This is a genomic window from Streptomyces sp. NPDC051578 (assembly GCF_044454045.1).
Taxonomy (GTDB): Bacteria; Actinomycetota; Actinomycetes; order Streptomycetales; family Streptomycetaceae; genus Streptomyces.
Genome location: NZ_JBITDH010000001.1, coordinates 829,259 through 942,046, shown reverse-complemented (window position 1 = coordinate 942,046; position 112,788 = coordinate 829,259). Strand labels below are relative to the sequence as shown.

Sequence of the window (112,788 nt, the reverse complement as noted above, 5' to 3'; positions counted from 1 at the left end):
CCGGAGGTCACAGACCCGGAGGTCACAGGCCCCGCAGAGCGGAGAACAGTCCCGTGGCAGAGCGCAAGCCGATCGAATCCTGGCTCACCGACATGGACGGCGTCCTGATCCACGAGGGAACCCCGATCCCCGGCGCCGACACCTTCATCAAGCGGCTGCGCGAATCCGGCAAGCCCTTCCTGGTCCTGACCAACAACTCCATCTACACCCCGCGCGACCTGCACGCCCGCCTCAACCGGATGGGTCTGCACGTTCCCGTCGAGAACATCTGGACTTCGGCGCTCGCGACCGCCAAGTTCCTCGACGACCAGCGCCCGGGCGGCACGGCGTACGTCATCGGCGAGGCCGGCCTGACGACCGCCTTGCACGACATCGGCTACATCCTCACCGACCACGAGCCCGACTACGTGGTCCTCGGCGAGACCCGCACGTACAGCTTCGAGGCGATGACCAAGGCCGTTCGCCTGATCAACGGCGGCGCCCGCTTCATCTGCACCAACCCGGACGAGACCGGCCCCTCCATCGAGGGCCCGCTGCCCGCCACCGGCGCCGTCGCCGCGCTGATCACCAAGGCGACCGGCAAGCAGCCGTACTTCGCGGGCAAGCCCAACCCGCTGATGATGCGGACCGGCCTGAACGCGATCGGCGCGCACTCCGAGAGCAGCGCGATGATCGGCGACCGGATGGACACCGACGTACTGGCCGGCCTTGAGGCGGGCATGCAGACCTTCCTCGTCCTGACCGGCCTCACCGCGATCGAGGACACCGAGAAGTTCCCCTACCGCCCCACCAAGACGGTCGACTCCATCGCCGACCTGATCGACCTGGTGTAAACCGATCCCGTGCGGTCCGGGGGCGGCTCCGCCGTGCCCTCCCCGGCGGCGGTCCCTTGGTGCGTACGGCTGACTCGTACGGTCCAAGGGTGCGCCGCTCCGGATGCGGAGCGGCGCGCCGCGCGTGAATCTCCTTGTTGAGGAGGTTCACCATGCGCAGTGCTCTGATCGCTCTCCGTGCCGCCGGTGCGGCCGTCGCCCTGACGGCCCTCACCGCCGTGACCGCGCCCGCCGCCGTCGCCGAGGACTGGGGCCGCAGTGGCGTCTCGGTCAGGCCGGACCCCGCCGAGCCCGGCGACCTGGTCAAGCTGGAGGTGCGGGGCTGCGAGGGAGGCTGGGCGTCCGCCAGGTCCTCCGTCTTCGTCTCCGAGGTCCACTTGTCCTCCGGCCACGAGGACCGCCACGCCCTGTGGGGCGACGCGCTCATCGCCCCGCACGCCCAGGCCGGCTCGCACGAGATCAACGTCAAGTGCGACGGGCGGGACGGCCGGGTCAGCGGCTCGATCCGGATCCGCGAGCGGAGCCACCACCCCGACCCGCACCACTCGCCCGTCTGGCCGGTCCACGCGGGCGGCGGCGCGATGGCCGCCGACGTGGCGGCCAGGACGACGGAGCTGGCGGCCGCGCCCGCGAAGAAGGACCACGGCGGCGACGGCCCCGGGCTGCCCCAGACGCTGATCGGCGCCGCCCTCGCCGCCGTGGCCACCCTGGCCGTGGCGGGCAGGGCGCTGGCGCTGCGGCGCCGTCGCAGCGGCGAGTGAGGGCCCGCCGGTGAACGAGGGGCCCAGCGGCTCCGCCGGCTCCCGACTGCTGACGTTCGCCGCGTGGACGGTGCTGGTGCTCGGGCTGTGGCTGTGGGGGCGGGAGATCACCGGAGTCCCCGTACCGCCCGGGGGGCAGGCCGGTGGCGCCGGGGCGGCGGTCCCCGGTCTGCCCCTCGCGCACTCCCCGCTGGCGGCGGCCCCGCCGGCGCGGCTCGACGTACCGTCCCTGGGCATCCAGGCGCCGGTGATCTCGCGCGGCCTCGACCGCGAGGGGGCGATCGAGCCGCCACCGTACGAGAACCCGGGCACGGTCGGCTGGTGGAGCGCCGGCACCCAGCCGGGCCGGCCCGGCACCGCCCTGCTGGTCGGCCACGTGGACACGCGCACGAAGCCGGCCGTGTTCTACGGGCTGAGCACGGTACAGCGGGGCGACAAGGTGGGGGTGGTGCGGGCGGACGGGTCGGTGGCCGAGTTCACGATCGAGGACGTACGGGTCTACGAGCGCGCGGGCTTCGACCCGCAGAAGGCGTACGGCCCCAAGGTGGCGGGCCGCGCCGAGCTGCGGCTGGTGACCTGCGGCGGGACGTACGACAAGAAGGCCAAGGAGTACTCGGCGAACGTGGTGGTCGCCGCCTACCTGACGGGCGTGAAGGCAGGGCCGGGTACGGCCGTGTGAGGGGTGCCGTCCGCGCGAGTCCCGGGGCGCGGCGCGGGTCGGGGCGCCGCGCCGGTGGGGCCGCCGCGCGGGCCGGAACGAAGAAACCCCCGCAGCTTTCGCTGCGGGGGTTTCTCCTGTCTGTGCGCCGCCAGGGACTCGAACCCCGGACCCGCTGATTAAGAGTCAGCTGCTCTAACCAACTGAGCTAGCGGCGCCTGCTGACAGGGAAAACTCTACCCCACCTGCGGGGGTGCTCAGGACCAGCCGCGCCCGTGCTGTCCGATTAACCCATGTTTGGGGGGTTTGTCGTGCACGATATGTCTGGGCCGAGCCGAATCTGATGCCCCGCCAGATGCGTGCCCGGCCGGACGAGTGGACGAGCAAGGGGAGTGGACGGAACGCATGACGACGCAGCCTCCGGTGCATGTGCAGTCGGCGCCACCGATGCCGATGCCGATGCCGGTCTTCGAGGAGTACGAGCCCGCGGGCGACTGCGGCTGCCTGGGCTGCGTGCACCGGCGCCGCACCCTCGCGCGCGGCCGGGCCACAGCCCTGCGGGACGGCGCACCCCCGGGCGCGCGCGGCGCCCGGCGCGCGCTGGTGGTGGCCACCGCGGCGGGTGTGGTGCTGAGCGGTGGCGGCCCTACCGCCCTGGCGGCGGCCCGCCCGGCGCCTAGCCCGGTCCCGGTGGCCCCGACGCCGCCGAGGCCGGTCCCTGCGACGCCGACGCCGCCGAGGCCGTCGGCGGACGGGCCCGGGTCCCCGCAGGGCGGACCGGCGCCGCTGCACGGGCCGAAGGGATCCCCCGCCAAGCCGCCGGGCCGGCCGGGCGCGCCCGCGACGGTGAGGCGGATCGACCGCTCGACGATCATCAACCGGGCGAAGGTGTGGCTGGAGGAGCAGGTCCCGTACAGCATGTCCGACTACTGGTCGGACGGCTACCGGCAGGACTGCTCGGGCTTCGTCTCGATGGCCTGGAACCTCGGCACGAACGAATGGACCGGCAGCCTCGACAAGTTCGCCAAGAAGATCACCAAGGAGGAGCTGCTGCCGGGGGACATGCTCCTCTTCCACAACCCCTCCGACCCCAACAACGGCTCGCACGTCACCCTCTTCGGCGGCTGGGTCGACGAGACGCGCACGAGCTACATCGCCTACGAGCAGACCCGCCCGACGACGCGCAAGCTGGCTACGCCGTACGGGTACTGGAACAACGCGACGAAGTACCTCCCGTACCGCTACACCGGGGTGACCGGCGGACTACTGCCCGACGGGCCGGGGAACGACCCGAAGCCCGCCGCCCCGTCCGCCTTCCCCGGGGCGAAGATGTTCGGGCCGGGCGCGGACAACGAGTACGTGGCGCGGTTGGGCCGGATGCTGATCGACCGGGGCGGGCGGCGGTTCTACCCCAAGGGGCCGAGCACGAAGTGGAGCGAGTCGGACCGGCTGGCCACGCAGGCCTTCCAGAAGGCCCAGGGCTGGACGGGCGCGGAAGCCGACGGCATTCCGGGGGCGCACACGTGGCGGCTGCTGGTGCAGGGCCAGGGCAACGACATCGTCCCGACGCCGGAAGCCGCCCCGGGCCCCGGCGGCCACCCCGCGCACCCGGTGCCGGGGGGCCCGGGGGGCGGTGTGCCCGCTTACCCGGGGCCGGGGGCCTTCCGGCCGGGGCAGTCCGGCCCCGCCGTCGCCGCGCTCGGCCGGCAGCTGATGGCCAAGGGGTTCGGCACGTACTACACGTCCGGCCCGGGCTCCGTATGGGGCGAGGCCGACCGGCGCAACGTAGAGGCGTTCCAGCGCGCGCAGGGCTGGCGCGGGGCGTTGGCCAACGGCTATCCGGGCCCGGAAACCTGGCGCCGGCTGTTCGCATGACGGAGGCAACGATGTACCCCACGCGCACCACGACCACGACGGGCACGTTCCGCGTCCCCGCGGCGAAGCGGCCGCCCGCCGATTCCGGCTGCCCCCCTCGCCCGGGCCGCTGGACCACCCACCGCCCGACGCCGACGGCAGCCCCGGCCCCGGTCGGGGCGGTGCCCCCGACCGCAGCTCCGGTCCCGGTCGGGGCGGCGAACCCGGCGGGAGCTCCGGCCCCGGTGGCTGCTTCGGTCCCGGCCATGGCCGCGGCCCCGGGTGACTGCCCGGCCCCGAGCCCGTCTCTGGCCGGGGCGGCGACCTCGGCGGCTTCGCTGCCGGGCGGGACCCCGAGCGCGATCTCAACCCCGGGCGGATACCCGGGCGTGGGCCCGTCGCCAGCCCGGGCGGCGAACCCGGCGGGAGCTCCGGCCCCGGGCATGGCGGTGGCTCCGACCGGGACCCAGGCCCCGGTTGCGGGCGGGATCACGACGCCGGACGCGGCTGCTGCCCAGCCACTGACGCCGGCCGCGGGGGACTACCCGGGCGTGAGCCCGTCCCCTTCCCGGACGGCGACCTCGGCAGGAGCTTCGGTCCCGGGCGCGGGCTTGACGCCGGGGGTGCACACGACCTCGGCTTGGGCGGCATCTCCGGCCCGGGCGGCCGCTTCGGCGGTGGCTTCGGTCCCGAGCGCGGGGCAGGCCTCGGGCGCGGTCTCGACGGCGACCCCGGCCCGGACGGGAACTTCGGCTCCGCTGTGGCCCGCTCCACCGGCCCGGACCGAGGCGCCGGCTGTGGCACGGACGGAGGAACGGGCCCCGAAGCCGGCTGAAAGCCCGGGCCTGATCCCTGCCCGGGCGACGGCCCCGGCGGGGACTCCGTCTCCGTCCCCGGCCCCGGGCACTGCTTCGGCGCCGATCCCGGCCCGCACGGACGTCCCGACCGTCGCGGACCGGACAGTGACCTCGTCCCCGGCGGTGGTTCCGTCTCGGACCCCGGCCCGTGCGGAGACGCCGGTGGTGGCCCCGGTCCAGGACCTGGGCCCGGCTCCGATCCAGACGGCCTCGGCCCCGATGACTCCGCCCGAGCCCCCGGCCCGTGTGGCGGCCTTGGGCGGGACTGCAGTTCCCGCCCCGGGGTCGGGTGAACGTACGGGCATGAGCTCGGCCCCCGCCGCCGCTCCGGTCTGGCCCGCACCTCCGGCCTGGAGGGAAGCCCCGGACTCGACTCCGGCCGCGGCCCTGAGCGCCTCTTCTGCCGGGGCGACTGCCCCGGCCCCGGCGGTGGCTTCGACGACGACTCCGCCTCAGTTCGCGCCGTCCACCGCTCCGGACCGGATGGGGACACCGGCCTCGGCAGCGGCAGAGCACATGGGCGTGTCCGTGGAGTGGAGCGCGTCCTCTGCCCGGAGGGAGGCGTCGGCCGGGCCCGCGAACTCGGCCCGGGAGCCGGGCTCGTCGTCTGCCGGGGCGCCCGCCTCGGCGGTGGCTCCGGTCCAGTTCTCGTCTGCCGGCGCAGCATCGGCGGCGCCGTCGGCCCCGGCTTCGGCCCCGGCTTCGGCCCCGAGCTGGCCCGCATCTTCGGGCCGGACGGCGCCGTCGGCTGCGGCCGAGCCCGTGCGTCCGTCCGTGGAGCGGAACGCGTCCGCCGCCCAGGGGGCTGGTTCGGGCGGCACGGCGGCGGTTCCGGCGTGGCCCGCATCTGCCCGGAGGGAGGCGTCGGCCGGGCCCGTGAACTCGGCCCGGGAGCCCGGCTCGTCGTCTGTCGGGGCGCCCGCCTCGGCGGTGGGTTCGGCGCAGTTCCCGGCCGCCGCGCCCGCCTCGGCAGCGTCGGCAGCCCGGACGGGGTGGTCCGCTTCTGCGGACCAGGCGACCTCGGCTGCGGCTGCGCCTGTGAGTCCGTCCGTGGAGCGGAGCGCGTCCTCTGCGTCGGGGGCTGGTTCGGGCGGCACGGCGGCGGTTCCGGCGTGGCCCGCCTCTGCCCGGAGGGAGGCGCCGGCCAGGCCCCTGAGCCCGCCTCGGGAGTGGGACGTGTCGCCCGCCGAAGCGGCTGCCCCGACGGTGGCTTCGGCCCGGGCCGAGGCACCGGCCGGGCCCGCATCCCAGGCCCGGGCCGAGGTGTCGGCAGCGGCCTCGGCTTCGCGTCAGGCCCCTGCTCCCGCCCCGGGTCGGCCCGCAACTTCGGGCCGGACGGTGGCACAGGCGGGGGATGCCGCCCTGAGCCCGTCCCAGCCGGGCCCGTCGTCGGGCGGGGCGTCCGGCCCGGCGGTGGCTTCGGCTCAGGTTCCGGCGCCGAGCAGCGCTCCGGCGGTGCCTTCGGGCCGGATGGAGGCGTCGGCCGTGTCCGCCTCTCCGGCTAGGGGGGAAGAGCAGGACGCGGCCTCGGCACCGCACCCCGCCCTGGCCCCGACCGGGGTACCGGTTGGGGAGGCGGCCCCGGCGGTGGTTCCGGCTCGCTCCTCGGCTGGGGAGGTCGCCCCGGCGGTGGCTTCGCCCCACGCCCCGGCGGCGGAGGCGGCCCCGGCGGTGGCGCCGCACCTCGCCCCGGCCTCGACCGGGGTACCGGTTGCGGAGTCGGTCTCGTCGGTGCCTTCGCCCCAGGCCCCCGTTGGGGAGGCGGCCCCGGCGGTGGTTCCGGCTCGCTCCTCGGCTGGGGAGGTCGCCCCGGCGGTGGCTTCGCCCCACGCCCCGGCGGCGGAGGCGGCCCCGGCGGTGGCTTCGGCTCGGGTCTCGGCACCCGCCCCCGCTTCCGGGCAGGACTCGGCGGCTGCGGTGCCTGCCGCAGGGCGGCACGAGGACGCGGCGTCGCAGGCCGATACCGCCCACGAGCGGCACGATCGGTCCGGGGGAGTCGAGGGCGCGCGCGGCCCGGAGGCCGGAGAGGCGAGGGCGCATCCGGAAGGGATTCCCGCCGCGCGGGGACAGGCGGAGGGCAGGGCGTACCGGGCCGCCGGGCAGCGGCAGAGGTCCGTCGTCGACCTCGTGGCCCGGGCCGTCGCGCGGGTGATCGACCCCGGGGTCAAGGAGGCCCGCGACCCCGCCCCCGAGCCCGCCCCCGAGCCCGCCCCCGCCCCCGCCCCAGAACCCGCCCGCGGAACGGCCGTCACCGAGGTCCCCGTACACCTGCCGTTCCTCGGCCACGCCCGCCCCGCCCTCCCGGCCCCGCACCCGCGCCGGCAGCCCCCCGCGCCCCCGGCCGCCAAGCCGGCCCCCGCCGGCCGCCGCGTCCCCCGCGGCGACGACGGCCTCCGCGAGCACCGCGGTCCCGTCCTGCCGGGCTGGTGCGCCGTCGGCATCGGCGCCCTCGCCCTCACCGGCTGCGCTGCCGTGCTCTGGCGGGCCGGCGCCACCCCCGACCTCCTCGCCGTGGCCTTCGGTGTGCCCCCCCGCGCCTACCACGGGCTGCCCGCCACCTCCTGGCCCCCGCTTGCCTTCCTCGGCATCGTGGCCCTGCTCGCCCTCGGCGGACTCGGCCGCGCCAAGGCGGGCCACGCCTGGGTGCTGACCCTCTTCGGCCGCTACCGCGGCACCGTCCGGCGGACCGGCCTCACCTGGGTCAGCCCGCTCCTGCTCCGCCGTCGCGTCGACGTACGGCTGCGCCACTGGCGCAGCGAGCCGATGCCCGCCGTCGACGCCGGCGGCCTCGCCCTCCAGGTCGTCGTCCAGGTGGTCTGGCAGGTCAAGGACACCGCCCGGGCCACCCTCGCCGTGGCGGACCACACTGCGTACCTCGCCGAACAGGTGGAATCGGCCATGGCCCGGGTCCTGTCCCAGCTCCCCGCCGACGCCTTCCACGAGGACGCCCCCACCCTGCGCGACGCCGAGGCGGTCGGCGACGCGCTGACGCGGATGGTGGCGGCCGAGACCGAGGCCGTCGGGATCGAGGTGTTCTCCGCCCAGCCCACCCGCATCGAGTACGCCCCCGAGGTCGCCGAGGCGATGCGCCGCCGCCGTGTCGCGGCGATCGACGCCAAGCACCGGGACACCGTCCTGAGTTCGGTCGTGGACGCCGTCGACGACACCGTGCACCGGCTCACCTCGCGCGGGATCGTCGAGCTGGACGACTACGAGCGCAAGGCCCTCGTGAAGGACCTGACCGTCGCCTTCTACACCGGGCGGTCCGACCAATAGCGACAGGGGACGCCAATGCGGAACGGGTGGCCGGTCACGACCGGACCACCCGTTCCCCCTTTGGTATGGACATGGCCAACTCCCGTCAATAATCTGGAACTTGGTCTAGACCTGCACCCTGCGATCCGATCGGCCCGAACGCGATCCCCACCGCGTGCGCACGCTCTCCCGCCTGACTCCCCCCACGTCCAAGGAGCATCATGCGTCTCCTCCGCATGCCCAAACGGTCCGCCGCCGCGCTCGGTCTCGGCGTCCTGGCCACCGTCACCCTCGCCGGCGCCCCCACCGCCAGCGGTCACGGCTACACCGACACCCCCATCAGCCGCCAGAAGCTGTGCGCCAACAAGGCCGTCCCCGACTGCGGCCCCATCCAGTGGGAGCCGCAGAGCGTCGAGGGCTACAAGGGCTTCCCGGCCGCCGGCCCCGCCGACGGCCAGATCTGCTCCGGCGGCCACAGCGAGTTCGCCCAGCTCGACGACCCGCGCGGCGGCACCTGGCCCGCGACGAACGTGACCAGCGGCCAGAGCTACTCCTTCCGCTGGCAGTTCACCGCCAACCACTCCACCACCGACTTCAAGTACTACGTCACCAAGAACGGCTGGGACCCGAAGAAGCCCCTCACCCGGGCCTCGCTCGACCCCCAGCCCTTCCTCACCGTCGCCTACAACGGCGCCCGCCCCGCCATGACCACCGTCCACCAGGGCACCATGCCGAGCGGGAAGACCGGCCGCCACATGATCCTGGCGGTCTGGACGGTCAACGACACCCCGATGGCCTTCTACGCCTGCTCTGACGTTCAATTCTGACGCAGCGTCAGCTAATCTCCGGCGGCATGCGGACGACACCCGAAACCGTCGCGGAGCTCATAGCGCGCCAATGGGGCGACCACCGGCCCGGGCTGAGGTACGAGAGCACCGTCCTCACCCACCACCAGAGCGCCCAGCAGGCCGCCGCGCGCGCCGCGCTGCTCGTCGACCTCCTGCCGCCGGGGGCGGAGCCGCACATCGGGGTGCTGCTCGACAACACCCCGGAGTTCACCCTCTGGCTCGGCGCGGCGGCCCTCGCGGGGGCCGCCGTCGCCGGGATCAACCCGACCCGGCGGGGCCCCGAGCTGGCCCGCGACATCCTGCACACCGACTGCCGGATCCTGGTCACCGAGCCCGCCCACGTCCCGCTGCTGCGTGGCCTCGACCTGCCCGGCGTACGGATCCTCGTGACCGGGAGCGAGGAGTACGCCGCCCTCCTCGCCCCCTTCGTCGGCGCAACCCCCGGCGAGGCGGTCCTCGGCGGCGGCCCGGGCCCCGGATCCCGCCTCCTCCTCTACTTCACCTCCGGCTCCACCGGCGCCCCCAAGGCGGCCGTGTGCAGCCAGGGCCGCCTGGCCGCCGCCGGAGCCTCCCTGGCCCGCACCTTCCGGGTCACCCCGGACGACGTGCACTACATCTGCATGCCGCTCTTCCACGGCAACGCGGTCATCGCCGACTGGCTGCCCGCCCTCGCCGGCGGTGCCTCGGTCGCGCTGCGCCGCCGGTTTTCGGCCACCGCGTTCCTGGACGACGTACGGGCCCACGGGGCGACGTACTTCACCTACGTCGGCCGGGCCGTCCAGTACCTCCTCGCCACCGAGCCCCGCCCCGACGACCGCGACCACACCCTGCGCCTGGGCTTCGGCACCGAGGCCGGCGCGGTCGACGCGGCCCGCTTCGCCGAGCGGTTCGGGGTCCGGCTGGTGGAGGGCTACGGTGCGACCGAGGGCGGCGCCTCCGTCCAGCGGACCCCCGGCACCCCCGCGGGCGCACTGGGCCGGGCCGCGCCCGGGGACGACCTCGCCGTCATCGACCCGGAGACGGGCAAGGAGTGCCCCCCGGCCCGACTGGACGGGCAGGGCCGCCTCTTGAACGGGGAGGAGGCCATAGGCGAGCTGGTCAACCGGGGCCGCAGCCTCTTCGAGGGCTACTGGCGCAACCCGGAAGCGGAGGCGGCCCGCACCCGCGAAGGCTGGTACTGGACCGGGGACCTCTTCTTCCGTGACCTGCAGGGGTTCCTCTACTTCGCGGGCCGTACCGACGACCGGCTGCGGGTCGACAGCGAGAACCTGGCGGCGGCGGTGATCGAGAACATCCTCGCCCGCTGGTCCGAGGCCTCGGCGGCCGCCGTGTACGCGGTCCCGGACGAGGTGGCGGGGGACCAGGTGATGGCCGCCGTGGCCCTGCGCGAGGGCGCGGCCTTCGACCCGCGCGCGTTCGAGGCCTTCCTCGCCGCCCAGCCCGACCTCGGTACGAAGATGGCCCCGCGGTACGTCCGCGTCCTCGACGCGCTGCCGGTGACGGCGACGAACAAGATCCACCGGGTGGCCCTGCGCCGGGCGGGTTTCCTCGTCCCCGAACCGGTCTGGTGGCGCCCGCCCGGTGCCGAAGGCTACCGTCGCCTGGACGAGAAGGGCCTGCGCACGCTGCTGGCGGCGTACGAGAACCAGGGCCGCCGGGACCTCCTGGACCGCTGAGGCAACCGACCGGGACGGACACCCGTCTTGAACGCCAAAGGGGGCAAGGGGGGTGGTGCGATGAAGGCGAAGACGACGACGGCCGCGGTCGGCCGGACGGTGGCGGCCGGGGCGCTGTGCGCGCTGCTCGCAGCATGCGGCACGCGCGTGGCGGGTACCGCCCCGCCCTCCGCCGCCCCGGCCCCGCCGACCTGCGCGCCGAACCTCCCGACCGAGGAGGAGACGGGGACCACCCCGAACGTCCCGACCGAGGAGGAGACGGGGACCACCCCGAACGTCCCGACCGAAGAGGAGACGGGGACCACCCCGAACGTCCCCACCGAAGAGGAGACGGGCGGTCCGCCGAACCCGCCGACCGACCAGGATGACGGGACCCCCGGGCCGCCCACCGACGGCGGCCCCGCCTGCCAGGTGGTCGACGGCTGGTACGACATGACCCGCGACTTCAACGAGTACTACGCCCGCCACCGCGCCGACGAGGACACCTTCATGCCCGCGGGCAGCGTCAGCCGGGTAAGGATCCGCAAGACGGCCCACAACACCGAGGCCTGGATCACCTTCTCCACCCGGGCGGTCGGCAAGGGCGAGGGCGAGGACGCCCGCAGGGTCGCCGCGGTCTTCGGTGCCTGGCGCCGGGAGGTCTTCGGCGACCGGGGCACGGTCGGGGTGCGGACCGAGCGCGAGGTCAAGGTCACCACGACCTGGTGATCGCCGTCGTGATCACCGCTGTCCTTCTCGGTCAGCCGTGATCACCGGCGGCACCGGTATTGGTTTTGAGCACCCCACGGGACCAGGTAGTATTTTCTCTGTCAGGCGCCGCTAGCTCAGTTGGTTAGAGCAGCTGACTCTTAATCAGCGGGTCCGGGGTTCGAGTCCCTGGCGGCGCACCTGTACTTCGGGCGGTTCCCGGTTCACCGGGAACCGCCCGAAGTGTTTTCCGGCCTCAGGTCCGCCCCTCCCCGGTTCACAGCGTGAGCGACAGCAGCAGCGGCGCGGCCTTCCGGTTCAGCGCGTCCGCTGCGGCCCGCAGCCGGTGCGCGTGCTCGACCGGCATCGACAGGGCCAGGCAGCCGACGGAGGCCCCGGCGGTGATCGGCACCGCCGCGCAGACCGTGCCGACGGCGTACTCCTGGAGGTCGAGCACCGGGACGGTGGCCGGCTGGCTGTCGAGCTTCGAGAACAGGATCCGCTCGTTCACGATCGTCTTCGACGTGAGCCGGGCGATCTTGTGCCGGGCCAGGTGGTCGCGGCGGCCGTTCTGGTCGAGCTGGGTGAGCAGGCACTTGCCGACCGCGCTGGCGTGCGCCGCGGAGCGGAAGTCGACCCACTCGTGCACCTTCGGGGTGCGCGGGCTGTCCGCGAACTGCGTGATGCGGACCTCGCCGTCCACGTACCGGCTGATGTAGACCGCCGCGCCGACCGAGTCCCGCAGCCGGTCCAGGGTCTCTTGGAGCTTCTCCTGCAGCGCCTGTTTCCGGTCGCTCCCCGAGCCGAGCAGGACCAGTGAGTCCCCTATGGCGTAGGCGCCGTCGGACACCTGCAGGACGTATCCCTCCCGGCGCAGCATGAGGAGCATGGGCGCGAGATGGGCCGCGGGCAGGCCGGTCTCACGCCCGATCTGTGCGTCCGTCACGCCACCGGTGTGGCGCGCGATCGTTTCGAGTACGCGAAGCGCGTACTGCACCGAGTGGAACGGCGCGGTCGGCTCGGGCTTCAGCGCCACGGTTTCCCCCTACCAGGTTGTTACCGCTTGCCCTACCACGATAGCCATCAAGCGGCCCATCCGGAGCGCCTGTTGAGGAGATTGATGGCTCAATTAAGTCGCTTGTTCAGCAGGTATCCGAATGGCATATGCCCCTGGCAATGCCATCTTCCCGGTCTGCCGGGAATGCCCGGCCCCGGCCTACGGTTCGAATTCTTCGTACGGACGTGAAGGAGAGCGGCATGGGACGGGAGCGACGATGAGTGACGCCGGGGACGCAGGGGACACCGGGGCGGGCGCGGAGGCGGCCGAGGTCCCGAACGTGAGTACGGGGGCGGAGCTGGGCGCGCGAACGGGCGCAGGAGCGGAAGCCGGCGCAGCGTCCGGCGGGGCCGCCGCGGACTTCATGGCGCCCGCGGACTCCGTGGCGCCCGCGGACCCCGTCCGCGGGACGGCGCGGGGCCGGGCCCCGGTGCCGCTGTCGGTGCTGGACCTCGTCACCGTCGGGTCGGGTGGCAGCGCGCAAGAGTCCCTGCGCACCAGCGTGGCGATCTCCCGGCTGGCGGAGTCCCGCGGCTACCACCGCCACTGGGTCGCCGAGCACCACTCCATGCCCGGGGTGGCCAGCTCCTCGCCGGCGGTCATCCTCGCCCACCTCGCCGCCCACACCTCCCGGATCCGGCTCGGGTCGGGCGGAGTCATGCTGCCCAACCATGCTCCGCTGGCGGTCGCCGAGCAGTTCGGGACCCTGGAGGCCTTCGCCCCGGGCCGGATCGACCTCGGCCTCGGCCGCGCCCCGGGGACCGACCCCGGTACGGCGGCCGCGCTGCGCGGGCCCGCGCGGGCGGAGGAGGCGCACGACGAGTTCCCGCGCCGCCTCGGGGAGCTGATCCGCTTCCTCGACGACAACTTCCCCGACGGGCACCCCTACGCCCGGGTCCATGCCGTCCCCGGTCCCGTCCAGGGTCCCGTCGGGCGGCCCCCGGTGTGGCTGCTCGGCTCGTCCGGGTTCAGCGCGCGCCTCGCCGGCGAGCTGGGCCTGCCCTTCGCGTACGCCCACCACTTCTCGGCGGCCGGGACGCTGCCCGCGCTCGACCTGTACCGGCAGAGCTTCCGCCCCTCGGCGGTGCTGGACGCCCCGTACGCCGTCATCGGGGTCTCCGCGCTGGCCGCCGACACCGAGGAGCAGGCGCGGGCCCAGGTGCTCACGGGCGCACTGGCCATGCTGCGGCTGCGCTCCGGCCGGCCCGGTCTGGTCCCGACGCCGGAGGAGGCGGCCGCGTACCCGTTCTCGCCGCCGGAGCGCGAGTTCGTGGACGGCTGGCTGGCGAACATCGTCCACGGCACGCCCGACGAGGTCCGTTCCGGGCTCGACGCGCTGGTCGCGCGGACGGGGGCGGACGAGCTGATGCTGACGGCCAACGCCCATGGCGGAGCGGCCCGGTTGCGCTCGTACGCCCTCGTAGCAGATGCGTACGGGATGCCCATGGAGGGCTCGCTTCCGGCTTGAGCCGACAAGAACGGGGTTCGGCTGGTTCGTTGCCGAAACCTTGCCGGAGCGTGGCTTAGGGAAGTCTTAAACCGCTCGTCACCGGGGTGGCGGGCGGTTCTTCGTGGGCGCCCAGCTCTCTGACGAGCGGGTTTGGTCGCCAAGTGGTCTAGTCCTTGTTTGGTCCAAACCATTGACTGGGGCGCGGAGTGATCGCTATCACTTCTCTCACCCGAAGCTGACGCATCCCCTCCCACCCCCACGGAGTCAGTTCATGCACATCCGTAAACCCCTCATCGCGGCCGCCGCCACGGCCGCGCTGGCAGCCGGAGCGCTGGCCGCCTTCGCGGGACTCGGCACCGCGCAGGCCGCGGGCACCGCCACCACCACCGCGGCGGCCGCGGGCAACGTCAAGATCGCCTACTACGACCAGTGGAGCGTGTACGGGAACGCCTTCTACCCCAAGCAGCTCGACACCCGCGGCATAGCGGGCAAGTTGGACGTCATCAACTACTCGTTCGGCAACATCCACCCCACCGATCTCACCTGCTTCGAAGCCAACAAGGCGGCGGGCGACGACGGCAACGCCAGTGCCGGCGACGGCGCGGGCGACTCCTACGCCGACTACCAGAAGTCGTTCGGCGCGGCGGACAGCGTCAGCGGGGTCGCCGACAAGTGGGACCAGCCGATCGTGGGCGTCTTCAACCAGTTCAAGCAGCTCAAGGCGAAGTACCCCCACCTCAAGATCAACATCTCGATCGGCGGCTGGACGTACTCGAAGTACTTCAGCGACGCGGCGAAGACCGACGCCTCGCGCAAGAAGCTCGTCTCCTCCTGCATCGACCAGTACATCAAGGGCAACCTGCCGCTCGAAGGCGGTTACGGAGGCCCGGGCAGCGCGGCCGGCATCTTCGACGGCATCGACATCGACTGGGAGTACCCCGGCTCGGCGGGCGGCCACCTCGGCAACCACTACGCCCCCGAGGACAAGCAGAACTTCACCCTGCTGCTCAAGGAGTTCCGTACCCAGCTCGACGCCTACGGCCAGGCCAACGGCGGCAAGAAGTACCTGCTGACCTCGGCGCTCCCGGCAGGCCAGGACAAGATCAAGTACATCGAGACGGACAAGATCGGCGCGTACCTCGACTACGCGAACATCATGACCTACGACATGCACGGCGCCTGGGACGGCGACGGGCCGACGTACCACCAGTCCCCGCTCTACCCCTCGGCGGCCGACCCGACCGACCCGATCGCACCGGGCACCGAGAAGTACAGCATCAAGAACGCCATCGACTCCTGGCTCGACGGCAACCCGGCCTACGGCATCGCGGGCGGGTTCCCCGCCGGCAAGCTGACGCTCGGCTACGAGTTCTACTACCGCGGCTGGAAGGGCGTCCCCGCCGGGACCACCAACGGCCTCGCCCAGACGGCGACCGGTCCGTCCGCCGCCCGGCCCACCAGCCAGCAGGCGGGCATCGCCAACTACAAGGAGCTCGGCGGCATCGTCGACAACCCGGCGGTCACCTTCTGGGACGACCAGGCGAAGGCCTCGTACTTCTACAAGGACGGCGAGTTCTTCACCGGCCTCAACCAGCGGTCCGTACAGGCCCGGGTCGACTACGGCAAGCAGCGCGGCCTGGCCGGCGCGATGATGTACTCGCTGCTCGGCCTGGACGACAAGGCCACGCTGCTGAACCAGATCTCCACCGCCCTCGGCGGCTCCACCCAGCCCCCGACGACTCCGCCCACCACGCCCCCGACCACCCCGCCGACCACTCCGCCCACGACGCCGCCGACCACGGGCTGCGGCTCGACCCCGGCGTACGTCGCGGGCACGGTCTACACCGGTGGTCAGGAGGTCTCCTACAACGGCCGCAAGTACAAGGCCCAGTGGTGGACGCAGAACGAGACCCCGGGCACCACGGGTGAGTGGGGTGTCTGGAAGGACCTCGGCGCCTGCTGATCCCCCCACCCCGCGCCGAGCGGCCCTGCGCCCCGACCCCAGCCAGGGGTGCGGGGCGCAGGCGTGCGCGGGACACTCCTCAGGGCCCGGTTTCCTGCGGGCGGGTGCCGATCATCTCCGCGATGCGTTCCGGGGCCACCGCGCGGGAGTAGAGCCAGCCCTGGCCGGTGTCACAGCCCACGCGGCGCAGCCGGGCCGCCTGGCCGGCCGTCTCCACGCACTCCGCCGTCACCGTCAGGCCCAGCCGGTGCGCCAGCTGCACCAGCGCCTCCACGATGGTCTCGTCGGCCGGGTTGGGGTGGGCGCCCTCCTCGTAGCGGAAGCCGCGCACGAAGGAGCCGTCCAGCTTGAGCACCGACACCGGCAGCCGGCTGAGGTAGGCGAGGTTGGAGTACCCGGTGCCGAAGTCGTCGATGGCGATCCGTACGCCCATGTCGCTCAGCGCCTGGAGGGCCTGCAGGGGCCGTCCCGCCGAACCCATGACCGCCGACTCCGTCAGCTCCAGCTGGAGCAGCTGCGGCGCCAGGCCCGTCTCGGCGAGGATCTCCGCGACGTCACCCACCAGGTCGGAGTCCCACACCTGCCGCACCGCGACGTTGACCGACACGAACACCGGTGCGTCGCTGGGCTGCTCGATCTGCCAGCGCCGCGCCTGCCGGCAGGCGGTCCGCAGCACCCACCGGCCCAGCTGGACGATGGAGCCGTCCTCTTCTGCAATTCCGATGAACCGATTCGGCGTCAACGTCCCGAACTGCGGGTGGTTCCAGCGCACCAGCGCCTCCACCCCGCGCACCGCTCCGCTCTCCAGGTCCACCAGCGGCTGGTACTCCAGCGCGAACTCGCCCCGTTCCACGGCCGGGCGCAGCGTGGACGAGAGTGCCTGCCGGGTCATGCGGTGCGCGTTGCGCTCCGGGTCGAACAGGGTCCAGCGGGCCTTGCCGTCCGCCTTCGCCCAGTACAGGGTCGTGTCCGCGGCCTGCATCAGGCCGGTCGCCGAGGTCCCGGCGGCGGCCCGTTCCACCACGCCGATCGACGCCGACACCGACAGCCGCTGCCCGGCGAGGTCGAACGGCTCCTGTACGGCCGCCAGTACGCTGCGCGCCAGTTCCGATAGCTGCTCGGTGCCGGTGGAGTCCTCGACCAGCAGGGCGAACTCGTCGCCGCCGAGCCGTGCGACCAGGTGCCCGCTGGTGCGCCCGTAGCCGGACTGGTCGGCGCACTGGGTCAGTCGGGCCGCGACCGCGGTCAGCAGCCGGTCGCCGACGCGGTGGCCGAGGGTGTCGTTGACGGCCTTGAAGCCGTCGAGGTCCAGGTAGCACAGGCCGATCCGGCCCGTGCCGCCGTCCTCGTACGAGGCGGCCTCCAGGGCGGCGGAGAGCCGCTCGAAGAACAGCGCCCGGTTGGGCAGCCGGGTCACGGGGTCGTGCATCTGGAGATGGCGCAGCCGGGCCTGGAGGTCGCGCCGGTCGCTGATGTCGGCAACGGACAGCAGGACGTCCCGGGTTCCGGGCACGGGCCCCAGCGTCACCTCGGTCCACAGCGAGTGCCCGTCGGGGTGCTTGAGCCGGCGGGTGCAGCGCAGCCGCGCCTGGCGCCCGCGGAGCACCTCCTGGTAGGCCTGCCAGGTGCGGGCCTCCGCCGCGAGGTCGACCAGTTCCGCCGCGGCCCGCTCGACGAGTTCGTGCGGGTCGGCGCCCAGGAGCGCGGCCAGGGCCTGGTTGGCGGCGACGACGTAGCCCTCGCGGTCGACCACGGCCATCGCGAGGTGGGCCGCGTCGAAGGCGGCCCGGAAGTCGCGTGCTCCCGGCGCGGACCGGGCGGGCGACGTCGGCATCGACGGAACCTCCGGCTCGCTCGACATGCCCGGCAGGGCCGGCACTGCTGGGTGACGCTCCGTAATGGCCGATCGGATGCGGTCGGCCGCCGAACCGGTCCCCTCTGAGGTTCCGCTCACCGTTGGCTCCCGCATTGCTCGTGAGTGTCCCGTGCAGGAAAGTGTGCCGATCATAGAGGCTGCCGGACGGCCCTATCCAGCGGCGTCGCCGGGTGGAGGGACGGACTTCGGCGGGATGACGCCGTGATGACGGTCCGTCGGCCTGACCTCGGTTGATCGTTTCTGCGCAGCTGTGAGCGCGCGGAGCCCGTCATTGATCTCAGGTGACCGCTCGTGACGGTCCGTAGGGAGACACGTGAAGTCCGGGGGTCACCGAGTTGCCCTAGTGCTCACTCATGTGGGGCACCGGAACAGGGCATAAGTAAGACAATCGCCTCAAGGTGGACGAGATGGAATGAATCCACCACCGGAGGTCGATGTGCCGCCCCAGCAGACACCCGGGGGAGTGGACCATCCCGGCATCCGAAGTGCCGCGGCGGTTCTCACCTCCATGGCGGCGGTCGCCGCCATGTCGCTCGTCGCCACCCCGGCGGCAGCCGCGTCCGGCGCCGGCCCCTGCGCCCTGACCCGTACGGCCGCCCACCACTCCCTCGGCCTGGACACCTGGAACCGCGCCTACCCCAAACCGGTGCGCACCCTGAACGCGGTCATGGTCTTCCTCTCCTTCCCCGACCACCGCACCGCCGTCACCCCCGACCAGCTGACCGGCGACTACTTCCCCGCCACCAGCGACTTCTTCGAGCGCGCCTCCTATGGCCGCTTCCGGCTCGTCCCGCACCCGCAGAAGCAGTGGATCGCGATGCCCAGGCCGTCCACCGCGTACGGGATACGGCGCGACTGGGCGCCCGAGGCCCGCGCGGCCTACCTGCGCGACGCGGTCGCCGCCGCCGACCCCGCGGTGGACTTCAGCCGGTACGACGTCGTGTACTTCGTCGCCGACCCCAACGCGCCCGGGGTGGACTCGGACGCCACCAAGGTCGTCAACTTCGACCGGCCCCTCGTCGCCGACGGTACGGAGCTGCGCCGGATCGTCACCGTCTTCGAGCGGCACCCGCCGGACCGCAACGTCCTGGCGCACGAGACCGGACACGTCTTCGACCTGCCCGACCTCTACCACCGGCCGACGGACGGCAAGGGCGACTGGGACACGTACGTCGGGGACTGGGACGTCATGGGCAGCCAGTTCGGGATGGCCCCGGACCTGTTCGCCTGGCACAAGTGGAAGCTGGGCTGGCTCGACGCCTCCCAGGTGGACTGCGTGCCGTCGGGAACCTCCCTGCACACCCTCCAGCCGATCGCCGAGGGCGTCCCGAGGGGCGGCTCCGGCGGGACCCGGCTCGCGGTGGTGCGCACCGGCCCGGGCAGCGCCATCGCCGTCGAGGCCCGCGGCTCCGCCGGCAACGACGGGGACACCTGCACCGAGGGCGTGCTGGTCTACCGCGTCCGCAACGAGGCGGCCTCGGGCGGCGGCCCGATCGAGGTGCTGGACGGCCACCCGCACTCGGAGGCCTGCTGGGACCGCTCGGTCTACCCGCCGTTGGCTGACGCCCCACTGGAAGTGGGCGAGGCGTTCACGGTGCCGGGGGAACGGATCCGGATCGAGGTGGCGGACCGGACCCCCTCGGGCGCCTACACGGTCAAGATCACGACGTAGCGGCACGGGCGTGGCCGTCCGGGCACACGAAGAAGGCCCCCACTCGCGTGGGGGCCTTCTTCCGTCTGTGCGCCGCCAGGGACTCGAACCCCGGACCCGCTGATTAAGAGTCAGCTGCTCTAACCAACTGAGCTAGCGGCGCCTGCTGACGTCGTAGACATTAGCATCCCGATCGGCGGAACGAAAAATCGATACCTGCAGGCGGGCGGCGTGCAGGAACGCCCACAGCAGCGTGTCGGGCCCCGGCAGCCTGGGGCGCCGGGAGTCCGGGGCGACCAGCCAGCGCGAGGGGCCGGGCGCTTCGACGAGCGGCGGGACGGTGACGGCGTCGCCCGGGCCGTGACAGATCGGGGCCGCCGTGTCGGCACCCCACTCTTCCCAGGCGAGCAGGGCGGGCAGCCGATGGGCCGTGCCGGGGGCGGCGAAGAGCAGCAGCCGGCCCCGGTGCACGGCGGCCGGCCCGCAGCCGGGGCCCTCGGCCCAGAGCAGGTCGAGCATCCGCCGGCCGAGCACGAGCGAAACGTTGACGACGTCGAACGCGACCCCGCAGGGCAGCACCGCCGGGGTGGCGGGCCGCTCCTCCCACACCGCGAGCGCCCCGCGCGGGTGGGTGCACGCCGAGGTGAGCCAGGCGGCTCCCTCGTGGGTGACCCGGGTGGCGGGCGCGGGGCGGACTTCGAGGGCGGGGCAGCCGGTCAAGGTCGTCATGACCCAGGTCTACCGCCGGTAGTGGGGCAACTCCCCGGAGTTACCGAAATCCGGGACAGGACAGGGCCGCCCGGAGTATGGTGCGCGCCGCATATGCCAGATGCCCCGGACGGCAGGCCTACGCCTCGTCCGGACCGCCGCCGCGCCGGAGGCTCTCACCGAACTCGATCATCTTGACGGCGTAGTCCTCGGTCCACTCCGCCCGTTCCGCGATCTCGGAGGCGGGCAGCCGGTCGAACCGCCGCGGGTCCGCCAGCTGGGCCGCCGCCAGTGCCTGGAACTCGACGGCCCGGTCCTGGGCCGCCCGGAAGGCCAGCGTCAGCTCGGTGGCGCGGGTCAGCAGCTCCCGCGGGTCCTCTATCGACTCCAGGTCGAAGAAGTGCTCGGGGTCCGAGGCCGCCTCCGAGGGCTCGAAGAGCAGCGGCGCGGGCCGCAGCCTCCGCTCGGTCCGCTCGGGCTCTGCCATGCCTGTCCTCCTGTGTGCTGCGCGCGAATCCTTCCGGGCCACCCTCCATTGTCCAACGTCCCGCAAGGGCGCACTCGCGCCCGCGCGCCTCAGGCGGAGACGGGCTCCGACGCCAGCGCCGCGACCTCGTCCAGCATCCCGGTCAGCTCGTCGGCCAGACCCTCGGGGGCCTGGAAGCCCTCCGGGCCGACCAAGGCGTTGATGCCGGGAACGGCCACCCGGCGCTCGGTGGGGAGCATGCCGAGGCGGGTCAGGACCGGCAGCAGCATCTCGGCGGCCGGGGCGCCGCCCGTGGGGCCGGCGCTGTAGCTGAGCAGGGCGACCGGCTTGCCGCGCCACTCGTCGTAGAGGAAGTCGATGGCGTTCTTGAAGGGCGCGGTGAAGCCGCCGTTGTACATCGGCATGACGAACACGAACGCGTCGGCGGAGCCCACGAGGGCGCTCCACTCCAGGGTGTGCGCGTTGGTGTAGACACCGCTGGAGGCGTACTCGGGCTCGTCGAGGAAGGGCAGGGCGATCTCGGCCAGGTCGACGGAGGTGACCTCGAAGCCGCCGTGTGCGCGGGCCCGTTCACCGACCCACGCGGCGAGCGGGCGGCCCGAGGAGGTGGGGCGGGTGGCGGCGGAGATGACGTGCAGGCGGGTCATGTGCGGTGGACTCCCGTAGGGCGTGGGTGCTGTGTCCGCCCCAGTCTGGTCGTCGCCGCGCCCTGCGGGAAGCCGCACCCGGGCGGTATGTCAACCCCCGCCCCGACAGGGCCCGTCGGGGCCCCGTCCGGGCACGCGGGCAACGGCTCAGGGCCGCCAGGGGATGCGGTGGTCGGACCAGAAGTCCCAGGTGGACATCATCGCCTCCCAGCCGTCGGGGAACTTGACCGTCACGCCCAGCTGGACCGGCTCCGTCGACGGGTGGTCGTCCAGCAGGGCCGCGACGCCCGCGCGGGCCACGATCACGCAGGCGTGCCGGTGCCGGGACGCCAGAACGCACAAGCGGCCCGTCTCCAGGTGGAAGGCCGTGGCGTCGGGGCGGCCCGACAGGGGGTGCAGGACCACGGTCAGGTCGTACTCGCGGCCCTGGAGGCGGTTCGCGGTGTCCACGGTGACGCCCGTGACGCCGAGGCCGGCCAGGGCCGTACGGACGGCGGCCGCCTGGTCACGGTGGGCGGTGCCCACGGCGATCCGGTCCGCCGTCAGCGGGGCCGGGCCGCCGGGGTGCTCGTCCTGCGTCACCGCTCCCCGGTCCAGCGCCCGGCGGACCACCAGCGCCACCGCCGCGACCGCCTCCGGATCCGTGCGCGGGGTGTGGCGCGCGGGCAGCTCCAGCAGGCCCCAGCCCGACTCGGCGGCCTCGTCCAGCACCCGGTCCGGGCCGGACCCGTCGGAGGCGACCCCGTACGACAGCCGCCGCTCGCCCGGGCCCGTACCGCTGCGGAACCGGCTGTACGGGTAGAAGGCGCGCGAGACCAGCGGGGCCGCCGACGCCGGGAGCCGCCACGACACCGGCAGCCGGTGCTGCGGCAGCCCGGGGTTGTGCGCCAGCAGGGTGGACACCGCCGACGCCGAAGGATCGTAGGACAGCCCCGCCCACTGCTCGGCGCCGACCACGCTGAACGGGTCCAACTGCCCCGGGTCGCCCACGAACAGCGCCCGCTCGAACAGCCCGGCCACGGCCAGCAGCGCGTCGGAGCGCATCTGGTAGGCCTCGTCCACGATGGCGTGCTCCCACGGCTCGGCGTCCTTCACGTACGCCCACTTCGCCGCCGTGGAGACGGTGACCGGCAGCTCCGCGAGGTCCCCCGGCTTGGCCGAGAGGGTGACCGAGGGCAGCTCGCGCAGTGCGGGGTCGTAGGCGTCGCCCTCACTGCTGTGCAGCCGGCCGACCTTCAACCCCGGGTCCTTCTCGTGCAGCCGCAGCACCAGGTCGTCCACCTGGGCGTTGGTCTGCGCGACCACCATCAGCCGGCGCCCCGCGGCGGCGAGTTCCCGGGCGGCCCGCACCACCAGCGTGGACTTCCCGGCCCCGGGCGGGGAGTCGACGACGACACCCCGGTCGGGGCCGTGCAGCGTGTCGTGCAGGATGGCGGCGGTCGCCTGGGCGGCCGCGGCCCCCGGGTCGAAGGCTGTCAAAGGATGTCTCCGTCGGTGACGGGGTCGGGGAGGGGCAGCGCGGCGGTCGCCGATCCGGGCGGGCCGCCGTGGGTCCAGGGGGTGTGCTCCGGGTCCGGCAGCTTGGGGCCGCCGCGCGCGTCGTGCTCGAACAGCGTCCAGCAGAGCCGGTCGCCCTTCTCGGGCACCGTGCCCGGCGCCGGTTCCCGGCCCGAGCCCATCTTGTCGAGCAGCCGCAGCATGATCCCCCCGGCCCCTTCGAAGCGTACGAACTCGGCTGCCTGCGGGCGTCCGTCCAGTGACCGGAACACCTTCCCGCCGCCCCCGTCGGCCAGTTGCGGCCGGTCCTCGGTGACCACCGTCACCAGCGGCCTCGGGCGCGGGCGCGCCGATTCGCTCCACTCCATGACCACTTCGGTGACCTCGCCGGCGAACGCCTCGCCCGCCAGGCGCCGCCCCGCCATCACCAGGGGGTCGTCCAGCGCCTCCTGGGCGTCGAGCCGCACCTGCTCCGTCTCCCGCGTGGCCAGCTTCTGCGCGGCCGTCACCGCGTCGTCGCGGCGCGGCTGCGGCGGCTCACCCGCCCGTACGCGGTCGCGGTGGGCGGTGTACGACCAGCGGTCGCGGGTCCAGCGTTCCCCGGTCCGCTCCCCGGCGGGCAGGGCGCGCAGCAGGTCCAGCGAGCGCCACACCGCGTCCCAGGTCGGCCGCAGCTGCCCGCCGACCAGCTCGCGCAGCGTGCGCTCGGCGCGGTCGGCGGCGTCCGGGTCACCGGCGGCGCGCGCGGCGTCGTAGCGGGCCATCGCGGGGGCCAGCAGCTTGTTGTCGAAGGCCGGGTCGGTGGCGGGCCCGGCGGGCGGGACCAGCAGGAGCCCGTCCCGGTCGCGGGCCAGCTCCGCGCGAAGGGCGGCCTCCGCGCCGCTCTCCGGGCCGTCCTCACCGCCCGGAGGGGCGATCCAGGCCAGCAGGGCGCCCAGGTGCTGGTCCTCGACGCTGCTCTGCCCCGTCGCCCAGTGCCGGGCCAGCAGCTCGGTGGCCGACAGCAGGAGGGCGGAGCCCGGCACCCGGGAGCGTTCGGCGAGGTGCGTGAACCAACGCCCCAGCAGCGGCACCTGGGTGGGCACCGGATACGGGTTCTCGGGATCCTCCTCCGCGGTGCGCCGGAACCGCATCGACCGCCCGAGGAGCCGCACGTACTCCACGCCCGCCCGGCTCGGCACGATCAGCTGCGGCGCGTCCACGCACAGCTCGGTCTCCACCTTGACCCGCTTGCCGGTCGCGGGGTCGGTCTCGGTGCGTTCGGCCGGCTCGACGGCATCGGCGTACGCCTCGATGTACGGCATCACCTGCCGCGCGAGTTCCGCCAGGAACTCCCAGCGCAGGTCCCGGTCCCGGGGCTGCGGTATGACCAGCAGGCACGGGTCGTCCCGGTCGGTGCCGACGAGCGCGCCGAGCGGCGCCCCGGCCTCGCCGGAGGTCGTCAGCGGTACGAAGACCAGCGGGCGCCCGCTCAGGTGCCGGTGCCGTACGGTCGCCAGGGCCCGGGCCCGGCCCGAGCGGACGGCCTCCAGCCGGGCGAGGGTGTTCAGCAGGGACATGCGGAGTCCTCCGACGGGGTGCGGGCGGGCGCGAGCGCCAGGGCCTCGGCCCGCAGCCGGGCGGCCTGGCGCAGCGCGGCCGCGGTCGGGTCCTCGGCGGGCCCGGCTCCGGCGGCGGCCGCCAGCGCCTCCCCGACGGTGCCCAGGCCGCCCAGCTCGGCCCGCAGCGACCGGCCCAGCGCCCCCACCTCGTCGGCGGCGCGGGCCCGCTGCCGGCAGTGGAAGGCCAGCTCGCAGGCGGCCAGGCACTCGGGGGCGTAGGCCGCGGGCACCGCCGAGACGGCCCGGTCCAGCTCCTCGGCCGGGCGCGCGGGATCGAAGCTCAGACCCTCGGGCAGCAGGGCGGTCAGTTCCTCGACCCGGGTCAGCCGCTCCAGCTGGCGCCGGGTGACGGAGCGCTCCCGGCGGACGTCGACGGGCGCGGCGGTGGGCAGGTTGGAGAAGTCCTTCGGGCAGACCAGCAGCACCTCGTGGCCCACGGTGGCCCCGGGCAGCTTCCCAGCGGTGTCCTCCAGGGCCAGTACGTACACGGCCGCCTGCCGGGCGGCGGCGCCGACCTTCGCCGGGTCGGCGCTCCCGTCGATCATCGGGAACGACTTGATCTCCACCACCGTCCAGCGGCCGTCGGGGTGTACCACGACGGCGTCCGGCTCCAGGTACGCGGGGGAGCCCGCCACCTCCAGGGCCAGCATCGGGTGGTCCAGCAGCGTCCAGGCGCCGGCGGCGGTCGCCTCGCGCAGCGCGAGGGCGGTGCGGGCGGCGCGTCCCTGCGGTCCGGCGGCGGTGAGGTCGGGGACGGGGGCGGCCGGTCCGGGCGGCTCGGCCCCGGCGCCGAGGTGTTCGTGGACCAGGCGCAGCAGCTCCGCCCCGCCGTCGCCCTTGACCTTGGCCTCGAAGGAGTTGCCCCGGACGATGGCGAACTGCGACTGCCCGAAGGCGGAGGGCGAGCCGAGGGCCGTGGCGAGGGCGGTCTTGTCCACGCCGGCGCCGTCGAGCAGGGCCCGTCTGCCGCAGCCGGGGTTGGCGGCGAGGGCGGCGAGCGCGCGGGCGTCGAGCGGACGGGGCGGCACGGCGGGGCCGCGCAGGTCGGCGAGCCGCTGCCGCAGGGGGGTCATCTGCGGTGTCGTCTGCGGAGGGACGCTGTGCGGGTAGGAGCTCACGGGCGGAAGTGTCCCATCCGCCACTGACAATCGTGGCCCTACGGCAGAAATCCGGCTGCGTCGGTGTGGGCGGGGTGCCGGGATGCGGCCGGTGGGGGCATGGTGCGGCCGGGGTGCCGGGACGCCCGGCGAGGTGGTCCGTCACCGCGTCGGGGATGATGGACGGGCGCGACGGGCGCATCCGTACCGATACGTCCTTGTGTCCATCGGTATGTCCATCCACCCCGACCGGGAGAAACGCACATGGCCCCCCGCATCCTGCTGGCCCGCCACGGCCAGACGGCGTGGTCCCGGCTCGGCAAGCACACCGGACGCACGGACGTGCCGCTGCTGGAGGAGGGCCGGCGGGGCGCGAAGCTGCTCGGCGAGCGGCTGGCCGGGGACCCGTGGTCGGGCCTGCGCGGTCTGGAGGTGCGCACGAGCCCGCTGGTCCGGGCCAGCGAGAGCTGCGACCTCGCGGGCTTCGGGGTGCGGGCCGAGGCGTGGGACACGCTGATGGAGTGGGACTACGGCGACTACGAGGGCATGACCCCGGCCGAGATCCAGGCGGTCCGGCCGGGCTGGCTCATCTGGCGCGACGGGGCGCCGGGCGGCGAATCCGTCGCCGATGTCGCGGCCCGCGCGGACGAGGTCGTCGCCTGGGCCCGGTCGGCCGAGCGGGACGTCCTCGTCTTCGCGCACGGCCACATCCTGCGCACCCTCGCCGCCCGCTGGCTCGGCTTCGAGGCCTCCTTCGGCGCCCGCATCCGCCTCGACCCCACCTCCCTGTCGGTCCTGGGCTGGGCCTACGGCACCCCGGCACTGGAACGCTGGAACGACACGGGGCACCTCGACGGCTGAGCCGCCTCCCCGGCAGGGCGCCGGCAAGTTCCCTGTGTCATACCGCTGTTGCGGGCCGGCTGCGAAGATCGGCGCATGACGATCACTTCCGTGGTGCTGCGGCGCCGAGTGGACGACCTCGAACAGGCCCTGCCCTTCTACGAGAAGCTGACGGGCGAGACGCCGGCCCGGTTCGCCTTCGCCGGGCTGGAGCTGGCGAGCGTCGGACCGTTCCTGCTGTTCGCGGGGCCGCCGGAGGTCGCGGCGCGGTTCGCCGGGGTCTCGGCCACCCTCGCCGTCGCCGACCTCGACGCGGTCGTGGCGGCCGGGGTGGGGGCCGGGGCGGAGCTGATCGGGGCGCCGGCGGACACACCCAACGGGCGCCGGGCCGTCCTGCGCCACCCCGACGGGGAGGTGTACGAGTATGTCGGCGCCTGACCCGGCGCCTGACCCGGCGCCTGACCCGGCGCCTGACCCGGCGCCTGACCCGGCGGCGTCAGAGCGCCGCCCGGCGGGACAGGAAGGCGGCCACGTGCGGGGAGCGCTGGTGGGGGAGCAGGGCGCGGGCCGTCGTCGCGAGCATGGAGCTGATCCGCGTCGACTGCACCGCGGCGAGCAGGTCCAGCACCCGGCCCCCCGCCCAGGCGGCCTCGTCGGGCGCCCCCGCGTTGGCGAGGTCACCGGCGAGTTCGGCGGTGTAGAAGGCCACGTTCCGGGCGAAGTGCGGGTCCTGGAGGTCCGCCGCGCGCCGGGCGTGCCGGGCCGCTCGCGCGTGTTCCCCGAGCGCCGCCCAGCAGCGGGACTCCAGGGACTCCAGTTCGGCCTCGCCGAAGAAGGTCATCCACTCCGGGTCGGCGGCCGCCTCGCCCCGCGCGAACTCGGTGTGCGCCCGTGTCAGCGCCTCCTCGCAGGACTTCCGGTCGCCCAGCCCCGCCCAGCCGCCCGCCTCCCGCAGCGAGAGGAGCGCGAGCAGCCGCGGGGAGCCCAGTGAACGCGCGGCGCGGAAGCCGGCCTGGGCGGCCCGTACCGACTCGCGGGCCCGCCCGCAGTCCCGGGCCAGGAACGCCATGTTGCTGAACGCGTGTGCCTCCAGGGCCGGGTTGCCCGCCACCCGGGCCGTGGCGAGGGCCTCCGCGTAGTGTGAGCGGGCGTCCTCGAAGCGGCCCGAGTCGTGGGCCAGCCAGCCCACCGAGACGGCCAGTTCCCCGGCGCCCGCGTGCAGCCGGTCCTCGGTCGACTGGCGGGTGGCCCCCGCGTCGAGCAACGCGTAGGCGGCGCGCAGCGGTTCGGCCGCCCGCCGGTACAGGGCGTCGGCGCCGTGCCGGTCGTCCAGGAGCCGGATCTGGCGTACGGCGTCCTCGACGGCGGCGGCCTCCGCCGCCCCCGCCCGGGACGGTGGCCGGCGCGAGTCGCCGAGCAGCGGGGTGAGGCCGAGCGTCGCGGCCGCCACGGTCGCGGAGCCGCCGGCCATGAACGCGCGACGCAGCACGTCACTCTCCTTGGAACGGGGGGCGGGGTGGGAGGGGGCGGGCGGCGCGGCCAGGGCGCGCCGCCCCGAACGGCCGCGCACCGACTCGCGCGGGAAGAACCCGAGATCCGCCGTCGTGCGGCCGGGGAACATGTGCAGGAACACCCGCTCGTAGGCGTAGTTGGGGCAGCGGATCTCCCCGGATTCGACCCGGCCGATGTAACGGGCGTCGCAGGAAACCGTTTCGCCGATCTCGCGTGCCGCGCGGCGCACCAATGCCGCGAACTCTGCGGGGGAGTGGGCGCCGCGCAGCCGCCGGAAGGCGGTATTGGGTGAGTGGGGGGACGCCGCCATGGACGTGGCCTCTCTGGACTTCGGGCTTTGTACACACTGGTGCCCGGCGGGCACGAACGTACCGCCGCTGGAAGACCGTTCATGCGATGTTTGCCTACAAAACGGATATCTCACCCGTGATCTGCCATGAACTGCCATCCTTTGCGGCAACGTTGCGCCGCACCCGTTGACGTTCCGCCGCGTTGAACCCATGCGGAGTGGCTCGTACGCGGATCGAGGAGGGGTTCCCTTGATGGAGGGCGGCATGGAGAGCACTGGAACGAACACCGCGCCCCGGCCGGGCGCGTCCCTGACCGCCGGTGCGTTCGCGACCGCGGGCGGACCGGCCGGTGCGCCCGACCTGGTGACCGTACCCACCCGTCAGGGTCTGGAGGCGGTCGACATCATCCGCCGGGCCACCGGCCACGCCGCCCCCGGGGTCGGGCCCGTCCTGCACGACGGCTCCGGCGACACCCTGGGCTTCCTCGTCCCGCCCGGCACCGCCGACGCCTGGGACCTTCCGGGCAGTGCCTGTACGCACACCAACGGGCGCGGCGTGCGCTTCGGTGACCTCGTCGGCGGTGACCTCCCCGGCGACCCCGACGTCGCCCCGCCGGCAGCCGGGGCCACGGCCTGGCTGCTGCCACCGGAGGCGGTGGGGCCGGTCACCGACCCGGTCGTGCTGCGCGCCGCGCTCGGCGAGGCCGCCCGGCTCATCGAGGCGGCGGACAACTGCCGCTGAGGGCCTGACCAGCCAAGACGCCCCCCGGGGCTGGCCCGCCCGGCATACTGGGGCCATGGCTGGCAAGAGCAAGGGCAAACGGCGCGGGGCCGACGAGGCGGTCGTCGGGCAGGTGGACGGCGGCCGCGCGGAGCTGGCACCCGACCGGGAGCGCGCCCGGGCGTGGACCCTGCTGATCGACGGGGCCCCGCAGTCGCACGTCGACCTGGCCGACCCCCTCCACCTCGACTTCGCCTACCAGCGGCGCATCGGCCACCTCATCGACCTCGCCGCACCCGCCCGCCGCCCCCTGAACGTGGTGCACCTGGGCGGCGGGGCCCTGACCCTGGCCCGCTACACCGCCGCGAGCCGCCCCCGCTCCACCCAGCAGGTGGTGGAGATCGACGCCGCCCTGGTGGCCTTCGTACGGGAACACCTGCCGCTGGACCCCCAGACGCGGGTCCGCATCCGGGCGGTGGACGCGCGGGCCGGGCTGGCCAAGGTGCCCGACGGCTGGGCTGACCTGGTCATCGCGGACGTGTTCAGCGGCTCCCGCACCCCCGCGCACCTGACCAGCACCGAGTTCCTGGACGACGTACGCCGGGCCCTGGCGCCCACCGGGTGGTACGTGGCGAACCTGACGGACGGTCCGCCGCTGACCCACCTGCGGGGCCAGATCGCCACCGCCGCCTCCCGCTTCGCCGAACTGGCCGTCGCGGCCGACCCGGTGGTGTGGCGGGGCAAACGTTTCGGCAACGCGGTCCTCGTGGCCGCCGACCGGGAGCTCCCGGTGGCGGAGTTCACTCGCCGGGTCGCGAGCGACCCCCACCCGGGCCGGGTGGAACACGGCCGCCCCCTCGCGGACTTCGCCGGCGGCGCCGCCCCCGTGGCGGACGCCTCGGCCGTCCCCTCCCCGCAGCCCCCGCCGTCGGTGTTCCAGTAGGCCCTGTCGGGCGGCCCGGAGCCCGCGCGGCCCCGGCTCCCCGGCCGGGGCGTCGGCCTGCCGCGGATCAGGGAGCGGCGGCGGCCTCGCGGAGGCGGCCCTTGTCCGGCTTCCCGCGGTCGGTCAGGGGGAGGGCCGTGAGCCAGAAGACGGCCGTGGGGCCGTGGGCGGGGGACAGGGCGGCCGTCGCCAGCGCGCAGGCGGAGGCGGCGGTCTCCTCGCTCGGGGCGTGGCCCGGGGCCGGGACGAGGAAGGCGCAGAGTTGTTCGCCGGTGACCGGGTGCGGGCGGCCGACCACCGCCGCCTCGGACACCGCGGGGTGGCGGGTCAGGGCCGCCTCGACGGGGCCGCAGTAGATGTTCTCCCCGTCCACCATCACCACGTCCTTGACCCGGTCGTCGAGGTACAGGTAGCCGTCCGCGTCGAAGTGGCCGAGGTCGCCCGTGCGCAGCCAGCCGTCGTGCAGTACCCCGGCCGTCAGCCCGGGCTGCTTCCAGTAGCCGGCCATCACCGTGGCGGAGCGCACCCACACCTCGCCGGTGGCCCCGGCCGTCGCGCGGACCTGCACCTCCACCCCGGGCGCGGGCCGCCCGACCGAGCCCAGCAGGGCGGGGCGCCCGGCGCGTGCCGCGTCGTGGTCGGCCTCCGAGAGGCGGCAGACGACCCCGGCCTCGTTCATCCCGTACCCCTGGCGCCAGCGCACGCCCGGACCCCAGCGGGTCAGGGCCTGCCGCAGCCGTTCGGGGGCGATGGGGGAATCCCCGTACGAGACGCGCTCCAGCCCGGGCACGCCGCCCGCGGTCACCGGGTCGTCCAGCAGCCGGTACACCATGGAGGTCGTCAGGTACGTGGACACGGGCCCCAGCCGCCGGCACGCGGCGGCGAACTCCCGCGGGACGAACGGGCCGTCCAGGATCTGCGACCGGCCGCCCGCCCGCAGCTGCTCCAGGCAGCGGCCCCCCGAACGCTGGGCCAGCGAGGTCACCGACAGGTACACCGTCTCCGCGCTGCGGGCGGCGTCGCGGGCCGCCATCGCGGCGAACGTGGACGCGACGCCCTTGGGCCGGCCCGTCGTGCCGCCCGTGTACGTCACCCGGGCCACGTCCCCCTCGCGCGCCTGCACGGGCACCGGCCGCGCCTCGCGGGCGGCGGCCCGCTCCAGCAGCGCCGCCAGGGTGACCCGCGCGGCCCCGGTCTGCGGCACCGGGATGTCGTGGACCACCAGGACGGGCTCGCAGTCCCGCAGGAGGAAGTCCAGGCCGTGGGTGGCGGGACCCACGCTCACCTGCGTCAGCCGCGCCCCCAGCAGGTGTGCGGCCAGCCGCACCAGCAGCGCCTCGTGCCGGTTCCCGGCCGTCACACAGGCCAGTCCGGCCCCGCGCCGCACGCCGAGCCCCTCCAGGGCGCCCGCCAGCCGGTACGTCCACGCAAGCACGTCGTGGTACGTCAGCAGTACCGGACCGGCGCCGATCGCGGGGCCGGCGCCGTGCCGCTCGCACGCCGCCACCAGCTCCGTGACGTACCGCGCTCCAGCGCCCATGCCCAGCTCCCGCCTCGCCCCTGGTGAACGTACCCCTACCGGTCGTCGACCTGCACGCGCGGCGCCTCGTTGTACCAGGTGCAGAACACCGACACCTCGCGGCCGTCCAGGGTGAAGGTGACGCGGATCCAGTAGTCCTGCTTCCACACCTGCATGCGCCAGCCGCCCGCCGGGGTCGCGGAGACCAGCTCGGCCGAGGAGGGGCCGAGGTCGAAGACCACCCGGCCGCCGTCGACCGTGTACCCCTTCACGTCCCCCAGCTCCTCGTCCCCGGCCACCCGGCGGGGCGGCGGCGAGGACTTCGGCTTCCCGGCGGGCGGCGGGGGCGGCACCGGAGCGGACTGCGACGCGGACGCCGATGCGGACGGCGAGGGGGACGCGGGCGCGGGCGTCGCCGTGTCCGGCGGCGGGGCCAAGGACTCCTGCGAACCCTGCGCGGAGGGGCCCGGCGGCAGCGCGGCCAGCGGAACGGCGCGCGGGGGATCGTAGGCCGTTCCGGACATGACGGTGTGGACGCCCCACCACGACAGCGTCACCGCTGCCCCCGTGGCGAGCGTCCAGGCGAACGCGTGCAGAAGTCCCCGGTGCATCGGGGCACATACTGCACCACTCGTCCCAAGCGTGGACCGACACCCCGCCCGGTCGCCCGGATGGACTACGGTGCCGCCATGGCAAGTGTGCTCGTGGTCGAGGACGACCAGTTCGTACGTTCCGCCCTCATCCGGCACCTGAGCGACGCCTCCCACGCCGTGCGCAGCGTCGGCACCGCCCTGGAGGCGCTGCGCGAAGTCGCCCACCACCGCTTCGACGTGGTCATCCTCGACCTGGGCCTGCCCGACCTCGACGGGTCCGAGGCGCTCAAGATGCTGCGCGGCATCACCGACGTACCGGTCATCATCGCGACCGCCCGGGACGACGAGGCGGAGATAGTGCGCCTGCTCAACGACGGCGCCGACGACTACCTCACCAAACCCTTCTCGGTGGAGCACCTCTCCGCCCGGATGGCCGCCGTGCTGCGCCGCTCCCGCGCCGCGGGGGCCGAACCGCCCTCGCGCGTCCTGCGGGTGGGTGGTCTCGCCATCGACCCGCTGCGCCGCCAGGCCGAGCTGGACGGGGCGGTACTGGACCTGACCCGCCGGGAGTTCGACCTGCTGGCCTTCCTCGCCGGACGTCCCGGTGTCGTCGTCGCCCGGCGCGAACTGCTCGCCGAGGTGTGGCAGCAGGCGTACGGGGACGACCAGACCATCGACGTCCACCTGTCCTGGCTGCGCCGCAAGCTGGGCGAGACCGCCGCGAACCCCCGCTACCTGCACACGCTGCGCGGGGTCGGGGTGAAGCTGGAGCCCCCGCGGTGAGGCGGCGGCCGTGAGGTGGGCGCTGGTCAAGGTGTGCCTGGCCGTCACCGCGATGGTGGTCATCGCCTTCGCGGTGCCGCTCGGGCTGGTGGTCCGGGAGATGGCCAGCGACCGGGCGTTCTCCAACGCCGAGCGGCAGGCGGCGAGCATGGCGCCGACCCTGTCCATCACCACCGACCCCGTGCAGCTGCGCAAGGCGGTCGAGTCCACGCAGATGGGCGCCGCCCAGCGGATGGCCGTCCACGTCCCGCAGATCGGCGACCGGCTGGCCGTCGACATCGGCGCGGGATGGGCGGGCCCGCACGCCGTGGAGGAGACCCGGCGGATGGGCCGGGCCACGACCGCCACGGTGCGAGGCGGTGGTTCGGCGCTGCTCCAGCCGACCGCGCTCGGCTCCGGAGACATCGCGGTGATCGAGATCTACGTGCCGGAGCGCGAGGTCAGCAACGGGGTCACCACCGCCTGGCTGGTCCTCGCCGGGGTCGGGCTCGCGCTGATCGTGGGCTCGGTGGCGGTCGCGGACCGGCTCGGCGCCCGCCTGGTCCGGCCGGCGGAGCGGCTCGCGGACGCCGCGCACCGGCTGGGGCAGGGGCGGCTCGGGGTGCGGGTGCCGGAGCAGGGGCCGAAGGAACTGCGGTCGGCGGCCGTCGCGTTCAACGCGATGGCGGACCGCGTGGTGGAACTCCTGGCCAACGAGCGGGAACTGGCCGCCGACCTCTCGCACCGGCTGCGCACCCCGCTGACGGTGCTGCGGCTCAACGCGGCCTCCCTCGGGGACGGCCCGGCCGCCGAGCAGACCCGAGAGGCCGTGGAGCAGCTGGAGCGGGAGGTCGACACGATCATCCGTACCGCCCGTGAGCAGCGCCCCCCGGCCGTCGCCGGCGGCCCGGGCGCGGGCTGCGACGCCTCGGAGGTCATCCGGGACCGGATGGCGTTCTGGTCGGCGCTCGCGGAGGACGAGGGCCGCGAGGTCCGCCTCGCCGGGGTGGACCGGCCGGTACGGATCCCGGTGGCCCGGCCCGAGCTGGCGGCGGCGCTGGACGCGCTGCTGGGCAACGTGTTCCGGCACACCCCCGAGGGCACCCCCTTCGCGGTGGACGTGCACGACGCGGGGGACGCCGTCATCGTCCTGGTCTCGGACGCGGGGTACGGGATCGCCGATCCGGAGGAGGCCCTGCGGCGCGGCAACGACGGCGGCCGGGACGGCTCCACGGGGCTCGGACTGGACATCGTGCGCCGGGTCGCGGAGTCGACGGGCGGTGACGTCCGGCTGGGCCGCTCGGTGCTGGGCGGTACCGAGGTCCGGATGTGGATCGCCCTGGACGGCCGGACGCGGGGCGAGGACCGCCGCAGCCGCCGCAAGGGCCGCAGCACGCGGTAGCGGCACCCGGTGACGGCACCCGGTGACGGCATCCGGTGGTGGCGCCGCCCCGGACGGCGGCGGCCGGGTTGCCGCCCCCACCGGCCGCCCCGAGTGTGGCCGTGAAGGACCGACCAGCCACCACCACCGAAGGGGCCCCGATGCGCGTCATGCTCCGCGCCCACATGGACACCGCCGCCACCAACGAATCGATCAAGAGCGGCGCTCTCCCCCAGGCCATGCGCAAACTGCTGGAGATGCTCAAGCCCGAATCCGCCTACTTCGGCCTCTCCGAGGGCGTCCGCTCGTGCTGGATCGTGTTCGACATGCAGGACAGCTGGCAGCTCCCGGCGATCGGCGACGAGCTGTTCAGCCAGCTGGGCGCCGAGATCGAGGTCTGTCCCGTCATGACCACCGAGGAGCTGACCAAGGGCCTCCAGGCCATCGGGCGCTGAACCCGGGTCCCGCCGCCGCGCACGGGCGGCGGGACGCCCGCCCGCGCCGCACCGTTCAGTCGAGCCGGCCGCTGCGGGCCACACCCGCGTACCAGCGGGCGCTGGAGCGCGGGGTGCGCACCTGGGTCCCGTAGTCGACGTGGACGATGCCGAACCGCTTGCCGTACCCGTAGGCCCACTCGAAGTTGTCCATCAACGACCACAGGAAGTAGCCCTCGACCGGGGCGCCGTCCGCGATGGCCCGGTGGACCGCCGCGAGGTGCTCGCGCACGTACCGGATGCGCTGGGGGTCGTGCAGGTCGGGGGCGTAGGCGGCGCCGTTCTCGGTGACCAGCAGCGGCAGGCCCGGAGCCTCGCGGGCGAAGCGGGTCAGCAGCGCGTGCAGGCCGGTCGGGTCGACGGACCAGCCCATGTCGGTCAGTTCGCCCGGCGGCTGGTGGAAGGCGACCGAGTCCGCCCCCGGCCAGGGGGAGCGGCCGCCGGCGCCGTGGCCGTCCGCGCGGGGGGCGCCCGGGGCGGCGGACGCGGAGACCACCGCCGGGGTGTAGTAGTTGACCCCGAGGAAGCCCAGCGGCTGCCGGATCAGCGCCTCGTCGCCGGGCCGCACGAACGCCCAGTCCGTCACCGCGGCGGTGTCCTCCAGCAGGTCCTGCGGGTAGGCGCCGTGCAGCAGCGGCCCGGTGAAGATCCGGTTCGCCAGGGCGTCGATCCGGCGCGCCGCGTCCGCGTCGGCCGCCGAGCCGGTCAGCGGCCGCACCGCGCTCGGGTTGAGCGCTATGCCGGCTCTCGCGCAGGAGGGCAGGGCGGTCACCGCCAGGCCGTGGGCGAGGTTCAGGTGGTGCGCGGCCCGCAAGGAGTCGGCGGGACAGGTGCGGCCGGGGGCGTGGACCCCGGAGGCGTAGCCCAGGAAGGCGCTGCACCAGGGCTCGTTGAGCGTCGTCCACAGTCCGACCCGGTCCCCCAGCGCCCGCCCGACCTGCTCGGCGTAGGCCGCGAAGGCGTAGGCGGTCCCGCGCTCCGGCCAGCCGCCCGCGTCCTCCAGTTCCTGCGGCAGGTCCCAGTGGTAGAGGGTGGGGCAGGGCTGGATCCCGTGCGAGAGCAGCTCGTCCACGAGCGCGTCGTAGAAGCCGATCCCGCCTGAGCGCACCCGCGGCCACGACACCGAGAACCGGTAGGCGCCGAGGCCCAGTTCGGCCATCAGCGTCACGTCCTCGCGCCACAGCCGCAGGTGGTCCGCCGCCACGTCGCCGGTGTCACCGCCGCGGACCTTGCCCGGCGTGCGGCAGAACGTGTCCCAGATGCAGGGGCCGCGCAGCTCGGCGCCGCCCTCGATCTGGAACGCCGCCGTGGCCGCGCCCCACAAGAACCCCTCGGGGAACTCCATCGTGCTCAACCCTTCACCGCCCCCTGCATGATGCCGCCGACGATCCGGCGGCCGAAGACCAGGAACACCAGCAGCAGCGGGAGCGTGCCCAGCAGCGCACCCGCCATGATCACGGACTGGTCGGGGATGTAGCCGCGGCCCAGTCCCGTCAGCGCCACCTGCACCGTCGGGCTGCCGTTCTGCGTCAGCGCGATGATCGGCCAGAAGAAGTCGTTCCAGGTCATCACGAACGTCAGCATCCCCAGCACCGCCATCGCCGGCCGCGCGGCCGGGAAGACCACGTGCCACACGATCCGCAGCGAACTCGCCCCGTCCGTGCGCGCCGCCTCCACCAGCTCCACCGGCAGCGCCTGCGCCAGGTACTGCCGCATGAAGAACACCCCGAACGCGGACACCAGCGCCGGCAGGACCACCGCCTGCAGCCGGTCCGTCCACGACAGCTTCGCGATCAGCATGTACAGCGGTACGACGCTCAGCTGCGGCGGGATCAGCATCGTCGACACCACCAGCGCCAGCAGGCCCCGGCTGCCCCGGAACCGCAGCCGCGCGAACGCGAAGCCCGCCAGGGTCGACAGCAGCACGGTGCCCGCCGCGACCGTGCCCGCCACCACCAGCGTGTTCAGCAGGGCGGTGCCCATGTGGGCGTCGGTCCAGGCGATCGTCAGGTTGCGGCCCAGGTTCCCGCCGAACCAGAACGGCGGCGGGGTCTGCGCGAGGCGGGTGTTGGTGCGGGAGGCCGCGATCGCGGTCCACACCAGGGGGAAGAGGGAACCGGCGGTGAACAGCGCCAGGACGACGTACGTGGGCTTCCCCGCGCGCAGGACCTTCACCGCGGACCTCCCCGCACCAGCCGGGCCGCGCCCGCGACCAGCAGCAGCATCAGGAACATCGCCCACGCGATCGCCGACGCCCGCCCCAGGTGCAGGTTCACCCAGCCCTGCTCGTACAGGTACAGGCCCAGCGTCTGGAACTGGTGGTCCGATCCCCCCGTGGCGCCCGAACCGCCGTTGAACAGCAGCGGTTCACCGAACAGCTGGGTGGCGCCGATCGTGGACACCACACAGGTGAAGAAGATCGTCGGCCGTAGCGAGGGCACCGTCACGTGCCGGAACTGCTGCCACGGGGAGGCGCCGTCCAGCGCGGCCGACTCGTACAGGTCCCCGGGGACGGCCTGCATGGCGGCGAGGTAGATCAGCGCGTTGTAGCCGGTCCACCGCCACACCACGATCGTGGACACCGCCACCTGGGAGGCCAGCGTGCCGTTCTGCCAGTCGACCGGCCCGAACCCGACCGCGGACAGCGCCCAGTTGACCATGCCGTGGTCCCGGCCGAAGAGCAGCACGAAGACGAGCGTGGCGGCGGCCACCGAGGTCGCGTACGGGGTCAGCACCGCGACCCGGAAGAACGCCGAACCCCGCAGCCGGTGGTTCAGCAGGTGCGCCAGTCCCAGCGCGATCAGCAGTTGGGGCACCGTCGACAGCAGGCCGATGGTGACCGTGTTGCGCAGCGCGTTCCAGAAGAACGCGTCGTCCCACAGCCGGGTGAAGTTCCGCAGGCCCACCCACGTCATCGCGTCCGGGTCGGTCAGCTCCACCCGGTGCAGCGCCGCCCACCCCGTGTACAGCAGCGGGAACAGCCCGAAGGCGGTGAAGAAGAGGAAGAAGGGCGCCACGAAGGCGTAGGGACTCAGGCGCAGGTCCCACCGGTAGCGGCGCGAGCGCCACACCTGGCCGCGGCCGCCCGCGTCCCGCCCTGCGGCGGGGGAGGACGCGGGCGACAGGAGGGCGGTCTCGTCGGTCACCGCCGCCTCACCGGTCCAGGGCGTTGTCGATCGCCGCCACCGCGGCGTCCCAGCCCTCCTGCGCCGACCGGCCCTTCTGGTCGATCTGGAGCATCCCGACGTCCGCCAGGTTCTGCGCGATCACCAGGTCCTTCGGGCCGACCACCGTCACCGGCACGCCCTCGGCCGCCCGGGCGAAGATCTCCCCGATCGGGGCGTCGCCGAAGTACGCGTGGTGCGCGCCCGCCACCGCGGGCAATTTGTACGCGGCGCTGGCGCTCGGGAAACTCCCCCGCTTCTCGAACAGCTTCGCCTGCTGCGCGGGGGCCGTCAGCCAGGCGGCCAGCTTCGCCGCCTCCTGAGCGTGTTTGCCCGCCTTGGGCACCACCAGGAACGAGCCGCCCCAGTTGCTCGGCTTGGGGGCCGCGGCCACGTCCCACTTGTCCTCGGCCGCCGGGCCGGCCTTGTCCTGGATGTAGCCGAGCATCCAGGGCGGGCAGGAGACGGTGGCGAAGCTGGCGTTGGAGAAGCCCTGGTCCCAGGCCGGGGTGAACTGCTGGAGCTTCGCGCTCAGCCCCTCGGAGGCGAACCGGGCCGCCAGGTCGAAGGCCCCGCGCACCGCCGGGTTCGTCTTGTAGACGACCTTGCCCTGGTCGTCGTAGAACCGCTGGGCGTTGCTGCCGGTGACGGCCGCCATCACTCCGGACGCCGAGTCCACGAACGCCTTGCCGTCGCCCGCCTTCGCCTTGTAGGCCTTGCCCGTCTCCAGGTACTTGTTCCAGTCGCCCGCCCAGAGCGCGCCGACCGCCTCCCGGTCGGTGGGCAGGCCGGCCGCCGCGAAGAGGTCCTTGCGGTAGCAGATGCCCTCCGGGCCTATGTCGGTGCCGAGCCCTACGGTCGCGCCGTTCTTCGCGGTGCCCTGCGCCCACTTCCAGGGCAGGTACGCCGCCTCGTCCACGCCCGGCGCCTTGCCGAGGTCGACCAGCTTGTCGGCCTGGGTGGCGGTGATCTCCGCGATGTTGTTGACCTCGACGGCCTGGACGTCGGCCAGGCCGCTGCCCGTGCCCAGGTGGGTCAGCAGCTGCGGGTAGTAGTTCTCGTTGCGCTCGATGGAGGTCTGCTCGATGCGTACGCCGGGGTTCTGCGCCATGTACTCGTCGTACAGGCCGGCCTCCTTGAGCCCGAACGCGCCGAACACCCCGACGGTGAGGGTCGTCGTCGCCTTGCCGGCGGCCGGGGCGCCCTGCCCCGGGGGTTCGGCGGGGTCCTGGGAGCAGCCCGCGAGGAGCAGGGCCGCGGCGGCTGCGACGGCGAGGGCCCCGAGGGGCGCCGGTGGGCGGGGACGGGATCGGGCTCGCATCAGGATCCTCCTGGAAGGACGGGACGTGCCGGGTGTCGTGTGCCACAGTGTGGGAGCGCTCCCACCGCCGTCAAGAGGCGGTCAAGAGGTAGATTCACAGCCGGGAGGAAGCCATGAGCGGGCAAGGGCGCAGCGGGGGACGGCCGACCCTGGAGGAGGTCGCGGTCCGGGCCGGTGTGGGGCGCGGCACCGTCTCCCGGGTGATCAACGGGTCCTCCAAGGTCAGCGACCGCACCAGGGCCGCCGTGGAGGCCGCCGTCGCCGAGCTGGGGTACGTGCCCAACCGTGCCGCCCGGGCGCTGGCCGCCAACCGTACGGACGCCGTGGCCCTCGTCATCCCCGAACCCGAGGCCCGCTTCTTCGCCGAGCCCTACTTCTCCGACGTGGTGCGCGGCGTCGGCGCCACCCTCGCCGAGACCGACGTCCAGCTCGTGCTCACCCTGGCCGGCGGGGAACGGGAGCGCCGACGCCTCGCGCAGTACCTGTCCGGGCACCGCGTCGACGGGGTCCTGCTGGTCTCCGTACACGCCGGGGACCCGCTGCCGGAACTCCTGGCCGAGCTGGGCATACCGACGGTGATCAGCGGGCGCCGCTCGGCCGACGAGGCCCTGCCCTGCGTGGACTCCGACAACCTGGCGGGCGCCGCCGGGGCCGTGCGCCACCTCCTGGAGCGGGGCCGCCGGGCGATCGCCACCATCACCGGGCCGCTGGACGTGTACGGGGCCCAGTGCCGGCTCGACGGCTACCGGCAGGCCCTCGCCGCCGCCGGGCGCCCCGCGGACGAGCAGCTGATCGCCGCCGGCGACTTCACCGAGGAGGGCGGCCGCAGGGCCATGCGGGAGCTGCTGGAGCGGCGCCCCGCCCTGGACGCCGTCTTCGCCGCCTCGGACGTCATGGCGGCGGGCGCCCGCCTGGAGCTGCGTGCGGCGGGCCGCCGGATACCGCAGGACGTGGCGCTGGTGGGCTTCGACGACTCGGTGGTGGCCCGGCACATGGACCCGCCGCTGACCAGCGTGCGCCAGCCGATCGAGGAGATGGGCCGGACCATGGCGCGGGTGCTGCTGGAGCGGATCGCGGGCGGGCCGGCGGACGCCGCCGTCGTACTGCCGACCGAGCTGGTGGTCCGGGAATCCTCCTGAGGGCGCCGGGGCGCGCCCGGCATGCGCAAGGCCCCGGCCGCTTCCGCGTACCGGGGCCTTCCCACAGGGTGAGTGACGGGACTTGAACCCGCGGCCACCTGGACCACAACCAGGTGCTCTACCAACTGAGCTACACCCACCATGTCCGGTCGTGTGAGCGACCGGCCGAAGAAAAGGGTACAGGGTCCGGGAGGGTGCTCGCTCCCCCCTTTCCCCGCGCCCCGCGCGCCGGGCCGCTCGACCGGCTCCTACTCGCCGGCGACCACGTACTTCGCGGCGATGGTGCGCGCCGTGTCCGAGTCGGGCCCGGGCTGCGGGACGAACACCGCCTCGCGGTAGTAGCGCAGCTCGGCGATGGATTCCTTGATGTCCGCCAGCGCCCGGTGGTTGCCGTTCTTCGGCGGGCTGTTGAAGTAGGCCCGCGGGTACCAGCGGCGCGCCAGCTCCTTGACCGAGGACACGTCCACGATCCGGTAGTGCAGGTACGACTCCAGCGCGGCCATGTCCCGCAGCAGGAAGCCGCGGTCGGTGCCGACCGAGTTCCCGCACAGCGGCGCCTTGCCGGGCTCCTTCACGTGCTCCCGTACGTACGCCAGGACCTGCGCCTCGGCGTCCGCGAGGGTGGTCCCGCCCGCCAGCTCGTCGAGCAGGCCGGAGGCGGTGTGCATCTGGCGCACCACGTCGGGCATGGTCTCCAGGGCCGCGTCCGGCGGGCGGATCACGATGTCCACGCCTTCGCCGAGCACGTTCAGCTCCGAGTCGGTGACCAGTGCGGCCACCTCGATAAGTGCGTCGTCCGTCAACGAGAGCCCGGTCATCTCGCAGTCGATCCACACCATGCGATCGTTCATGAACCCCACCTTAGGGGGTCCCGCGACGCAGAGGTCCCCCACATCGGGGACGCCGATGTGGGGGACCTCCGTCACGTGCCGCGCTGCGGGCTACGCGTGCTCGCGCAGGACCCGGCCCGGCGAGTACAGCTCGGTGACCGTCGGACCGGCCGCGGCCAGGGCCGCCGCCGCCCGCTGCGGGGTGCGCTGGTGCGGCACCGGGCCACCGGAGAGCTCGGCCACGTGCGGCACGTCGGCCTGCGGCCGGCGCGCCCGGTAGGCGGAGCGGTAGGCGGCCGGGGAGGACCCCAGCTGGCGCCGGAAGTGACCGCGCAGCGCGACGGGTGAACGGAACCCGCAGCGCCCGGCGACCTCGTCGACCGAGTAGTCGGAGGTCTCCAGCAGCCGCTGCGCCTGGAGCACCCGCTGGGTGATCAGCCACTGGAGCGGCGCGCTGCCGGTGAGCGAGCGGAACCGGCGGTCGAAGGTGCGCCTGCTCATGTAGGCGCGGGCCGCCAGGGTCTCCACGTCGAACTGCTCGTGGAGGTGTTCCAGGGCCCAGGCGACGACCTCGGCCAGCGGGTCGGCGCCGATCTCCTCCGGCAGCGACCGGTCGAGGTAGCGTTCCTGGCCACCGGTGCGGCGCGGCGGGACGACGAGCCGGCGGGCCAGTGCCCCGGCCGCCTCGCTGCCGTGGTCCGTGCGCACGATGTGCAGGCACAGGTCGATTCCGGCCGCGGTGCCCGCGGACGTCAGCACGTCGCCGTCGTCGACGAACAGCTCGCGCGGGTCGACGTGGACGGACGGGTACCGCTTGGCCAGCGTCGGCGCGTACATCCAGTGCGTCGTCGCGGGCCGGCCGTCGAGCAGACCGGCGGCGGCGAGCACGAAGGCTCCCGTGCACAGTCCGACGATCCGGGCCCCCTCCTCGTGCGCCAGACGCAGTGCGTCGAGCGCCTCCGGCGGCGGCGGTGACGTGATGGACCGCCAGGCCGGAACGACGACCGTGCCCGCCCGGGCGATCGCCTCCAGCCCGTACGGCGCGGTCAGTTCGAGTCCGCCGGTGGTCCGCAGCGGACCGTCCTCACCTGCGCACACGAGTAGTCGGTAGCGTGGAACTCCCGCGTCCTGCCGGTCGATGCCGAACACGGAAAGTGGAATTGAACTCTCGAAGATCGGTCCGCCGCTGAACAGCAGCACCGCGACGATCTCCCTGCGGCGACGCCCCGCGAGCTTCCGGCCCGCGTCCGCGACGACTGCGGTGGAATCCTGGCTCATGGCGCTAAGCCCCCCTTGGGTGTCGCGACTCCTTGGTCTGGTCGCACCTGCACGTTTCCCCTCGGCCTTGCACGTGGATCCCCCGCCGTAAATACATGATCGAATCTACTGCGTCCCGTGGTGTCGGCGTGACAAGTTCAGCACGCAGCGCTATGTCGACTTGGCAACTTGGCGAAAAGCATTCGATCAGTAAGGGTTCCACTCCGCTACCCGTTCAGGAAGCGCTCGGTCCGGCCATGGCCAGTACTCATGGGGTCGACGGCGCACCGGCGCTCCGTCGTCGCTGGTGGTAGGGGGGTTGGGGGGACATTCCGGCAAGGAACGGACCCTGCCGGGAAGTTGGCTGAAAACAGCCGGGTGTGTACGTGCGAACCGGTCAGTCGTGCGGGGACAGCGGTCCGGGGGAGTGGCAGCCCCGGTGCGAACCGGCCCCGCTGCGCGAGTGCCGGCCGCGGTGGGCGGATGGGAACGCCTCCTCGGAGCGGATCCGGGCCGCGGCCCGCTCCGCCTTCTCCGAGTGCCGCAGCAGCACCCGGCAGGCGGCGGTGACGGCCGCCAGGCCGAGCGTCGCGACGGCGGCCCCGCCGAAGGACGTCCCGTAGACGACGAGGACCACGGGGACGAGCAGGCAGCTGAACGCGGCCCAGCGCACCACCTCACCCGCCGGGTCGTCGTGCGAGTGCCGCGCGGAGCGCACGGACGGGTGAACGGCGGAGGGGGCGAAACGGTGTCCCGGTCCGGCGGACCGGGCGGACTGCGTCGGCGGAGCGGGCTGGACGGGGTGATCCGGATGGCCGGGCACGGTGTACTCCCTGCGGGCTCTTCCTGGGCGGTCGGACCCGTGTCCAACGGCGGCGGCGGGGCTCGGTCACTGCGCGCACGGGTGGCGCACCGCGCTCTCGTCACTGGCTGTAGGGGACAGTCGCCATTGCCAACGCGCCGCCCCTCGGGCATGCTCCCTGGGACGCTCCTCAAGGGCGGCAAGCCCTGTGCAGGACAAGGGTGTCGCCGTACCCTGAGGGGTAAGGGCTTGGGAAGATGCTTCCCGGACAGAGCTCCGTCACAGTGCGTCGCCGAAATCTCCCCCGTCGCTTCCCCGAGGACCCTTCGCCGAGACACCCATGGCCGGTCACGAATACTCCGAACCCGCGGACCGCAAGCGCAAGCGCCTCGCCGACCCCGCGTCGGCCGACCTGCGCGCGGTGGAACAGACGCGCCTGCCGTGCGACCCTGCCTTCCGGCACGGCGTCGTGGTCGGCTTCGACGGCTCCACATCCAGCGAGCGCGCCCTCGCGTACGCCATCGGGATGGCCCGCCGCTCCGGATCCGGTCTGATCATCGTCCATGTGGCCAACCGGCTGCCCACCACCGTGTGGGCGGGCTGCGAGCCGCCGGTCTTCGTCGATGTCCCGGACCACCGCACGGAAGTGCTCGGGCTGGAACTCGCCTGCGCGGACTACCTGACCGAGGTGCCGTGGATCCTGGTGGAGCGGGGCGGCGACATCTGCCACGAGCTGGAGGAGGTCGGCCGGGAGTACTCGGCGGACGCCATCGTGGTCGGCTCCACGCACGGCATCGTCGGCCGGATCTTCGGCTCGGTGGCGGGGCGCCTGGCCAAGCGGGCACAGCGACCCGTTGTTGTCATTCCGTAACACTCCGTTCGTCGGTTGTGCGGTTGTGAACCCCCTTGTAAGGGGTAGATAAATGCTGCTGGGACGCAGCAAACAACTGCAGATCGAAGGGAGCCCGCCGTGGACAATGGTGTCTCTGCGGGAAGCACGGCCTCGACTTCGACCCTCGGGCACATAGCCCTGGGTCTCACCCTTCTCGCATTCGGTATCGGCCACACCGGCATCATCAGCGGCGTGAGCGCGGCAGACTCCGTATCCCTCGCGATGTACGTGGGCGGTCTCGCCCTCTTCGTCCTCGGACTCCTGGAGTTCCGCGGCGGCAACGGCTTCAACGGGACCGCGTTCGCGGGCCTCGGGGCCTTCTGGTTCACCTGGGCGGGCGGAGCCGACGCCAAGGTGTCGGCGCACGCGGCCGGCCTGTTCCTGGTCCTCTTCGCCCTGCTGGCCCTCACCCTGACGCTGGGGGCGGCCGGCGGACTGTTCGGGCAGGGCGTCTACGGCCTGCTGACCCTCTCCCTGGTGCTCCTCGCGGTGGGCTCCTTCGCGGGCAGCGGCGGACTGGGCAAGGTCGCCGGCTGGGTGGCGGCGGTGGGCGGGCTGCTGGCCTGGTACGGGGCGACGGCCGCCCTGGCCCACTGGCCGATGGCGGTCGGCCGCGGCTCGCGGCGCGGCGCCGTAGCGGCCGGGTAGCGGACGCACGGGAACGGGCCCCGGGGGAAGTCCCCCGGGGCCCGTTTCGTGCGGTGTGCCTACTCGACCGTGACCGACTTCGCCAGGTTGCGCGGCTTGTCGATGTCCCGGCCCAGGGCCAGGGCGGTGTGGTACGCCAGCAGCTGGAGCGGGATGCCCATCAGGATGGGGTCCAGCTCGTCCTCGTTCTTGGGGACGACGATCGTGTGGTCGGCCTTCTCCTGCTCGCGGTGGGCGACCGCGAGGATCCGGCCGCTGCGGGCCTTGATCTCCTCCAGCGCCGCGCGGTTCTTGTCCAGCAGGTCGTCGTCCGGGACGATCGCGACCGTCGGCATCGCCGGCTCGATGAGCGCGAGCGGACCGTGCTTGAGCTCGGAGGCGGGGTAGGCCTCGGCGTGGATGTAGGAGATCTCCTTGAGCTTGAGGGAGGCCTCCAGGGCCACCGGGTAGCCGCGCACCCGGCCGATGAACATCATCGACTTGGCCTCGGCGTACTCGGCCGCCAGCTTCTTGATGTCCTCCTCGCCCTCCAGGATCTCCTGGATCTGGGCGGGGAGCTTGCGCAGGCCCTCGATGATCCGCTTGCCGTCGGTCACCGACAGGTCCCGGATGCGGCCCAGGTGCACGGCGAGCAGCGCGAACGCCACGACCGTGTTGGTGAAGCACTTGGTGGACACGACGCAGACCTCGGGGCCGGCGTGCACGTACACGCCGCCGTCGGCCTCGCGGGCGATGGCGGAGCCGACCACGTTGACCACGCCGAGGACGCGGGCGCCCTTGCGCTTGAGCTCCTGCACGGCCGCGAGGACGTCGTAGGTCTCACCCGACTGCGAGACCGCGATGTAAAGGGTGTCCGGGTCCACGACCGCGTTGCGGTAGCGGAACTCGGAGGCCGGCTCGGCGTCGGCCGGGATGCGCGCCATGCCCTCGATGAGGCCGGCGCCGATCAGGCCCGCGTGGTACGAGGTGCCGCAGCCCAGGATCTTGACCCGGCGGATGCCGCGCGCCTCGCGCGGGTCCAGGTTCAGGCCGCCCAGGTGGACGGTGGAGAAGCGGTCGTCGATGCGGCCGCGCAGCACGCGGTCGACGGCCTCGGCCTGCTCGGAGATCTCCTTGTGCATGTACGTGTCGTGGCCGCCCATGTCGTAGGAGGCGGCCTCCCACTCCACGGTCTCGGGCGTGGCGGTGGTCGTCGTGCCGGAGGTGGTGTACGTGCGGAAGTCGTCGGCCTTGAGGGTGGCCATCTCGCCGTCGTCCAGGGTGACGATCTGGCGGGTGTGGGCGACGAGCGCGGCGACGTCCGAGGCGACGAACATCTCCTTCTCGCCGATGCCGAGGACGACCGGCGAGCCGTTGCGGGCGACGACGATCCGGTCGGGGAAGTCGGCGTGCATGACGGCGATGCCGTAGGTGCCCTCGACGACCTTGAGCGCCTCGCGGACCTTCTCCTCCAGGGAGTCGGCCTGGGAGCGGGCGATCAGGTGGACGAGCACCTCGGTGTCGGTCTCCGAGACGAAGACGACGCCGTCGGCCTCCAGCTTGGCGCGCAGCTCGGAGGCGTTGTCCACGATGCCGTTGTGGACGACCGCGACCTTGTTCTCGGCGTCGAGGTGCGGGTGGGAGTTGATGTCGCTCGGGGCGCCGTGGGTGGCCCAGCGGGTGTGGGCGATGCCGGTGGTGCCGGCGAACCGCTTGGGCACGCGGGATTCGAGCTCACGGACCCGGCCCTTGGCCTTGACGACCTTGAGGGCCGCGGACTTCGGGCTGTTGACGACGATGCCCGCGGAGTCGTAACCGCGGTACTCCAGGCGCTGGAGCCCCTCCAGCAGCAGCGGTGCGACGTCACGCTTGCCGATGTATCCCACAATTCCGCACATACGGTCTTGCCCCTCCTGAAGTTCGGTGGATCGTGCTCCTGCCCGGCCGGCCCCCTGGCCGGCCGCCCGGCCCCGTGGGGCCGTGGTTTCACCCGTAGACGATGCGGCGCAGCTGCCGGAGCGAGAGCTCCGGGGGTGCCACGGCGCGGTGCGGCAGTTCGGCCGCGATGCGTTCGAAGATCTCCGCGTTGACGCAGCCGCCGGACTGCAGTTCGCGGTGGCGGCGACGGACGAACGCCTCGGTCGTCTCGTCGAAGTAGGCGAGCACGTCGAGCACCACCCGGGCGGCTTCGCCTCGCTGCAGCGAGGTGCTGCGCACCAGGTGGTCGACGAGGTCGTCATGCGACGGGCGGCGGTCGAGCACCCGTAGATACTGACGGTCCGCGGGCTGGAACGCAAAGATCCTGCCCGAAAACGGGCAGGATCAGGCTGGTCTGGACCAGGGGAATGTCTACTTCCGGTCAGGCTCGGTCAGAAATGCCCCAAAATGGCGGCTTTTGCGGTCAGGAACTCCTCGGGCGTGAGGACGCCGTCTCTGTGCAGCTCGCCGAGCTCGCGCAGCCGACGCAGGAGCACGTCGTGGTCGGACGAGGAGGCCGAGGCCGGGACGGCCCCGCGCGCTCCGGCCGGGTGGGGCCCGGTCAGGTGCGGCCCGGACGGGCGGGGCCCGGTCAGGTGCGGTCCGGCCGGTCCGTGGTCGGCCGGGCGGTGGCCGGCCGGGTGGGGGAGGCGTACGGTCACGGCCGCCGCGACCAGCGCGGTCAGCAGCTCCTTCTTGCCGAAGCCGAAGAGCTCCGCCGCGTACGGGTCGTACTTGGGCGCCGGCGCCGCCTGCGCACCCGTCAGAGTGAACCGGAGCCAGCCATTCGAGAGGCCCTTCGCCGGGACCCAGTCCACCGCCCGTACGTCCGCCACCCGGAACCGGCTCGGGCCGGCCGAGTGCTTGGCGTCCTCCGCCGTCCAGTTCCAGTCCAGCGTGATCGTGTCGCCGTCGAAGGACACCGTCGAGTCGCCCGCCTCCGCCGTGACCGGCACCGGCGGCCCGCACAGCAGGTACGCGTCCGCCGGGCCGGGATCGACCTGGTCGAGCAGCAGCGCGTGGCGCACCTCGTCCACGAAGTACTCCGCGACCGCGGACCTGGCCGCCTCCACGCTCAGCTTGTACGGGTCGGCGGCGTCGGGCAGCCGGCCGCCCGTGCCCTGCGTCAGCGGGTCGGCGCCGTCCCGGAGCCGAAGACGCAGCCGGCCCGACCTGCGGCCCGGCTCATAGGAGACCCCGGCGATCGCGCGGAGCGGTACCGAAAGTTCCCCGAGGGCCTGGCGCAGCGGGCCGACGTCCTTGTCCCGGCCGGGCACGATGCGCACGGCGTCGCCGTCGAAGGTCCATGTGCCGTCCTTCTGGATGATTTCCGCCATCTTGCGATTCTGCCACCGGTGTTGACGGCCCCGGTGGCCTATACCTGGGCGCATGAGAGTCCTGCGACGCGCGCTCGGTACCCTCCTCGTCCTCGGCGGCGCCGCCCTGTCCTGCGCCGCCGCCCCCGGCGCCGGCGCCGGTCCGGCCGACGGCCGCCCGGCCGCCGCGCTGACCCCCTACGAACGGCTGCTGCCCGCGCCGGCCTCCGTACGGGTGGCGGGCGCCGGCTACCGCTTCGGGGCCGGCACGGTGATCCGTACCTCCGGCCCGTCCGAGGAGGTCCGCCGGGTCGGGGAGCTGCTCGCGGAGCAACTGCGCGGGTCGAGCGGGCTGCGGCTGCCGGTGGTCGACGCGGAGAACGGGGACGGGGTGCGGCTGCGCCTGGACGCGAGGGCGCCCGGACTGGGCGCGGAGGGCTACCGGCTGGAGACCCGGCCGGACGGCGTCACGCTCACCGCCCGGACCCCCGCCGGGCTGTTCCACGCGGGGCAGACGCTGCGGCAGCTGCTGCCGGTGCGCGGAGCGGGGACGGTGCCGGGCGGGACGGTCACGGACGCCCCGCGGTTCGCCTACCGGGGCGCGATGATCGACGTCGCGCGTCACTACTTCACGGTCGAGCAGGTCAAGCGGTACGTGGACCAGCTCGCGCAGTACAAGGTGAACACGCTGCACGTGCACCTCACCGACGACCAGGGGTGGCGGCTGGAGTCCGCGTCCTGGCCCAGGCTGGCGGAGTACGGCGGCGGCAGCGAGGTGGGCGGCGGTCCGGGCGGCCACTGGACGAAGGACGAGTACCGGGACCTGGTGGCTTACGCGGGTGAGCGGTACGTGGACGTGGTGCCGGAGATCGACATGCCGGGCCACGTGAACGCGGCGCTGGCCTCGTACGCGGAACTGAACTGCGACGGCAGGGCGCGGGAGCGGTACACGGGGACGAAGGTCGGGTTCAGCTCGCTGTGCGTCGGCAAGGAGCGGACGTACGAGTTCGTCGACGACGTGCTCGGCGAACTCGCCGAGCTGACGCCCGGCCGCTACCTGCACATCGGCGGCGACGAGGCGCACTCCACCCCGGCGGCGCAGTACGCGCAGTTCATGGACCGGGCCCAGGAGGTGGTGGGCCGCCACGGCAAGACGGTGGTGGCCTGGCACCAGCTGGCGGCGGCCCGGCCGGCGCCGGGGGCGGTGCTCCAGTACTGGGGCCACGGCGGGACCCCGGCCAAGGAGAAGGAGCGCCTCGCGGAGGTGGTGAAGGCGGGCCACCCGCTGATCCTGTCCCCGGCGGACCGGCTGTACCTGGACATGAAGTACGACACCACGACCAAGCCGGGGCTGGCGTGGGCGGGCTACGTCCCGGTGAAGCGGGCTTACGACTGGGACCCGGGGGCCTTCCTCCCCGGCGTCCCGCAGTCCGCGGTGCTGGGCGTCGAGGCCGCGCTGTGGACGGAGACCATCGGGACCCGGGCCGACTGGGAGTTCATGGCCTTCCCGCGGATGCTGGGCCTGGCGGAGCTGGGCTGGTCCCCGGCGGGTGCGCGCAACTGGGCCGGGTACAGCCGCCGCCTGGCGGCGCAGGGCCCGCGCCTGGACGCGCAGGACATCGCCTACTACCGCGCTCCCGACGTCCCCTGGCCGTAGCGGCCACGGCCGGAACGGGGCCGACGGCGGGGGGAAAAGAGACACGAAGCCCGGGGCCGGGTGGGTGTCGAGGGACCGTATCGACATCCACCCGGCCCGGTTCACCGTCGCGCGAAGGGGGCGACGGGGTTCTTGAGGCTGCCGATCAGCTGGAGGGCCGCCGACGGGTCGGCGAGGTCGACCATCTGCCGGTTGTTGCGCAGCTGGAGCCGGTTCAGGCAGGACAGCTGGAACTCCGGCGCGAAGAGGTCGTAGCGGGCGAAGCGGTCCGCCAGCTCCGGCATCGACTCCTGGTAGGCGTGGGCGCAGTCGGCGACCGCCCGCCAGAAGGCCTCCTCCTCGCAGATCCCCTCCGCCGCCAGGATCGGGCCCAGGAAGCGGAAGAAGCAGTCGAAGACGTCCGTGAAGATCGACAGGAGCTTCATGTCCTCCGGGACGTCCGCCCGGATCCGCTCGACCGCCGGCGGCAGGACCGCGTCCGGGTCCATGACCACGATCTCCTCGGCGATGTCCTTGAAGATCGCCCGCTTCACCACGCCGCCTTCGATGACGAGGATGGTGTTCTCGCCGTGCGGCATGTACGCGAGGTCGTACGCGTAGAAGCAGTGCAGGAGCGGGACCAGGTAGGCGCGCAGGTACGAGGCCAGCCACTCCTCGGCCGGCAGCCCCGACTCCTCGATCAGGGCGCCCACGAAGGACCTGCCCTCGGAGTCGAGGTGGAGGAGGGACGCCATCGTGGCCAGGCGCTCGCCCTCCCGCAGCGAGGCGACCGGCGATTCGCGCCACAGCGCCGCCAGCATCTTGCGGTACGGCGAGTACCGGTCCGTCGCGCTCTCGTACTGGCGGTGGTGGTATCCGATCGCCGCCCGCTCGCGGATGATCGAGAAGTCCACCGACCGCAGGACGGCGTCGGCCCCGATCAGCTGGTGGAGCCAGTCGTTGATCGCCGGGGTGGCTTCCATGTACGCCGCCGACAGGCCCCGCATGAAGCCCATGTTGAGTACCGAGACGGCGGTCTTCACGTAGTGCTTCTCGGGGGCGCAGGTGTTGAAGAACGTACGGATCGACTGCTGCGCCAGGTAGTCGTCCGAGCCCTCGCCCAGCAGGACGAGGCGGCGGTTCGCGATCTCCGCCGCGAAGGTGACCGTCGTCTTGTTCCACCACTGCCAGGGGTGGACGGGGAAGAGGTGGTAGTCCGCCGGGTCGAGCCCCAGCGAGACGAGGCGGTCGGCGAAGGCCGCGACGGTCTCCTCGCCCAGCTCCTCGCGCATGAACGAGTCGTGGTCCAGGCCCGCACCGGCGGTGAAGGTGGAGACGTCCTTGCGGGCCGCCACCCACACCAGGCGGACCGGGCTCGCCGCCTCCGGGGCGTACGCGAGGTACTCGTGCACGCCGAAACCGAGGCGGCCGTTGTTCGCCACGAAGCAGGGGTGGCCTTCGGTCATGCCCGTCTCGATGTCCTGGAAGGAGGACGTGGCGAGGACGGCGGAGGAGACCTGCGGCTTGGTGTACTTGAACCCGGAGCCCGCCAGGGTGGAGGAGATCTCCTCCAGGTACACCGGCAGGACCTCCGCGCTCAGGCCGAGGGTCTCGCGCAGCTCGATGTGGAAGTCCAGGGCGTCGAGGGGGAGCTCGGCCCCGTCCCGGTGGCGGGTGATCGAGGACTCGTCGACCGCCCAGTGCTCCAGCGCGTACAGGGCGGCGCGGAACCGGTACTCCACGCTTCCGTCGTCGCTGGAGACCGTGTACCGCTGGTCGCCGAGCGGCTTCGGGGTCAGCAGGCGCTCGTGGGAGAACTCCGCGAGGGCCTTGCGGACCAGGGCGCGGTTGGCGCGCGCCCACAGCTCGGGGGAGAGGTGGGCGACGGCGTCGGCGAGGCTCATATGGACCCCTCCCGGATGGCCGCTTCGAACTGTTCGCGGGTGCAGAAGCTCAGCAGTGCTTCCTTCTCCGGCTTGCGCACCGGGCCTTCCGCCGTGAAGCCGACGGCCTCGTTGAGCGCGTGCACGGCGGTGTTGCGGACGTCCGGCTCGACCACCACGCGCCGGGTGGCCGGGTCCGCGAAGAGGGCCGCCATGACGGTGGTGATGACCGCGCGGGTGAAGCCGTGGACGGGAGTGTCGCTGGGGGCGACCAGGAAGTGCATGCCGACGTCGCCCGGCCGGGCGTCGTACAGGCCGACCAGCTCCAGCCGGCTCGGGTCGTACTTCTCCATCAGGAAGGCGGGGCGGCCGTCGTGGAGGCCGATGAAGGCCTCGTGGTGCTCGGCGGCGGCGATCCGCATGTACTCGCGCTCCACGTCCGGCAGGGAGGCGTCGCCCATCATCCAGAAGGCCGCTTTGGGGTGCGTGACCCAGCCGTGCAGCAGCTGCGCGTCGGAGAACGGGTCCAGGGGGCGCAGGGCGAAATCGCCGAGGGCCGGATCGGTACGGGTGAAGAGGAGTTCGGTGGTGCTCATGCGAGGGTGCCTTCCGGGGCGGCGAACTGCTGGAACGCGATGGACTTCTCGACCTTGTAGTGCTCGCGGCCGAGGAGTTCTCCGATGATGTACGCGTTGCGGTACGCGGCCATGCCCAAGTCGGGCGAGGTGACGGAGTGGTTGTGGACGGTGCCGTTCTGCAGGAAGATCCCGCGGCCCGTCACGTCGATGCTGTAGTTGCGGGCCGCGTCGGGCCGGCCGTGGCCGTCGAAGCGCAGCCGGTCACGTACGGGGGCCAGGAACTCCGGCAGCGTGTAGCGGTAGCCGGTGGCCAGGACCAGGCCCTCGGTGGCGAGGGAGAAGTCACGTTCCTGCTCCTCCTGGCGCAGGCCGAGGGTGTACGTACCGGTCGTGGTGTCGTACGCGGCCGAGTTCAGCGAGGTGTTGGTCAGCAGGGTGGTCGGGACGGGCCCCGGGCTGCTGGCCTTCTTCTGGTAGAGCAGGTCGAAGATGGCGTTGATCAGCTCGCCGTCGATGCCCTTGAACAGGTTCTTCTGCTGCGACTCCAGCCGGTAGCGGGTCTCCTCGGGCAGCGCGTGGAAGTAGTCCACGTACTCGGGGGACGTCATCTCCAGCGTCAGCTTCGTGTACTCCAGCGGGAAGAACCGCGGGGAGCGGGTGACCCAGTTGAGCCGGTAGCCGTGTACGTCGATCTCGCTGAGGAGGTCGTAGTAGATCTCGGCGGCGCTCTGCCCGGAGCCGACCAGGGTGATCGACTCCTTCCGCTGGAGTTGCGCCTTGCGGTCCATGTAGGCGCTGTTGTGGGTGAAGTCCCCGCCGAGGCCCTCGCAGGCGGCCGGGACGAACGGCGGGGTGCCGGTGCCGAGGACCAGGCGGCGGGCGAGGTGGGTTTCGCCGCGGTCGGTGTGGACCTCGTACAGCCCGGCCCGCTCGTCGTAGGTGACCTCGGTGACGGAGGTCGAGTACAGGACGTTGTCGAGGCGGTCGGCGGCCCAGCGGCAGTAGTCGTTGTACTCGGCGCGCAGCGGGTAGAAGTTCTCCCGGATGTAGAAGGAGTACAGCCGGTCCTTGTCCTTGAGGTAGTTCAGGAAGGAGAAGGGCGAGGTCGGGTCGGCGAGGGTGACCAGGTCCGACATGAACGGCGTCTGGAGGTGCGCGCCGTCCAGGAACATCCCGGCGTGCCACTCGAAGTGCGGCTTCGACTCGATGAAGAGACCGTCGAGCTCGTCGATCGGCGCGGTCAGGCAGGCGAGTCCCAGGTTGAACGGACCGAGGCCGATGCCGATGAAGTCACGGGGTTCACGAGTGGACGGCAAGGAATGCTCCCAGGTACTGCTCGGCGTGTACGGCGAGAAGGTCGAGGACGGCAGAGATGTCGGACGTCGTGGTCTGCGGGTTGAGGAGGGTGAACTTGAGGTACTGCCTGCCGTCGACCTTGGTGCTCGCGACGACGGCCTCGCCGGAGGCGAACAGGGCCTTGCGGGCGTGGAGGTTGGCCTCGTCGACCAGGTCCGGGCGCAGGCCGCCCCCGGGGACGTAGCGGAAGACGAGGGTGGAGATCGTGGGGCGCACGACGACCTCGAAGCGGGGGTCGGCGTCGAGGAGCTGCCAGCCGGCCGCCGCCAGGTCGATGACCTCGTCGAAGAGCGAGCCGATGCCGTCGGCGCCCATCACGCGCAGGGTCATCCAGAGCTTGAGGGCGTCGAAGCGGCGCGTGGTCTGGATGGACTTGTCGACCTGGTTCGGGATCCGCTCCTCGGCCATGCGCCGCGGGTTGAGGTAGTCCGCGTGGTAGGTGGCGTGCCGGAGGGTGTCGCGTTCGCGGACCAGTACGGCGCTGGAACTGACGGGCTGGAAGAAGGACTTGTGGTAGTCGACCGTGACCGAGTCGGCGTGCTCGATGCCGTCGAGGAGGTGCCGGCGGGTGGGGGAGACCAGCAGTCCGCAGCCGTACGCGGCGTCCACGTGCATCCAGGTGGAATGCTCGGCGGCCAGGCGGGCGATCTCGGGGAGCGGGTCGACGGACCCGAAGTCGGTGGTGCCGGCGGTGGCGACGACGGCCATCGGTACGAGGCCGTCGCGGGCGCAGCTCTCCAGTTCCAGGGCCAGGGCTGAGGTGTCCATCCGGCGGCTCAGGTCGACCGGGACGGAGATGACGGCCTCGTAGCCCATGCCCAGCATGGCGGCGGACTTGCGGACGCTGAAGTGGCTCGCCTCGGAGGCCAGGATGCGCAGCCGCGGCAGGAGTTCGGCTTTGGTGAGGTCCCGGCCCTCGGCGTGGGCCCGCTGGAGGGCGATGCGGCACGCCTCGTCCCGGGCGAGCAGCAGGGCGTGGAAGTTGGACTGGCTGCCGCCGGAGGTGAACACGCCGTCGGCGCGCGGGCCCAGGCCGATGCGGCCGGCGGTCCAGTCGATCAGGCGGCGCTCGATGAGGGTGCCGCCGATCGACTGGTCCCACGTGTCCAGCGAGGAGTTGACGGCGGAGAGGACCGCTTCGCCGAGCACGGCGGGGATGACGACGGGGCAGTTGAGGTGCCCGAGGTAGCGGGGGTGGTGGAAGTACACCGCGTCCCGCAGGTAGACCTCTTCGAGCTCGTCGAGGGCGGCGGCGGGGTCTTCGAGGGGCTTGTCGAGGTCGATCCCGTTGATGACCGGGGCGAGTTCGTCGACGGAGATACCGGTGTGGGGTCGTTCCGTGGTGGCCAGCTTGGCGGCGACGCGGTCGACGCCTTCGGTCACGGAACGCCGGTAGAGGTCCGCGGTCGTCTCATTGAGCAGATGCGAACGCATCAACTTTCCTCCGGACAGGGGCAGTGGGGGTGGGCGGCAGAGCTCGGAACTGCTTGCTTAGGTTAGCCTAACCTAATTTTTTCACCAAACAGGGAGGGCCCCGGCCGATCGGCCGGGGCCCTCTGAAACGGGTCCTGAATAAGGGGAGTTGAGGCCTACAGCGCCGCGCCGGGGTCCTCGCTGGGCGCCTGGCCCGAAGAGGCCTCCGCGAGGAGCTCCTCCTCGCTCGCGCCCAGCCGCCAGTAGCCGGTGAAACGCACCCGGCGCCGGTCGACCCCTCGCTCCTGCACCAGGAGGCGGCGCACCGCGCGGATCGTGCCGGACTCCCCGGCGATCCAGGCGTACGGGGCCCCGCAGTCGGGCACTTCCCCCGACCGGACGGCCTCCAGCAGGCGCTCGGTCCGCTCCCGGCCGGCGCCCGCGCCGCGTACCACCCAGGTGATGTCCGCGTCCGCGGAGGTGGGCAGGGTGAGGCGGTCGTCCTCATGCGGTACCTCGAACCAGGCCTTGACGCGGCTGCCGGAGTCGAGCCGGTCCAGGATCGCGGCCGCGGCGGGCAGGGCGGTCTCGTCCGCGTACATCAGGACGAGGTCGGTGTCGGCCGGGGGCTGGAACCGTACGGACTTGTTCCGCGCGACGGCCGGCCCGATCACGAGGATCCGGCGGCCGGTGACCGCCCGCCCCGCCCACGCGGAAGCGGGGCTCGTGTCCCCGTGGAGGACGAAGTCGATGTCGACCTCGTCCACGCCCTGCGGTGTGCGCCGCTGCTCGCGCACGGTGTACGAACGCATCACCGGGCGCTCGTCCTCCGGCATGGCGCGCCAGGCGCCGAACCAGGTGTCCTCGTCGGTGGACGGGAGCACGGTGTGTTCCCGGTGCGGGGGCGGCAGGAAGAGCGAGAGGCTCTGGTCGTAGCCGCCCGAGCGGAAGCCGGCGAGGGACTCACCGCCGAAGGTGACCCGCAGGAACGAGTGGCCGAGGCGGCGCGTGCGGAGCACTTCGAGCGCGAAGAAGCGGAAATCCGCGACGGCTCCGGTGGCGTCCGGGCCGGCGTCCGTTCCTCCGGCGGTGGTGGTGGCGGTCATGCGGTGGGTCCCCCAGGGAGTTGGTCTGCGGCGCCGGAACGGAGCGAGGTCAGCTGACCTTCTTGGCGTTCTGGATCGCCTTCGCGAGGTCCTCCAGGATCTTGGCGCACTTGTCGTACGAGTAGATCGGCTCGGTCACGCGCGCGGTGACCTGGCCGGCCTTGACGGCGGGCAGCTCGGCCCAGGTCGGCTTGGCCTTGAGCTCCTCGGGCTGCAGGGTTCCGGTGCGGTTGTCGAGGAGGACGACGTCGGCCTTGTACTTGCCGGCGTTCTCCCAGCTCAGGCTCTCGAAGAAGCCGCCCGCGTCCAGCTTCTCGGGGATGACGAACTCGACGCCGAGGGACTCGAAGTACTTGAGGTCGGCGGAGGTCTTCGGGGTGGAGACGTAGAACAGGTCGGCGGCGCCGGAACCGACGAGCACCTTGATGCCCGGGTTGGCCTTGGTGGCCTCGCGGACCTTGGCGGAGGCGGCCTCGAAGCGGGCCTTCGCGTCGACGGTGGCCTTGGAGTTCATGTCGGCGCCCAGGGACTTGGCGAGGGCGGCGGTGCGCTCCAGCGACTTGTCGAGGGTGGCGTCGCCGCCCACCGAGATCGCGGCGGCCGGGGCCAGCTTGAGGATCTTGTCCTTGGAGGCCTCGGGGACGTACCAGTAGGAGCCGTCCCAGGTGTTGGTGACGAGCAGGTCGGGCCTCAGGGCCGCGTACTTCTCGACGTTGAACTCGTCGTAGACGTTGCCCAGGATCTCGACCTTGGAGATGTCCATCGTGCCGGCCTGGACGTCGGGCTTGCCGTCGGCGGTCTTGGTGGGGCCGAATACGCCCTTCACCTTGACGCCGTAGTCGGACAGCGCGGCCGCGGTGCCGGTGAAGGCGACGATGTTCTTGGGCGTCGACTTGGCGGTGACCTCCTTGCCCAGGTCGTCCTTGAAGCTCCAGGGACCGGAGGCCGCCGCGCCCTTGTCCGGTCCGCCCGCACCGTCCTTGGCCTTGTCGGCGCCGCCGCAGGCGGAGAGTGCCGCGACGAGACCGAGGGCTCCGCCGGCGGCGATCAGGCCGCGGCGGGTGAAGGGGGAGGTCCGGGACTTGGGCATGTCGATGTCCGCTTTCGTGCGTGGAGGCGTGCCGGGCGACCACGGGGGCCGCTCGAAGGAAGGTTAGCCTAACCTCGCTTGAGTGGGTAAGGGGGCCCTGACTTCCGTCGGGGCCCCTCACCTGCACGCCTGCGCGAACGGACCGACCGTCAGCCCGCGAAGCCCAGTTCGCGCGCGATGAGCATGCGCTGCACCTCGCTCGTGCCCTCGCCGATCTCCAGGATCTTGGAGTCCCGCCACATCCGCGCCACCGGGTACTCGTTCATGAACCCGTAGCCGCCGTGGATCTGGGTGGCCTCCCGGGCGTTGTCGACGGCGACGGTGGAGGAGTACAGCTTCGCGATCGCCGCCTCCTTCTTGAACGGCTCGCCCGCCACCAGCCGCGAGGCCGCGTCCCGCCAGCCGACGCGGGCCATGTGGGCGCGCATCTCCATGTCGGCCAGCTTGAACTGGATGGCCTGGTTGTCCCCGATCGGCCGGCCGAAGGACTGCCGCTCCTTCGCGTACTTCACCGACTCGTCCACACAGCCCTGCGCGAGGCCGGTGGCGAGCGCCGAGATGGCGACGCGCCCCTCGTCCAGGATGCGCAGGAACTGGGCGTAGCCGCGGCCCTCCTCGCCCACCAGGTTGGCGAGCGGCACCCGCACGTCGTCGAAGGCCAGCTCGCGGGTGTCCGAGGAGTTCCAGCCCACCTTGGAGTACGGCGCGGCGACGGTGAAGCCCGGCGTGCCGGACGGGACGATGATCGAGGAGATCTCCGGGCGGCCGTCCGCCTTGCGGCCCGTGACGGCGGTGACGGTGACCAGACCCGTGATGTCCGTACCGGAGTTGGTGATGAAGCACTTCGAGCCGTTGATCACCCACTCGTCGCCGTCCTTGACGGCGGTGGTGCGGCTGCCGCCCGCGTCCGAGCCCGCGCCCGGCTCCGTCAGGCCGAAGGCGCCGAGGATCTCACCGGAGCACATCCGCGGCAGCCACTCCCGCTTCTGCTCCTCGGTGCCGAACCGGAAGATGGGCATGGCGCCGAGGGAGACCCCGGCCTCCAGGGTGATGGCGACCGAGGAGTCGACGCGGGCCAGCTCCTCCAGGGCGATGCCGAGGGCGAGGTAGTCGCCGCCCATGCCGCCGTACTCCTCGGGGAAGGGCAGGCCGAACAGGCCCATCCGGCCCATCTCGCGGACGATCTCGTACGGGAACTCGTGCCGCTCGTACAGGTCGCCGATCTTGGGCGCGATGACGTCGTGCGCGAACTCCTCGACGGTGCGGCGGAGTTCCTCGTGCTCGGGGGTGAGCCGGTGGTCGAGGGACATGTCTTCGTTACTCCTTGTGGGAGAGGGCGCGGACGGTACGGGAGGGGCTGGGCCGGCCCAACTGCTCGGCCATCCACACGCTCGTGGCGGTGAGGGCGGCCAGATCGACCCCGGTCTCGATGCCGAGACCGTCGAGCATCCACACCAGGTCCTCGGTGGCGAGGTTTCCGGTGGCGCTCTTCGCGTACGGGCAGCCGCCGAGGCCGCCGGCGGAGGCGTCGACCGTGGTCACGCCGTGCCGGAGCGCGGCGAGGGTGTTGGAGAGGGCCTGGCCGTAGGTGTCGTGGAAGTGCACGCCGATCCGGTCGGTGGCGACGCCTTCCTCGTTGAGGGCGCGCAGCAGCGCCCGGACGTGCCCGGGGGTGGCGACGCCGATCGTGTCGCCGAGGCTGAGCTCGTCGCAGCCGAGGTCGAGCAGCGCCTTGGCGGTGCGGACGACCTGGGGGAGCGGGACCGCGCCCTCCCAGGGGTCGCCGAAGCACATCGACAGATACCCGCGGACGTGGGCCCGCTGCTCCTTGGCACGGGCCACCACCGGCTCGAACATCGCGAGGGACTCGGCGACCGTGCGGTTGAGGTTGCGCGCGGCGAAGGTCTCGGTGGCGGAGCCGAAGACCGCTATCCGGGTGGCACCGAGGGCGAGTGCCCGGTCGAGGCCGCGCTCGTTGGGGACGAGGACGGGGAGGGCCGCGTCGAGGTCGCCGAGGAGCGGGAACAGCTCCTCGGCGTCGGCCAGCTGCGGCACCCACTTGGGGTGGACGAAGCTGGTGGCCTCGATGGTGGTCAGCCCGGCCGCGGCCAGGCGGTGGACGAACTCGGCCTTGACGGCGGTCGGGACGGCGGCCTGCTCGTTCTGCAGGCCGTCGCGGGCGCCGACCTCGTGGATGCGGACGCGGGCCGGAAGGTCCGGGTCCGGAAAGGTCATGGGCAGGCCGTTCATGCGCCCTCCTCCTCGGTGTCCGGGGTGACCACGGCCAGGACCTGGTCCATGGCGACGGTGGTGCCGGGGGTGACGTCGAGTTCGGTGACGGTCCCGGCGTGCGGGGCGGAGATGACGTGCTCCATCTTCATGGCCTCGACGACCAGGAGGCTCTGGCCGGCGGTGACGTGGTCGCCGACGGCCACCTTGACGACGGTGACGGTGCCCGGCATCGGGGCGGCGAGGGTGTCCGCGCCGGCGTGGCCCCGGCCGGTGAGGGCGGCGGTGACGGGGTCGTGGGCCTGGACGTGCCAGGAGTCGCCGTCGCGGCCGAGCCAGACGCCCTCCGGGGAGGCGGCGTGGGCGAAGCGGTGGGTCACGCCGTCGAGTTCGACCGTCAGCCGGTCGGCCGTGCGGCCGACGATCCGGCCGCGGACCGGTGCGCCGGGGCCCTGCGGGGCGTGGTTCACCCCTGCGCCGTCGGGTGCGGCGCCGAGCAGGAGCTCCTGTTCCGTGCCGCGCCGGCGGGTGCGGACCGAGACGGGCTCCTGGCCGGGGAGGCGGAAGTGGTGGACCGTCCAGGCGGGGGTACCGCCCAGCCGCCAGCCGTCGCCCGCGGAGAACGGATCGGCCCAGGCGCCCTCCGGCCCCGCCGGCGTCCGGTGCGCGGGGTCCGCGGCGGAGCCCAGGTTCCCGGAAGGGGCGGGGTGGGGGAGGGACAGCAGGGCCGCGGCTGCGTACACCTCGGGCGGGACGCCCTCGGGGAGCATGGTGGACAGGTCCCGCTCGACCAGGCCCGTGTCCAGGGTGCCGGAGACGACGTCCGGGTGGGCCAGAAGACGCCGCAGGAAACCCGCGTTGGTCTGGACACCGAGGATCACGGTGTCCGCCAGCGCCCCCCGCAGCACCCGCAACGCCGCCGCCCGGTCCGGCCCGTACGCGATCACCTTCGACAGCATCGGGTCGTAGGTGGAGCCGGTGTCCACCCCCGCCGCCAGCCCGGAGTCCGTCCGCACCGGGCCGCCCGAGGGCTCCGACAGCGCCAGCACGGTGCCGCCCGACGGCAGGAACCCCCGCGCCGGGTCCTCCGCGCAGACGCGGGCCTCGATCGCGTGGCCCGTCAGGGTGACGTCGGCCTGGCCGAAGCCGAGCGGCTCGCCGGCGGCGACCCGCAGCTGCTGCTCCACCAGGTCCAGCCCGGTGATGAGCTCCGTCACCGGGTGCTCCACCTGGAGCCGGGTGTTCATCTCCATGAAGTAGTACGAGGACGGGTCCCCGCCCGGCACGATGAACTCCACCGTGCCCGCGCCGACGTACCCGCAGGAGCGGGCCGCCTCCACCGCCGCCGCACCCATCGACGCCCGCAGCTGCGGGGTCAGCAGGACCGAGGGCGCCTCCTCGATGACCTTCTGGTGCCGCCGCTGGAGCGAGCACTCGCGCTCGCCCAGGTGCACCACGTTGCCGTGCGCGTCCGCCAGCACCTGGATTTCGATGTGCCGCGGCCGGTCCACCCACCGCTCCACGAGCAGCGTGTCGTCGCCGAACGAGGACCGTGCCTCGCGGCGGGCCGCCGCGATCTCCTCGCCGAGCAGGTCCGCGTCCCGTACCAGGCGCATGCCCTTGCCGCCGCCGCCCGCCGAGGGCTTGAGCAGCACCGGCATGCCGATCTTCTCGGCGGCGGAGGCCAGTTCGGCGTCGCTCAGGCCGCTCCCGGACGAGCCGGGGACGACCGGGACACCGGCCGCCTTCACCGTCTCCTTCGCCCGGATCTTGTCGCCCATCAGCGAGATCGCGCTCGCGGGCGGGCCGATGAACACCAGGCCCGCCTCCTCGCAGGCCGCCGCGAACCCCGCGTTCTCCGCGAGGAAGCCGTAGCCCGGGTGGACGGCCTCGGCGCCGGTGCGGCGGGCCGCGTCGAGCAGCCGCTGCACCGACAGGTAGCTCTCGGCGGCCGCCGCCGGGCCGATCCGGACGGCCGTGTCGGCCTCCCGGACGTGCCGCGCGTCCGCGTCCGCGTCGCTGAAGACGGCCACGGAACGCACGCCGAGCTCCCGCAGCGTGCGGATGACGCGTACCGCGATCTCGCCCCGGTTGGCGACCAGAACAGTGCTGAACATCAGTGAGGTCCTCACGTCACATACGGAAGATGCCGAAGCCGCGATCGCCCAGCGGAGCGTTCGCGCACGCGGTCAGGGCCAGCCCCAGCACCTGCCGGGTCTCCAGGGGGTCGATGACGCCGTCGTCCCACAGCCGGGCGGTGGCGTAGTAGGCGTTGCCCTGTTCCTCGTACTGCGCGCGGACCGGGGCCTTGAACGCCTCCTCGTCCTCGGCCGGCCACTCCTGGCCCGCGCCCTCGATCTGGTCGCGCTTGACGGTCGCGAGGACGGACGCGGCCTGTTCGCCGCCCATGACGGAGATCTTGGCGTTGGGCCACATCCACAGGAAGCGCGGCGAGTACGCCCGGCCGCACATCGAGTAGTTGCCGGCCCCGTACGAGCCGCCGACGACCACCGTCAGCTTCGGGACGCGGGTGCAGGCGACCGCCGTGACCATCTTCGCGCCGTGCTTGGCGATGCCGCCCGCCTCGTAGTCGCGGCCGACCATGAAGCCCGAGATGTTCTGGAGGAACAGGAGCGGGATGCCGCGCTGGTCGCACAGCTCGATGAAGTGGGCGCCCTTCTGGGCGGATTCGGAGAAGAGGATGCCGTTGTTGGCGACGATGCCCACGGGGTGGCCGTGGATCCGGGCGAAGCCGGTGACCAGCGTCTGCCCGAACTCCGCCTTGAACTCCTGGAAGCGGGAGCCGTCCACGATCCGGGCGATGACCTCGCGGGCGTCGTAGGGAGTGCGGGAGTCGACGGGGACCGCGCCGTACAGGCCGTACGGGTCCACCTTCGGCTCCTGCGGCGCCTCGACCGACCAGGGCAGCGCCCCGCGCGCGGGCAGGGTCGCCACGATGTTGCGCACGATCCGCAGCGCGTGCGCGTCGTCCTCCGCGAGGTGGTCGGTGACGCCGGAGGTCCGGGAGTGGACCTCCCCGCCGCCGAGCTCCTCCGCCGTGACGACCTCGCCCGTGGCGGCCTTCACCAGCGGCGGCCCGCCCAGGAAGATCGTGCCCTGGCCCCGGACGATGACGGCCTCGTCGCTCATGGCCGGTACGTAGGCACCGCCCGCGGTGCAGGAGCCGAGGACGGCGGCGATCTGCGGGATGCCGGCGCCGGACATGCGGGCCTGGTTGTAGAAGATGCGGCCGAAGTGGTCCCGGTCGGGGAAGACCTCGTCCTGCAGGGGAAGGAAGGCGCCGCCCGAGTCGACGAGGTAGAGGCAGGGGAGACGGTTCTCCAGCGCCACCTCCTGCGCGCGCAGGTGCTTCTTGACGGTCATCGGGTAGTACGTGCCGCCCTTGACGGTGGCGTCGTTCGCGACGATGACGCACTCGCGGCCGCTGACCCGGCCGATGCCCGCGATGACCCCGGCGGCGGGGGCCGCGCCCCCGTACATGCCCTCGGCGGCCAGCGGGGCCAGCTCCAGGAAGGGCGAACCCGGGTCGAGGAGGGTGTCCACGCGCTCGCGCGGGAGCAGCTTGCCCCGGGCGGTGTGGCGGGCACGGGCCTTCTCGCCGCCGCCGAGGCGGGCCGCCTCCAGCCGGGCGCGCAGGCCCTCGGCGAGTTCCCGGTGGGCGGCCTCGTTGGTCCGCCAGGCCTCGGACGCCGGGTCCGCGGCGCTCGTCAGCACTGGTGCCTGCTGCATCGGTCGAGCTCCCTTGCTCGGTCCATGGAAACCGGTCACGCTGTTAATGAGCGTTAACGCCTGTGAGGCCTAGGTTAACGAGCGCTAACGGCCCTGTCTAGAATGGATTCCCATGAGCACCAGAGCGGCCGCCCCCACCCGTCGCGAGCAGATCCTCAGTGAGGCCGCCCGCCTCTTCGCCGAGCGCGGTTTCCACGGCGTCGGCGTGGACGAGATAGGGGCCGCGGTGGGCATCAGCGGACCCGGCCTGTACCGCCATTTCGCGGGCAAGGACGCCATGCTCGCCGAGCTGCTCGTCGGGATCAGCGAACGCCTCCTGACCGGGGGCCGGCGCCGGGTGGAGGAGGCGGCCGGGGACCCGGCGGCGGTGCTCGCCTCCCTCGTGGAGGGCCACATCGACTTCGCGCTGGACGACCGCGCGCTGATCACCCTCCACGACCGCGAGCTGGACCGGCTGCGCGACGCCGACCGCAAGCTCGTGCGCCAGCTCCAGCGGCAGTACGTCGAGCTGTGGGTGGAGGTCGTGCGCCGGCTCCACCCGGAGGTGGGCGAGTCGGAGGTACGGGTCTCCGTGCACGCGGTGTTCGGCCTGCTGAACTCCACCCCGCACCTGGCGGCGCTGGGCCGGGAGGCGACCGAGTCGCTGCTGCGGCGGCTGGCCAACGGGGCCTTCGGGGCGCTGTCGGGGTGACGCCCCGTGTCCGCTGGTCGGAATGGAACAGACGCCTCCGGCGGGGCGGCGGCACAATGAGCCATATGCCGAAGCCGATAGAGACGCCCGCCCAGCCCGTGGGGACACCGGACCGCACCGAACTCATCGACCACCTGGTCCGTACGCGGATCGCGGGCGACGTGGCGACGGCGCGCGAGAACAACCTCTCCCACTACCGCAAGCTCGCCAACGGCGACCGGCACTACTGGCTCGGCCTGGAACTCGGCGACCGCTGGACGGACGAACAGGACGTCCTGGCCGTCATGGCGGAGCGGTGCGGGGTCGTGGACGACGCGGAGCACCGGTACGGGCAGGACACCATCGACCCGGAACTGACCGTCGCCGCCCTGGACCGGATGGCGGCGCGGCTGCGCAAGGCGGCGCTGGACCGCCAGCGGGTCCTGCTGGCCACCGGGCACCCGGGCGGCCTCCTGGACGTCCACCGCGCGACGGCGGCCGCCCTGCGCGAGGCCGGCTGCGAGATCGTGGTGATCCCGCCGGGGCTGACCGCCGACGAGGGCTCGGTGTGGCAGTTCGCGGACGTGGCCGTACTGGAGCGCGGCGCCACGCTGTGGCACACCCACTCCCCGGCTCCGATGACGGCCATCCTGGACGGCCTGGAAGCCGCGGGCCGGCCCCTGCCCGACCTGGTCGTGGCCGACCACGGCTGGGCGGGCTGCGCGGCGCAGCGGGGGCTGGACGCGGTGGGCTACGCGGACTGCAACGACCCCGCGCTGTTCCTCGGCGAGGCGGAGGGCACCCTCCAGGTGGCGGTACCCCTGGACGACCACGTCCGCGACCCGCGCTACTACGACCCGGTGGTGGCGTACCTGCTGGCGGCGGCGGGCCTGAGCTGACGGGGCCCCGCCCCCCAGGAGCGACGGCCTAGCCCAGCCAGGCGGTCATCTCGGCCTGGACGGCCGAGCCGTCGAGGTCCGCGAGCTTGGCGGCGACGAAGTCGCGGGCCCAGTCGGAGGTCTGGATACGGAACGGCGTCTTCTCGGCGGTCAGGGCGCCGACGACCGGCGCCGCCGCCTGCTCCGAGGTCTGGGCGGTGTCGCTGCCGAAGGTCTTGAGGGCGTGGTCGACGTAGCCCTGGAGCGCCGGGGCGTACGGCCCCGCCTGCGCGAGCATGGCCGGTACGTCGAGCCGTACGTTGTTCACGAACTCGCTGGTGACGGCGCCGGGTTCGACCACGGCCACCTGGACGCCCGTGCTCGCGGCGACCGGGGCGAGGGACTCCATGAAGCCCTCGACGGCGAACTTGGCCGCGCAGTAGGCCTCGTTGAAGGGCTGGCCGACCACTCCGCCGACGCTGGTCACCGTGATGACCCGGCCGCCCGAGGCGCGCAAGTGGGGGAGTGCGGTGCGGGTGAGCTCGACCACGCCGAAGAAGTTGACCTCCATGACCGACCGGACCTGCTCCATGTCGTGCTGCTCGACGGTGCCGACGAAGCCGGCGCCGGCGTTGTTCACGACCGCGTCGAGGTGCCCGTGCTCGGCGACGACCTCCGCCACGCAGGCGGCCACCGACCCGGCGTCCGTCACGTCCAGCCGCTTGACCTGGACCCGGTCGGCGACACCGGCCTCGCGGGCGGTCTCCAGCAGCGCTTGTGCCCGGCCCGTGTCGCGCATCGTCGCCACGGCGTGCCAGCCGGCCCGGGCGGCGCCGACCGCGGTGGCCAGGCCGATGCCGGAGGACGTGCCGGTGATGAGAACGGTCTTGGTCATGGGTAGCTCCTCGTAGAACCGTAAGTGCGTGTGCACACACATTATCTTTGTGTGCGTGTGCACGCAACCTCCTTCCCGGTAGGCTTGCCCCCATGGCGCAGAACAACCTCACCCCGGGCGAATTCACCCCCCGCGACCACGCCTTCTACGGCCTCGTCTGGGCGGGTTCCACGCTCAGTGCCCGCGTGGACCAGGCGCTCGCGCGCCGCCACGACCTGCCGCTGTCCTGGTTCGAGGTCATGCTGTGGCTGCGCGCGCAGAAGGAACCGGTCGCCGCCTCCGAGCTCGGGGCCGTGACCCTGCTCAGCCGCAGCCAGGTGTCCCGCGTCGCGGACTCCCTCCAGGCCCGCGGCCTGATCCAGCGGATACCGTCCCCGACCGACGCCCGCTCGGTCCGGCTCGCCCTCACCGAAGCGGGCCACCGCGCCTTCGAGGAGGCCGACGCCACCCGCCGCGAGGTCCTCGCCGAGGTCTTCGACGACCTCCTGGACGACGCGGACATCGCCGCACTGGCGGGCATCTGGGCCAAACTCAAGTCCCGCCCGGCCGCCCGCGACCACATCAAGGGCTGACGAGGCAGAACTCGTTGCCCTCCGGGTCGAGCATCGCCTGGAAGGAACCCTGGTCGTCGGTCACCACCGGGCCCAGGCGGCGTGCGCCCAGCCCCACCGCCTCGCCGGCGGCGGCCTCGACGTCGTCGACCGCGATGTCGAGGTGGAGGCGGTTCTTCACGGTCTTCGCCTCGGGAACCGGCTGGAAGGCGAGCCGCACGGACCCGGACAGCTCCACGTGCGACCAGCCGCGCCCGCGGTGGACCGGTTCCCCGCCGAGGAGGCGGGCCCAGAAGCGGACCAGCTCCTTCGGCTCGTGACAGTCCACGACGATCTGCTGCACATGTCCCCGCATGGTGCCCGAGTCTATGGATTCGCCCGTGGAGTCACCTGCTGCCGGCCGGGTCCCGCCGGGGTCGGCGTCGGGTCCAGGTACACGCGGCGGATCGACGGCCAGCGCTCGCGCAGCTGCGACTCCGCGTCCTCGCACGCCGCCTCGACCTGCCGGGCCGAAGCCAGGTCGTGGAAGTCGATCTTCGCCGCGATCAGCACCTCGTCCGGCCCCTGCACCAGCGTGGTCAGCTCCAGCACGCCCTCGATGTGCGGCACCGAGAGCAGTTCCTCCCGCACCTGCGCGCGCGTCGCCGCCGACAGGGGCCGCCCGATCAGGTACTGCGCGTTGGAGCGGCCCAGCTCCCACGCCACCCACACCAGCAGCAGCCCGATCAGCAGCGACGCGACGCCGTCGTACGCCCCCGACCCCGTCAGCTGCGCCCCCAGCAGCCCGCCGGCCGCCAGGACCAGGCCGATCAGCGCGGCCACGTTCTCCAGCAGGACGGCCTTCACCGCGGTGTCCGGGGTGTGCTTCACGTACCGCCCCAGCGGGGCCCGCAGCCGCGCCGCCTCGCCGCGCACCTGGCGCCAGGCCACGAGCAGCGAGTAGCCCTCCAGCAGGAAGGCGACCGCGAGGATGACGTAGGACACCGTCGGGTCGCCCGGGTCCTCGCCGTGCAGCAGCGTGTGGATGCCGTCGTACACCGCGAAGACCGCGCCGCCGACGAAGGTCGCGATCGAGGCGAGCAGCGCCCAGATGTAGCGCTCCGGCCCGTACCCGAGCGGGTGCGCCTCGTCGGCCGGCCGTGCGCTGCGTTTCAGCGCGGCCAGCAGCAGGACCTCGGTGACGGTGTCGGCCACCGAGTGCGCGGCCTCCGACAGCATCGCGCTCGACCCGCTGATGATCCCGCCGACCGCCTTGGCGGCGGCGATGCCGAGGTTGGTGACGACCGCGACGACGACCGTCCCGACGCTCTCGGACTCCGCCGCCCCGCTCGCTCGCGGTGGTCCGGTCGCTTCCGGTGGTCCGGGTGGTCCGGGTGGTTGTGAGGCCATGCAGCGACGGTAGGGGCCGCTATCCGCGCGGGACGCGTACGACACCCTCCTGGATGACCGTCACGGCCAGCCGGCCGTCCTGCGTCCAGATGCGGGCCTGGCCCAGACCCCGCCCGGCCGCCGCCGAGGGCGACTCCTGGTCGTACAGCAGCCACTCGTCGGCGCGGAAGGGCCGGTGGAACCACATCGCGTGGTCGAGGGAGGCGCCGACCACGTCGCCGACGGCCCAGCCGCCCCGGCCGTGCGCGAGCAGCACCGAGTCCAGGAGCGTCATGTCGGAGACGTACGTGGCCAGGCAGGTGTGCAGCAGGGGGTCGTCGGAGTCGAGCTTGTCGGCCGTACGGAACCACACCTGCGAGTGCGGCTCCCGCGGCTGCCCGACCGAGCCCCACGGGGGAGTCGTCGCGTACCGCAGGTCCACCGCGCCGCGGGCGTCGATCAGCCGCTCCACCGTTCCCGGGTCGCGGAAGACCTCCCGGTACAGCGGGAGCGACTCGGCGGCCGTGGGCAGGGTCTCCGGATCGGGCGCGTGCGGCATCACGGCCTGGTGGTCGAGCCCCTCCTCGTAGGTCTGGAAGGACGCGGAGAGGTGGAAGATCGGCTGCCCGTGCTGGACGGCGACGACCCGGCGCGTGGTGAAGGAGCGCCCGTCGCGGATCCGGTCGACCGAGTACACGATGGGCGCGCCGGGATCACCGGCACGCAGGAAGTAGGAGTGCAGGGAGTGCGCGGTGCGGTCCGCGGCCACGGTCCGGCCGGCCGCGACCAGTGCCTGGGCCGCGACCTGTCCGCCGAAGACCCGCGGTACCAGCGACGTACGGCTGGTCCCGCGGAAGATGTCCTCCTCGATCTGCTCCAGGTCGAGCAGATCGAGGAGCGTCGTCAGTGCCTCGTTCATGGGACTGAGACGTGGATTCCCCCGGTTCCCGGATGTTCCTTACAGGCCCATCGACTTCGCGATGATGGACTTCATGACCTCGCTGGTGCCGCCGTAGATGCGGTTCACGCGGTTGTCGGCGTACAGACGGGCGATCGGGTACTCGTTCATGTAGCCGTACCCGCCGTGCAGCTGGAGGCACTTGTCGATGACGCGGTGCGCGACCTCGGTGCAGAACAGCTTCGCGGACGCGGCCTCGGCGGCCGTCAGCTCACCGGCGTCCAGGGCCTCCAGCGCGCGGTCGGCGACGGCCTCCGCCGCGTCGACCTCGGCCTGGCAGGCGGCCAGCTCGAACTTGGTGTTCTGGAAGTGGGCGACCGGCTTGCCGAAGACGGTGCGCTCCGTCACGTACTGCTGGGCGAACCGTATGGCGGCCTTGGCCTGGGCGTACGCGCCGAAGGCGATGCCCCAGCGCTCGGAGGGCAGGTTCGCGCCGAGGTAGTAGAAGCCCTTGTTCTCCTCGCCGAGCAGGTCCTCGGCGGGCACCTTGACGTCGACGAACGCGAGTTCGGCGGTGTCGGAGGTGCGCAGGCCCAGCTTGTCCAGCTTGCGGCCGACGGAGTAGCCCTCGGACTTGGTGTCGACGGCGAAGAGGGAGATGCCGAAGCGGCGGTCGTCCTCGCGCGGGGCGGAGGTACGGGCGCAGACGATCACGCGGTCGGCGTGGACGCCACCGGTGATGAAGGTCTTGGCGCCGTTGAGGACGTAGTGGGTGCCGTCCTCGGAGAGCTTGGCGGTGGTCTTCATGCCCGCGACGTCGGAGCCGGTGCCCGGCTCGGTCATCGCGAGGGCCCACATCTCCTCGCCGGTGACGAACTTCGGCAGGAAGCGCTTCTTCTGCTCGTCGTCGGCCAGCATCTTGATGTAGGGGAGGGCGAGCAGTACGTGCACGCCGGAGCCGCCGAAGTTGACGCCCGCGCGCGAGGTCTCCTCGTAGAGGACGGCCTCGAACTTGTGGGTGTCCAGGCCCGCGCCGCCGAACTCCTCGGGGACGTTGATGCCGAAGATGCCCAGCTCGCCGAGCTTGTAGTAGAACTCGCGGGGCGCCTGGCCGGCGGCGAACCATTCGTCGTAGACGGGGACGACCTCGGCCTCGATGAAGGCGCGGATGGTCTCGCGGAACGCTTCGTGGTCCTCGTTGAAAACGGTACGGCGCACGGCCGGCCTCCCTCTGCGGCTAACCCGCCGCCGCTGTCGCGGAGGTGGTTGCGCGCCGTCGTGGTTGCTCGATTGATGGCAAACGTCTAAGCGCTTGCTCAGATTAAGTTACCGGCGAGTTGTCCCCGCTGTCCAGGGTACGTAGCGCGAACCACAGTTCCATGCGCACGTCCGGGTCATCGAGGTCGCGGCCGAGGAGGGCGGCGCAGCGGGCGATGCGCTGGCGGACCGTGTTGCGGTGGACGCCGAGGGCGGCGGCGCTGCGGTCCCAGCTGCCGTGGTGGGCCAGCCAGCCGCGCAGGGTCGCCGCCCGGGCCGGGCCGAGCGGCGCGAGCAGCGCCTCGGCGTGCGCGCGGGCCTGCGCCGGGTCCACGAGTCCGGGCAGGCCCGCCTCGGAGTGCCGCACCAGCGGGGTGCGCGCCGCCTCGGCCCGCTCCAGGGCGCGGCGGGCCTGGGTGTCGGCCGCCGGCAGGGCCCCGGGGCGGGCGGGCGCGCTGACGCCGAGGCGCCACCCCGGCTGCGGAGCGGGATCCCGGTCGGTCAGGAGGCGCAGCTGCGGGCCGCGCGGGTCCAGGAGTACGGTGCCCAGCGCCCCCGCGAGGGCCCGCGGGTCCCCCGCACCCCGGGCGTGGACCACCCGCCAGGGGCCGGGGGGCAGGGCCTCGGCCGGGTCCCCGTCCAGGAGCAGCCGGGTCAGCGCTGCGGCCTCGGTCCCGGCGGGGCGGTGCGTGGTGAGCAGGCCCAGCAGGACGGCGGCGATGGCGGTGATGGCGTGGTCCCCGGGGGTGCGCTCCGGGACGGCGACGCCGAGGACGGGCGCGGGGAGCGGGGTCGGGGCGGAGCCCGGGCGAGGGACGGCGGCCGTGGCCGGGCCGCCGGGGCCGGGGGCTGCGCCGCTGCTCGGGCCTGGGCTGCCGGGGCCTGGGCTGCTCGGGCCCGCGCCGCCCGGGCCCGGGGCGCCGCCCAGGGCGTACGCCGACAGCTGCCACCCCGCGGCGGAGTCCGTCGCCGTCGCCGGGCCGCCCCGGGCGGCGACCCGCGCGAGCAGCGCCTCCAGCGCGGCTGCCGCCCCCGGCGGGACCTCGCGGCCCGCCTCCCCGGAATCGGCGCCGCCGCCCGGGCCGCCCCGCAGCAGCACGACCCGTCCGCCCAGGCTCGCCGCCAGCCTGCGCAGTACCGCCGGGACCGGATCCGGCCGGGCGGCCGCCGCGGCCAGGGCCTGCTGCGCCTCGGTGACCCGGCGCAGCTCACGCGTCCGGGCCTCCGCCATCAGCCGCCACACCGTACGGGCGACCGCGGTGAACGGGGTCCCCGGCGGGACCTCCAGCAGCGGCAGCCCGTGCCGCGCGCACGCCGCCACCAGCTCCGGCGGAACCTCCTCGTACACGGGCGCCACCCCGAAGCCGAGCGCCGCCGCGCCCGCCGCGACGAGCCGGGCCACGTACCCGTCGGCGTCCGGCCCCAGCTGCGCCCCGGCGGTGAGCAGCAGTTCCCCGCCCAGCAGGTACGGCGACGGGTCGGCCATCTCCGAGGCGTGCACGGCGTGCACGGCGGCGTGCCCCGGGGCGCCCTCGGCCGCGTGCAGTGCGCGCAGGCCCAGCTCCCGGTCGGCGAGCAGGGCGGCGAGGTCGACCCCCGGGGTCGGCGGTTGATCCGGCATGGATACTCCGTACATACGGTGGAGGCGTGGTGGATGAAACGTACACTTCGCCGCGCCCGGGTGTCCCCTTACGCTCGAAGGACCGCACACCCCCTCCGGAAGGCACCCCCATGAGCACGCAGCCGCGCGGACCCGTCGACTCCTCCCGGATCCCGCGCTACGCGGGCCCGGCGACCTTCGCCCGGCTGCCGCGCCTGGACGAGGTCGGCTCCGCCGAGGTGGCCGTCGTCGGCGTCCCGTTCGACTCCGGTGTCTCCTACCGGCCGGGCGCCCGCTTCGGCGGCAACGCCATCCGCGAGGCCTCGCGCCTGCTGCGCCCGTACAACCCCGCGCAGGACGCCTCGCCGTTCGCGCTCGCCCAGGTGGCGGACGCCGGTGACATCGCGGTGAACCCCTTCAACATCAACGAGGCCGTCGAGACGGTCGAGGCCGCCGCCGACGAACTGCTCGGCGCCGGCTCCCGCCTGATGACCCTCGGCGGCGACCACACGATCGCGCTGCCGCTGCTGCGCTCGGTCGCCAAGAAGCACGGCCCGGTCGCGCTGCTGCACTTCGACGCCCACCTGGACACCTGGGACACGTACTTCGGCGCCGAGTACACGCACGGCACCCCGTTCCGCCGCGCCGTGGAGGAGGGCATCCTCGACACCGAGGCGCTCTCCCACGTCGGCACGCGCGGCCCGCTCTACGGCAAGCAGGACCTGGACGACGACGCGAAGATGGGCTTCGGCATCGTCACCTCGGCCGACGTCTACCGGCGCGGCGCCGACGAGGTCGCGGACCAGCTCCGCCAGCGCATCGGCGACCGTCCGCTGTACATCTCCATCGACATCGACGTCCTGGACCCGGCGCACGCGCCCGGCACCGGCACGCCGGAGGCGGGCGGCATGACCTCCCGCGAGCTGCTGGAGATCATCCGCGGCCTGTCGTCCTGCAACCTGGTCTCCGCCGACGTCGTCGAGGTCGCCCCGGCGTACGATCACGCCGAGATCACCTCGGTCGCGGCCTCGCACACCGCGTACGAGCTGACCACGATCATGTCGCGACAGATCGCGCAGGCGAAGGGCAAGTAACCGACGTGACGCACGACCACGACCTGGTACTCCGTCCCACCGAAGCCCAGACGGCGGCCGCCCTCGCGCCGCCGCCCGGGCGGACGGGCGGGGACCTGGTCGTGGAAACGCTGCGCTCCCTCGGCGCCACCACCGTGTTCGGCCTGCCCGGCCAGCACGCCCTGGCCGTCTTCGACGCGGTGGGCCGTTCCGACCTGCGGCTGGTGGCCCTGCGTACGGAGAACAACGCCGGGTTCGCGGCCGACGCCTACGGCCGCCTCACGGGCGAGGCCGTCCCGCTGCTGCTGTCCACCGGCCCGGGCGCGCTGATGGCCCTGCCGGCGCTGGCCGAAGCCGCGGCGGCCTCCGCGCCGGTCCTCGCGATCTCCTCCCAGGTCCCGTCCCCGGGCCTGGGCGGAGGCCGCCGTGGCCACCTGCACGAGCTGCGCGACCAGTCCGCCTCCTTCCGCGAGGTGGTCAAGTCGGTCCACACCGCCCGCACCCCGTCGCAGATCCCGTCCGTCATCGCGCAGGCCTGGGAGTCGGCGCTCACCACTCCGCACGGCCCCGTCTGGGTGGAGATCCCGGAGGACGTCCTGCGGACCGAGACGGTGATCCCGCAGGTCACCGGCATGGACGCGACTCCGCACGAGCTGGCGCCCCGCCCCGAGCTGACGGCCCTGGCCGCCCACTGGCTCTCGAACGCCTCCCGCCCGGTGATCATCGCGGGCGGCGGTGTGATCCGCGCGGACGCCGCCGGCAAGCTCAGGCAGCTCGCGGAACGCCTGGACGCGCCCGTGGTCACCACCTTCGGCGGGAAGGGAGCCTTTCCCTGGACCCATCCGCTGTCCCTCCAGTCCTGGCTGGAGGACCGCCACATGACGGACTTCCTGGAGGACGCGGACGTACTCCTGGTCGTCGGCTCCGGCCTCGGCGAGCTGTCCTCGAACTACCACACGTTCTCCCCCGGGGGCCGGGTCGTCCAGATCGAGGCGGACCTCGGGAAGCTGGAGTCCAACCACCCGGGCCTCGGCATCCACGCGGACGCCCGGCTGGCGCTGCAGGCCCTGCTGGAGACGGTGTCCGAACGCGAGGACCCCTCGGCCCCCGCCCGCGTCCGCACGGTCCTGGACGAGATCGGCGCCCGCCTCGCCGAGCAGGACGTGGCGCTGGAGCAGGAACTGCTGGCCGCTGTCAGGTCGGCCCTGCCGCCGCGCTCCCCGTCGTTCTGGGACATGACGATCCTGTCCTACTGGGCCTGGTCGGCCTTCGACGCGAAGCACCCCAACACCATGCACTCGGCGCAGGGCGCGGGCGGCCTCGGCTACGCCTTCCCGGCGGCCCTCGGCGCGTGCGTCGCGGAACCGGGCACCCCGGTGCTGGCCGTCTCGGGCGACGGCGGCGCGATGTACTCGATCGCCGAACTGGCCACGGCCAAGCAGCACGAGCTGGACGTGACCTGGCTGATCGTGGACGACGGCGGCTACGGCATCCTGCGCGAGTACGGCTGCGCGACGGGCACGGACCTCACCGGCCCCGACTTCGTCGCTCTGGCGGCCTCCTTCGGCGTCCCGGCCGCCACCACCTCGGCCGCCACCCTCCGCGAGGACCTCGCCACGGCCCTCGCCTCCCCGGGCCCCTCGGTCCTGGTCCTCCCGACGACGCTCAAGATGTTCGCCCCGACCCACCTGTGACGGCCCGGGCGCCCTGCTGCGGGGGCTCACCGCGACGCTGCCCCTCCCGCGACGAGGGCCCCACGTCCGCCCACACGGCCTTCCCGACGCCGTGCGGCCTGGGGCGGCATCCCCAGCACTCGACCAACGCCGCAACGATCGCGAGCCCGCGGCCCCGCTCGTCGCAGGCCGTGGTGGCCTGCGGCGCGAGGTCGACGACGGCTCCGGTGTCGGACACCTCGACGCGCACCCCGCCCTCCCGCCGAGCGAGCCGGACGCCGATGTCCCTCCCCTGCGGCGCGCCGGAGTGTCTCAGGGCGTTCGTCACCAGCTCGGAGACCACCAATTACTCCAGCAGGCGGCCCTGCGGCTGACCGCGGACGGCCCGTAGGTGCGGGCCCGGCGAGTTCACCACCCGTTACGCGGACGCCTCCGCCGAACTGGGCGTCGCGCCCCCCAACGGCCCACGCCGCCCGGCGCCCTGGCGCGGAGCCCTGTTCGATTGTTGCAGCGGGATGAAATCCGCCGGTCGGGGCGTTGGCGCTTCCGGCAGGACAGGATCGACGGGGAGGCTCGACGTGGCGGCGGCGGAGACGGAAGCAGGCGGAAAACGGGGCTGGGGCCGACGGCTGGCCGCCTACACCTGGCGGTACAAGGCGAACGTGCTGCTCGCGCTCGGGTCCTCGCTGGCCGGTATGGCCGTCATGGCGCTCGTACCGCTCGTCACCCGCACCATCATCGACGACGTCATCGGCGACGAGAGCAAGCCGATGGGCCCCTGGGCCGCGATGCTCATAGGCGCCGCCCTCCTGGTGTACGTACTCACCTACATACGCAGGTACTACGGCGGGCGCCTCGCCCTCGACGTCCAGCACGACCTGCGCACCGAGATGTACGGCGCCATCACCCGCCTCGACGGCCGCCGCCAGGACGAACTGTCCACCGGCCAGGTCGTCGGCCGGGCCACCAGCGACCTCCAGCTGATCCAGGGCCTGCTCTTCATGCTCCCGATGACCATCGGGAACTTCCTGCTCTTCGGGATATCCCTCGGCATCATGCTGGCGCTGTCCCCGCTGCTGACCCTCGTCGCCCTCCTCATGGCCCCCGCCCTCTGGTACATCGCCAAGCGCAGCCGCAAGAAGCTGTTCCCCGCCACCTGGTACGCGCAGAGCCAGGCCGCCGCCGTCGCCGGTGTCGTCGACGGGGCCGTGACCGGCGTCCGCGTCGTCAAGGGCTTCGGACAGGAGGAGCAGGAGACCGGAAAGCTCCGCGAGGCCGGCCGCCGCCTGTTCGGCGGGCGGATGCGGGCCATCCGGCTCAACTCGAAGTACACCCCCGCGCTCCAGGCCGTACCCGCGCTCGGGCAGGTCGCGATGCTGGCCCTCGGCGGCTGGATGGCCACCCGCGGCCAGGTCACCCTCGGTACCTTCGTCGCCTTCTCCACCTACCTCGCCCAGCTCGTCGGCCCCGTCCGCATGCTGGCCATGGTCCTCACCGTCGGACAGCAGGCCCGCGCCGGCGTCGAGCGCGTATTCGAGTTGATCGACACCGAGCCGGTGATCGAGGAGGGCACGACCGAGCTGCCCGCCGACGCTCCCGCCACCGTCGAGTTCGAGGACGTCCGCTTCGGCTACGACCCCGAGCGGCCCGTCCTCGACGGGTTCTCGCTGCGGATGGCGGAGGGCGAGACCGTCGCGCTCGTCGGCTCCTCCGGCAGCGGCAAGTCGACCGTCTCGCTGCTCCTGCCCCGCTTCTACGACGCCGACCGGGGCGTCGTCCGCGTCGGCGGCCACGACGTGCGCGAGCTGACGTACGCCTCCCTGCGCGGCGCGATCGGCCTGGTGCCCGAGGATTCGTTCCTCTTCTCCGACTCGATCCGCGCCAACATCGCCTACGGGAACCCCGCCGCCGACGAGGAGCAGATACGGGCCGCCGCCCGCGCCGCCCAGGCCGAGGGGTTCATCGAGGCCCTGCCCGCGGGGTACGACACCAAGGTCGGCGAGCAGGGCCTGACCCTCTCCGGCGGCCAGCGCCAGCGCATCGCGCTCGCCCGCGCCCTCCTCACCGACCCCCGGCTGCTCCTCCTGGACGACGCGACCTCCGCCGTCGACGCCCGCGTCGAGCACGAGATCCACGAGGCCCTGCGCGCCGTCATGGCAGGCCGCACCACCCTCCTCATCGCACACCGCCGCTCCACGCTCGCGCTCGCCGACCGGATCGCCGTACTCGACCGCGGGCGGCTCCGCGACATAGGCACCCACGAGGAACTCGAACGCCGCTCGCCCCTCTACCGCAGGCTGCTGACGGACCCCGAAGCCCTCGGCGCCGCCTCGCCGCGCGTCCCCGAGGCCGCCGCGATGGCCGAGTTCGAGCGTGACATCGAACGGGACATCGAGATCGAGGCGGAGATCGACTCCGAGCCGGTCAACGCCAAACGCCGGGTCTCCGGCGGCATCACCCCCGAGCTGTGGCGGCGCGAGGACGAATCGAAGGGCGACCTCCCCGCCCCCGCGGCCGGCAGCCCCGCCACCCCCGAACTGCTCGCGCAGGTCGCCGCCCTGCCGCCCGCCGACGACCTGCCCGACGTCGACGAGGACCGGGCCGCGGCCCCCGAGGAAAGCTACGGCCTGCGCCGGCTGCTCCACGGGTTCTGGGCGCCGCTCGCCATCAGCCTCGGCCTCGTCGCCGTGGACGCGGGCTCCGGGCTGCTGCTGCCGATCCTGATCCGGCACGGCATCGACAAGGGCGTCGAACAGGCCGCGCTCGGAGCGGTCTGGGTGGCCGCCGGGCTGGCCCTGGCCGTCGTCATCGGACAGTGGGCCGCGCAGTTCGCGGAGACCCGGATGACCGGCAGGACCGGCGAGCGCGTGCTGTACGCGCTGCGCGTGAAGATCTTCGCCCAGCTCCAGCGCCTCGGGCTCGACTACTACGAGCGCGAGCTGACCGGCAAGATCATGACCCGGATGACCACCGACGTGGACGCGCTCTCCAGCTTCCTCCAGACCGGTCTGGTCACCGCCGTCGTCTCCGTCTTCACCTTCTTCGGCATCCTGATCGCCCTGCTCGTCCTCGACGTGGAACTGGCGCTGATCGTCTTCGCCACGCTCCCGCTCCTCGTCGTCGCCACCGTCGTCTTCCGCCGCAAGTCGGTCGCCGCGTACGAACTCGCCCGCGACCGGGTCAGCGGCGTCAACGCCGACCTCCAGGAGTCGGTGGCCGGGCTGCGCATCGTCCAGGCCTTCCGCCGCGAGGGCGACGGAGCCGTCCGCTTCGCCGGCCGCAGCGACTCCTACCGCGAGGCCCGGGTCCGCGGCCAGTGGCTGATATCCGTCTACTTCCCCTTCGTGCAGCTGCTGTCCTCGGGCGCCGCGGCCGCCGTGCTGATCGTCGGCGCGAGCCGGGTGGAAGCCATGACGCTCACCACGGGCGCGCTCGTCGCGTACCTGCTCTACATCGACCTGTTCTTCGCACCCGTCCAGCAGCTCTCCCAGGTCTTCGACGGCTACCAGCAGGCCACCGTCTCCCTCGGACGGATCCAGGACCTGCTGCGCGAGCCGACCACCACCCCCCGGCCCGCCGATCCGCGCCCGGTGGCGGAGCTGCGCGGCGAGATCGCCTTCGAGGACGTGCGCTTCGCCTACGGCACCGCCGAGGAGCGCGGCGAGAAGGGCGAGGCGCTGGCCGGGATCAGCCTGCGCATACCGGCCGGGCAGACCGTCGCCTTCGTCGGCGAGACGGGCGCCGGCAAGTCCACGCTGGTCAAGATGGTGGCCCGGTTCTACGACCCGACCTCCGGCCGGGTCACCGCCGACGGCACCGACCTGCGGGAGCTGGACCTGACGGCGTACCGCCACAGGCTGGGCGTCGTCCCCCAGGAGGCCTACCTCTTCCCGGGGACGGTCCGCGACGCCATCGCCTACGGGCGGCCCGAGGCGAGCGACGCCGAAGTGGAGGCCGCCGCCCGCGCGGTCGGCGCCCACGACATGGTCGCCACCCTCGACGGCGGCTACCTGCACACCGTCGCCGAACGGGGGCGCAACCTGTCCGCCGGTCAGCGCCAGCTGATCGCGCTGGCCCGCGCCGAACTCGTGGACCCGGACGTCCTGCTGCTGGACGAGGCGACGGCCGCCCTCGACCTGGCCACCGAGGCGCAGGTCAACCTGGCCACCGACCGGCTCGCGGGCAAGCGCACCACCCTGGTCGTCGCCCACCGCCTGACGACCGCCGCCCGCGCCGACCGCGTGGTGGTCCTCGACCGCGGTGTGGTCGTGGAGGACGGTACGCACGCCGAACTCCTCGCGCGCGGCGGCCGGTACGCCGAGCTGTGGCGGACCTTCGCGGGAGAGGACGAGCGGGCGGCCGCCTGAACCGCGCTTGTGGGGTGCAACCTTCCGCGGGACGGGGCGTCGTAGTCGGTGCCCCGGCGGGCGCGGGCGCGCACCCCGGGGGTGTTCGCGGCGGCTCTGGGGCTCGTCGGCGGCGCACTGCCCACCTCGCCTCCCACCCGGGCGAGCGCCGCCGGATGGCGGTGGGCGTTCAGCCGCGTGGCGGTGTCCCGGTCGCCGATGCGGGGCGCTTCACCCGTTACGCGCGCCCCGTCACCGTCGGCGCGATCAGCCGTTGCGTGTATGCAAGGGGGAACGTAGCGGCCGGATCGGTCGATTCCGGCCGGATCCTGTGCTGACGGCTTCCCCGCGGCCCAACGTGGTCTGTTCAGAGGCGCGTTGGCCCCGCTAGGTTCACCGCGACCGAAGTGAACGCAAGGGGAGGGCGAATGCGCAAGACGCTCGGATGGCTGCTGTCGCTCGTGGTGCTCATCGGCACCACGGGTGCGGCCGCCTCCACGGCACAAGCGGCCGATGCCACGGAACGGGCGGCCACCGCCGCACGGCCGGCCGCCGCCGCGGACATCAAGGACCAGATCCTCGGCATCCCGGGGATGAGTCTGATCGAGGAGAAGCCGTACCCCGGGTACCGCTTCTTCGTTCTCGCCTACGAGCAGCCGATCGACCACCGCCGGCCCTCGAAGGGGACCTTCAAGCAGCGCCTGACCCTGCTCCACAAGGACACCTCGCGGCCCACCGTCTTCTACACCTCCGGCTACAACGTCACCACCAGCCCGCGCCGCAGTGAGCCGACGACCATCGTCGACGGCAACCAGGTGTCCCTGGAGTATCGATTCTTCACGCCGTCCCGGCCCGACCCCGCCAACTGGTCGGACCTGGACATCTGGCAGGCCGCCAGCGACCAGCACCGCCTCTTCACCGCCTTGAAGAAGATCTACAGCAAGAACTGGATCGCCACGGGCGGCAGCAAGGGCGGTATGACGGCGACGTACTACGAGCGCTTCTACCCGCGTGACATGGACGGCGTCGTCGCCTACGTCGCGCCCAACGACGTCAACAACAAGGAGGACTCGGCCTACGACCGGTTCCTCGCCAAGGTCGGCACCAAGGAGTGCCGCGACAAGCTGAACGCCGTCCAGCGCGAGGCGCTCGTCCGCCGCGAGCCGCTGGAGGCCAAGTACGCGGCCGCCGCCGCGGAGAACGGCTGGACCTTCACCACCGTCGGCACCCTCGACAAGGCCTACGAGGCCGTGGTGCTGGACTACACCTGGGCCTTCTGGCAGTACAGCCTGCTCGCCGACTGCGCCGGCATCCCGGCCGCGGCGACCGCCTCCGACCAGGAGATCTGGGACACCGTCGACACCATCTCCGGCTTCTCGGCCTACACCGACCAGGGACTGGAGACGTACACGCCGTACTACTACCAGGCGGGTACGCAGCTCGGCTCGCCCGACATCAAGCAGCCGCACCTCAAGGGGCTGACCCGCTACGGCTACCAGCCGCCGCGCGACTTCGTGCCGCGCGACATCCCGATGACCTTCCAGCCCGGGGTGATGGCCGACGTCGACAACTGGGTGCGCGCTCACGCGGAGCGGATGCTGTTCGTGTACGGGCAGAACGACCCGTGGGGCGCCGAACCGTTCCACCTCGGCTACGGCGTGAAGGACAGCTACGTGATGATCGCCCCGGGCGCCAACCACGGGGCCAACGTCGCCAAGCTCCAGGACGGCGAGCGGACCCTCGCGACGGCGCGGATCCTCCAGTGGGCCGGGGTGGCGCCGGCCGCCGCCCTCACCGACGCGGGACGGGCGACGCCGCTGGCGAAGCCGGACCCGCAGCTCGACCGGCAGGACCTGCCGCGCGAGGCGCAGCTGCGCCCGTAGCCCCCGCCCGGCGGGGCCGCGGGCCCGGCGTGCGCGCTCAGTCGTACGTCAGCCCGTGGCCCAGCGGGTAGCGGCCCGGCACCGGAACCGGGAGGCGGCCCACGGGCCGCCGCGCACCGGTGATCACCCGGGCCGCCGCCCGCATCTCCACGTCCGTCCAGGAGTACGTCGCCAGTTCGGCGGCGCACTCCGGCAGCCGGGCGCCGTCGTACGGGTTGCGGATCGCGACGGCCACCACCGGCACCCCGGTGGCCAGCAGGTCCGCCACCAGTCTCCGCTGCGGGCTGTCGCCCTCGGGGACGTTGTACGTGCACACCACCACCGCCGCGTTGCCGGGCGCCGCCACCACCGCTGCCTCCGCCGCCACGGCGGAGGCCCGGCAGCCCAGGGCCTGCAACTCCCGCGCCAGTACCTCCGTAGGGGGCCCGGTGGTACCGCTGGGGGAGGGCGGGGCGGCGCCCGTCACCAGCACCCGGGGCGCGGCCGCCGCCTGCAGCGGCAACACCCCGGCGGGGTTGGCCAGCAGGGTCGTCGTACCGGCCGCGATCTCGTCGGCGGCCGCCAGGTGCGCGGACGACCCGACCACGTCCGCCGGCTCCGTGCCGGCGGTGTAGGGGGCGGCGAACAGGCCTCGGCGGGCCTTGAGTTCGAGGATCCGCAGCACCGATTCCTCGATCCGGGCCACGGTCAGCTCGCCCGATTCGACGGCCGCCAGCACGCTCCGGTACGCCAGTGCCAGGTCGGGCGGGTTCAGCAGCTGGTCGCAGCCCGCCTTGAGGGCCAGGACGGGTACCCGGTCGTTGCCGTACTTCTGGCGGACCCCGGCCATGTCCAGCGCGTCGGTGACCACCACCCCGCCGAAGCCCAGGCGTTCGCGCAGGATGCCGGTCACGATCGGCCGGGAGAGGGTCGCCGGGTCCCCCGAGGGATCGAGCGCGGGGAAGACGATGTGCGCCGTCATGACCGCGTCCACGCCCGCCGCGACCGCCGCCCGGAACGGCGGTTCGTCCAGCTCCTCCCACTGGGCCCGGGTGTGCCGCATCACCGGGAGCCCCACGTGGCTGTCGGTCTCGGTGTCGCCGTGTCCCGGGAAGTGCTTGGCGGTGGCGGCCACCCCCGCGCCCTGGTAGCCGCGGACTTGGGCGGCGACGAGCGCCGCCACCGCCGTCGGGTCGGCGCCGAAGGAGCGTACGCCGATCACCGGGTTGGCCGGGTTCACGTTCACGTCCGCGACCGGCGCGTAGTCCTGCCGGATGCCCATCGCGGCCAGCTCCGCGCCGGCGATCCGCGCGGCCCGGCGGGCCTCGGCGGTGGAACCCGTGCCGCGGTGGGCGGCGCCGAGCGCCATCGCCCCCGGCAGCAGCGTCGCGGGCTTGCCGATGCGGGCGACGGCGCCGTGTTCCTGGTCCGTGGACAGCAGCAGCGGGATACCGGCGCCCGAGCCGGTCGCCGCCTGCCGGAGGCCCTGCGACAGGGCGGCGATCTGCTGCGGGGTGCGGGTGTTGTGGGCCCACGCGAAGTAGATGACCCCGCCCAGGTGGTAGCGGGCGACGAGCTCGGCGGCGGTGCGCACCCCGAACTGCGCCAGGTTCGCCTCCGCGTCCGCCGCGTCGGGCTCGCTCGCGTGATGACCGTACGCCCGGGACACGAACAGCTGCCCGACCTTCTCGGCGAGGCTCATCCCCTCCAGCAGCCGGCGCAGCTCCGCCCGGTCCGGGTACCGCCCCGGCCGGCCGTCGGGACCGGAGTCCGGGGGGCGCGGGTCGTCGGGGGCGCCGTCGGAGGGGCCCTCAGGAGCGCTGCGGACGTCCGAGGCGGAGGAGGCCGGTGCGGTGGCCGTGACGGCGGCCAGGGCGGCCGCGGTGAGCAGGGTCCGGCGGGAGGCGTGGTTCGGCACGCGCCGGACCCTACTGCCGGGCTACGTCCCCGGAGCCGCGGACACTCGCGCTGTCCCCCGGAAGTGGCCCTTCGGGAGCAGTGGCGGTGCCGGGGGCCGGGCCGTCCAGTGCGCCTGGAGGGTGCGGACGGCCGCGGTGATGGCCGGGCGGCGGGCCGCGCCCGTCCGCCACAGCGCGTACAGCCGCCGCACCGGCCCCGGTTCCAGCGGTACGGCCACCGCGCCCTCGGGCAGTGCACCCGTGCCCAGGCGCGGTACGACCGCCACCCCGAGACCCGCCGCCACCAGGGCGACGATCGTGTGGTTCTCCTCGGCGACGTGCGCGATGTCCGGCTCGAACCCCGCCGTGCGCAGGGTCCGCACCAGCCAGTCGTGGCACACCCGCCCCGGGGGCTGGCACACCCACCGCTCGCCGCCCAGGTCGGCCCGGCGGATCACGGGGAGCGCGGTGAAGGGGTGCCCGGCCGGTACGACCAGGTCGCAGTGGTCGTCCCCGATCACCGCCTGCTCGATGCCCTCGGGGGCCGGGAGCGGGGCGATGTCCCAGTCGTGCGCCACCGCCAGGTCGGTGACCCCGCGCGCCACGAGGTCCACCGACAGGTGCGGGTCCACCTCCGTCAGGCGGACGTCCAGCGCCGGATACAGCGCGGCCAGCTCGGCCAGTACGCCGGGCAGCAGCCCGCGCGCGGCCGAGGCGAAGGCGGCCACGGCCAGCAGCCCGCTCGGCTGCCCGCGCCGTTCCTCCAGCGTCGTCTCGGCCCGCTCCACGATCGCCAGCAACTCCCGCGCCGTATCGGCGAGGTGGCGGGCCTCCTCGGTGAGGGCGACCCCCCGCCCGCGCCGCTCCAGCAGCGTGGTGCGGGTCTCGCGCTCCAGTTTGGCGATCTGCTGCGAGACGGCCGAGGGGGTGTAGCCGAGGGCGGCCGCCGCGCCCGCGACCGAGCCATGGACGGAGACGGCGTGCAGGGCGCGCAGCCGGGACAGGTCGAGCATGGCGCGATGGTAGCTCCGCGCGGCCGGGAGACGTAAGCGTTGCTTCATCCATCGCGGAAGAGATCCGCGCTGGTGCTACATGGTCCGGCCGCCGATGCTCGGAGCATGCGTCCCGTACACACCGCACTCGCCGTACTCGTCACCGCCGTCTGGGGTTTCAACTTCGTCGTCATCGAGATCGGTCTCGGCCACTTCCCGCCGCTGCTCCTGTCCGCCCTGAGGTTCCTGGTGGCCGCGCTGCCCGCCGTGTTCTTCGTCGGCAGGCCCAAGGTGGCCTGGAAGTGGGTCCTCGGCGTCGGAGTGGCCCTCGGCATCGCCAAGTTCGGCCTGCTGTTCACCGGCATGGCCGCCGGGATGCCCGCCGGCCTGTCCTCCCTCGTCCTGCAGATCCAGGCCGTCTTCACCGCCGTGCTCGCCGCCCTCGTCCTGCGCGAGCGGCCCGGACCGGTGCGGATGCTCGGCATGTGCGTGGCGCTCGCCGGGATCGCGGTCGCCGCCGTGGACCAGGGCGCCTCCGGGCCGGTCGCCGGTTTCACGCTCGTCGTGGCGGCCGCCGCCTGCTGGGGCGTGTCCAACGTGCTGACCCGCAAGGCCGCCCCGCCCGACGCGCTCAACTTCATGGTGTGGGTGTGCACCGTCCCGGTGCTGCCGCTGATCGGGCTGTCGCTGCTGCTGGAGGGCCCCGAGCGGGACGTGGCCGCGCTGCGCGCCCTGGACTGGTCGGGGGTGGCCGTCATCGGGTACGTCGCCTGGATCTCGACGGTGTTCGGCTTCGGCGCCTGGGGCTACCTGCTGCGCCGCTACCCGGCCTCCGCGGTGGCCCCGTTCTCGCTGCTGGTCCCCGTGTTCGGCATGTCGTCGGCGGCGCTGGTGCTCGGGGAGGACATCTCCGGCCCGCGCTGGCTGGCCGCCGCCCTGCTCGTCGGCGGGGTGGGCCTCACCTCGCTGGCCCCCGCGCGCACGAAGGCCCGTACGGCGCCGGCCGGTCCGGCGGCCGCGCCTGCGGCGGCCGCCGCCACTCCCGCACCCTGACGCGTCCGTGCAGCACACCGCCTTCGAGTAATGGTGGAGTAAAGACCTGCCCCCGGGTGCAACCCCCGGCGGCCGGGACGGGTCGTAAGGAGCGTCGGCGCTTCCGGGAGGGGATCTGGGGGGATCGGGAAGTCCGGCACGGGAGGGGTGACCGTGAGGGGGTCCGGCCGCAAGGCCGGGCCCCCTTCGGTTTGTCCACAGGCGCGCCGCCCTGTCGGCGGCGGCCGGTACTTTCTTGGCATGACGAGCGACGGGGCAGTGCAGGCAGTGCACCTTGCGGTGGTGGAGGGGGTGCTGGAGCGCATCACCTACGCCAACGAGGAGAGCGGCTACACGGTCGCCCGGGTCGACACCGGCCGGGGCGCCGGGGACCTGCTGACCGTCGTCGGATCCCTGCTCGGCGCGCAGCCCGGCGAGTCGCTGCGCATGGAGGGCCGCTGGGGCTCCCACCCCCAGTACGGCAAGCAGTTCAGCGTCGAGAACTACTCCACGATCCTGCCCGCCACCGTCCAGGGCATCCGGCGCTACCTCGGCTCCGGCCTCATCAAGGGCATCGGCCCGAAGATCGCCGAGCGCATCGTCGACCACTTCGGCACCGACACCCTCGAAGTGATCGAGGAGGAACCGGGGCGGCTGATCGAGGTCCCCGGCCTCGGCCCCAAGCGGACCAAGCTGATCGGCGCCGCCTGGGAGGAGCAGAAGGCCATCAAGGAGGTCATGGTCTTCCTCCAGGGCGTCGGCGTCTCCACCTCCATCGCGGTCCGCATCTACAAGAAATACGGGGACGCCTCCATCTCCGTGGTCCGCAACCAGCCCTACCGGCTCGCCGCCGACGTGTGGGGCATCGGCTTCCTCACCGCCGACCGCATCGCCCAGGCCGTCGGGATCCCGCACGACAGCCCCGAACGGGTCAAGGCCGGGCTCCAGTACGCCCTGTCCCAGTCCACCGACCAGGGCCACTGCTTCCTCCCGGAGGAACGGCTGATCGCCGACGGGGTCAAGCTGCTCCAGGTGGACACCGGGCTGGTCATCGAGTGCCTGGCCGAACTGGCCGCCGATCCGGAGGGGGTGGTCCGGGAGTCCGTGCCCGATCCGCAGGGCGGCCCGCCGCTCACCGCCGTGTACCTGGTCCCCTTCCACCGGGCCGAGCTGTCGCTGGTCGGCCAGGTCCGGCGGCTGCTGAACGCCGAGGAGGACCGGATGCCCGGCTTCCAGGACGTGGACTGGGACAAGGCGCTCGACTGGCTGGCCGGCCGCACCGGGGCCAGGCTCGCCCCGGAGCAGCGGGACGCCGTCCGGCTGGCCCTCACCCGCCGGGTCGCCGTCCTCACCGGCGGCCCCGGCTGCGGCAAGTCCTTCACCGTGCGCTCGATCGTGGAACTGGCCCGGGCCAAGAAGGCCAAGGTGGTGCTGGCCGCGCCCACCGGCCGGGCGGCGAAGCGGCTCTCGGAGCTGACGGGGGCCGACGCCTCCACCGTGCACCGGCTGCTGGAGCTCAAACCGGGCGGGGACGCGGCCTACGACCGGGACCGCCCCTTGGAGGCGGATCTCGTCGTGGTGGACGAAGCCTCGATGCTCGATCTGCTGCTGGCGAACAAACTGGTGAAGGCGGTGGCCCCGGGCGCGCACCTGCTGCTGGTCGGGGACGTGGACCAGCTGCCGTCGGTGGGCGCGGGCGAGGTGCTGCGGGACCTGCTCGCCGAGGACGGACCGGTGCCCGCCGTGCGGCTGACGAGGATCTTCCGCCAGGCCCAGCAGTCGGGGGTGGTCACCAACGCCCACCGGATCAACACCGGCGTGCCGCCCATCACCGACGGCCTGCCGGACTTCTTCCTCTTCCCCGAGGAGGACACCGAGGAGGCCGGCCGGCTCACCGTGGACGTGGCCGCACGGCGGATTCCGGCCAGATTCGGCCTCGACCCGCGCCGTGACATCCAGGTGCTCGCGCCGATGCACCGGGGCCCCGCCGGGGCCGGCAACCTCAACGGCCTGCTCCAGCAGGCGGTCACCCCCGCCCGGCCCGGCCTGCCCGAGAAGCGGTTCGGCGGCCGCGTCTTCCGGGTGGGCGACAAGGTGACCCAGATCCGGAACAACTACGAGAAGGGGGCCAACGGCGTCTTCAACGGCACGGTCGGCGTCGTCACCGGTCTTGACCTGGACGAACAGCGGCTGACGGTGCGTACGGAGGAGGACGAGGAGGTCGCCTACGAGTTCTCCGAGCTCGACGAGCTGGCCCACGCGTACGCGGTCACCATCCACCGGTCCCAGGGAAGCGAATATCCCGCCGTCGTGATCCCCGTCACGACCGGGGCCTGGATGATGCTCCAGCGCAACCTGCTCTACACGGCCGTGACCAGGGCGAAGAAACTGGTCGTTCTGGTCGGGTCACGCAGGGCGCTCGGCCAGGCGGTGCGTACCGTTTCCGCAGGCAGGAGGTACACGGCTGTCGCCCCCAGGCTGTCCGGCCGGATACCGGTGGGAAACATCACCTAAATGATCGATCATTTTGGGTTCCGCCTTGTGCGCGCAGGGGGCAGGATGTTCAGGTTGGCGGCACTCAGTGCCGTAGACAGCACCAAAGGCCGACCCCGAGTGCACTCTCCTGCGCCAAATGGGGGAAGGTAGAGGCAGTCAGGGCACCTCGAAGAAGAGGCACTACGTCGGTGAGGGATGACGTGAGCGACAACTCTGTAGTACTCCGGTACGCGGACGGTGAATACACCTACCCGGTGGTCGACAGCACCGTCGGTGACCAGGGCTTCGACATCTCGAAGCTGCGGGCCCAGACCGGGCTCGTCACCTTGGACAGCGGCTACGGCAACACCGCCGCCTACAAGTCCGCGATTACCTACCTCGATGGCGAGCAGGGGATCCTGCGCTACCGCGGATACCCGATCGAGCAGCTGGCCGAGCGTTCGACCTTCATCGAGGTCGCCTACCTGCTGATCAACGGGGAGCTGCCGACCGTCGACCAGCTCGCGTCGTTCCGCAACGAGATCACCCAGCACACGCTGCTGCACGAGGACGTCAAGCGGTTCTACGACGGCTTCCCGCGCGACGCGCACCCGATGGCGATGCTGTCCTCCGTGGTCAGCGCGCTGTCCACGTTCTACCAGGACAGCCACAACCCCTTCGACGAGAAGCAGCGCCACCTCTCGACGATCCGGCTGCTGGCCAAGCTCCCGACGATCGCGGCGTACGCGTACAAGAAGTCCGTCGGCCACCCGGTGGTCTACCCGCGCAACGACCTCGGCTACGTCGAGAACTTCCTGCGCATGACCTTCTCCGTGCCGGCCCAGGAGTACGACCTGGACCCGGTCGTGGTCTCCGCGCTCGACAAGCTGCTGATCCTGCACGCGGACCACGAGCAGAACTGCTCGACCTCCACCGTGCGTCTGGTCGGCTCCTCGCAGGCGAACATGTTCGCCTCGATCTCCGCCGGCATCTCGGCCCTGTGGGGCCCCCTGCACGGTGGCGCCAACCAGTCGGTGCTGGAGATGCTCGAAGGCATCAAGAACGACGGCGGCGACGTCGACGCCTTCATCCGCAAGGTGAAGAACAAGGAAGACGGCGTCCGCCTCATGGGCTTCGGGCACCGCGTCTACAAGAGCTTCGACCCCCGGGCGAAGATCATCAAGGCGGCGGCCCACGACGTGCTCTCGGCGCTCGGCAAGAGCGACGAGCTGCTCGACATCGCGCTCAAGCTGGAAGAGCACGCGCTGGCCGACGAGTACTTCGTCTCGCGCAACCTCTACCCGAACGTGGACTTCTACACCGGTCTCATCTACCGGGCCATGGGCTTCCCGACCGAGATGTTCACCGTGCTCTTCGCGCTCGGCCGCCTTCCCGGCTGGATCGCCCAGTGGCACGAGATGATCAAGGAGCCCGGCTCCCGCATCGGCCGCCCGCGCCAGATCTACACCGGCGAGGTCCTGCGCGACTTCGTCCCGGTCGAGGCCCGCTGACCCGAGGCGCCTCACGCCCGACGGGCCGGCACCCGGCCCGAAAGGGCCGGCGTCCCGCCCGGAAGGGCCCGCGCACAGGAAAAGCGCCCCGCCGTCGATCCCCCCACGGGTCGACGGTCGGGGCGCTTTCCTTTCCCCGGAACGGATTCCCCCCACGGGACCCGAGCCGGGGTGTCGGCGAGGAGTGCGGTCCTGATGCACTCCGACGGGGTTTCTGCCGGGACCCGCACGGGTCGGGAGGGCCGCTCAAAGCTCCCCGGGGTGCACGTGTCCCGGCCGGCTGATGCCCGGGACGTCCCCCAAGACCTCCCGTGAACGTCCCCCAAGACGTTCCTGGCATCACCCCCATTAGACCCGGGCATCTGCCCGATGGTTACGTTCGAATCACTGTGATCTGCGTCTCCTGTGAAGGAGTTGTGTGCGCAGTGCGAAGGGGATCCTCTAGCGGAAGGACCGCAACCGCAGGCTGTTGGTCACCACGAACACCGAAGAGAAGGCCATCGCCGCACCGGCGATCATCGGGTTGAGCAGGCCGGAGGCCGCCAGCGGCAGCGCGGCCAGGTTGTACCCGAAGGCCCAGAAGAGGTTGCCCTTGATCGTGGCCAGGGTCCGGCGGGAGAGCCGGATCGCGTCCGCCGCCACCCGCAGGTCGCCGCGTACGAGCGTCAGGTCGCCCGCCTCGATGGCCGCGTCGGTGCCGGTGCCCATCGCCAGCCCCAGGTCCGCCTGGGCGAGGGCGGCCGCGTCGTTGACGCCGTCGCCGACCATCGCGACCGTACGGCCCTCCGCCTGGAGGCGGCGTACGACCTCCACCTTCTCCTGCGGGAGCACCTCGGCGATCACCTCGTCGATGTCCACCTCGCGGGCCACCGCCTCGGCCGCGGCCCGGTTGTCCCCGGTCAGCAGCACCGGGGTGAGGCCGAGTGCCCGCAGCCGCGCCACCGCCTCGGCGCTGGTCCCCTTCACCGCGTCGGCCACGCTCAGCACCCCGCGTGCCTGCCCGTCCCAGGCCACCAGCACCGCCGTGCCGCCCGCGGCCTCCGCCGCGGCCTTGGCTCCCGCGAGGGCGGCCGGCACGGCGGTGCCCTGCTCCGCCAGCAGCCGCTCCCGGCCCACCAGGACGGAGCGCCCCTCCACCACGCCCCGTACGCCCAGCCCGGCGAGGTTCTCGAAGCCCTCGGGAACCGGCAGCGCCCCGGCCCGCTCGGCGGCGCCCACCGCGACGGCCCGGGCGATGGGGTGCTCGGAGGCGTGCTCCAGGGAGCCGGCCAGGCGCAGCAGCTCCAGCTCGTCGACGCCCGGGGCGGGGTGCACCCCCGCCAGGGTCATCCTGCCGGTGGTGACGGTGCCGGTCTTGTCCAGGACGACGGTGTCCACGCGCCGGGTCGACTCCAGCACCTCCGGCCCCTTGATCAGGATGCCGAGCTGGGCGCCCCGGCCGGTGCCGACCATCAGCGCGGTCGGCGTGGCCAGTCCCAGGGCGCAGGGGCAGGCGATGATCAGGACGGCCACGGCGGCGGTGAACGCGGCCGTGGCGTCGTCGGTGATCAGCAGCCAGGTCACCCAGGTCCCGAGGGAGAGCAGCAGGACGACGGGCACGAAAACGGCGGAGATCCGGTCGGCGAGGCGCTGCACCTGGGCCTTGCCGTTCTGCGCCTCCTCGACCAGCCGCGCGATGCGGGCCAGCCGGGTCTGCGCACCGACGCGGGTCGCCTCGACGACCAGCCGGCCCGACATGTTGACGGTCGCCCCGGTCACGGCGTCGCCGACGCCCACGTCGAGCGGGACGGACTCCCCGGTCAGCAAGGAGACGTCCACGGCGGAGCTGCCCTCGGCCACCGTGCCGTCGGTGGCGATCTTCTCGCCGGGCCGGACCACGAACCGGTCCCCGACGGCGAGAGCGCCCACCGGGATCCGCACCTCGCGGCCGGCGCGCAGGACGGCGACGTCCTTGGCGCCCAGCTCCATCAGTGCCTTGAGGGCCGCGCCCGCCTTCCTCTTGGAGCGGGCCTCCAGGTAGCGGCCCAGCAGGATGAAGGTGACGACGCCGGACGCGACTTCCAGGTACAGGGCGTCGCCCGTGCGGGAGACGGTGAGGTCGAAGTCGTGCCTCATCCCGGTCATGCCGGCGTGGCCGAAGAACAGCGCCCACAGCGACCAGCCGAACGCGGCGAGCGTGCCCAGCGAGACCAGGGTGTCCATGGTGGCCGCGCCGTGCTTCGCGTTGGTCCAGGCGGCCCGGTGGAAGGGCAGCGCGCCCCACACGGCGACGGGCGCGGCCAGCGTCAGCGACAGCCACTGCCAGTTGTCGAACTGCAGGGCCGGGACCATGGCCAGCACCACGACCGGCAGCGCCAGTACGGCACTGACCAGCAGCCGTTGACGCAGGGCGGCGAGCTCCGGGTCGGCCGGGACGGCGTCCGCCGACGTCGCGGCGGCGGTGTCCGTGCCGGTGCCGGCGGCGGCCTCCGGTGCGGGGGGCTGCGGGGGCTCCTCGGCGGTGTAGCCGGTCTTGACGACCGTCGCGATCAGGTCGGCCACCCGCACGTCACCCGAGTACGAGACCTTCGCCTTCTCGGTGGCGTAGTTCACCGTGGCGCTGACCCCGTCCATCCGGTTCAGCTTCTTCTCGATGCGGGCGGCGCAGGAGGCGCACGTCATCCCGCCGATGACCAGCTCGACTTCCGCGGCGCCGGCCACCGCCACCGGTCCTTCGTGCACTGCGCTGCCGCTCATTTCCGGCTCATCTCCGGCTCGTTTCCGGCTTCAAGGGGAAAGGCCGGGCCGTACGGGACCGGTGAGGGTGGTCCCCGTACGACCCGGCAGGGTCCTTCGGCGGTGCTACCCGCCTCAGGCCCGGCCCGCCAGCTCGTACCCGGCCTCGTCCACGGCGGCGCGCACGGCGTCCTCCTGGAGCGGGGCGGCGGAGACCACGGTGACCTCGCCGGTCGCGGCGACGGCCTTGACGGAAGTGACCCCCGCCAGCGCCGAGAGCTCGGCGGTCACCGCGCCCTCGCAGTGCCCGCAGGTCATGCCGGTCACCCGGTAGACGGTGGTGGTCTGGGTGTCCGTCTCGGCGCTCATGTCGTTCTCCTCTTCGAGGGCGGGTCGGTCGCGGGCGTGGCGTCTTCACACCATCTTCCCCGATTACCTCGAAGTGTACCCCCAGGGGGTATTCGTCGGCTGGATCCGGTTCAGTCGCCGCGGCGGTTCCGGTTCCCCGGGCGGCGGGCCACCCAGGCGCGGATCGTATCGTCGTACCAATAGGGCTTCCCGTGCTCCACATGGTCGGGAGCCGGCAGCAGTCCGTGCTTGCGGTAGGAGCGCACCGTGTCCGGCTGGACCCGGATGTGGGCGGCGATCTCCTTGTACGACCACAGCTGTCGGTCGCTCATGAACGACACCTCCTTGTCCACGCCGCTGGGGCCGGCCGGGAGGCCGTCGGGGGAGCCGGGGCGCGGACGGACGATCACTCGGGTTGTGCCCGGGGAACGACCCGTGGTGACAGCGGGGCAGTGCCTGTCGATTGTCTGTGACGGAAAACCCGCGTAACGCGGACACGCGTGACACGGAAGCGACTTCCGTGACGGAAGCGGCACGCCGTCGCGACGGAAGGTGGCATGCCGTGCGCGCCGGCCGGCGGGCCTCAGCGGTAGAGCGCGGGCCGTTCCACGAGTTCCACGGGCGTCCGCACCCCGCTGCGCGCGGCGGCCAGTCCCGCCTCGGAGACGGCCGCGGCCGCGTAGCCGTCCCACACGTCGGGACCGTCGATCCGCCCCCGCGCGGCCGCCGCCACCCACCGCCGCACCTGGCGGTCGTAGGCGTCGGCGAACCGGACGAGGAAGTCCTGGGCGATCTCCCCGCCCCACCGGCCCCCCGACTGCACGACCATCGCCCGGGCGTCCCCGATCCGGGCGCTGCCCGCCTCGCCGACCGCCTCGCACTGCACCTGGTAGCCGAAACCGCAGTTGACGAAGATCTCCACATCGACGATGACCCCGCCCGAGGTCTCCAGCAGCACGAAACGCGGATCGCTCAGCCCCTCGGGCGCGGCCGAGGAAGGGGTGGGGGACAGGACCGTCACCGCGGTGACCTCCTGCCCCAGCAGCCAGCGGGCGGCGTCGACTTCGTGGACCACGGAATCGCTGATCAGCATGTCGCTGGTGAAGAAGGAGGGGGAGGACGCGTTGCGGTGGCGGCAGTGCAGGAACAGCGGCCGGCCGATCCCGCCCCCGTCCAGCAGCTCTTTCAGCCGCTCGTACTCGGCGTCGAAGCGCCGCATGAAGCCCACCTGGACCAGCCTGCGGCCGAGCCTGCGCTCGGCCTCCAGCACCCGCAGGGCCCCCGCGGGATCCGGGGTCAGCGGCTTCTCGCACAGCACCGGCAGCCGACGCGCCAAGGCGTGCAGCAGCGCCTCCTCGTGGGCGGGACCGGGCGAGGCGACCAGCACGGCGTCCACGCCGGGCGCGGCGAGCGCCGCCGCGGCGTCGCTGTGCGCGCTCACGCCGTCCAGGCCCGCCACGGCCTCCTTGGCCCGGTCGCCGTCCGGATCCGCCACGGCCACCACCCGCGCCCCGCCGACCGTCCGGCCGATCCGCCGGACGTGGTCGGCCCCCATCCTCCCGGCTCCGATGACGGCGATGCCGAGCGTGCTGGTCATGTGGAAGTCCCCCTTGAGGTGTCTGCTGGTCAGCGGGCGCCGCAGGAGCGCAGGTAGGAACGGGTCCGGCGGGCGATCGGCAGCGGCTGGTCCGGCGGGCACGGGTACATGTCCTGCTCGACGATGGCGAACAGGTCCACACCGAGCGCCTGCGCGGCGGCGAGTACGGGCTCCAGCGCGGGTACCCCCGAAGGCGGCTCGCACATCACCCCGCGCGCCACGGCCGGGCCGAACGGCACCTGCCCGGCGACGACTTCGGCGAGGATCCGCGGGTCCACCTGCTTGAGGTGCAGGTAGCCGATCCGCTCGCCGAACGTCTCGACGGCCCGGACGCTGTCCCCGCCGCAGTACGCGTAGTGCCCGGTGTCCAGGCAGAGCGAGACCAGTTCCGGGTCGGTGGCGTCGAGGAACCGGGCGACGTTCTCCGGGGTGTCGATGTGGGTGTCCGCGTGCGGGTGGACCACGATCCGCAGCCCGTACCGCTCGCGCACCTCTCTGCCCAGCCGCTCGGTCTGTGTGGTCAGTTCGCGCCAGCCCGATGCGGTGAGCGTCCGGTCCTCCAGCACCTCGCCGGTCTTGTCGTCGCGCCAGAACGAGGGGATGACCACGAGGTGGGCCGCGCCCATGGCCCGGGTGAGTTCCGCGATCCGCGACACGTGCTCCCAGGTCTGCTCCCACACGCCCGGCCCGTGATGGAGTCCGGTGAAGACGGTGCCCGCGGACACGCGCAGGCCGCGCTTGGCGGTCTCGTCGGTGAGGCGGCCCGGATCGGTGGGCAGGTAGCCGTACGGGCCGAGCTCGATCCACTCGTACCCGGCGTCCGCGACCTCGTCCAGGAAACGCTCCCACGGCGTCTGGCGGGGATCGTCGGGAAACCAGACACCCCACGAGTCCGGAGCCGAACCGACGCGGATACGGGTCAGCGCGGGTGGGGAGGACGGGGGAGTGGAAGGCGGGGGAGTCGGGGACGGCGAGGACGTCATGGCGGCCACCTTAGGGTGCGAGGCTCGAAAGGGGACGGGGAAGAGCTGTGGGAGAGGAAGTGGGAGCAGTGGCACCGGACAGCGGGGACGGGGACGCGTTCGACCCGGCGCGAACCACCGGGGGCGAGGACGCGTTCGACCCGGCGCGAACCACCGGGGACGGGGATCGCTTCGACCTGATCACGATGGGGCGCATCGGGGTGGATCTCTACCCGCTGAGAACCGGCGTACCGCTCGCCGAAGCGGAGACCTTCGGCAAGTTCCTCGGCGGCTCCCCGACGAACGTCGCGGTCGCGGCGGCCCGCCTCGGCCGGCGGGTGGCCGTGATCACCCGGACCGGAGCCGACCCCTTCGGCGCGTACCTGCGCGCGGAGCTGCGGACCTTCGGAGTCGACGACCGGTGGGTGCGCGAAGTGGCCGCCTACCCGACGCCCGTCACCTTCTGCGAGATCTTCCCGCCGGACGACTTCCCGCTGTACTTCTACCGCTTCCCGAAGGCACCCGACCTGGAGATCGCCGCCGATGAGATCGACGCCGACGCGGTGCGGGCCGCCAGGGTGTTCTGGATGACGGGTACGGGCCTGAGCGCGGAGCCCAGCCGCAGCGCCACCCTGGCGGCGCTCGAAGCCCGCTCGAAGTCCGCGACCACCGTCTTCGACCTCGACTGGCGGCCCATGCTGTGGAGCGAGGAGCCCGGGCCCTGGTACGAGCGGGCCCTCGCGCACGCGACGGTCGCCGTGGGCAACGCCGAGGAGTGCGCGATCGCCACGGGCGAGCGGGAGCCGTACGCGGCCGCCCGGGCCCTGCTGGCCGCCGGGGTGGAACTGGCCGTCGTCAAACGCGGCCCGGCCGGTGTCCTCGCCGTCCACCGCGACGGGACGGCCGTCGAGGTGGCGCCGGTGCCGGTCGAGGTCGTCAACGGCCTCGGCGCGGGCGACGCCTTCGGCGGCGCGCTGTGCCACGGCCTGCTCGCGGGCTGGGACACGGAACGGGTGCTGCGCTTCGCCAACGCGGCGGGTGCGATCGTCGCCTCCCGCCTGGCCTGCTCGACGGCGATGCCGTACGCCAAGGAGGTCGAGGAGGTGCTGGAACGGTGACGGTGAGCGCCTCCCACACGATGGCCTCCACGGCCCTGCGGGTGCTGGACCTCGCGCCCGGCGAGAGCCACGAGCACTCCTGCGGCGACCACGAGTGGATCGTCCTGCCGCTGGCGGGCGCCTGCGCCGTCACCTGCCGTGCCCCCGATCCACAGGTGATCGAACTCCGCGGCCGGGAGGACGTGTTCGCTTCGGTGACCGATTTCGCCTACCTCCCGCGCGACGGCCGTGCCTCGATCACCTCCCCGGGCGGGGGCCGCTTCGCGCTCGTCGGGGCGCGGTGCGAGCGGGTGCTTCCCGCCCGGTACGGGCCGGCGGGCCGGGTGCCGGTCGAGCTGCGCGGCGCCGGGCAGTGCTCCCGCCAGGTCAACAACTTCGCCGCCGCCGACGCCTTCGCATGCGACCGGCTCATCGCGGTCGAGGTGCTGACCCCCGGCGGCAACTGGTCCTCGTACCCGCCCCACAAGCACGACGAGCACCGCCCCGGCGAGGAGTCCAGGCTGGAGGAGATCTACTACTTCGAGATCGCGCCGCACGAGGGCACGCCCGGCTGCGGCTACCAGCGTGTCACCCCCTCCCCGGCCGGGAAGACCGACATCCTCACCGAGGTGAGGACCGGGGACGCCGTGCTCATCCCGGACGGCTGGCACGGGCCCTCCATCGCCACCCCCGGGCACGACATGTACTACCTCAACGTCATGGCCGGCCCCGAAGGCCCGCGGGAGTGGCTGATCCGCGACCACCCCGACCACGGCTGGATCCGGTCCACCTGGGCCGGCGCGGACATCGACCCCCGGCTGCCCTTCTACCGAGCGCAGGAGCCCCGCCCATGACCACGATCAGGCTCACCGTGGCGCAGGCCCTCGTACGCTTCCTCGCCCGCCAGTACACCGAGCGCGACGGCACCCGCCGGCGGCTGCTCGCCGCGACCTGGGGGATCTTCGGGCACGGCAACGTCGCCGGGATCGGGCAGGCACTGCTGGAGAGCGGCCCGCAGGAGATGCCCTTCCTCCAGGGGCGCAACGAACAGGCCATGGTGCACGCCGCCGTCGGGTACGCCCGGCAGTCGGGGCGGCTGTCCACGCACGCCGTGACGACCTCCATCGGGCCCGGCGCGACCAACCTCGTCACCGGGGCCGCCCTGGCGACCGTCAACCGGCTGCCGGTGCTGCTGCTGCCGGGGGACGCCTTCGCCACCCGGCCCGCCGATCCGGTGCTCCAGCAGCTGGAGGTGCCCCACGCCGGCGACGTCTCCGTCAACGACACCCTGCGGCCCGTGTCCCGCTTCTTCGACCGGGTCACCCGCCCGGAGGCGCTGATCCCCGCCGCGCTCCAGGCGGTGCGGGTGCTCACCGACCCCGTCCAGACCGGCGCCGTGACCCTGGCGCTCCCGCAGGACGTGCAGGCCGAGGCCTACGCGTGGCCCGAGGAGTTCTTCGCCGAGCGGGTGTGGCGGGTGCGCCGGCCCCGCCCGGACCGGGACGAACTGGCCGCCGCCGCCGAAGCGGTACGGGGCTCCGCGCGCCCCCTGCTCATCGCCGGGGGCGGCATCCGGCACAGCGCCGCCCAGGCCGCCCTCGCGGAGTTCGTCGCGGCCACCGGGATCCCGGTCGCGGCCACCCAGGCCGGGAAGGGCGCCCTGCCGTTCGACCACCCCGCCGAGGTGGGCGGCATCGGGCACACCGGCACGGCCACCGCCGACGCCCTCGCCCGCGACGCCGACCTCGTGATCGCGGCGGGTACCCGGCTGACCGACTTCACCACCGCCTCCGCGACCCTGTTCCAGAACCCGGCCGTCCGCTTCCTGGGGCTGAACCTCGACCCGTACGACGCCCACAAGCTCGCCGCCCGGCCGGTGGTCTGCGATGCGCGGGTGGGCCTGGAAGAACTCCGGGTCGCCGTCGCCGGGTACCGCGTGGACCCCTCGTACGAGGCGACGTACAAAGAGGGCAAGCGCGGCTGGGAACGACTGGTCGAGCAGGCCTACGCGAGTCCCGACGAGGACGCCGCCCCGACGCAGGCGCAGGTGCTCGGCCTGCTCGACGCCGTCGTCGACGCCTCCGACATCCTGATCAACGCGGCCGGCTCGCTCCCCGGGGACCTGCACAAGCTGTGGCGGCCCCGGTCCGCCGACCAGTACCACGTCGAGTACGGCTACTCCTGCATGGGCTACGAGATCCCCGCCGCCATCGGGACCGCGCTGGCCGCGCCCGGACGGCCCGTGTGGGCGCTGGTCGGCGACGGCACGTACCTGATGAACCCCACCGAGATCGTCACCGCCGTACAGGAGGGCGTCCCGCTCAAGGTCGTCATCCTCGACAACCACGGCTACGCCTCGATCGGAGGCCTGTCGGGAACGGTGGGCGGCGAGGGCTTCGGGACGGCGTACCGCTTCCGGGCGGCCGGCGGGGCCTACACCGGCGCACCGCTCCCGGTGGACCTCGCGGCGAACGCGGCCTCCCTCGGGATGGCCGTCATCCGCGCCGAGACCGTCCGTGACCTGCGAAAAGCCCTGGTGGAGGCACGGGCGTCGGACCGCCCCACATGTGTCTACACGCAGACCCGAACACCCGACACAGTGTCGGGCCCGCCCCCGGCACAGGCGTGGTGGGATGTTCCCGTGGCCGAGACCGCGACCCGTGCGGCGGCGGCCTCAGCCCGCGAAGAGTACGACCGGCAAGCCGCGCAGCGACGTCGCCATCTGTGAAGGAGCAAGGCACATGAAGACCGTCAACCACTGGATCGGTGGCAAGACCGTCGAGGGCGCGTCGGGCAACTACGGCCCGGTCACCGACCCCGCCACCGGCGAGGTCACCACGCAGGTCTCGCTCGCCTCCGCCGAGGAGGTCGACGCGGCCGTACAGGTCGCCACCGAGGCCTTCCAGAGCTGGGGCCAGTCCTCGCTCGCCGCCCGCACCAAGGTGTTGTTCGCCTACCGCGCCCTGCTGGACGCCAACCGCGACGCGATCGCCGAGCTGATCACCGCCGAGCACGGCAAGGTGCACTCGGACGCGCTGGGCGAGGTCGCGCGCGGCCTGGAGATCGTCGAGCTGGCCTGCGGGATCACCACGCAGCTCAAGGGCGAGCTGTCGACCTCGGTCTCCAACCGCGTCGACGTCTCCTCCATCCGCCAGCCGCTGGGCGTGGTCGCGGGCATCACCCCGTTCAACTTCCCGGCGATGGTGCCGATGTGGATGTTCCCGCTGGCCGTCGCCTGCGGCAACACCTTCATCCTCAAGCCCAGCGAGAAGGACCCGTCGGCCGCCAACAAGCTGGCCGAGCTGGCGACCGAGGCCGGTCTCCCGGCGGGCGTCCTGAACGTCGTCCACGGCGACAAGGTGGCCGTCGACGCGCTGCTCGCCCACCCGGGCATCGCGGCCGTCTCCTTCGTCGGCTCCACGCCGATCGCCCGCCACATCCACACCACCGCCTCCGCCAACGGCAAGCGCGTCCAGGCCCTGGGCGGCGCCAAGAACCACATGCTGGTGCTGCCGGACGCCGACCTGGACGCGGCCGCCGACGCGGCCGTCTCCGCCGCCTACGGCTCGGCCGGCGAGCGCTGCATGGCGATCTCCGCGGTCGTCGCGGTCGGTTCCATCGCCGACGAGCTGGTGGAGAAGATCCGCGAGCGCGCCGAGAAGATCAAGATCGGCCCCGGCAACGACCCGACCTCCGAGATGGGCCCGCTGATCACCGCCGCGCACCGCGACAAGGTGGCCTCGTACGTGAAGGGCGCCGCCGACCAGGGCGCCGACGTCGTCCTGGACGGTACGGGGTTCACGGTCGACGGCTTCGAGAAGGGCCACTGGATCGGCCTGTCCCTGCTGGACAACGTCAAGACCGACTCCGACGCCTACCGCGACGAGATCTTCGGGCCGGTGCTGTGCGTGCTGCGCGCCGAGACCTACGAGGAGGGCGTGGCGCTCATCAACGCCTCGCCGTTCGGCAACGGCACCGCGATCTTCACCCGCGACGGCGGCGCCGCCCGCCGCTTCCAGCTGGAGATCCAGGCCGGCATGGTCGGCGTCAACGTGCCGATCCCGGTGCCGGTGGGCTACCACTCCTTCGGCGGCTGGAAGGACTCCCTCTTCGGCGACCACCACATCTACGGCAACGACGGCATCCACTTCTACACCCGCGGCAAGGTCGTCACCACCCGCTGGCCGGACCCGTCGGAGGCGCCGGTGGGCATCGACCTCGGCTTCCCGCGCAACCACTGACGGCCGCATTTGCTGGCGGCCGAAACCGCCGGCGGCCGCATCCACTCACGGCCTGGCGGTGCCCCCTTCGTCCGACCGCTCGCCCTCCGCAACCCTCACGCGGGGGGCGAGCCCCGTTCCGGCCGCGGGCCGGCCCGGCGCAGGCGCACGGCGCGCAGGGCGAGGGCGGCCGCCGCGAGGAACAGGAGGGCGCCGACCGCGGGCCAGGGAACGGCGGTGAAGTCCGTACCGGCCCGGGCGCGCAGGTCGGGGTAGGCGGTCGCGGCCGCCTCGACCCGGACGTGCACCCGGTCCGACTGCGGTGCGTCCGGCCACACCTCGGTCAGCTCGATCCGCCGGCCCGGAAGCAGCGCCAGCTTGAGGTCGCGGGCCGGCCGGTCCAGCACCGTCCGCCCGAACAGCCCCTCGGCGGACACCGACACCCGCGGCTCGACCACCACGTTGCCCCGGTTGACCAGGCTGTACGAGACCTTCGCGGAGGCACTCCGCAGCCAGGGCAGCAGCGGCGCGTCCCGGATGACCCGCACGTCCTCCACGGACAGGCCCGCGGCAACCGGCCCCGCCACCCGAAAGTACAGGCGGGCGCCGACCGAACGCTTCACGCCGACCTGGACCTTGCCGTCCTGCCGGACCCCCTCCACCGCGGTGTTCAGCGCCACGATCCCGCCGACGTGGTCACCGGGGGCGGCGTCCTCGGGGACCTTCACCGTGAAGGGGACGTCCTTGCGGCCCTTGGGCGGGACGGTGACGGTGTGGGCCGTCTGGGGCGGCAGGGCGATCCAGGCGCCGACGTCCTTGGGCCTCGTCTCGACCGGCAGCAGCGCGAAGGCGCCGCCGACCGGCGTGTTCACGGCGTCGGCGGCGAAGACCTGGAAGGTCAGCTCCTGGTCGGAGGAGTTCAGGATGGTCACGCTGTCGCTGACGGTGGACCCGGCGGCGCCCTGGTGGAAGAAGTACGCCCGCTCCGTCGTCGCCGCCCCCGGCGGCGGCGTCGGGAAGACCCCCCAGGTGCCGTTGTCGGCGGCGATCGCGGCGGGCGCGCCGAGCAGGAGCGAGGCGAAGGGCAGCAGCAGGGCGAGGAGCAGGGCGCGGGGGGAGGGGGTGCGGGGGCGCATGTCGGGTCTCCAGCCTTGGGCGGGGCGCCGCGTACTCGGACGGGAAGCTCTCGGGCCGGAAGCTCCGGACGGGCCGGGGCTCCCGGGCGGGCCGGGCGTCTCGGCGGACCGGAAGGGTGGCGCGGCGCGCGGCCGCACCACCCCCACGGCGACGGATCAGGCGATCGAGAAGGTCACGACCGACTGGTAGGTGTCGGCGAACATGAACGGCGGCAGCTGGAGCATCGCCGCACCGCCCACCGCGAACTCGCCGCCCGTCAGCTCGTCACCGCCGGCCGCCTGCGAGGCGATCTTCATCGGGGTGTCCGTGATGGCCCCCGGCGCACCCGCGGTGCAGGTGCTCGGGCTGTCCGGGTTGGTCACGGTGCAGGACGGCTGGATGCCGATCTGCGCCGTGGCCATGGAGTGGCCCGTGGACGGGTTCAGGAACGGCGTACGGGTCGCCGTGACGTCCCAGCCGAGCGAACCGCCACGGAAGTCCTGCACGGTGGCGGCGTTGAACGCGCCGAACACCGTCTGCGCCTTGCCGTTGATGGTGACCGCGCCGAAACTGACGGCCGGCTGACCGTCCTTCGGGCCCAGCGCCAGCGGCCCGGGCAGCACCTCGACGTCGACGGGGTTCTTGACGCCCGCCTGGTCCTCGACGAACACGAACGACTTGTACGGGGTGACCGAGCCGTCGATCCTGATCGCGTCGGCCTTCTTCGTCACCGTCAGGCCGCAGGTGGCGGCGCCGGACGCGTCCGCCGTGCCGCTGCCGGTGTCACCGGTGGCCGCACCCGCGAGGAGCGCGGAGCAGGTGACGGGGCCGGCCGGGAAGTTGGCGCCCGTCACCGAGACGGCGGTGCCCGCCTTGCCGCTGTTGGGCGTGACCTTGGTCGTCACCGGGTCCTTGGGCAGCGCCTCGACCGCGATGGAGCCCACGGAGGCGCTGGGGCGCGGGTCCGGGGTGCAGGTGGTGGTGTAGACGGTGCCGCCGAGGTCGGCGTCCGTGACCACCTGGTCGATGGTGATCTGCAGCGTCGTGCCCTCGCTGCCCTCCGGGATGGTGATGGTCCCGCTGAACGCGGGCGGGTCGGACTTCTTGTTGGCCTCTTGGTGGCTGGGGACGGCGGGGCTGGTGACCGTCTGGGCGACCCCGCCGACGAGCAGCTTCGCCTTGATGGTGTTGACCGTGTCGATGGTGAACATCGGGATGACCGGGGTCTCGCCCGGGTCGATGGTGATGGGCACGCTCTGACCGGCCTTCGCCGTGTCCGGCACCGTGATCGTGTAGTCCTGGGTGCCGTTGGCGCCCGGCTGGGGAGCGGGGGCGACGCACTTCACCGGCACCGGGGTCGTCTTGGTCGCGGCCTGGGCCGTCCCCGTCATGGCGACGACACCGCCCGTCAGGGCCAGGGACAACGCGCCCGCCCCGGCCAGCACTCTTCGTCGGAACGTTGTACTCACTGGGTCGCGACTCCTTCGTCAGACGAACCCTCCCCCCACCCGCTGTGTGGGGGAGGACGAGCCGGTGCGGAGGCCGACATTGACGCGTCGCGGTGATGAGAAGTCAATGACTTGGCTTCCGGGGAAGCGCACAGACATTGATGTCCCATCAGGGCCGGTGAGTACGGGTCCTATTCGGCGGTGGGGGTGTGCAGGAGGAGGTTCGGGGTTCCGGCGGGGAGGCCGGTGATCCGGTCGGGGACGGCGCTGCGCAGCAGGGTCCTGGTGACCTCGGCGGGCGTCCTGGGGACCCCGTCCGCCAGGATCAGCGCGGTGACGCCGGCCGCGTGCGGGGCGGCCATGGAGGTGCCCGTGGCCCTGGCGAGGGCTGTGGTGGAGCCCTTCCAGGCCGAGGTGATGCCGACGCCGGGTGCGGAGAGGTCGACGCAGGCGCCGTACGCGGAGAAGGCGGCGCGGTGGTCGGCGGTGTCGGTGGCGGCGACGGTGACGGCGTCCGGGACGCGGGCGGGGGAGCCGGTGCAGGCGTCCCTGCCGGAGTTGCCGGCGGCCACGGTGAAGGTGATCCCGGCGGCGACGGCCCGGGTGACGGCGGCGTCGAGGGCGCGGCTGCGGGTGCCGCCCATGCTCATGTTGGCGACGGCGGGCGCTGCGGCGGTCGGGGTGAGCGGCGGGGTGGTGGCTGAGGGGGTGGTCGGGGTGAGCGGTGCGGTGGTGGCTGAGGGGGCGGTCGGGGAGGGGGCGGTGGCGGTGCCGTTGCCCGCCGCCGTCTTCGCGGGCTTCGCCGTCTTCGCCACCTTCGCGGCCTTGAGGGCGTCCTTCACCATCCAGTCGATGCCGTTCACGAGGGACGACAGCCGCCCGCTGCCCCGGCAGTTCGCCACCTTCACGGAGACGAGTGAGACCCCCTTCGCCACCCCGTACGTGGCCCCGCCGATCGTTCCCGCCACGTGGGTCCCGTGGCCGTTGCAGTCGTCGGCGCCCTCCAGCCACACCGCGTTGACGCCGGCTCGGGCGCGGCCGCCGAACTCCTGGTGGAGCGTGTTGATCCCGGTGTCGACGACGTACACCGTGACGCCCTCGCCCTTCGTGGCGTACGTGTACGAACCGTCGAGCGGGAGGTCGCGCTGGTCGATCCGGTCCAGGGCCCAGGGGGCGGACTGCTGGGTGTCGCTGATCCGGAACTCCGTGTCCGGCTCGACGTACGCCACCAGCGGGTCGGCGGCGAGCTCGGAAGCGCGGGCGGGGGTGGTGCGGACGGCGAAGCCGCTCAGGGCGGTGTCGTAGACGGCCACGACCTGGTCGCCGGACTCGGCCGCCGCCGCGGCCATGGCGCGGGCCGCGGCGGCCGGCGCGCGCGTGGCGCCGTCCTTGAGGACCACGACGTAGGGGGCGGTGGGGGCCTCGGGGGCCGGAGCGGTGGACAGGGCGGCGGTCGTCAGCAGGGCGGCGGCCGGGAACAGCGCGGTGAATGCGGTCATGCCGCGATGTTCGGCCGGGTGGGGGGCGGCCGCGCGGGGGGTGCGCCGAGTGGCCCCCGACACGCCGCCGCGGGGGTTACGGGGCGTCGGAGAGGGGCCATCCGCGCATGGCGAAGACGCCCTCGCCGCGCGCGCCGGCGGAGGCGTACGTGGCCAAGGCGGCTTCGTTGTCGGTGTCGACCCCCACCCACATGCCGTAACAGCCGCGCGCCCGGGCCTCGTCGGCGAGGGCCAGGGCGAGCTTCCGGCCGATACCGCGGCGCCGGTAGCCCTCGTCCACCGAGAGCTCGTACAGGCACATCTCGGTGCCCTTGTCGGGGTGGGTCATCTCGACGCCGGAGACCATGCCGGCCGGAACGCCGTCGACGTACGCGATCAGCATCAGATGCCCGGGCGCCCCCAGGAACCGCACGGCCCACTCCTCCCGCACGGGCCCGTCGAACAGCCCCTCAGCGGCAACCAACTCGTCAACCACCCGCGCCCGCCGGATATCCATGCGGGCGATGATAGGCGCCGGCCACGCCCGTCGGCGTCCCTTCCGAGACGGCCCTGCACAGGCCCGGGCGGTACCCAGGCCGGGGCGGTACCTGTGCCCGGGCGGGAGTCTCTCCGCCTTGCGGTGCACCGCGCGGGAGGCGGGCTAAGGGTTGGCCAGGGCGACGGCGGCGGCGTAGCCGGGTGGGGCCGTCAGGTCGCGCAGGCTCCAGCCCGTCACCTGGGCCGGGGTGGGGCCCGAGCCGACGTACGGTTCGGCCACGCCGAGGGCGAGGCCTGCGCCCGTGGCCTTGAGGACGGCCTCCTTGCGGGCCCACAGCCGGCCCAGCGCCACCGGGCGGTCCGCCTCGGCAAGCGAGGTGAGTTCCGCCGTCTCCGTCGGGTGCAGCGTGCTCAGCACGTCCGTCACGACCGCCGGGCCCGGAGTGCCCTCCACGTCCACGCCGACGGGTATCGCGGCGAACGCAAGGTAGGCCACCCCCGCCGTGTGTGACAGCGAGAAGTGCAGCCCGCCGCCCGCCACCGCCGGGCGCCCGTGCGGACCGCCGCAGCAGGGGCACTCCTCGCGGATCAGCGAGACGTCCGCCGGAGCCTGCCCCAGGTAACCGCCGAGCAGCACCCTCAGCCCCAGGTGGGATGCCAGGTAGGCGTGCCGGTCGGTGTGCCGCACCAGCCGCCCGGCGCGTTCCCGCTCCGCCGCGTCGAGTACCGCCGCTGCCTCTTCCACCGCGTGCCCGGCCACCACACCGCGGCCCGTGTCCAAGGCCCACACGATCACGGCCCCGCCCTCGGGCGGCGGGCCGACGCGCGGTAGGTCACCGCCGAGTTGGTTCACGTACACCGTCACCTGACGAGGGTAGACGAGGCCGCCGCCAGACCATCAGGGTCTACCGCTGGGCGGACGCCCGCACCGCCGGGGGCGTCGTCCCCTGCGGTATGAGGCCGCCCGGGGACGGCGTGCCGTCGGTCCAGGCGTAGACCCGCTTGCCGCGTACCGCGACCTGGTACTGGTAGTGGTCCCGGCACTCGGGCCGCGCATCGCCCCGGGTGTCGCCCGGCCACCACCGGGCGTTCAGCTGCGGACCCCGGACCTTGTGGGGCGTCCCCGCCGTGCACTGCGGGCCGTCCAGCGGGGTCGCGCCGAGCGTGAACCGGATCAGCCGGGCTTCGCCGTCGGTGCGCACCCGTACCCGTATGTCGGTGGCGTCCTTCGGTACCCAGCTCGGCAGGGCGAACGCCCGGTCACCACGCGTGGGCGCGTCGGCGGTGGTCGCGAAGTGCTTCCCCTTCTCCTTGAACAGGCTCTCGCCCAAGGATTCGGAGACCGGGTTGGGCGGCAGGTGGGGCAGGGCGAGGGCGGCGGTGGTCAGGACTCCCGCTGTGGCGGCGACGAGGACGAGCGGACGGCGGTTCATATCGGCAAGTGTTCGCCCGGGGGACCCCATCGCGCGTCCCTCCGCAGAACGAACCGGAAATCTGCCGGAAGTCTGACAGGGCTCATACCTGAGAGCGGTGTCCGTCTCCCGGGCGCCGCCCACCCCTACGCGAGGCGCTCACCTCCTCGCCCTCCCCGGTGCCTGCGCGATACCCGCGCCGAACGAACGGTCCCGGTCACAGCCCGAAGCCGACAGCACCCCGACTTCCCCGGCGCCGGACGACCTCCCGCCCCACCGAGTGACCCGCAGTCATACCTGAGGCGTACACGGCCGGCCACGCCCCCTGATGCCGACCCCATACCCGCGGGTGAGTGCCGCGTTAGAACAGCCGTAGCCGTAGCCGTAGCCGTAGCCGTAGCCGTAGCCGTAGCCGGCCCGTACCGCCCCCGACCGCCATCCCCCGAAGGACCGCCTTGCGCCTCTTCACCCCCCTCCTCGTGTCCGCGGCCGCCGGTCTCCTCGCCTTCGCGCCCCCCGCCGACAAGCCGCAGGTCCTGAGCGACTGGACCCAGACCGGCGCCGCGAGCTACGACGCCTGGGCCGACGGGCGCGCGCACCGGCGCGACTGGGCCGCGTACGACTTCGACTGGACGACGGACTACTGCACCACCTCCCCCGACGACCCGTTCGGCTTCCCGTTCCGGATGGCCTGCGCCCGCCACGACTTCGGCTACCGCAACTACGGTGCGGCAGGCCGCTTCCGCGAGAACAAGCCGCGGCTGGACGACGCCTTCCACGCCGACATGAAGCGTGTGTGCGGCCACTACGCGGGGGCGCGCAAGGCCTCCTGCCTCAGCACCGCCTGGACCTACTACCAGGCCGTCAAGACCTTCGGCGTCGGCCCGGGCACGGCCGTCGCCCGGGACCCCGTCAACCCCGCCCCTTGAGCCGTCCCGGACGCGCCAGTGTGCTGTGTCCCCCGCGGACCGGCGGACACAGCACACATCACCGCACTACTGATCTGCCTCTGTACTTCTGTTGCGACTTCTGTTGCGCCATGGCCCGGAGGGTCAGGGGCGCTTCATGCCCTTCGGCGCGGCCTTGGGGCTCGCGGCGCCCTTGGGGCCGGCGGCGGGCTTCACGGCCGTCGCGAACTTCTTGTTCCGCAGCGCCACCGGCGTCGGGGTCGTCTGCTGGACCCAGGCCTCGTCCCAGACGAACGTGTTGCCCTGGATGTCGCCGTGCGTCTGCCACACGGTCCCGTTCACCGTCACCGCCTTGACGTAGGCGTCGTTGCCCCGCGCCTCGATGGCGATGCCGCAGACACCGGCCGGGTAGTTCGGGTTCGCCGGGTCGCCCGCGGTGGCCGTGGTGTTGGTGAGGTCCTGCCAGACGATCGTCCCGCCCAGGGAGGTCGCCTTGCCGACGTACGTCTTGCCGCCCGTGAGCACCGCCTGGAAGTCCTCGGTCGTCGAAGGCGCGTAGGCGTCGATGTCGGAACACGGGCCGGTGGCGCCCGTCGGACCGGCCGGCCCGGCCACTCCCTGGGGGCCGGCCGGTCCGGCCGCTCCCGCGGGTCCCGCCGGTCCACCAGGCCCTGCCACTCCCTGCGGGCCGGCCGGTCCGGCCGCTCCCGCGGGTCCCGCCGGTCCCGCCGGGCCGGGGGCACCCGTGGCCCCTGTCGGACCCGTGTCACCCGTCGTTCCTGCCGGCCCCGTGTCACCCGTGGGTCCCGTCGGGCCGGTCTCGCCCGTCGGACCCGTGTCACCCGTCGGTCCCGTGTCACCCGTCGGTCCGGGGGGACCCTCGGGGCCGGTCGGCCCCGTCGGCCCGGTCGGGCCTTCACACCTATCGTCGTGAGCCATCTGCTTGGCCGTCTGCCCGGCCGCCGTCTGCCCGGGCACCATCTTCTCGGAGCCCGGCTGGCCGAGCCGCGCCTGCTGCTTCTGCTCCTGCGGCGGGCCGTCCTCGTGGTGGTGCGGCGGCCGCCCCTGGCAGTGGTCGTCGTCGGCGGCCATCGCACCCGGCAGCCGGATGGCGGCTGCGGTCGTGGCGTGCGGCGCCATGGCGATCGCGGGACTCGCGATTCCCGTCAGCAGCAGGGCGAGCGACGCGACGACGCCGCCTTTCAGCCAGGTGCCGCGTTGGGGAAGCGGTCCAAGACAGGACCGGTTCGTGGGCCCAGGACTCATTCGTGTGCTCCTTGTCGAGCCGGATCAGGTGGTGTGGGGGAGGCGGGTTCACGCTCCCCCTGCCGTCTTCGGAGTCCTGATGCAGTGACTTGAGGCTTTTGTCGGCCGATTAACGGATTGGCCTACAAGCCCACCTCCAACGGCCGCAGGTCCCTGGCTGACCCGCCCGTGCGCCTCGGCGTGCCGCCCACAGTCGTCTTGAAGCGGTGCCTAAGGTCGCAAGTCGCCAGGTCGCCCGGCCCGAACCGCACGAAATGGTGATGCCGTGAAGAAGCCGTCCATCTGCCTCTGCATGATCGTCAAGAACGAGTCGAAGGTCATCGAACGGTGCCTCGCCTCCGTCCGCGACATGGTCGACACCTGGGTCATCTCCGACACCGGCTCGACCGACGGAACCCAGCAGCTCATCCGCACGGCGCTCCACGGCATCCCCGGCGAACTCCACGAGGAGCCCTTCCGCGATTTCGGCCACAACCGGAGCCTGAACATCGCCCACGCCCGCGGCCGCGCGGACTACCTGCTCCTGCTCGACGCCGACCTGGTCATCCGGCGCGAAGGCCCGCTCCCCCCGCTGACGGCCGACTCCTACATGCTCCGCCACGAGGGCCCGACCGAGTACCGCATCAAGCGCCTGGTCCGCGGCGACCTCCCCTGGCGCTACGAGGGCGTCACCCACGAGTACCTGACCGCCGACCAGGGCCACTCACAGGAGAACCTGGACGCCCTCGTCATCGAGGACTACGGCGACGGCGGCTCCAAGCACGACAAGTTCGAGCGCGACGAGCGGCTGCTGAGCGCCGAGATGCAGCGCGACCCCAGCAACGCGCGAACCGTCTTCTACCTGGCGCAGACCCTGCGCGACATGCGCCGCACGGACGAGGCGATCGCCCTGTACGAGCGGCGCGCACGCATGGGCGGCTGGGCCGAAGAGGTGTACTTCGCGCTCCTCCAGTCCGGGATCCTGCGCGCCGAATCCGACGACTGGCCGTCCGCCATGGACGCCCTCTCGCGCGCCTGGGAGGCACGCCCCCAGCGCCTCGAAGCCTGCTACGAACTGGTCAGCCGGCTGCGCCGGATGGGCCGGTACCACGCGGCGCACGCCTTCGTCCGGATCGCGCTCGACAAGCCGCGCCCGGACGACCTGCTCTTCATCCAGCCGTGGGTGTACCGCTGGGGGCTGCTGTTCGAGTACTCGATCACGGCGTACTGGGTGGGCGACTATGCCGCCTCGCTCGAAGCCTGCGACCGCCTGCTGGAGCTGCCCGACCTCCCCGGGGCCCATCGCGAGCAGACCCTCGCCAACCGCGAATTCGCCGTCCGCAAACTCGCCCCCCTCCCGGAGCCGGCCCCGGCGACGCCGTGATCCCCGGCGCCCGACCGGTCCGGCCGAGGACCGCCCGACCGCTCCGGCCGAGGACCGCCCGACCGCTCCGGCCGAGGACCGCCGGGCCGTGGCTGCCGCGGTCGTACGGACCGTGGCTTTCGTGGCCGTAGTGGCTGTAAATGACACACGTCGGGTACGGATCGGCGTGCCGCGTCCGGCGCGCGGGGCCGGCGGGCGGGCGGACCCCGGCGCATACCGCCGGGCGTGTCCCCGCCCGCACACAAGCCCTCCGCGGCGGGAGGGCTTCGACTGTGTGGAAAGAGTGCCCCCGGCAGGACTCGAACCTGCGGCCAAGTGCTTAGAAGGCACCTGCTCTATCCACTGAGCTACGGGGGCCGGAAGGTGGCCGTGGTGGCCTGGAGCCCCTGGGTGGGGGTGGGACTGTGGTCCGTGCCGGGTCAAGGATAGGGCTCCGGTCGCCTTGTCCCGGTTGCTTCACCCGCGTGCCACGATGTGGAGGTTCGGTGAAGCGGTCCGATAATCGCAGGCAGGTGCGATTCTCGCATCGCTTTTGCGCCGCGCCGCCCCTGGGTGTTGTGCACTCGTTATGCCTGCGTCCCACTCGTCCGCCGTGTCCATGATGTCCCGCTGGAGTCGCGGTCGGCGCGCAGAGGGCGTATAAGCTTCAAAAATGGCCTTAAATTGGGCATTCTTCGCATGTGGTGACCTTGGATGTTCGGCCTCAGCTGCTCGATGCCCTGTCCGCCCTGCGCGACCGGGTCGCGTCCGTGCGTCTGCCGCTGCCCCTGCCCGGCGCCCCGCGCGCCCGCCAGACGAGAGCCGAGCTGCTCGCGCAGCTCGACGACTACCTCGTACCCCGGCTCAAGGCGCCCGAGGCGCCGCTGCTCGCCGTCGTCGGCGGGTCCACCGGGGCCGGTAAGTCCACCCTCGTCAACTCCCTCGTAGGCCGCCAGGTGAGTGAAGCCGGTGTCCTGCGCCCCACGACGCGCATCCCCGTGCTCGTCTGCCACCCCGACGACCACCACTGGTTCGCCGGTATGCGGGTCCTGCCCGACCTGACCCGCGTATGGGCTCCGCAGGACGAGGAGGACGTACGCCCCGCACCCAGAAGGACGAATCCGCGCGGACATCACCACGCCACCCGCGAACTGCGCATCGAGACCGTCTCCACCCTGCCCCGCGGCCTCGCCCTCCTCGACGCCCCCGACATCGACTCCCTCGTCGTCGAGAACCGGACGCTGGCCGCCGAACTCATCTGCGCCGCCGACGTCTGGGTCATGGTCACCACCGCCTCCCGGTACGCCGACGCCGTCCCCTGGCACCTCCTGCGTACCGCCAAGCAGTACAAGGCCACGCTCGTCACCGTTCTCGACCGGGTCCCGCACCAGGTGCTCGCCGACGTCTCACGGCAGTACGGGGCGCTGCTCACCCGGGCGGGGCTGGGCGACGTACCGCGGTTCACGGTCCCGGAGCTGCCCGAGTCGGCCGGCGGGGGCGGCCTGCTGCCGGCCAGCGCCGTCGCGCCGCTGTTCGAGTGGCTCAGCCACCACGCCACGGACCCGGCCGCCCGCCAGTACGCCGTCGGGCGCACCGCGCTCGGCGCGCTCGACTCCCTCGGCCGCCGCATGCCGGAACTCGCCTCCGCCGTCGCCGCCCAGCACGCCGCCGCCGTACGGCTGACCGCCGCGGTCGAGGACGCGTACAAGCGCGAGGGCCGGCGGGTGCGCAACCGGCTCGACCGAGGGGCCGTACTCGCCGGTGACGCCCTGACCCGCTGGCGCGGCTACCCCCTCGACACGAGCGCCGACGAACTGCTCGACTCGCTGGCCGAGTCCCTCGCCGCGCTGCTCCAGTGCGCGGTCGCCGCGGCGGACGAGCGGATCGCCGACGCCTGGAGGCGCGAGCCCGCCGCCGCGGCCCTGCCCCTGCCCACCCCCGACCGCGAAGCGGCGGAACGTATCGGCATGGCCGTACGCCGCTGGCGGCGCGTGCTGGAGGAACTGGCCGAGGACGAGGTCGCACAACTCGACCGGCAGCCCGCCCCCGACCCCGATGCCGTCGCCGCCCTCCTCGTCTCCGCCCTCCTCGGCGGCAAGCGGGCCCGGCCGGCCGGGGAGAAGCTCGCCGAACGGATCGGCGCACAGGCCGCCCTGCGGCTGCGCGACCGGGGCGGGGAACTCGTCGGCGACCACCTCGACCAGGTCCTGCGCGCCGAACGCGACCGCCGGCTCGCCCCGCTGGAGGCCCTCGAAGTGACCCCCGAACCACAGGCCGAGCTGATCGCCGCGTTGTCCGTACTGCAGAAGGAGAGGTGACACCGTGGGCGCCTTGACCGACCGCAGCGAGGAACGCTGGGACGACGGGTTCATCGCACGCTCGCGCCCCAAGCCCACCGGCGAGGGCCCGGACGGCGACGACAGCGACGACGCCCTCGTCCGGGCCGTCTCCGGAGCCGGCAACGACGGCGGCAAGGCGCCCGCGCCCCCGCCCAGCCCCGAGGCGCAGGCCCTGCGGACCCGCCTGGACGCGCTGCGCCAGCTCGTCGGGCTGTCGCGCACCCGCATCCTCGACGGCAAGAGCCTCGCCGAGGCGGGCCGCGTGCTCGACGAGGCGGCGGCGCGGCGCGGACTGTCCACCCAGCACACGGTCGTCGCGATCGCCGGAGCCACCGGAAGCGGCAAGTCCACGCTCTTCAACGCCCTGGCCGGAGTGCAGATCTCCGAGACGGGACTGCGCCGCCCCACCACCGCCGCACCGATCGCCTGCAGCTGGTCGGACGGAGCGGCCGGGCTGCTCGACCGGCTGGAGATCCCCGGCCGGCTGCGGCGCCGGCCCCGGGAGACCCCGGAGGCCGAGGCGCTGCGCGGGATGGTCCTCGTCGACCTGCCGGACCTGGACTCGGCGGTCGTCGCACACCGCGAGCACGTCGACCGGGTGCTGGCGCTGGTCGACGCGGTGGTGTGGGTGGTGGACCCGGAGAAGTACGCCGACGCGGTGCTGCACGAGCGGTACCTGCGGCCGCTGGCCGGGCACGCGGAGGTGACGTTCGTCGTGCTGAACCAGGTGGACCGGCTGCCCGCGGACGCCGTCGACCTGGTCCTGGACGACCTGCGCAGGCTGCTCGACGAGGACGGCATGGCGCTCGGCGAGCACGGCGAGCCCGGCGCCACCGTCCTCGGCCTGTCCGCGCTGACCGGGGAAGGGGTCGGGGAACTGCGCGAGCTCCTTGGACAGTTCACCCAGGAGAAGGGCGCCGCAACCCGGCGGATCTCCGCCGATGTCGACCGGGCCGCGGCGCACCTGCACCCGCTGTACGTGGCCGACGGGCACTCCGGTCCCGAGATCGGGGAGGCGGCGCGCGCCGCCTTCGAGGACCGGCTCGCGGAGGCGGTCGGGGCGTACGCCGCCGGGCTCGCCGCCGAGCGGGCCTGGCGGCGTAACGCCGGGAAGGCGTGCGGGACGCCGTGGCTGCGGCTGTGGCGCTGGTACGAGAGCAGGCGCGCCCCGCGCTCCCTGTCGGGGCTGGCCGCCCTCGCGGCGATCGGGCGCTCCCCGGGGGCCGGGCCCTCGCCGGCCGAGGAGGAGGTCACGGCCCGGCAGCGGGTGGAGCAGGCGGTACGGACCGTCGCGGACGAGGCGGCCGTCGGGCTGCCCGATCCGTGGGCGCAGGCGGTACGGGAGACGGCGGTGCGCGGGGCCGAACGGCTGCCGGAGGCGCTGGACGAGATCGCGGTGACCCTCGGTGCGGCCGTCGCCGTACCCGGGGCGAAGCCGCCGCGGCCCAAGTGGTGGCCGGCGGCGGTACTGGCGCAGGCGGCCATGACGCTGCTCCAGATCTTCGGCGGAACGTGGCTGACCGGGCAGATCATCGGGGTCCTGGAACCGCGCCTGATGCCGCCGGTCCTGCTGATGGTGGCGGGCATCGTCGGCGGGCCGCTGGTCGAATGGGCCTGCTCGATGGCGGCGCGGGGCCCGGCGCGGCGGTACGGGCAGGACGCGGAACGGCGGCTGCGGCAGGCGGCGGCCGGCTGCGGGCGGGCGCGGGTGCTGGAGCCGGTCGCGGCGGAGCTGTTGCGGTACCGGGAGGTGCGCGAGCAGTACGCGACGGTGGCGAGGTTGTCCACAACCCGCCAGTAATCCACAGGTCCCGGCGGGATCGGGGGCGCCGGGCCAGCATGGTCGTACCCCGTGCGGACGGTCCGGACGGGGGCGAGGTGCGGGGGAGGGGGAGCCGGGATGAACGACACCCTGGTGACGCTGGTGGGCCATGTGGCGACGCAGATCGACTTCAAGGAGACGCCGGCGGGTCCGTCGGCGAGGTTCCGGTTCGCGGTCACGCCGCGGTATTTCGACCGGCGCAAGGAGGCGTGGGCCGACGGGTCCACCAGCTTCTACACGGTGTGGGCGCGACGGACGCTCGCGCTGAACCTGGCCAGTTCCGTTTCGGTCGGGGAGCCGCTCGTGGTGCACGGGCGGCTGCGGGTCCGGGAGGACCCGCCCGACGGGGACGGCGTGC

Annotated in this window: 94 protein-coding genes and 5 tRNA genes (1 of these 99 running past the window's edge); 42 read left to right on the top strand and 57 right to left on the bottom strand. The window is 73.2% G+C overall.

All coding sequences use genetic code 11. The annotated features are described in order from the left end of the window. The first annotated feature begins 53 nt into the window (after positions 1-53). From ACIA6C_RS04210 to ACIA6C_RS04200, 3 genes are all read left to right on the top strand, one after another. The gene (locus ACIA6C_RS04210; protein WP_361137687.1) at positions 54-833 is read left to right on the top strand and encodes an HAD-IIA family hydrolase; all 780 of its coding nucleotides are present in this window, start codon (positions 54-56) and stop codon (positions 831-833) included. Between the two features lie 152 nt (positions 834-985). Beyond that, positions 986-1,594 (top strand): hypothetical protein, encoded by a 609-nt coding sequence (locus ACIA6C_RS04205; RefSeq protein ID WP_399272795.1) that lies wholly within the window; start codon positions 986-988, stop codon positions 1,592-1,594. Between the two features lie 10 nt (positions 1,595-1,604). Continuing rightward, complete coding sequence (locus ACIA6C_RS04200; RefSeq protein ID WP_399272793.1) at positions 1,605-2,273, top strand: class F sortase; 669 nt, start codon at positions 1,605-1,607, stop codon at positions 2,271-2,273. A 123-nt stretch (positions 2,274-2,396) separates the two neighbouring features. Here ACIA6C_RS04200 and ACIA6C_RS04195 read toward each other — a convergent pair. Beyond that, positions 2,397-2,470 (bottom strand) — tRNA-Lys (locus ACIA6C_RS04195). Positions 2,471-2,705: 235 nt separating this feature from the next. On the opposite strand from ACIA6C_RS04195, the gene ACIA6C_RS04190 reads away from it, so the two are divergent. Further along, a complete protein-coding gene (locus tag ACIA6C_RS04190; RefSeq protein ID WP_399274467.1) occupies positions 2,706-4,127 on the top strand; it encodes a peptidoglycan-binding protein in 1,422 nt (473 codons plus the stop codon). A gap of 1,288 nt (positions 4,128-5,415) precedes the next feature. Here ACIA6C_RS04190 and ACIA6C_RS04185 read toward each other — a convergent pair. After that, positions 5,416-6,060, bottom strand: a complete 645-nt coding sequence (locus ACIA6C_RS04185) for a hypothetical protein (protein ID WP_399272791.1) — start codon at positions 6,058-6,060, stop codon at positions 5,416-5,418. Positions 6,061-6,880: 820 nt separating this feature from the next. Between ACIA6C_RS04185 and ACIA6C_RS04180 the strand changes: the two genes are divergently transcribed. From ACIA6C_RS04180 to ACIA6C_RS04160, 5 genes are all read left to right on the top strand, one after another. Continuing rightward, complete coding sequence (locus tag ACIA6C_RS04180; RefSeq protein WP_399272789.1) at positions 6,881-8,239, top strand: SPFH domain-containing protein; 1,359 nt, start codon at positions 6,881-6,883, stop codon at positions 8,237-8,239. Positions 8,240-8,439: 200 nt separating this feature from the next. Then, positions 8,440-9,045, top strand: coding sequence for a lytic polysaccharide monooxygenase auxiliary activity family 9 protein (locus ACIA6C_RS04175; RefSeq protein ID WP_361137682.1), 606 nt, complete (start codon positions 8,440-8,442; stop codon positions 9,043-9,045). A gap of 26 nt (positions 9,046-9,071) precedes the next feature. Continuing rightward, positions 9,072-10,742 (top strand): AMP-binding protein, encoded by a 1,671-nt coding sequence (locus ACIA6C_RS04170; RefSeq protein ID WP_399272787.1) that lies wholly within the window; start codon positions 9,072-9,074, stop codon positions 10,740-10,742. A 60-nt stretch (positions 10,743-10,802) separates the two neighbouring features. Then, positions 10,803-11,450: a hypothetical protein gene (locus ACIA6C_RS04165; RefSeq protein WP_399272785.1), complete on the top strand. Its 648-nt coding sequence runs from the start codon at positions 10,803-10,805 to the stop codon at positions 11,448-11,450. Positions 11,451-11,555: 105 nt separating this feature from the next. Beyond that, a tRNA-Lys gene (locus ACIA6C_RS04160) sits at positions 11,556-11,629 on the top strand. Between the two features lie 77 nt (positions 11,630-11,706). Here the strand turns inward: ACIA6C_RS04160 and ACIA6C_RS04155 are convergent. Then, positions 11,707-12,465 (bottom strand): IclR family transcriptional regulator, encoded by a 759-nt coding sequence (locus tag ACIA6C_RS04155; protein ID WP_190182595.1) that lies wholly within the window; start codon positions 12,463-12,465, stop codon positions 11,707-11,709. A 385-nt stretch (positions 12,466-12,850) separates the two neighbouring features. Here ACIA6C_RS04155 and ACIA6C_RS04150 point away from each other — a divergent pair, with 385 nt between their 5' ends. Together ACIA6C_RS04150 and ACIA6C_RS04145 are read left to right on the top strand one after the other, a co-directional pair. Further along, positions 12,851-13,954, top strand: coding sequence for an LLM class flavin-dependent oxidoreductase (locus ACIA6C_RS04150; protein WP_399274465.1), 1,104 nt, complete (start codon positions 12,851-12,853; stop codon positions 13,952-13,954). A gap of 253 nt (positions 13,955-14,207) precedes the next feature. Continuing rightward, positions 14,208-15,899, top strand: a complete 1,692-nt coding sequence (locus tag ACIA6C_RS04145; protein WP_399272782.1) for a glycosyl hydrolase family 18 protein — start codon at positions 14,208-14,210, stop codon at positions 15,897-15,899. A gap of 79 nt (positions 15,900-15,978) precedes the next feature. Here ACIA6C_RS04145 and ACIA6C_RS04140 read toward each other — a convergent pair whose 3' ends face one another. Next, positions 15,979-17,733: a putative bifunctional diguanylate cyclase/phosphodiesterase gene (locus ACIA6C_RS04140; protein ID WP_399272780.1), complete on the bottom strand. Its 1,755-nt coding sequence runs from the start codon at positions 17,731-17,733 to the stop codon at positions 15,979-15,981. Between the two features lie 478 nt (positions 17,734-18,211). Here ACIA6C_RS04140 and ACIA6C_RS04135 point away from each other — a divergent pair, with 478 nt between their 5' ends. Then, a complete protein-coding gene (locus ACIA6C_RS04135; protein ID WP_366083098.1) occupies positions 18,212-19,447 on the top strand; it encodes a M6 family metalloprotease domain-containing protein in 1,236 nt (411 codons plus the stop codon). Positions 19,448-19,515: 68 nt separating this feature from the next. Here ACIA6C_RS04135 and ACIA6C_RS04130 read toward each other — a convergent pair. The 7 genes from ACIA6C_RS04130 to ACIA6C_RS04100 all read right to left on the bottom strand — a co-directional run bounded on the left by ACIA6C_RS04130 (position 19,516) and on the right by ACIA6C_RS04100 (position 25,439). Further along, a tRNA-Lys gene (locus ACIA6C_RS04130) sits at positions 19,516-19,589 on the bottom strand. Then, positions 19,580-20,155: a bifunctional DNA primase/polymerase gene (locus ACIA6C_RS04125; protein WP_399272778.1), complete on the bottom strand. Its 576-nt coding sequence runs from the start codon at positions 20,153-20,155 to the stop codon at positions 19,580-19,582. Before ACIA6C_RS04125 ends, ACIA6C_RS04130 begins: the two co-directional genes overlap by 10 nt. A 118-nt stretch (positions 20,156-20,273) precedes the next feature. Beyond that, complete coding sequence (locus ACIA6C_RS04120; protein ID WP_366083370.1) at positions 20,274-20,621, bottom strand: hypothetical protein; 348 nt, start codon at positions 20,619-20,621, stop codon at positions 20,274-20,276. 89 nt (positions 20,622-20,710) lie between these two features. Continuing rightward, positions 20,711-21,268: an NAD(P)H-dependent oxidoreductase gene (locus ACIA6C_RS04115; protein WP_361136668.1), complete on the bottom strand. Its 558-nt coding sequence runs from the start codon at positions 21,266-21,268 to the stop codon at positions 20,711-20,713. A 147-nt stretch (positions 21,269-21,415) separates the two neighbouring features. Continuing rightward, the gene (locus tag ACIA6C_RS04110) at positions 21,416-22,747 is read right to left on the bottom strand and encodes an AAA domain-containing protein (RefSeq protein ID WP_399272776.1); all 1,332 of its coding nucleotides are present in this window, start codon (positions 22,745-22,747) and stop codon (positions 21,416-21,418) included. Next, positions 22,744-24,324, bottom strand: a complete 1,581-nt coding sequence (locus ACIA6C_RS04105; RefSeq protein WP_399272774.1) for a hypothetical protein — start codon at positions 24,322-24,324, stop codon at positions 22,744-22,746. The genes ACIA6C_RS04110 and ACIA6C_RS04105 overlap by 4 nt, the downstream gene beginning before the upstream one ends. Continuing rightward, positions 24,312-25,439 carry a hypothetical protein gene (locus tag ACIA6C_RS04100; protein WP_399274463.1) on the bottom strand — a complete coding sequence of 376 codons (1,128 nt, stop codon included), beginning with the start codon at positions 25,437-25,439 and terminating at the stop codon, positions 24,312-24,314. The genes ACIA6C_RS04105 and ACIA6C_RS04100 overlap by 13 nt, the downstream gene beginning before the upstream one ends. 288 nt (positions 25,440-25,727) lie before the next feature. Between ACIA6C_RS04100 and ACIA6C_RS04095 the strand changes: the two genes are divergently transcribed. Together ACIA6C_RS04095 and ACIA6C_RS04090 are read left to right on the top strand one after the other, a co-directional pair. Next, positions 25,728-26,324, top strand: coding sequence for a histidine phosphatase family protein (locus ACIA6C_RS04095; RefSeq protein ID WP_399272772.1), 597 nt, complete (start codon positions 25,728-25,730; stop codon positions 26,322-26,324). Positions 26,325-26,399: 75 nt separating this feature from the next. Further along, on the top strand, positions 26,400-26,741 hold the full coding sequence (locus ACIA6C_RS04090; protein WP_361136678.1) for a VOC family protein: 342 nt from the start codon (positions 26,400-26,402) through the stop codon (positions 26,739-26,741). A gap of 58 nt (positions 26,742-26,799) precedes the next feature. Here the strand turns inward: ACIA6C_RS04090 and ACIA6C_RS04085 are convergent, their stop codons facing one another. Then, positions 26,800-28,125 (bottom strand): tetratricopeptide repeat protein, encoded by a 1,326-nt coding sequence (locus ACIA6C_RS04085; RefSeq protein ID WP_399272770.1) that lies wholly within the window; start codon positions 28,123-28,125, stop codon positions 26,800-26,802. A 244-nt stretch (positions 28,126-28,369) separates the two neighbouring features. Here ACIA6C_RS04085 and ACIA6C_RS04080 point away from each other — a divergent pair, with 244 nt between their 5' ends. Both ACIA6C_RS04080 and ACIA6C_RS04075 read left to right on the top strand, forming a co-directional pair. Continuing rightward, positions 28,370-28,846, top strand: a complete 477-nt coding sequence (locus ACIA6C_RS04080) for a hypothetical protein (protein ID WP_399272768.1) — start codon at positions 28,370-28,372, stop codon at positions 28,844-28,846. A gap of 55 nt (positions 28,847-28,901) precedes the next feature. Then, positions 28,902-29,768 carry a spermidine synthase gene (locus ACIA6C_RS04075; protein WP_399272766.1) on the top strand — a complete coding sequence of 289 codons (867 nt, stop codon included), beginning with the start codon at positions 28,902-28,904 and terminating at the stop codon, positions 29,766-29,768. Positions 29,769-29,835: 67 nt separating this feature from the next. Here ACIA6C_RS04075 and ACIA6C_RS04070 read toward each other — a convergent pair whose 3' ends face one another. Further along, a complete protein-coding gene (locus ACIA6C_RS04070) occupies positions 29,836-31,308 on the bottom strand; it encodes a class I adenylate-forming enzyme family protein (protein WP_399272764.1) in 1,473 nt (490 codons plus the stop codon). Between the two features lie 35 nt (positions 31,309-31,343). Continuing rightward, on the bottom strand, positions 31,344-31,898 hold the full coding sequence (locus ACIA6C_RS04065) for a hypothetical protein (protein WP_399272762.1): 555 nt from the start codon (positions 31,896-31,898) through the stop codon (positions 31,344-31,346). A gap of 78 nt (positions 31,899-31,976) precedes the next feature. On the opposite strand from ACIA6C_RS04065, the gene ACIA6C_RS04060 reads away from it, so the two are divergent. From ACIA6C_RS04060 to ACIA6C_RS04050, 3 genes are all read left to right on the top strand, one after another. Next, positions 31,977-32,663, top strand: a complete 687-nt coding sequence (locus ACIA6C_RS04060) for a response regulator transcription factor (protein ID WP_361136690.1) — start codon at positions 31,977-31,979, stop codon at positions 32,661-32,663. A gap of 10 nt (positions 32,664-32,673) precedes the next feature. After that, positions 32,674-34,044, top strand: coding sequence for a sensor histidine kinase (locus tag ACIA6C_RS04055; protein WP_399272760.1), 1,371 nt, complete (start codon positions 32,674-32,676; stop codon positions 34,042-34,044). A gap of 140 nt (positions 34,045-34,184) precedes the next feature. Next, the gene (locus tag ACIA6C_RS04050) at positions 34,185-34,478 is read left to right on the top strand and encodes a DUF3303 family protein (protein ID WP_361136694.1); all 294 of its coding nucleotides are present in this window, start codon (positions 34,185-34,187) and stop codon (positions 34,476-34,478) included. Between the two features lie 55 nt (positions 34,479-34,533). On the opposite strand, the gene ACIA6C_RS04045 is transcribed toward ACIA6C_RS04050, so the two are convergent. From ACIA6C_RS04045 to ACIA6C_RS04030, 4 genes are read right to left on the bottom strand one after another with little or no spacing between them, the layout of a single operon-like run. Beyond that, positions 34,534-35,862 (bottom strand): GH1 family beta-glucosidase, encoded by a 1,329-nt coding sequence (locus tag ACIA6C_RS04045; protein WP_399272757.1) that lies wholly within the window; start codon positions 35,860-35,862, stop codon positions 34,534-34,536. Positions 35,863-35,867: 5 nt separating this feature from the next. Continuing rightward, a complete protein-coding gene (locus ACIA6C_RS04040; RefSeq protein ID WP_399272755.1) occupies positions 35,868-36,692 on the bottom strand; it encodes a carbohydrate ABC transporter permease in 825 nt (274 codons plus the stop codon). Continuing rightward, positions 36,689-37,663: a carbohydrate ABC transporter permease gene (locus tag ACIA6C_RS04035; RefSeq protein ID WP_399272753.1), complete on the bottom strand. Its 975-nt coding sequence runs from the start codon at positions 37,661-37,663 to the stop codon at positions 36,689-36,691. The genes ACIA6C_RS04040 and ACIA6C_RS04035 overlap by 4 nt, the downstream gene beginning before the upstream one ends. Positions 37,664-37,670: 7 nt before the next feature. Then, positions 37,671-39,002 carry an ABC transporter substrate-binding protein gene (locus ACIA6C_RS04030; protein ID WP_399272751.1) on the bottom strand — a complete coding sequence of 444 codons (1,332 nt, stop codon included), beginning with the start codon at positions 39,000-39,002 and terminating at the stop codon, positions 37,671-37,673. Between the two features lie 113 nt (positions 39,003-39,115). On the opposite strand from ACIA6C_RS04030, the gene ACIA6C_RS04025 reads away from it, so the two are divergent. Further along, entirely contained in the window at positions 39,116-40,141 is a 1,026-nt protein-coding gene (locus ACIA6C_RS04025) for a LacI family DNA-binding transcriptional regulator (RefSeq protein WP_399272749.1), read from the top strand. A gap of 67 nt (positions 40,142-40,208) precedes the next feature. On the opposite strand, the gene ACIA6C_RS04020 is transcribed toward ACIA6C_RS04025, so the two are convergent. The 4 genes from ACIA6C_RS04020 to ACIA6C_RS04005 form a co-directional block, all read right to left on the bottom strand. Then, a tRNA-His gene (locus ACIA6C_RS04020) sits at positions 40,209-40,281 on the bottom strand. 108 nt (positions 40,282-40,389) lie between these two features. Next, positions 40,390-40,992 carry an oligoribonuclease gene (gene orn / locus ACIA6C_RS04015; RefSeq protein ID WP_190182571.1) on the bottom strand — a complete coding sequence of 201 codons (603 nt, stop codon included), beginning with the start codon at positions 40,990-40,992 and terminating at the stop codon, positions 40,390-40,392. Between the two features lie 90 nt (positions 40,993-41,082). Next, on the bottom strand, positions 41,083-42,249 hold the full coding sequence (locus ACIA6C_RS04010; RefSeq protein ID WP_136214349.1) for a helix-turn-helix domain-containing protein: 1,167 nt from the start codon (positions 42,247-42,249) through the stop codon (positions 41,083-41,085). Positions 42,250-42,625: 376 nt separating this feature from the next. Continuing rightward, positions 42,626-43,051, bottom strand: a complete 426-nt coding sequence (locus tag ACIA6C_RS04005) for a hypothetical protein (RefSeq protein WP_361136705.1) — start codon at positions 43,049-43,051, stop codon at positions 42,626-42,628. A 319-nt stretch (positions 43,052-43,370) separates the two neighbouring features. On the opposite strand from ACIA6C_RS04005, the gene ACIA6C_RS04000 reads away from it, so the two are divergent. Next, complete coding sequence (locus tag ACIA6C_RS04000; RefSeq protein ID WP_366081584.1) at positions 43,371-43,901, top strand: universal stress protein; 531 nt, start codon at positions 43,371-43,373, stop codon at positions 43,899-43,901. A gap of 99 nt (positions 43,902-44,000) precedes the next feature. Next, positions 44,001-44,570, top strand: a complete 570-nt coding sequence (locus ACIA6C_RS03995; RefSeq protein ID WP_361136709.1) for an acetate uptake transporter — start codon at positions 44,001-44,003, stop codon at positions 44,568-44,570. Between the two features lie 59 nt (positions 44,571-44,629). On the opposite strand, the gene glmS is transcribed toward ACIA6C_RS03995, so the two are convergent. The 3 genes from glmS to ACIA6C_RS03980 all read right to left on the bottom strand — a co-directional run bounded on the left by glmS (position 44,630) and on the right by ACIA6C_RS03980 (position 47,863). Next, positions 44,630-46,447 (bottom strand): glutamine--fructose-6-phosphate transaminase (isomerizing), encoded by a 1,818-nt coding sequence (gene glmS / locus ACIA6C_RS03990; protein WP_366081586.1) that lies wholly within the window; start codon positions 46,445-46,447, stop codon positions 44,630-44,632. Positions 46,448-46,535: 88 nt separating this feature from the next. Continuing rightward, on the bottom strand, positions 46,536-46,811 hold the full coding sequence (locus ACIA6C_RS03985; protein WP_361136713.1) for a hypothetical protein: 276 nt from the start codon (positions 46,809-46,811) through the stop codon (positions 46,536-46,538). A 107-nt stretch (positions 46,812-46,918) separates the two neighbouring features. Further along, a complete protein-coding gene (locus ACIA6C_RS03980; RefSeq protein ID WP_399272745.1) occupies positions 46,919-47,863 on the bottom strand; it encodes a DUF4429 domain-containing protein in 945 nt (314 codons plus the stop codon). 52 nt (positions 47,864-47,915) lie between these two features. Here ACIA6C_RS03980 and ACIA6C_RS03975 point away from each other — a divergent pair, with 52 nt between their 5' ends. After that, complete coding sequence (locus ACIA6C_RS03975; protein WP_399272743.1) at positions 47,916-49,499, top strand: beta-N-acetylhexosaminidase; 1,584 nt, start codon at positions 47,916-47,918, stop codon at positions 49,497-49,499. Positions 49,500-49,600: 101 nt separating this feature from the next. Here ACIA6C_RS03975 and ACIA6C_RS03970 read toward each other — a convergent pair whose 3' ends face one another. The 10 genes from ACIA6C_RS03970 to ACIA6C_RS03925 all read right to left on the bottom strand — a co-directional run bounded on the left by ACIA6C_RS03970 (position 49,601) and on the right by ACIA6C_RS03925 (position 62,883). After that, the gene (locus tag ACIA6C_RS03970; RefSeq protein WP_399272741.1) at positions 49,601-51,382 is read right to left on the bottom strand and encodes an IucA/IucC family protein; all 1,782 of its coding nucleotides are present in this window, start codon (positions 51,380-51,382) and stop codon (positions 49,601-49,603) included. Then, on the bottom strand, positions 51,379-51,957 hold the full coding sequence (locus ACIA6C_RS03965; RefSeq protein ID WP_399272739.1) for a GNAT family N-acetyltransferase: 579 nt from the start codon (positions 51,955-51,957) through the stop codon (positions 51,379-51,381). The genes ACIA6C_RS03970 and ACIA6C_RS03965 overlap by 4 nt, the downstream gene beginning before the upstream one ends. Further along, complete coding sequence (locus ACIA6C_RS03960; protein WP_399272737.1) at positions 51,954-53,255, bottom strand: lysine N(6)-hydroxylase/L-ornithine N(5)-oxygenase family protein; 1,302 nt, start codon at positions 53,253-53,255, stop codon at positions 51,954-51,956. The genes ACIA6C_RS03965 and ACIA6C_RS03960 overlap by 4 nt, the downstream gene beginning before the upstream one ends. Next, entirely contained in the window at positions 53,239-54,729 is a 1,491-nt protein-coding gene (locus ACIA6C_RS03955; protein ID WP_399272736.1) for a pyridoxal phosphate-dependent decarboxylase family protein, read from the bottom strand. The genes ACIA6C_RS03960 and ACIA6C_RS03955 overlap by 17 nt, the downstream gene beginning before the upstream one ends. A 155-nt stretch (positions 54,730-54,884) precedes the next feature. Continuing rightward, complete coding sequence (locus tag ACIA6C_RS03950; RefSeq protein ID WP_399272734.1) at positions 54,885-55,814, bottom strand: siderophore-interacting protein; 930 nt, start codon at positions 55,812-55,814, stop codon at positions 54,885-54,887. A 49-nt stretch (positions 55,815-55,863) separates the two neighbouring features. Then, positions 55,864-56,904, bottom strand: a complete 1,041-nt coding sequence (locus ACIA6C_RS03945; RefSeq protein WP_399272732.1) for an ABC transporter substrate-binding protein — start codon at positions 56,902-56,904, stop codon at positions 55,864-55,866. A gap of 149 nt (positions 56,905-57,053) precedes the next feature. After that, positions 57,054-58,214, bottom strand: a complete 1,161-nt coding sequence (locus ACIA6C_RS03940; RefSeq protein ID WP_399272730.1) for an acyl-CoA dehydrogenase family protein — start codon at positions 58,212-58,214, stop codon at positions 57,054-57,056. A gap of 7 nt (positions 58,215-58,221) precedes the next feature. Continuing rightward, complete coding sequence (locus ACIA6C_RS03935; protein WP_399272728.1) at positions 58,222-59,154, bottom strand: hydroxymethylglutaryl-CoA lyase; 933 nt, start codon at positions 59,152-59,154, stop codon at positions 58,222-58,224. Continuing rightward, positions 59,151-61,250: a biotin carboxylase N-terminal domain-containing protein gene (locus ACIA6C_RS03930; RefSeq protein WP_399272726.1), complete on the bottom strand. Its 2,100-nt coding sequence runs from the start codon at positions 61,248-61,250 to the stop codon at positions 59,151-59,153. Before ACIA6C_RS03930 ends, ACIA6C_RS03935 begins: the two co-directional genes overlap by 4 nt. Positions 61,251-61,266: 16 nt before the next feature. After that, a complete protein-coding gene (locus ACIA6C_RS03925) occupies positions 61,267-62,883 on the bottom strand; it encodes a carboxyl transferase domain-containing protein (RefSeq protein WP_399272724.1) in 1,617 nt (538 codons plus the stop codon). 112 nt (positions 62,884-62,995) lie between these two features. Between ACIA6C_RS03925 and ACIA6C_RS03920 the strand changes: the two genes are divergently transcribed. After that, on the top strand, positions 62,996-63,574 hold the full coding sequence (locus tag ACIA6C_RS03920; protein ID WP_361136747.1) for a TetR/AcrR family transcriptional regulator: 579 nt from the start codon (positions 62,996-62,998) through the stop codon (positions 63,572-63,574). Between the two features lie 56 nt (positions 63,575-63,630). Continuing rightward, positions 63,631-64,452: a phosphatase gene (locus ACIA6C_RS03915; RefSeq protein WP_399272722.1), complete on the top strand. Its 822-nt coding sequence runs from the start codon at positions 63,631-63,633 to the stop codon at positions 64,450-64,452. 28 nt (positions 64,453-64,480) lie between these two features. Here ACIA6C_RS03915 and ACIA6C_RS03910 read toward each other — a convergent pair whose 3' ends face one another. Continuing rightward, positions 64,481-65,326, bottom strand: coding sequence for an SDR family NAD(P)-dependent oxidoreductase (locus ACIA6C_RS03910; RefSeq protein WP_399272720.1), 846 nt, complete (start codon positions 65,324-65,326; stop codon positions 64,481-64,483). Positions 65,327-65,418: 92 nt separating this feature from the next. Here ACIA6C_RS03910 and ACIA6C_RS03905 point away from each other — a divergent pair, with 92 nt between their 5' ends. Then, positions 65,419-65,898, top strand: coding sequence for a MarR family winged helix-turn-helix transcriptional regulator (locus ACIA6C_RS03905; protein ID WP_399272718.1), 480 nt, complete (start codon positions 65,419-65,421; stop codon positions 65,896-65,898). Here the strand turns inward: ACIA6C_RS03905 and ACIA6C_RS03900 are convergent. The 5 genes from ACIA6C_RS03900 to ACIA6C_RS03880 all read right to left on the bottom strand — a co-directional run bounded on the left by ACIA6C_RS03900 (position 65,888) and on the right by ACIA6C_RS03880 (position 71,021). Further along, entirely contained in the window at positions 65,888-66,232 is a 345-nt protein-coding gene (locus tag ACIA6C_RS03900; protein ID WP_366079047.1) for a VOC family protein, read from the bottom strand. The genes ACIA6C_RS03905 and ACIA6C_RS03900 overlap by 11 nt on opposite strands. Positions 66,233-66,243: 11 nt before the next feature. Further along, complete coding sequence (locus tag ACIA6C_RS03895) at positions 66,244-67,266, bottom strand: cation diffusion facilitator family transporter (RefSeq protein WP_399272716.1); 1,023 nt, start codon at positions 67,264-67,266, stop codon at positions 66,244-66,246. Positions 67,267-67,285: 19 nt separating this feature from the next. Continuing rightward, entirely contained in the window at positions 67,286-68,164 is an 879-nt protein-coding gene (locus tag ACIA6C_RS03890; RefSeq protein WP_399272714.1) for an acyl-CoA thioesterase, read from the bottom strand. Between the two features lie 39 nt (positions 68,165-68,203). Further along, positions 68,204-69,361, bottom strand: a complete 1,158-nt coding sequence (locus tag ACIA6C_RS03885; RefSeq protein ID WP_361136761.1) for an acyl-CoA dehydrogenase family protein — start codon at positions 69,359-69,361, stop codon at positions 68,204-68,206. Between the two features lie 103 nt (positions 69,362-69,464). Continuing rightward, positions 69,465-71,021: a helix-turn-helix domain-containing protein gene (locus ACIA6C_RS03880; RefSeq protein ID WP_399272712.1), complete on the bottom strand. Its 1,557-nt coding sequence runs from the start codon at positions 71,019-71,021 to the stop codon at positions 69,465-69,467. 110 nt (positions 71,022-71,131) lie between these two features. Here ACIA6C_RS03880 and speB point away from each other — a divergent pair, with 110 nt between their 5' ends. Both speB and ACIA6C_RS03870 read left to right on the top strand, forming a co-directional pair. Then, on the top strand, positions 71,132-72,094 hold the full coding sequence (speB, locus tag ACIA6C_RS03875; protein WP_399272710.1) for an agmatinase: 963 nt from the start codon (positions 71,132-71,134) through the stop codon (positions 72,092-72,094). A 5-nt stretch (positions 72,095-72,099) separates the two neighbouring features. Further along, entirely contained in the window at positions 72,100-73,767 is a 1,668-nt protein-coding gene (locus ACIA6C_RS03870; RefSeq protein ID WP_399272708.1) for a thiamine pyrophosphate-binding protein, read from the top strand. Here the strand turns inward: ACIA6C_RS03870 and ACIA6C_RS03865 are convergent. Further along, on the bottom strand, positions 73,739-74,089 hold the full coding sequence (locus ACIA6C_RS03865) for an ATP-binding protein (protein ID WP_399272706.1): 351 nt from the start codon (positions 74,087-74,089) through the stop codon (positions 73,739-73,741). The two genes, ACIA6C_RS03870 and ACIA6C_RS03865, sit on opposite strands and share 29 nt — an antisense overlap. Before the next feature lie 235 nt (positions 74,090-74,324). On the opposite strand from ACIA6C_RS03865, the gene ACIA6C_RS03860 reads away from it, so the two are divergent. Further along, positions 74,325-78,113: an ABC transporter ATP-binding protein gene (locus tag ACIA6C_RS03860; RefSeq protein WP_399272704.1), complete on the top strand. Its 3,789-nt coding sequence runs from the start codon at positions 74,325-74,327 to the stop codon at positions 78,111-78,113. 407 nt (positions 78,114-78,520) lie between these two features. Next, positions 78,521-79,975 carry a S28 family serine protease gene (locus ACIA6C_RS03855; RefSeq protein WP_361136773.1) on the top strand — a complete coding sequence of 485 codons (1,455 nt, stop codon included), beginning with the start codon at positions 78,521-78,523 and terminating at the stop codon, positions 79,973-79,975. A 37-nt stretch (positions 79,976-80,012) separates the two neighbouring features. On the opposite strand, the gene ACIA6C_RS03850 is transcribed toward ACIA6C_RS03855, so the two are convergent. Further along, positions 80,013-81,872: a glycoside hydrolase family 3 protein gene (locus ACIA6C_RS03850; protein ID WP_399272702.1), complete on the bottom strand. Its 1,860-nt coding sequence runs from the start codon at positions 81,870-81,872 to the stop codon at positions 80,013-80,015. A 21-nt stretch (positions 81,873-81,893) separates the two neighbouring features. Further along, entirely contained in the window at positions 81,894-82,865 is a 972-nt protein-coding gene (locus ACIA6C_RS03845; RefSeq protein ID WP_399272700.1) for a LysR family transcriptional regulator, read from the bottom strand. 105 nt (positions 82,866-82,970) lie between these two features. Here ACIA6C_RS03845 and ACIA6C_RS03840 point away from each other — a divergent pair, with 105 nt between their 5' ends. The 3 genes from ACIA6C_RS03840 to ACIA6C_RS03830 all read left to right on the top strand — a co-directional run bounded on the left by ACIA6C_RS03840 (position 82,971) and on the right by ACIA6C_RS03830 (position 87,862). Continuing rightward, the gene (locus tag ACIA6C_RS03840) at positions 82,971-83,897 is read left to right on the top strand and encodes an EamA family transporter (RefSeq protein WP_399272698.1); all 927 of its coding nucleotides are present in this window, start codon (positions 82,971-82,973) and stop codon (positions 83,895-83,897) included. A gap of 240 nt (positions 83,898-84,137) precedes the next feature. Further along, on the top strand, positions 84,138-86,390 hold the full coding sequence (locus tag ACIA6C_RS03835; protein ID WP_399272696.1) for an ATP-dependent RecD-like DNA helicase: 2,253 nt from the start codon (positions 84,138-84,140) through the stop codon (positions 86,388-86,390). A gap of 182 nt (positions 86,391-86,572) precedes the next feature. Continuing rightward, on the top strand, positions 86,573-87,862 hold the full coding sequence (locus ACIA6C_RS03830) for a citrate synthase (protein WP_190182534.1): 1,290 nt from the start codon (positions 86,573-86,575) through the stop codon (positions 87,860-87,862). 441 nt (positions 87,863-88,303) lie between these two features. On the opposite strand, the gene ACIA6C_RS03825 is transcribed toward ACIA6C_RS03830, so the two are convergent. From ACIA6C_RS03825 to ACIA6C_RS03805, 5 genes are all read right to left on the bottom strand, one after another. After that, a complete protein-coding gene (locus tag ACIA6C_RS03825; RefSeq protein WP_399272693.1) occupies positions 88,304-90,598 on the bottom strand; it encodes a heavy metal translocating P-type ATPase in 2,295 nt (764 codons plus the stop codon). Between the two features lie 114 nt (positions 90,599-90,712). After that, a complete protein-coding gene (locus ACIA6C_RS03820; protein ID WP_361136785.1) occupies positions 90,713-90,946 on the bottom strand; it encodes a heavy-metal-associated domain-containing protein in 234 nt (77 codons plus the stop codon). 110 nt (positions 90,947-91,056) lie between these two features. Continuing rightward, complete coding sequence (locus ACIA6C_RS03815; protein ID WP_366079060.1) at positions 91,057-91,257, bottom strand: MerR family transcriptional regulator; 201 nt, start codon at positions 91,255-91,257, stop codon at positions 91,057-91,059. Positions 91,258-91,508: 251 nt separating this feature from the next. Further along, entirely contained in the window at positions 91,509-92,522 is a 1,014-nt protein-coding gene (locus ACIA6C_RS03810) for a Gfo/Idh/MocA family oxidoreductase (RefSeq protein WP_366079061.1), read from the bottom strand. A 29-nt stretch (positions 92,523-92,551) separates the two neighbouring features. Next, positions 92,552-93,505: a sugar phosphate isomerase/epimerase family protein gene (locus ACIA6C_RS03805; RefSeq protein ID WP_399272690.1), complete on the bottom strand. Its 954-nt coding sequence runs from the start codon at positions 93,503-93,505 to the stop codon at positions 92,552-92,554. Between the two features lie 185 nt (positions 93,506-93,690). On the opposite strand from ACIA6C_RS03805, the gene iolC reads away from it, so the two are divergent. Genes iolC through ACIA6C_RS03785 form a run of 4 tightly spaced genes read left to right on the top strand, consistent with a single transcriptional unit; the run spans position 93,691 to position 98,822 of the window. Then, positions 93,691-94,602 (top strand): 5-dehydro-2-deoxygluconokinase, encoded by a 912-nt coding sequence (iolC, locus tag ACIA6C_RS03800; RefSeq protein ID WP_399274461.1) that lies wholly within the window; start codon positions 93,691-93,693, stop codon positions 94,600-94,602. A 20-nt stretch (positions 94,603-94,622) separates the two neighbouring features. Then, positions 94,623-95,435 carry a 5-deoxy-glucuronate isomerase gene (gene iolB / locus ACIA6C_RS03795; RefSeq protein ID WP_399274459.1) on the top strand — a complete coding sequence of 271 codons (813 nt, stop codon included), beginning with the start codon at positions 94,623-94,625 and terminating at the stop codon, positions 95,433-95,435. Further along, a complete protein-coding gene (gene iolD, locus ACIA6C_RS03790; RefSeq protein ID WP_399272688.1) occupies positions 95,432-97,309 on the top strand; it encodes a 3D-(3,5/4)-trihydroxycyclohexane-1,2-dione acylhydrolase (decyclizing) in 1,878 nt (625 codons plus the stop codon). The genes iolB and iolD overlap by 4 nt, the downstream gene beginning before the upstream one ends. Before the next feature lie 13 nt (positions 97,310-97,322). After that, positions 97,323-98,822 carry a CoA-acylating methylmalonate-semialdehyde dehydrogenase gene (locus ACIA6C_RS03785; protein ID WP_399272686.1) on the top strand — a complete coding sequence of 500 codons (1,500 nt, stop codon included), beginning with the start codon at positions 97,323-97,325 and terminating at the stop codon, positions 98,820-98,822. Between the two features lie 95 nt (positions 98,823-98,917). Here the strand turns inward: ACIA6C_RS03785 and ACIA6C_RS03780 are convergent, their stop codons facing one another. From ACIA6C_RS03780 to ACIA6C_RS03755, 6 genes are all read right to left on the bottom strand, one after another. Further along, entirely contained in the window at positions 98,918-99,937 is a 1,020-nt protein-coding gene (locus ACIA6C_RS03780) for a WxL protein peptidoglycan domain-containing protein (RefSeq protein WP_399272684.1), read from the bottom strand. Positions 99,938-100,093: 156 nt separating this feature from the next. Beyond that, positions 100,094-101,386, bottom strand: coding sequence for a hypothetical protein (locus ACIA6C_RS03775; RefSeq protein WP_399272682.1), 1,293 nt, complete (start codon positions 101,384-101,386; stop codon positions 100,094-100,096). A 170-nt stretch (positions 101,387-101,556) separates the two neighbouring features. Next, positions 101,557-102,864: a S8 family peptidase gene (locus ACIA6C_RS03770; RefSeq protein WP_399272680.1), complete on the bottom strand. Its 1,308-nt coding sequence runs from the start codon at positions 102,862-102,864 to the stop codon at positions 101,557-101,559. Positions 102,865-102,940: 76 nt separating this feature from the next. Further along, positions 102,941-103,360 carry a GNAT family N-acetyltransferase gene (locus ACIA6C_RS03765; protein ID WP_399272678.1) on the bottom strand — a complete coding sequence of 140 codons (420 nt, stop codon included), beginning with the start codon at positions 103,358-103,360 and terminating at the stop codon, positions 102,941-102,943. Between the two features lie 144 nt (positions 103,361-103,504). Further along, positions 103,505-104,206 (bottom strand): 4'-phosphopantetheinyl transferase family protein, encoded by a 702-nt coding sequence (locus ACIA6C_RS03760; RefSeq protein WP_399272676.1) that lies wholly within the window; start codon positions 104,204-104,206, stop codon positions 103,505-103,507. Between the two features lie 40 nt (positions 104,207-104,246). After that, positions 104,247-104,774, bottom strand: a complete 528-nt coding sequence (locus ACIA6C_RS03755) for a hypothetical protein (protein WP_361136807.1) — start codon at positions 104,772-104,774, stop codon at positions 104,247-104,249. Between the two features lie 416 nt (positions 104,775-105,190). Between ACIA6C_RS03755 and ACIA6C_RS03750 the strand changes: the two genes are divergently transcribed. Further along, complete coding sequence (locus ACIA6C_RS03750) at positions 105,191-105,682, top strand: phospholipase (RefSeq protein WP_399274457.1); 492 nt, start codon at positions 105,191-105,193, stop codon at positions 105,680-105,682. 123 nt (positions 105,683-105,805) lie between these two features. On the opposite strand, the gene ACIA6C_RS03745 is transcribed toward ACIA6C_RS03750, so the two are convergent. Continuing rightward, positions 105,806-106,276 carry a hypothetical protein gene (locus ACIA6C_RS03745; protein WP_399272674.1) on the bottom strand — a complete coding sequence of 157 codons (471 nt, stop codon included), beginning with the start codon at positions 106,274-106,276 and terminating at the stop codon, positions 105,806-105,808. Between the two features lie 916 nt (positions 106,277-107,192). On the opposite strand from ACIA6C_RS03745, the gene ACIA6C_RS03740 reads away from it, so the two are divergent. Further along, the gene (locus ACIA6C_RS03740; RefSeq protein ID WP_399272672.1) at positions 107,193-108,290 is read left to right on the top strand and encodes a glycosyltransferase; all 1,098 of its coding nucleotides are present in this window, start codon (positions 107,193-107,195) and stop codon (positions 108,288-108,290) included. A 284-nt stretch (positions 108,291-108,574) separates the two neighbouring features. Here ACIA6C_RS03740 and ACIA6C_RS03735 read toward each other — a convergent pair. Continuing rightward, positions 108,575-108,647: transfer RNA gene (locus ACIA6C_RS03735), tRNA-Arg, on the bottom strand. 332 nt (positions 108,648-108,979) lie between these two features. Between ACIA6C_RS03735 and ACIA6C_RS03730 the strand changes: the two genes are divergently transcribed. The 3 genes from ACIA6C_RS03730 to ACIA6C_RS03720 all read left to right on the top strand — a co-directional run. Continuing rightward, complete coding sequence (locus ACIA6C_RS03730) at positions 108,980-110,587, top strand: dynamin family protein (protein ID WP_399272670.1); 1,608 nt, start codon at positions 108,980-108,982, stop codon at positions 110,585-110,587. 4 nt (positions 110,588-110,591) lie between these two features. Continuing rightward, the gene (locus ACIA6C_RS03725; protein WP_399272668.1) at positions 110,592-112,409 is read left to right on the top strand and encodes a GTPase; all 1,818 of its coding nucleotides are present in this window, start codon (positions 110,592-110,594) and stop codon (positions 112,407-112,409) included. Between the two features lie 99 nt (positions 112,410-112,508). Next, positions 112,509-112,788: the 5' portion of a single-stranded DNA-binding protein gene (locus ACIA6C_RS03720; protein ID WP_399272666.1), read on the top strand. The gene runs 128 nt beyond the window's last position; 280 of the gene's 408 nt are visible here — the first part of the coding sequence; it begins with the start codon at positions 112,509-112,511; its stop codon lies off the right edge, out of view.

Bases quoted from the DNA above. Each gene is read 5' to 3' on its own strand.
- ACIA6C_RS03840 (WP_399272698.1), top strand. From the start codon at position 82,971: ATGCGTCCCGTACACACCGCACTCGCCGTACTCGTCACCGCCGTCTGG.
- ACIA6C_RS03810 (WP_366079061.1), bottom strand. From the start codon at position 92,522: ATGACCAGCACGCTCGGCATCGCCGTCATCGGAGCCGGGAGGATGGGG.
- ACIA6C_RS04085 (WP_399272770.1), bottom strand. From the start codon at position 28,125: ATGGCGGCGTCCCCCCACTCACCCAATACCGCCTTCCGGCGGCTGCGC.
- ACIA6C_RS04050 (WP_361136694.1), top strand. From the start codon at position 34,185: ATGCGCGTCATGCTCCGCGCCCACATGGACACCGCCGCCACCAACGAA.
- ACIA6C_RS04115 (WP_361136668.1), bottom strand. From the start codon at position 21,268: ATGACCCGCCTGCACGTCATCTCCGCCGCCACCCGCCCCACCTCCTCG.
- ACIA6C_RS03895 (WP_399272716.1), bottom strand. From the start codon at position 67,266: ATGGCCTCACAACCACCCGGACCACCCGGACCACCGGAAGCGACCGGA.
- ACIA6C_RS03955 (WP_399272736.1), bottom strand. From the start codon at position 54,729: ATGCGTTCGCATCTGCTCAATGAGACGACCGCGGACCTCTACCGGCGT.
- ACIA6C_RS03950 (WP_399272734.1), bottom strand. From the start codon at position 55,814: ATGACCGCCACCACCACCGCCGGAGGAACGGACGCCGGCCCGGACGCC.
- ACIA6C_RS04120 (WP_366083370.1), bottom strand. From the start codon at position 20,621: ATGGCAGAGCCCGAGCGGACCGAGCGGAGGCTGCGGCCCGCGCCGCTG.
- ACIA6C_RS04075 (WP_399272766.1), top strand. From the start codon at position 28,902: ATGGCTGGCAAGAGCAAGGGCAAACGGCGCGGGGCCGACGAGGCGGTC.
- ACIA6C_RS04010 (WP_136214349.1), bottom strand. From the start codon at position 42,249: ATGAGCCAGGATTCCACCGCAGTCGTCGCGGACGCGGGCCGGAAGCTC.
- ACIA6C_RS03845 (WP_399272700.1), bottom strand. From the start codon at position 82,865: ATGCTCGACCTGTCCCGGCTGCGCGCCCTGCACGCCGTCTCCGTCCAT.
- ACIA6C_RS03815 (WP_366079060.1), bottom strand. From the start codon at position 91,257: ATGAGCGACCGACAGCTGTGGTCGTACAAGGAGATCGCCGCCCACATC.
- speB (WP_399272710.1), top strand. From the start codon at position 71,132: ATGAGCACGCAGCCGCGCGGACCCGTCGACTCCTCCCGGATCCCGCGC.
- ACIA6C_RS04125 (WP_399272778.1), bottom strand. From the start codon at position 20,155: ATGACGACCTTGACCGGCTGCCCCGCCCTCGAAGTCCGCCCCGCGCCC.
- ACIA6C_RS04205 (WP_399272795.1), top strand. From the start codon at position 986: ATGCGCAGTGCTCTGATCGCTCTCCGTGCCGCCGGTGCGGCCGTCGCC.
- ACIA6C_RS03905 (WP_399272718.1), top strand. From the start codon at position 65,419: ATGGCGCAGAACAACCTCACCCCGGGCGAATTCACCCCCCGCGACCAC.
- ACIA6C_RS03755 (WP_361136807.1), bottom strand. From the start codon at position 104,774: ATGAACCGCCGTCCGCTCGTCCTCGTCGCCGCCACAGCGGGAGTCCTG.
- ACIA6C_RS04170 (WP_399272787.1), top strand. From the start codon at position 9,072: ATGCGGACGACACCCGAAACCGTCGCGGAGCTCATAGCGCGCCAATGG.
- ACIA6C_RS03940 (WP_399272730.1), bottom strand. From the start codon at position 58,214: ATGTCCCTCGACCACCGGCTCACCCCCGAGCACGAGGAACTCCGCCGC.
- ACIA6C_RS04090 (WP_361136678.1), top strand. From the start codon at position 26,400: ATGACGATCACTTCCGTGGTGCTGCGGCGCCGAGTGGACGACCTCGAA.
- ACIA6C_RS03930 (WP_399272726.1), bottom strand. From the start codon at position 61,250: ATGTTCAGCACTGTTCTGGTCGCCAACCGGGGCGAGATCGCGGTACGC.
- ACIA6C_RS03965 (WP_399272739.1), bottom strand. From the start codon at position 51,957: ATGAGCACCACCGAACTCCTCTTCACCCGTACCGATCCGGCCCTCGGC.
- ACIA6C_RS04165 (WP_399272785.1), top strand. From the start codon at position 10,803: ATGAAGGCGAAGACGACGACGGCCGCGGTCGGCCGGACGGTGGCGGCC.
- ACIA6C_RS03785 (WP_399272686.1), top strand. From the start codon at position 97,323: ATGAAGACCGTCAACCACTGGATCGGTGGCAAGACCGTCGAGGGCGCG.
- ACIA6C_RS03945 (WP_399272732.1), bottom strand. From the start codon at position 56,904: ATGCCCAAGTCCCGGACCTCCCCCTTCACCCGCCGCGGCCTGATCGCC.
- ACIA6C_RS04140 (WP_399272780.1), bottom strand. From the start codon at position 17,733: ATGCCGACGTCGCCCGCCCGGTCCGCGCCGGGAGCACGCGACTTCCGG.
- ACIA6C_RS03780 (WP_399272684.1), bottom strand. From the start codon at position 99,937: ATGCGCCCCCGCACCCCCTCCCCCCGCGCCCTGCTCCTCGCCCTGCTG.
- ACIA6C_RS04100 (WP_399274463.1), bottom strand. From the start codon at position 25,439: ATGACCCCCCTGCGGCAGCGGCTCGCCGACCTGCGCGGCCCCGCCGTG.
- ACIA6C_RS03935 (WP_399272728.1), bottom strand. From the start codon at position 59,154: ATGAACGGCCTGCCCATGACCTTTCCGGACCCGGACCTTCCGGCCCGC.
- ACIA6C_RS03825 (WP_399272693.1), bottom strand. From the start codon at position 90,598: ATGAGCGGCAGCGCAGTGCACGAAGGACCGGTGGCGGTGGCCGGCGCC.
- ACIA6C_RS03820 (WP_361136785.1), bottom strand. From the start codon at position 90,946: ATGAGCGCCGAGACGGACACCCAGACCACCACCGTCTACCGGGTGACC.
- orn (WP_190182571.1), bottom strand. From the start codon at position 40,992: ATGAACGATCGCATGGTGTGGATCGACTGCGAGATGACCGGGCTCTCG.
- ACIA6C_RS04080 (WP_399272768.1), top strand. From the start codon at position 28,370: ATGGAGAGCACTGGAACGAACACCGCGCCCCGGCCGGGCGCGTCCCTG.
- iolB (WP_399274459.1), top strand. From the start codon at position 94,623: ATGGCCTCCACGGCCCTGCGGGTGCTGGACCTCGCGCCCGGCGAGAGC.
- ACIA6C_RS04000 (WP_366081584.1), top strand. From the start codon at position 43,371: ATGGCCGGTCACGAATACTCCGAACCCGCGGACCGCAAGCGCAAGCGC.
- ACIA6C_RS03890 (WP_399272714.1), bottom strand. From the start codon at position 68,164: ATGAACGAGGCACTGACGACGCTCCTCGATCTGCTCGACCTGGAGCAG.
- ACIA6C_RS04105 (WP_399272774.1), bottom strand. From the start codon at position 24,324: ATGTCCCTGCTGAACACCCTCGCCCGGCTGGAGGCCGTCCGCTCGGGC.
- glmS (WP_366081586.1), bottom strand. From the start codon at position 46,447: ATGTGCGGAATTGTGGGATACATCGGCAAGCGTGACGTCGCACCGCTG.
- ACIA6C_RS04190 (WP_399274467.1), top strand. From the start codon at position 2,706: ATGCCGATGCCGGTCTTCGAGGAGTACGAGCCCGCGGGCGACTGCGGC.
- ACIA6C_RS03920 (WP_361136747.1), top strand. From the start codon at position 62,996: ATGAGCACCAGAGCGGCCGCCCCCACCCGTCGCGAGCAGATCCTCAGT.
- ACIA6C_RS03765 (WP_399272678.1), bottom strand. From the start codon at position 103,360: ATGGATATCCGGCGGGCGCGGGTGGTTGACGAGTTGGTTGCCGCTGAG.
- ACIA6C_RS03970 (WP_399272741.1), bottom strand. From the start codon at position 51,382: ATGAGCCTCGCCGACGCCGTCGCCCACCTCTCCCCCGAGCTGTGGGCG.
- iolC (WP_399274461.1), top strand. From the start codon at position 93,691: ATGGGGCGCATCGGGGTGGATCTCTACCCGCTGAGAACCGGCGTACCG.
- ACIA6C_RS03910 (WP_399272720.1), bottom strand. From the start codon at position 65,326: ATGACCAAGACCGTTCTCATCACCGGCACGTCCTCCGGCATCGGCCTG.
- ACIA6C_RS03855 (WP_361136773.1), top strand. From the start codon at position 78,521: ATGCGCAAGACGCTCGGATGGCTGCTGTCGCTCGTGGTGCTCATCGGC.
- ACIA6C_RS03835 (WP_399272696.1), top strand. From the start codon at position 84,138: ATGACGAGCGACGGGGCAGTGCAGGCAGTGCACCTTGCGGTGGTGGAG.
- ACIA6C_RS03975 (WP_399272743.1), top strand. From the start codon at position 47,916: ATGAGAGTCCTGCGACGCGCGCTCGGTACCCTCCTCGTCCTCGGCGGC.
- ACIA6C_RS04060 (WP_361136690.1), top strand. From the start codon at position 31,977: ATGGCAAGTGTGCTCGTGGTCGAGGACGACCAGTTCGTACGTTCCGCC.
- ACIA6C_RS04065 (WP_399272762.1), bottom strand. From the start codon at position 31,898: ATGCACCGGGGACTTCTGCACGCGTTCGCCTGGACGCTCGCCACGGGG.
- ACIA6C_RS04045 (WP_399272757.1), bottom strand. From the start codon at position 35,862: ATGGAGTTCCCCGAGGGGTTCTTGTGGGGCGCGGCCACGGCGGCGTTC.
- ACIA6C_RS04070 (WP_399272764.1), bottom strand. From the start codon at position 31,308: ATGGGCGCTGGAGCGCGGTACGTCACGGAGCTGGTGGCGGCGTGCGAG.
- ACIA6C_RS03770 (WP_399272680.1), bottom strand. From the start codon at position 102,864: ATGACCGCATTCACCGCGCTGTTCCCGGCCGCCGCCCTGCTGACGACC.
- ACIA6C_RS03900 (WP_366079047.1), bottom strand. From the start codon at position 66,232: ATGCGGGGACATGTGCAGCAGATCGTCGTGGACTGTCACGAGCCGAAG.
- ACIA6C_RS04030 (WP_399272751.1), bottom strand. From the start codon at position 39,002: ATGCGAGCCCGATCCCGTCCCCGCCCACCGGCGCCCCTCGGGGCCCTC.
- ACIA6C_RS04025 (WP_399272749.1), top strand. From the start codon at position 39,116: ATGAGCGGGCAAGGGCGCAGCGGGGGACGGCCGACCCTGGAGGAGGTC.
- ACIA6C_RS03925 (WP_399272724.1), bottom strand. From the start codon at position 62,883: ATGCAGCAGGCACCAGTGCTGACGAGCGCCGCGGACCCGGCGTCCGAG.
- ACIA6C_RS04150 (WP_399274465.1), top strand. From the start codon at position 12,851: ATGGCGCCCGCGGACTCCGTGGCGCCCGCGGACCCCGTCCGCGGGACG.
- ACIA6C_RS03880 (WP_399272712.1), bottom strand. From the start codon at position 71,021: ATGCCGGATCAACCGCCGACCCCGGGGGTCGACCTCGCCGCCCTGCTC.
- ACIA6C_RS04175 (WP_361137682.1), top strand. From the start codon at position 8,440: ATGCGTCTCCTCCGCATGCCCAAACGGTCCGCCGCCGCGCTCGGTCTC.
- ACIA6C_RS04095 (WP_399272772.1), top strand. From the start codon at position 25,728: ATGGCCCCCCGCATCCTGCTGGCCCGCCACGGCCAGACGGCGTGGTCC.
- ACIA6C_RS04145 (WP_399272782.1), top strand. From the start codon at position 14,208: ATGCACATCCGTAAACCCCTCATCGCGGCCGCCGCCACGGCCGCGCTG.
- iolD (WP_399272688.1), top strand. From the start codon at position 95,432: ATGACCACGATCAGGCTCACCGTGGCGCAGGCCCTCGTACGCTTCCTC.
- ACIA6C_RS03805 (WP_399272690.1), bottom strand. From the start codon at position 93,505: ATGACGTCCTCGCCGTCCCCGACTCCCCCGCCTTCCACTCCCCCGTCC.
- ACIA6C_RS03980 (WP_399272745.1), bottom strand. From the start codon at position 47,863: ATGGCGGAAATCATCCAGAAGGACGGCACATGGACCTTCGACGGCGAC.
- ACIA6C_RS03915 (WP_399272722.1), top strand. From the start codon at position 63,631: ATGAGCCATATGCCGAAGCCGATAGAGACGCCCGCCCAGCCCGTGGGG.